Here is a 112,810-nt window from a genome sequence, read left to right on the forward strand (position 1 = left end):
ATTCTTTAACAGCCCCATCACCGCCTTGAGCGTATGACCGGAATCAGCCAAGTCGTCCACCAGCAGCACTTTGCCCGCGATTTCGCCTTTGGGCGTGGTGATGTAGCGCGCAATGTCCAAATCACCCTGCACCTTGCCCGCTTCGGCGCGGTAGGAGCTGGTGGACATGATGGCCAGTGGCTTGTCAAAAATCCGTGAAAGGATATCGCCAGGGCGCATGCCACCCCGCGCCAGACACAGAATGGTGTCAAATTCCCAACCCGACTGGTACACCTTGAGTGCGAGTTTCTCGATCAGGTTGTGGTATTCGTCGTAGGAAACGTAGAGGTGTTTTCCGTCTTCGGTCAGCATGCAAGCTCCGGGTGGGATGGTGGTTTTGGATTTTGCACGAAACGGCTGCCAGCAGCCATCAGGCGTGGTAAGGGTGGCGAATCAAAATCGTGTGATCGCGGTCAGGGCTGGTGGACACCACATGGATGGGAACACCCGTGGTTTCCTGAATCCGGTCCAGATAGCGCTGAGCGTTGACGGGCAGTTTTTCGTACTGTGTGACGCCCACCGAGGAGTCCGTCCAGCCTGGTAGCGTCTCGTAAATGGGGGTACACCGTGCAATTTCGTCAGCGCCCATGGGCAAAATGTCGATGGTCTCACCGTCCAGCTCGTATCCGGTACACAGCTTCAACTCGGTCAGGCCGTCCAACACATCCAGCTTGGTGATACACAAGCCCGTCAGCCCGTTGACTTGCGCAGAGCGTTTGAGCAATGCGGCGTCAAACCATCCACAGCGTCGCGCACGGCCAGTGGTGGTGCCCTTTTCAGCCCCCACAGTGGCCATGTGCCAGCCGGGCGTGCCTTCTTTGTCCCACTCCAGCTCGGTCGGGAACGGGCCGCCCCCCACACGGGTGCAGTAGGCTTTGGTGATACCCAGCACATAGTGCAGGAGACCCGGACCCACGCCGGCGCCGGCGGCGGCGTTGCCCGCCACACAGTTGCTGGACGTCACAAACGGGTAGGTGCCATGGTCGATGTCGAGCAAGGTGCCCTGGGCACCTTCAAACAGCAAGTTGACGCCAGCCTGGTGGGCTTCGTTCAGCTCGCGGGACACGTCCGCAATCATGGGCTTGAGCAGTTCGGCCTGGGCCATGGCTTCGGCATACACCGCATCGAACTGAATCTCGCCATCCTTCATATAGGCAGCAATTTTTTCGTCCCAATGCATGCCCGCAGAACCCAGGTAAGTGGTCAACAGATGGTTGTGCAAGTCGAGCAGTTCACTCAGCTTGGTGGCAAAACGCTCAGGGTATTTCAAGTCTTGCACGCGCAGCGCACGGCGGGCAATCTTGTCTTCGTAGGCCGGGCCAATGCCTCGGCCCGTGGTACCAATTTTGGCTGTTCCAGCCTTCTCCTTGGCGGCTTCGCGCGCAATGTCGATAGCGGCATGGAAAGGCAAGATCAACGGACATGCTTCGCTCACGCGCAAACGCGAACGCACTTCGACACCGGCTTTCTCAAGCCCGGCAATCTCCTCAAACAGCTTGCCCACCGACAACACCACACCGTTGCCGATATAGCACTTGACACCAGCGCGCATGATGCCGCTGGGAATCAGGTGCAAAGCGGTCTTTACACCATTGATCACCAGGGTGTGGCCTGCGTTGTGGCCGCCCTGAAAGCGAACCACACCTTGCGCGGTTTCGGTCAGCCAGTCCACCAGCTTGCCCTTGCCCTCGTCACCCCATTGGGTGCCAACCACGACCACGTTGCGCCCAGGTACGGCGGCGCTGTTGCTGCTTTTCATCATTTGCGGGTTTCCATTTGAATGTTCCGGACGGTCCATGCGTTAGCACGAGCAGGCTCTTTCACCAACTCGCGGTCGCAGTGAAATTCATCGACTTCTTGTTCGTGGCCAGGCAGGACGCACACCACGGTTTGACCCTGCGCGCGCAACGCAGCGACCGCCTCGCGCAAACCGGCATCCATACCCCAGGGTGCACGAATGGCCGCCACCAAGGCGCGCGGCGATACCGCCGACACCAATTCTTTCACGTCCAGACTGAAGCCCACAGCCGGGCGCTTGCGCCCAAAAACAGCGCCTACTTCGTCGTACCGACCACCCCGGGCGAGTTCGACCGATTGCCCGGCACGGCCCTGCTGACCCGCAGCAAACAAGGCAAAACGCATGCCGGTGTAATAGGCATAGCCACGCAAGTCGGCGAGGTCGATGGACACATTGAGCCCATGGGCATGCGAAGCGAGCCAGCGCAAATTGTCGAGCGCTGCATGCAGTTCGGCAGAGGGCTGGAGCACCTGCCGGGCCTCATCCAGCACGGCTACATCGCCAAACAGGCGCGGCAGCGCGCACAAGTCGCGGCGCACGGCGGGTGGCAGATCGCGGGACAGCGCATCCAGCTCCGCCACATCTTTGGCGGCCAGCGCAGCGTGGATTTGCAACACCTTGGCAGCACCCAACTGCACTGGAGACAACACGGCGTCAATCACCCGCACGTCCGCCATGTCCAGCTGCAATGGGCTGACGCCAGCAGCTTGAAGGCAGGACTGCGCCAACTCGATGACCTCCAGATCGGCCTCAAGCCCCGCATGTCCATAGATTTCTGCACCAAACTGCAAAGGTTCGCGGCTGGCAAGCGGGCGGTCGATGCGTGTGTGCACCACCGGTCCGCAATAGCTCAGACGCGCAACGCCTTGGCGGTTGAGCAGGTGTGCATCAATACGAGCCACTTGTGGTGTGCTGTCAGCGCGCAAACCCAGCGTGCGGCCCGACAACTGATCAACCAGTTTGAAGGTTTGTAAGTCGAGCGCTTCACCGGTGCCCGTGAGCAGCGATTCCAGGTGCTCAAGCAGCGGCGGCAGGACCAACTCGTAGCCATAGCCACGTGCTGTGTCCAATAAACCCCGGCGGAGTTCTTCGATGTGGCGGGCCTCGGAAGGCAAGACATCGGCAATGTGATCCGGGAGGACCCAGGCAGACATGGGCATTTTCAGGAACTGTTAAAACCGTGATTTTACCGGCCCCGCAAGGCCCTTCCCGGCGAGAGACGGCCGGACGATGGCAAATCACGAAACTGAGGCAGAAACGCCTCGATGTTTGAAGGGGTTGATTAGGCCAGCAACCAGCCCAGCAGCAGGCCACTACCGAGCGTCATCAGGCCGAAAAATCTGAGCTGCCCGTCTCGAAGCTTCAGCATTTCACCGAATGCGCGGCGCCATACGGATGGTGCGACCAGGGGCAGCAAGCCTTCAAAAATGAGCACCAGCGCCACCGCCAGCCAGAGCGCCTCCGACGGTGGCCAAGTCATCAGCGGGCCAGGTTACTGCCGCGCATACCCTTGAAGAATTCAGACGATGGATCGATAACCATCACGTCTGACTTGCCGGCAAAGCTCGATTTGTACGCGTCCAGGCTGCGGTAAAACTGGGCAAAAGCGGGGTCACGACCAAAGGCATCGGCGAAAGAAGCGGCCGCCTTGGCATCGCCCTCACCCTTGATGAGTTGGGCAGCACGGTAAGCCTCGGAAACGATGACTTCGCGCTGGCGATCGGCATCGGCGCGAATCTTTTCGCCCTCAGCAAAGCCCGTCGAACGCAGCTCATTGGCCACCCGTTTGCGCTCGGCTTCCATCCGCTGGTAGACCGATGCGGTGATGCTTTCAGCATAGTCCACACGCGTGATACGCACGTCAACAACGTCCATACCCCACGGCTTGTCAGCGCTCCTCACGGCGTTCAGCACCTCCCGCTTGACGTCGTCCATGAGTTGTTCACGGCGGGTCGAAAGCAATTCGTTCAGGGTTCGCTTATTGACCTCTTCCTGGAACGAGTTGCGCACCACCCGATTGAGCTGCAAAGCGCCGGCGCTCTCATTGATACCGACGTTGCGGATATAGGCCTGCGGGTCGCTGATGCGCCAGCGCACGTACCAATCAATCACCACGCGCTGCTTCTCAGCGGTCAGCGATGGCTCGGTGTCGGTGCTTTCCAGCGTCAACAAGCGCTTGTCGATGTACGACACATTTTGAAATGGGGGCGGCAGCTTGAAGTTGAGACCTGGCTCGGTCACGACCTGTTTGATTTGGCCGAGTTGAAAGACCACACCGAATTGACGTTGGTCCACAACGAACAGCATGGAACTGGCGATGGCTAAAGCCACCACCACAGAAGTAATGAAAAAACCAAGTTTGTTCATGGTGCTTGCTCTCTTGTCGCTTGGGTAAACGTCTTGACTTAGCGACTTTCACGCTCACGCGAGCGCGCAGCGTTGGTGCTTGGGATGGGTGCGGGGCTGTTGATCAGCGGAACCGATGAGGTCGGTGCGGCGCTACCCGATGGCGACGTCTGAGCGGTCATCTGCATGATCTTGTCCAGCGGCAAATACAGCAAGTTGGAGCCCGCCTTTGTATCCACCAACACCTTGGTAACGTTGGAATAAATTTCCTGCATGGTGTCCGTGTACATACGCTCACGGGTGACCTGAGGCGCCTTCTGGTACTCGGCGAGCACCGAACGGAAGCGTTGTGAATCACCTTCTGCCTGCGCCACGATACGTGCGCGGTAACCTTCGGCTTCTTCCGTCAAGCGCGATGCGGCACCCCGGGCACGTGGCACAACGTCATTGGCATAAGCCTCGGCTTCGTTCTTGGCCCGCTCGCGCTCTTGTCCCGCTTTCAGCACATCGTCAAAGGAAGCCTGCACCTGCTCTGGCGGGCGCACACCGCCTTGCTGCAGGTTGATACCCACCACTTCAATGCCGACCTTGTAACGGTCCAGAATGGTCTGCATCAGCACCCGAACACGGGGAGCAATTTGGTCACGCTCTTCGGCCAGAGCAGCATCCATCCGCATTTTGCCAATGACTTCGCGAACAGCCGTCTCGGCCGCTTTCACCACCGAGGCGTCAGGGTCTCGGCTTTCGAAAAGGAAGGCACGGGCATCGTTCAGGCGGTACTGCACCGCGAACTTGATCTCGACAATGTTTTGATCAATCGTCAGCATCGCCGAATCGCGCAGACCAGTTGCCGGCAACACGGTGTCACGACCCACGTCGACAGAGCGAATTTGTGTCACAAACACCGTCTCGTGGCGCTGTATCGGGTAGGGCAAGCGCCAGTTAAAACCTGCGCCCACCGAGCTGTGATACTTCCCAAACTGGGTGATGACGGCCTGCTGACCTTCTTGCACAATGAAGAAGCCGGTGCCCAGCCACACCAGCGCGGCAACACCCGCCACCAAGCCAACCCCGATGCCGGTGCTCTTGGGACTTGGGTTGAAACCCGGCACACCACCACCAGAGCCACTGCCACCGCCCTTGCCACCCAACAAACCACCAAGTTTGCGGTTGAAGTCGCGCCACAAGTCGTCAAGATCTGGTGGACCCTGGTTAGGTCCCTGACCTCGGTTAGGCCTCTGCTCACGCGGCGGCTGACGCCCATCATCTTCTCGGCCCGCTTCAGGGTCCTTTGGAGCGCCGCCATCGCCGTCACCACGGCCCCAACGCGGATCGTTCAAATTGAACATACCGAGCACCGCGCGCATGCTCTTGCGGCCAGAACCCATCAGGCCACCGCTGTTGCCCAAATCGCGAGAAGAGTTATTCAGGTTCACGTCCATGTGTTGCCAACTTTTATACGAAACAAAATCACCACATTGTGCCCAATCAGGGCAGCGAATTTTCGACTCCGTCAGACGACCCTTGCACCTCAGGGTGCATGTCGACGACCTGAGAAAGCACCCGCTCGGCCAGCATGCCACGCAATTCGGCAAGACCCTCTCCGCTGCGAGCACTCACATAGATACGAGGCACCGACTGCCCGTCCAGTTCCATCAAATCCACCAAAACAGAGGGAATCGTTGCAGCATCCATGGCGTCGAGCTTGTTGAACACCAAAACCTGCGGAATATGGTCCGCGCCGATGTCTTTCAGCACACCCATCACAGAGGCAATTTGTTCAGGATGCGCAGGGTTGGACGCATCCACCACATGCAGCAACAGATCGGCGTCCACAGCTTCTTGGAGTGTGGCGGCAAACGCGTCCACCAAACCGTGTGGCAAGTCGCGAATAAAACCCACGGTGTCAGACAACGAGACCGAACGACCGGCCTCACCCAGGTAAAGCTGGCGCGTCGTGGTGTCGAGCGTGGCAAACAACTGGTCTGCCGCGTAGGCTCGCGCCTTGACCAATCCATTGAACAACGACGACTTCCCTGCGTTGGTGTACCCCACCAGAGAAATATTGAACGCGTCGCGGCGTTCGCGTTGACGTCGCTGGGTAGCGCGCTGCTTCTTGACCTTGCCCAGACGCTCTTTGGTCCGCTTGATGGCTTCGCTGATCAATCGGCGGTCCAGCTCGATCTGCTTCTCACCTGGGCCGCCGCGCATACCAATACCGCCGCTTTGGCGCTCCAGATGCGACCAGCGGCGCACCAGCCGGGTGGAAAGGTACTGCAGGCGAGCGAGCTCGACCTGCAACTTACCTTCGTGGCTGCGAGCACGTTGAGCAAAGATTTCGAGAATGAGCAGCGTCCGGTCGTTGACCGGAATACCCAAATGACGCTCCAGGTTGCGCTGCTGTGCCGGGCTCAGAGCCTGATCAAACAACACTTCAGAAGCACCCGTGGACTGCGCCAGCAACTTGATTTCATCGGCCTTGCCTGAACCCACGAACAGCGCAGGGTCGGGCGCACGCCGTTTGCAGCTGACCCGTTCGGCTACGGTGTAGCCAGCCGTTTGGGCCAGCAAACCGAGCTCTTCCAGCCCGCCATCGAAATGGGGAAGACCAAAGTCGACACCCACCAGAATGACCGAGGGTGCAACAGTACCAGATAGGGAGGAATTCAAATCAGTCAGGCTGAGTGCAGCTGCAGCGTTTAACCGCAGCCATACGCAGCATGAGGTCCGACGGCATCAGGGACCGATTCAAGTGGATGCGGGCTCGTCCGGGCTGGCTGCAGAAAACTGCACAGGACGACCAGGAACGATGGTGGAAATGGCGTGCTTATAGACCATCTGGGTCACGGTGTTGCGCAGCAACACAACGTACTGGTCAAAAGATTCGATCTGACCCTGCAGTTTGATACCGTTGACCAGGTAGATCGAAACAGGAACGTGTTCCCGGCGAAGCTGGTTCAGGAAGGGATCTTGCAAGAGTTGGCCTTTGTTATTGCTCACGATATGCTCCGTGTTCAAATGAAGTTGATAGGACGTGCACCTTACCACACTGCAGGAAGGTGGATGGCTTGCACCCGTCCGCACCTCAGTCCTTAAAGGGATTGGTTGAAGTTTTGAATTCGATGCGCAGCGGCGTACCCACCAAGTCGAAAGCCTTGCGGAAGCGCCCTTCCAAGAACCGCTTGTAGGACTCTGGCACGTGTTCCAGTGAGTTACCGTGGATCACGATCACCGGCGGGTTCATGCCCCCTTGGTGCGCATAGCGCAGCTTGGGCCTGAACATGCCACCGCGCTGAGGTGCCTGAAAAGACACAGCCTCCAACAGCAGACGGGTCAGCACCGGCGTGGACATCTTGCGCATGGCCGAGGCATGAGCCAGACCGATCGACTTCCACACCGGGGCAAGGCCCTGCCGCTTCTGGGCCGAGATCAGGTGCAGCGAGGCAAACTTCAGGAAAGCCAGGCGGGTTTCGATTTGCCGCTCCACCTGTTCGCGCTGGTAGGCATCCACCGCATCCCATTTGTTGATGGCGATCACCACCGCGCGGCCACTTTCCAAAATGAAGCCTGCAATATGAGCGTCCTGGTCGGTGACGCCCTGGGTGGCATCCAGCAGGAGCAACACCACATGAGCGTTTTCGATCGCCTGCAGCGTTTTGACGACGGAGAACTTTTCGATCGCTTCAAACACACGACCCTTGCGGCGAATGCCAGCCGTGTCGATCAACTCAAACTTCTGGCCGTTGCGCTCAAACGGGACAGAAATGGCATCCCGGGTGGTGCCCGGCATGTCGAATGCCACCAGCCGCTCTTCACCGAGCCAGGCGTTGATCAGGGTAGACTTGCCCACATTGGGGCGCCCAGCGACCGCCAGACGGATCACCGTCGGGTCTCCCGGCTCATCCTCTTCATCTTCGGTGGAGAAACCCGGAATGCTTTCCAGTGCCTTTTCCAGCATGGACCGGATGCCCTGGCCGTGGGCGCCCGACACGGGCATGACTTCGCCCAGACCCAATTCAAAGAACTCAACCAGCTGCAAGCCCTGGGTCATGCCCTCCGCCTTGTTGGCCACTAACACCGTGGGCTTGCCCAGACGGCGCAGGTACTGCGCAATCTCGTGGTCCTGGGCGCTGATGCCAGCGCGTGCGTCCACCACAAAAATGACCACATCCGACTCGGCCACAGCCTGTCGGGTCTGCTTGGCCATTTCCCGATAAATGCCTTCACTCGCATCGGGCTCAAAGCCTCCGGTGTCGATGACGATGTATTCACTGGGACCCATGCGACCGTTGCCATAGTGGCGGTCACGGGTCAGGCCGGCAAAGTCGGCCACGATGGCGTCGCGTGAACTCGTCAGGCGGTTAAACAGGGTGGACTTGCCCACATTGGGGCGTCCCACCAGGGCGATGACGGGTTTCACGGAAAAAAGCTTTCGTTCAGGACACCGTGCGCAACATGCACACGGTCATCAAATCGTTATTGGGGACGCCAAGCGAAGACACCGCCATTGCGTGTCTGCACCACCAAGGCGTCACCCGCCAACACAGGCGCCGCCAAAATGGCGGAGCCATCGGCAGTCATGCGGGTCATTTCGGAGCCATCTTCTCGCGACAGCAAGTGCACGAGGCCCAAACTATCGCCCACCGCCACCACGCGGCCAACGGCCAAGGGCGCGGTCAGACCACGGTATTTCAAACGCTCAACTTCCCAGCCGCGTTCGCCGCTGGTGCGCTGCCAAGCCAACACTCGCCCGTCTGATTCGGTGCCGAAGACCAGGCGGTCATCGCCATGCAAACCAGTGGTTCCCTGCGCAGGCCGCGCCCAGGACACGGTGCCGCGGCCAGCATCGACACACGTCACCGCCGCCGAGTAGGCACGGGCACAAACACTGTTGCCGACCCGGCTGACCGGACCCACCACATCCACCAGACGTTCCACCTCGTTGGTACCACGCGATGTGGCCACAGGGATGTCCCACCGGATGGCGCCGTTGAGCGGATTCAAACCCGCCAGGCGACCCGCCAGACCCGCCACGAGAGAGTCGCCCACGGCAAGCAAAGCACCGGACTGGCTCAGCACCAACGGCTCAGCAGGACGCGACTGAACCCACAAGCGAGCGCCGGTCTGGCCATCAAAAGCGCGAACTGTGCGGTCGGCAGTCAACACAAACACGCGCTTGCCGGCCACCAGTGGCGCCGTGAACGAGCGCGCAGGCAAACGAACCCGCCAGATTTCCTTGCCATCGTGGATGGCCACCAGGTCGTTGCCCTGCGTAATTACAGCGGCCAGCTCGCCGTCGGAGCCAACGCCTGCGGCGATGGACTGCGCGAGATTCAGGCGCCAGATATCTTTGCCCGTCAAGGCGTCCAACGCCACCACCGTGCCTGCGCTGCCCGCTGCAAACACACGGCCAGCCACCGCAAGCGGCGCCAGCATGGCATGCGACGCGCCCACCTGTGAAGACCAAGCCACCGTGGTGCCCATGAGGCCCGCCACCGGCGCCAGTTGGGCGGGTTTGGGCTTCTCTGGGCCCGATGAACAGGCCGTGAGCGCCAACGCGATCACGCCACCCGAGACAACCCAGGCCAAACGGCTCAGCCACCCAAGCACCCCACGCAACGCGTTCACCGTGCCACCTCTGCCGTGTTGGCTAGGCTGGACACCGGTACGCCCAGCGAGGCCAGTTTGACCTCGACCAGTCGGCGGTATTCCACACGGTCGCTCAGGCCGCGCCAGGCAACTTGGTATTGCGCCTTGGCCTCTTCGGTTTTGCCCTGGGCCATGAACACGTCGCCCCGTCGGTCCGCCACCAAAGGCTCAAACGACTTCGGCACGGGCGCTTCCAGCGTCTTGAGGGCCTGATCAAAAGCCTGGGCCTCGATGTCCAACCCCACCAGGCGCAAACGGGCCACCGCTTGGTAGGCGTCGTCAGAGGCTTTCTCGGCCACCCAGGTCAGCGCGGCTCGAGCGCCATCGGCCTTGCCGGCTTCAAACAGCGTCTTGCCGGCCAACAGCCCACCCTGCGCAGCAAAGGTGGTGCCGCCGAACTTGTTTTTCATATCGGACAACGCGCGTTCCATGCGATCGGCATCGCTGGCCACGGCTGCGCGCTCAATTTCGTCGTACAACGCAGCCGCCTTGGTGGCCTGGCTGCGTTGCCAGTAATTCCAACCGTTCCAGGCAGCCATCGAGCCAAACACGGCGATCAACACCCAGGTAATGAGGTTGCCGTACTGTGCCCAGAAGTGTTTGATCTGGTCGAGTTGTTCCTGCTCTTCAAGGTCGAGGTGTTTGGCCATGGGTGCTTGTCTGTGAATAACGGGGGATTGTAGGCGGCTACCAGTAAGAGGTGAATTCGATCAATCGCTGCGCAGCCGCACGGCCCACTGCGCCACGTCGGCCAGCGGCTGCAGGGTCTGGGCGGGCAGATCGGTGCCGGCTTCACCGGGTCTTGTGCCGCGCAACGGTTTCACCGCCACCATGCCCTGCTGCAACTCGTCTGCACCGAAGATCAGCGCAAAACGGGCGCCACTGGCGTCGGCCTTTTTGAACTGCGACTTCATACTCCCCATGCCATCGGCACCACCGGCGTGCATCTGCACAGACACGCCGACCTGGCGCAGCGTTCGCAGCACCGGCATGACCAGCGGCACGCTGGCCGCATCGGGAACCACGGCGTAGACATCGGGTGTAGGCTGTTCTGGCAGAAGACCCTGCTCTTTCAGCAATTCCAGAATCCGCTCCATGCCCAGTGCCCAGCCAACTGCCGGCGCAGCCTTGCCACCAATTTGCTCAAACAGGCCGTCGTACCTGCCGCCCGCGCACACCGTGCCCTGCGAGCCGAGTTGTGTGGTCACAAACTCGAAAACCGACAGGTTGTAGTAGTCCATGCCTCGCACCAGGCGCGGGTTGATTCGGTACGTGATGCCGTGGGCATCCAGCAGGCTACGCAAGCGATTGAAGTGCTCCAGCGACTCGGCACCCAGGTGGTCCATGAGCCGTGGTGCAGCGTTGACCAGCGCCTGCATGGCCGGGTTCTTGGTGTCCAGAATGCGCAATGGATTGCTGTGCAGGCGCCGTTTGGCGTCTTCGTCCAGCTGTTCGGCATGGCCTTCCAGGTAAGCAATGAGGGCCTGGCGGTGAGCCAAACGCTCAGCCGGCTGGCCCAGGCTGTTGATTTCCAGCTCGATGCCCGTCAAGCCCAGTTCGGCCCACAGGTCGCAGGCCAGCACGATGAGCTCAGCGTCCACATCGGGCCCAGCAAAGCCAAGCGCTTCAGCGCCAAACTGGTGAAACTGGCGGTAGCGCCCACGCTGCGGACGTTCATGGCGAAACATGGGCCCCATGTAATACAGACGCTTGCCACCGTCGTACAACATAGACGCTTCCACCACCGCGCGCACCACGCCAGCCGTGTTTTCAGGCCGCAAGGTGAGCTGCTCGCCGTTGAGGCGGTCTTCAAAGGAATACATCTCCTTTTCCACGATGTCGGTCACCTCGCCCAGACCCCGAACGAACAAGGCCGTGGGCTCGACGATGGGCGTGCGCAGGTTGCGGTAGCCGTAGCGGCGCATCAGCGCACGCAGCGTGTCTTCCAGCCACTCCCAGTGCGCGGACGCAGGAGGAGCAATGTCGTTCATGCCTTTGACGGCGGTCAATTTTTCTGCCATGGATATTCTTGCGTTTGAAGCACGCTGCCCTGCTGGCGCGGGCCGCCGGACAGCATGCTGGGCCTTCAAGGCCCGTTCAGTCAGGCTGGGGTGCCGTACCGTTTTTCAATGTAGTTTTCAACAATTTGCTGAAATTCGTGCGCGATGCGGTCACCGCGCAGCGTCAGCGCCTTTTCGCCGTCAATGTAGACCGGCGCGGCAGGCGCCTCGCCGGTTCCGGGCAGGCTGATGCCGATGTCGGCGTGCTTGCTCTCCCCGGGACCGTTGACGATGCAGCCCATGACCGCGAGCTTGAGATTTTCAACGCCTGGGAAACGCGCCCGCCAGACCGGCATGGAACCCCGCAGGAAATCGTCGATTTGCTTCGCAAGCTCCTGAAAGGTGGTGCTGGTGGTGCGACCGCAACCCGGACAGGCCGTCACACTGGGCACAAAGGCACGCATGCCCAGTGCCTGCAAAATTTCCAGCGCAACCACCACCTCTTGGGTGCGCGACTCGCCCGGCTGCGGCGTGAGCGAGACGCGAATGGTATCGCCAATGCCTTGCTGCAGCAGCACCGACAACGCAGCTGTCGAAGCCACAGCCCCTTTGGTGCCCATTCCAGCTTCGGTCAGGCCGAGGTGCAGCGGGTAGTCGCAGCGCTGCGCCAGCTCTTGGTAGACAGCGATCAGGTCTTGCACGCTGCTGACCTTGCACGACAAGGTGATGTTGTTGCCGCTCAAGCCAATGGCCTCAGCCTTTTTCGCTGAATCAAGTGCCGAGGTGATCAGGGCCTCGTACATCACCTGGCGTGCGTCCCACGGCTGGCTGCGGCGGGCGTTTTCGTCCATCAGTCGGGCGAGCAGGTCCTGGTCCAGGCTGCCCCAGTTCACCCCAATGCGAATGGCCTTGTCGTATCGCGCCGCGATTTCCACCATCTGTCCAAACTGTCGATCGCCCTTGTCCCCGCGGCCCACATTGCCCGGGTTGATGCGGTACTTGGACAGCGCCTCGGCACAAGCTGGATGGTCGGTCAGCAACCGATGACCGTTGTAATGAAAGTCTCCGATGAGGGGCACATCCACGCCCATGCGGTCGAGCTGCTCACGGATGTAGGGAACGGCTTTGGCCGCTTCGTCGTTGTTGACCGTGATCCGCACCAGCTCAGAACCGGCCAGGGCCAGCTCTTTCACCTGGATGGCGGTGCCCACCGCATCAGCCGTGTCGGTGTTTGTCATGGACTGCACGCGCACTGGCGCACCACCGCCCACGGTCACGCGTCGGTCACCCCAGACCACCACGCCAGGACGGGTGTTGCGCTGCAGCACACGGCTCAGGGGTATCGGTCGAGCCCCGGCATGTTCAGTCGGGGTTGCCGTGGCGAAATCAACGCGTTTGCCGTGTTCCATGGTCACTTCACTTCAAAGCGGGCCACGCCGTTGCGTGCAAAAGACGTGGCATCAAAAGCTCGGCCCCGCACCAACACTTCAGCGTTGTCCACCCGGCCAACCACCACCGCGTAAGGCGGTGCCGCCGAAAAATCAACAACATCGCCCGACTTGAGCATGCGCTGGATCACGACGACCCCCGTGCCGTTGGTCACTTCCACCCAGGAATCCCCGGTGGCGCGAATCATCAGCAGTTTGCTGGCGTCTAGCGGTTCAGCAACGCCAGTGGCAGAAGCAGTCGTCTGTGCCGCAACCGATACCGTCGCTGCGACCAAACTCGGCGCGAGCGCAGGCGCCAGAACCACCCCGGTAGCGGCTGCATCAGCCGCTGGGGCAGGCTGCGCCAGTGAAGCCACAGCGAGGGTTGCGTTTTCGGCGGGCTCTGAAAAATTGGGCGCCACAGCGGAGGCCAGTGGCGCGTCGCCCAGCGGGGCGCTGGCTTCTGCCTCCGGAGACGTGGCCATGTTGGGCAAGAACACCAGCACGAGCGCACCCAGCATCAGGGCAATGGCGGCCAGCACCGCAGGACGAGAGAGCCAACCCGCCGGGTTGGACGGTGCACCACCTGAAGCGGCTTTGAAAGGCGTGTTGATCGCCATGCCAGAGTCGCCCAACTGAGGTGTGACCCCAGCGGGAATTTGCTCAAGAATGGGTGCGGGGTCCACTTTGAGCTGTCGGCAGGCACTGGAAGCCAGCGCGCGCGCAAACACCCTATCGGGCAGTTCTTCGTAGCGCCCGGCTTCCAGCGCTTCGAGCTTCTTCACCGGAACCTTCAAGGCTGCAGCCAGTGCCGCTATGTGAAGCCCTGCAGCCTCCCGAGCCTGACGCAACAGCAGCGGACGAACTCCCTCACTATCGGTGACCACGGCTGCAGCAGCCTCTTGTGCTGACCAATCACTCATCGAACGCCCCACGTTGGTAAAAAGTCCACTCCCGCGACTGCGGGTAGCGGCGGCTCAACTGCTGAGCCAACTGTTGCATGGCTTCGGCGTTGCCAAGTCGGCGCTCCACCTTGATACCCAGCCAGAGCGTTTCGGCATTGGCGAGATCGGAATTGTTCAAGCGCCGGATATAGAACTGGGCACGCGAATCGTCACCGCGGCGAAACAACAAGGAAGACAGGTTGTAGCCGGTGATCGGGTTGCCGGCATCCAGTTCGTAAGATCGCGCAAAACTGCCTTCGGCCTCGGGGTACTGCCCCATGCGCGTCTGGCAAATCCCTTTGGCCATGTAAGTTTTGGCTTGACCGGCGTACGCGGGGGTGGCCAGCGCACGCGTGAAAAGCTCGACCGCTTGCGCATGGCGACCCAACTGGCATGAAAACCAGCCGTAGTTGTGCAGCGCGTCTGGGTCGCGCGGGTTGATCTGCAAGGCACGCTGAAAGCTGTCCTGGGCCAGGCGGTTGTCGTTCAGGCGCATGTACACCAACCCACGCAACACAAAGGCCGGGCCATAGGTCGGGTCGGCAGCCAGCGACTGCTTGATTTCATCCAGGGCGACGGTGGTCTGACCCTGCTCGAAATAACCCGACGCCAGCTCTAGGCGCAGACGCGCCCGCTTGCGAGCATCGGGCTCGTCAAAATCGGTCACTGGCTCGGCGTTGGCAGGCGCGGCACCCACACCGCCTGCGCAACCGGTGAGCAACAGCTGGCCGCATGCCAGCGTTGCAAAGAGCAAGAGCCAGGCCAATGCGCGACGCACAGCGCCATCCCGACAGAAGCTTTTCGGCGTCCGTGACCCAAAGCGAAGCACTTGTGTCATGTCTGTCTTTCTCGTGCAGAGGGATGAAACCGAATGGGCTGCTCGACCACCGTGCGCCGCTGCGCCAGCCGCTGTGCCGCGTTGGTGCGATCGAGCACATCGCCAGCCAGCTGACCGCAAGCAGCATCGATGTCGTCACCGCGCGTCTTGCGCACGGTCGTCACCAGCCCGCCTTCGTTCAGGATTTGTCCAAACCGCAGCACCACAGCACGTGGCGAACACTTGAGGCCAGAATCCGGGAACGGGTTGAATGGAATGAGGTTGATCTTGCAGGGCACACCGCGTGCGCCGTGGCCTTTGACGAGCGCCAGCAGTTGCTGGGCATGCTCGGGCTGGTCGTTCACGCCATCGAGCATGCAATATTCAAAAGTGATGAAATCGCGCGGCGCTGCCGGCAGGTAGCGCAAGCAAGCATCCAGCAATTCGGCAATGGGGTATTTGCGGTTCAGCGGCACCAGAGAATCGCGCAGGGCGTCGTTGGGCGCGTGCAGCGACACGGCCAACGCCACCGGGCAATCTTTGGCGAGCCGGTCCATCATGGGCACAACGCCCGAGGTAGACACGGTGACACGTCGGCGCGAAAGGCCATAGCCGTGGTCGTCCAGCATCACACGCAGCGCCGGCACCAAGGCGTTGTAGTTTTGCAGGGGCTCACCCATGCCCATCATCACCACATTGGTGATCACGCGCTCTGTTTTGCCCAAGTGCTTGCGCAAAAAATGCTCGGCATGCCACAGCTGCGCCACAATTTCACCGGTGGTGAGGTTGCGCGAAAAACCTTGGTGGCCGGTGGAACAAAAACGGCATCCCACAGCGCAGCCGGCCTGGGATGAAATGCACAAGGTGCCTCTGTCGTCTTCGGGGATGAAGACGGTTTCAACAGCGTTGCCGCCGCCGACATCGAACAACCATTTGATGGTGCCGTCGGCGGAATCCTGCCGTGAAAGCACGGGCAGATCGGTGATATGACACACCGAGGGAAGCTTCTCACGCAGGCTGCGAGCGAGATCGGTCATCTCGTCGAAACGGGACGCCCCCTTTTGATGAATCCAGCGAAACAGCTGAACGGCGCGAAACCGCTTTTCGCCCAGCTGTTCGCAGTAGGCGGCCAAGCCTTCGAGATCGAAGTCCAGCAGATTGGCCGTCATGGGAGCAACGCGGCGCCAACACGCCCCCAGCTGGCCGACACCCGCCGGGCGGACAGCGACACAACGTGGAGCGCGCGGGCCATATTCAACGCGAGTAAACGTTCATGCCGGCAAAGAAGAACGCGATTTCAGCGGCGGCTGTCTCAGGCGCGTCGGAACCGTGCACCGCATTGGCATCGATGCTGTCAGCGAAGTCGGCGCGGATGGTGCCAGCGTCGGCTTTCTTGGGATCGGTAGCGCCCATCAGGTCGCGGTTTTTGGCAATTGCGCCTTCGCCTTCCAGCGCCTGGATCATCACCGGGCCGGAAATCATGAAGTCCACCAGGTCCTTGAAGAAAGGACGCTCTTTGTGCACGCCATAGAACGCTTCGGCTTCGCCGCGCGACAGGTGAGCCATGCGAGCAGCCACCACTTTCAGGCCAGCAGCTTCGAAACGGGCGTAGATCTGGCCAATGACGTTTTTAGCAACGGCGTCGGGCTTGATGATGGAGAGGGTGCGTTCGATGGCCATATTATTTCCTTGAATTGACAGATAAATGATTGCGTTTTGCGCTCAATCGCAAAGCCCATGATTCTACATTGCCCTCATGAAAAGCAAGGGGCACAGCCAGGGATTACCGACTGCATGAATCACCGCAGCCCAAGCCCGCAAACACCGGGTCAGCGGCTACCGGAGCGCCCACCCCCGGAACCACCGCCACCGCCACCCCTGCGGCGACCACCCGCAGGGCGGCTGGACTCTTCCTCGCGCCGGCGCTGCAGTGCGTCCTGACCAATGTAGCCAAAAGACGTTTTCATCGGATCGGGCTGTGACGAGCTGCCACCGGGCCCCTTACCCCCACGGCCCTTGGGTGCATTGGGGTTGCTGGCTGGGGGGCTAAACATGCTGCTGCGCCGCACGGCCGGCGCTTCACCGCGGCTGCCCGCCGGGTTTCCGTAATTGCGACCGCCGGTCTTGGGCGCTTGTTTGCCACGGGCGCCCGGATGGCGGCCAGCCGGAGGGCGCGCAGACCGTTCGGAACCGGGTGCGGACATGCCCGCAGCGGCCGTCAACCGATCGATGTCTTGCTGGTCCAGCTCCACCCACACCCCTCGCTTGAGGCCACGCGGCAGCATCATGGCGCCGTAGCGAATGCGGATCAAGCGGCTGACCGCGTGGCCGACCGCTTCAAACATACGCCGCACCTCGCGGTTGCGGCCTTCACCAATGGTGACGCGGTACCAACAGTTGGCACCTTCGCCGCCACCATCTTCAATGCTGGCGAACTGCGCCATGCCGTCGTCGAGCCGCACGCCGTCCAGCAAGCGCTGCTTTTCTTCGTTCGACAAAGCGCCGAGCACACGCACGGCGTATTCGCGCTGTAGGCCGAAACGTGGATGCATCAGGCGGTTGGCCAGTTCCCCGGAATCGGTCAGCAGCAGCAAGCCTTCGGTGTTCAGGTCCAGCCGCCCCACGGACTGCCATTTGCTCTGGTACAGGCGCGGCAGGCGGCGAAACACCGACGGGCGGTTTTGCGGGTCGTCATGCGACACCACCTCGCCCGCAGGCTTGTGGTAGGCCAGCACGCGCGGCGGGGGCGGCGTCATGCGCACCCGGACCTGTTTGCCGTTGACGCGGATCACATCACCCAGCTGGATGCGTTGACCCACGTGGGCGGGCTCACCGTTGACCGAAATGCGGCCTTCCAGAATGAGCTGCTCCATTTCGAGCCGCGACCCCATGCCAGCCTGCGCCAGTACCTTGTGCAGCTTGGGCGACTCGGCCTGCGGAGCGAGCACGCGCTTGGTGGGCACAGGCAGGTCCAGCTCTTGCTCGGCATCAAACGCACCGCTCACCACGTCGTCGAACTGCAAAGCCTCGGGCTCCGTTGAACGCTGGGCGGGTTTGGCGGCGGCAGGCGGCGGCGCGGCAGCGGAAGCGCCCACCACAGCCGAAGCCTCGGGCGCGTTATCTGGCGTGGCGTCAGGCGGATTGTTGGGGGTTTGTGCCGGGTTCATGGTGTTCTTGTGTGGAGGGTTCCAACAGCAGAGGGTCGGATACGGGGGCGGAGAAAAGAGTGTGAGGGGCTGCTGCTGCCCCTGGGTTGGGTGGTGTCGAGGCCTCGGCGGCCACCTCAACCAGGAGGTCGGCTGCGTCCGACTGAAGGCTGGAAGAAAGCGATTCGAAGTCCAGTCGGTCGAGCGCCGATTCCTGCACTTCGCTGCCGTCCAGGTGCGGCAATTGATCAAGCGACGCAAGGCCCAGGTCGTCTAGGAACTGGCGCGTGGTGGAAAACAAGGCGGGGCGGCCCACCGTTTCACGGTGGCCGATCACCTCGACCCATCCCCGGTCTTCAAGCTGCTTGAGAATCAGCGAGTTGATGGTCACGCCGCGAATGTCTTCCATGTCGCCACGCGTGACCGGCTGGCGGTAGGCGATGATGGCCAGCGTTTCCATGGTGGCACGGGTGTATTTGGGCGGCTTTTCAGGATGCAGCCTGTCGAGGTAGGAGCGCAGCTCGGGGCGGCTCTGAAAACGCCAGCCGCTGGCCACCTGCACCAGCTCGACCCCGCGCCCCGTCCATTCCAGCTGAAGGTCGGCCAACAGGGATTTGAGCGTGTCGGGGGACACTTCCATGTCAAACAGCACGCCCAGCTCCCGCACGGTCAGCGGTTGGGGCGCGCAGATCAATGCGGTCTCAAGGACGCGCTTGGCATCCGCGGTATTCATCGTGTGTGTCTGTCTAAAACCGGCTTGCGGCTCGGTCGGGGTCGATCACCATGCAAATACAACCCGCCGCGACGACCCGGCAAAGGGTGACAGTCAGGGCGGGCATCCGAATCATCGGACTTCAGCAAGGCTCTGGGGACTTCGTGGCCCAGAGCGCTGGAAAGCATCAGGAAGCTGGGGAAAAGGGGGTGCTGCAGTGTCATGCACCCCACCAGAGCCTGCAAACAGGTGTCTTTGGTATCAACCCAGCGATAGGAGATTGTACTGGAGGCCGCTTTGATCCAGTGCACCCATGAAATCGGCCGGCGGCGTGGACTGAAAATCGAGCGTCTGACCCCTGGTAGGGTGCTGCAGACGCAACCGGGTGGCGTGCAGCGCCTGACGGTCCATGCCCCACAAGGCACGCCCGCCGTACAGCGTGTCGCCCACCAGGGGGTGCCCAAGCCAAGCCATGTGCACGCGAATTTGGTGCGTGCGGCCGGTGTGAAGCTTGCAAGCCACCAGGCAGGCCTGGTCAGAGCCTTCCAGTAACGTGAAGGTGGTCTGGGCTGGCTTGCCTGAGGTGCCGTCCTGCAACACCACCGCCATGCGCAGGCGGTTGCGGATATCGCGTCCGATGGGTTGGTCCACGCCCTGCTCCAAAGCCCCGGTCCAACGCCCATGGGCCAGCGCCAGGTATTGCCGGTTCACCTCACGCGCGGCGATGGCCCTCACCAGCGCTTCAACCGCCTGGCGGCTCTTGCCCACCAGCATCAGGCCCGAGGTGTCTTTGTCCAGCCGGTGCACGATACCGGCGCGCGGCAAACTGGCTGCGCCGGCGTGGTGGGCAAGCAGACCGTTGAGCAGGGTGCCGCTCCAGTTGCCTGCGGCGGGGTGCACCACCAGTCCAGCGGGCTTGTTGATCACCAGCAAATCGGCGTCTTCATACACCACGTCGAGCGCCATGGCCTGCGGCACAAAGGCCATGGCCTGCTGGGTGGGACGCAACTCCACCTGCAACAGGTCGCCCGCTGCAATGCGGGCGGCCTGCTTGATCAACGCTGTGCCGCGCCGTTGCACCGCGCCGTCGGCCATGAGCTGCTGCAGGTAGGAGCGCGAAAATTCGGGGATCAGGCGGGCCAAAGCCCGGTCGATGCGCCAGCCATGCATGTCGGTGGGCACCTCGCACAGGCGAATTTCGATCTCTGCCAGTCCTTCGTCGGCCACATAGGCCCCATCCGGCGCATCATCGGGTGCAGACGCGAGCTGCACCCCCGTCGATATAATTTCAGTGGCCAAAACCTGGTTGTTCCGTTGTAAAGGTATGCGAGTGATGCTTCTGTCCAGATTATCTGCTGTGTCACTGCGCCTGATGGGCGCTGTCTTGGTCCTGTCTGGCTGCGCCGGCGGCAAGACGGTGGATCAAACCGCCGGCTGGAGCCCCAACAAACTCTACGCCGAAGCGCGCGACGAGCGGGATGCCGGCAATTTTGAAAAAGCCATCACGCTGTATGAAAAGCTGGAAGGCCGTGCGGCCGGCACACCCCTGGCCCAGCAAGCCCAACTGGACAAAGCCCACACGCATTACAAAGCGGGTGAGCCGGCCCAAGCCCTGGCGACCATTGACCGCTTCATGCGTCTGCACCCCTCCAGCCCGGCGCTTGACTACGCGTTGTACCTCAAGGGCTTGGCCAGCTTCAACGACAACCTGGGTCTGTTTGGATCGCTGTCTCGCCAGGACCTGTCTGAGAGGGACCAGAAAGCGGCCAAAGAATCGTTTGAAGCCTTCCGCGATCTGGTGACGCGCTTCCCCGACTCCCGCTACACCCCGGACGCGCGCTCGCGCATGACCTACATCGTCAACTCGCTGGCGCAGTATGAGGTGCACGTAGCCCGCTATTACCACAGCCGTGGCGCCTATCTGGCGGCCATTGGCCGCGCCCAGACCGCCCTGGTGGACTACACCGATGCGCCCGCGCTGGAAGAGGCTTTGTACATTTTGGTCCAGTCTTACGAGGCGCTGGGCTTGACGCAGTTGCGCGACGACGCCCGCCGGGTCATGCTGGCCAGCTACCCCAGCAGCGAATACCTGAGCAAGGGTTTCAAGGGTTCGAACGATCCTTGGTGGAAAGTCTGGTAAACCCATCCGGTTAGGCGCCTGCTCGGCAGAAGGCATTGGAGCGAAACGGGTAGGGAAAGAGCCCCATTTGGCCCTGCTTTTGAGGACTTTAGCTGTTGCCACAGTGGGAAAAACAGGGGCGAGGTGGGACTTTTCTCCGTCCGTTGCACCCGATGCGCTTCTGCCGCGCGGGCCCTTAGGCCGTCAGCCGGGCGCCAGCGCAACAGGCGTCTTTGAAGCCAGTGTATTTAAGGCCAACACCATGTCGGCCTCGTCCACGAGACGCGGCATGGGCGGCAAGGCCGCCAACAGCTGGTGGCCATAAGACCGCGTGACCAGGCGGCGGTCTGCAATTACCAAAACACCCCTGTCCGTCTCCGACCGAATCAAACGGCCGGCACCTTGCTTGAGCGCCATCGCCGCTTCAGGCAGGTAGCAGCCGGCGAACGCACCCTGCCCCGCCGCCTCCAGCTGGCGCGCCCTGGCTTCGATCAGCGGATCGTCGGGTGATGGAAAAGGCAACTTGTCGATCACCAGCAGCTGCAGCACGTCCCCCGCCAGATCCACGCCCTCCCAAAATGAGGCCGAGGCCACCAAAATAGCGCCCGCAAGGTCGGTCTTCGGGGCGCCGGCGGCGCGAAAGCGGGCCAGCAGCAACCTTTTGGACATATGGCCTTGGCCCAGTACCGACAGTGGCGCACAGCGCCCCTCGGCCACCAGCGTGTTGAGCTGTTCAGTCATGCGGCGTGCTGCGCGCAAGGTGGTGGTCAGCACCAGCGTGCGCCCACCCAACACCGAAGCCCAGCGCGCCACGGCCTCGGCCAGCACCGGCGTGTGGGCGGCATCGGCGGGCTCAGGCAGGTCATGGGGGATGTACAGGGCGGCCTGAGCGGTGCGGTCAAACGGGCTGGGTACTCGCAGGGTGCGCACGCGGGCCACGGCATCCAGGCCCAGGCGCTGGGTGAACCAGCTCAAGGCATCGTCATGTCCCAGCGTGGCCGAGGTAAACACCCAGCTGCGGCCGTCGACCGCCTCACCAAGCAGGTCGCGAAAAAGGGCGGCGCTGTCCAGCGGCGCCGCCACCAAGCGCCACGCCACAGCTTGGGCATGCCCGCCACCCCATTCCAACCAGCGAACCAGGCCACCCGGTGTGGCCGACGCACCGACTTGCGTGAACCGGCCCCACACAGCTTGCGTGCGCAACACCCGCTCGTGCAAATGGCCCAGCTCGGCTGCGGCGTCACAGGTGAGCGCCAGCGCGTTTTGAACGCCCGACAGGGCGCGTGCCACGCCAGCCACTGCCAAGCACCAGGCGCTGGCCTCCAGCCCTTCGGGCCCGAGTTGCGCCCATCGGCTGCGCTGCCCGGCACCCAGCGTGCCACGCAGCAACTGAGACACCAAACGGGCTGCGTGCTCAAGCTCCAGCGCCAGATGGCTCCAGGGCCGCATGCCGCGCGCCCATTGAGAGCCCAGGCTCGACACCTCGCAGGCCAGCTCGCGCAGCACGCTGGATCCTATCGATTGGCCCACAAACTGAATGCCTGCATCGTTCAGCTGGTGCGCCTCGTCAAAAACCACCACCTCGGCGCGGGGCAACAGGCTGCCCTTGCCAGCCTCGCGCACGTCCTGGTCAGCAAAAAAAAGGTGGTGGTTGATCACCACCCAGTCGGCCTGCTGCGCTTCGTGGCGCGCCTGGTTCACATGGCACAGCGCGAGCCGTGGGCAGGCGCCGCCCAAGCAATTGTCGCGGGTCGAACCAACCAGCCCGCGCAGAGGCGAGGCATCGTCCAGACCCGGTAGCTCGGCCAGATCACCGCTAACCGATGCCATGGCCCACCGCTGAATCTGCTCCAACCCTGCGGTCAGAGCCGGATCACGCAGCCCCACGCCCGCACCGCTTCTGGCTTGTTCCAGGCGCTGCACACACACATAGCTGGCACGCCCCTTGAGCAAAGCCGCCCGCACAGGCACGCCCAGCGCCCGACTCACAGCGGGGATGTCGCGCGAAAAAAGTTGGTCTTGCAGCGCTTGGGTCGCGGTGGACAGCAGCGCGCGCCGACCACTGAGCAACACCGGCACCAAATACGCGAAGGTTTTACCCACCCCCGTGCCTGCTTCGACCACCAGGCGCTCACCGGCTTGCACCGCGCGGGCCACGGCGCTTGCCATGTCCAACTGGGCCATACGCGGACGCAGACTCCCCGCGCTGCGCGCAAGCGGACCATCCACGGCAAAGGCCGCCGCCACATCCCGTTCCAATGCCGTCACACAACCTCCGCAGAGTGCACCGAACCGCGCTGCGCCCGACAAGCCGACCCGGCCAGCCGAGCGGGCCCATTGCAGCAGCGCGGTCGCCAAAATTTTGATCATAGCTGCCGGGAGTATGTAGGCTTAAGTGGTTACCATCAAATCCATTGTTGGCATGCTGCTCAAGTTGCTCGCAGGGACTCACCCAGAGCGATGGCACACCCTGGCACCGTCAGGGTAGGGGTGCTCACCTCACTACTGCAAAATCCTGTTATGTCAAAAGGCTACCGCATTCAGGCATCGACCGGCATCCACCGCGGCGATCGCGACTACCAGCAAGACCAGGTTTGCTTGCTTCACCACCCGCGCAACCCTGGCTGCTTGCTCGCGGTGGTGGCCGACGGCATGGGCGGACGCAGCGGTGGACGCAAAGCGTCTGACCAAGTGATGCTCACGGCTCGCCAGCTGTTTGAGCGTTACGACCCAGACACGGACGATGCCTCGGCGCTGTTGCGTCAAATCGTCGAAGAGTCGCACTTGGTGATCAAGCTCACAGCGGTATCCGCCGAACAAGAGCCGCACAGCACCATCGCGGCATTTCTCATCAATCCCGGCGGCGACAGCCACTGGGTGCACGCGGGCGACTCGCGCATCTACCACTTCCGAAACGGAAAAATGCTGTTTCGTACCATGGACCATTCCTATGTGCAAACCCTGGTCAACCAGGGCGAAATCAGCGAGGAAGAAGCCCTGGATCACCCCCATTCGAACATTCTCATGGGCTGTCTGGGCACCGACAACGACCCGCCGGTGGACATCCATGTGGTGCCCCAATTGATCCCGGGCGACGCGATCATGTCGTGCAGCGACGGAGTGTGGCATTACTTCACGCCCGAAGAACTGTCCAACACCGTGGCCATGCTGTCACCCCGCGAGGCCTGCGAATTCCTGATTCAAAAGGCACGCTCGCGCTCCAAGGGCATGGGCGACAACCTGTCGCTCACCATTGTCAAGGTCGAGCCCCTGACCTGACCTGACCTGACCGAGTCCGGGCGTGGGCACACCAGACAACGCGGTCGTTGCGTTGCGCCAATCAGGTCAGGCCGGTATCGACCGTGCGGTGTTCCAGGGCCAAAAATTCGGCCGACTGCATCTCACCCAAACGGGAGACTGTGCGGGGGAACTCGTGGGACATGGGACCCTCGACGTAGAGCAGGTCGGGCGCCACAGCGGCTGACATCACCAGCTTCACGCGGCGGTCGTACAACACGTCGATCAGCCAGGTGAACCGCCGGGCCTCAGAAGCTTGACGCACCTGCATTTGCGGCACATTCGACAACAGGACTGTGTGGAATTGGGACGCAATTTCGAGGTAGTCGTTTTGCGAACGCGGCCCGCCACACAAGGTGCGAAAGTCAAACCAGATCACGCCACCCGCGCGCCGCAAGGCACGGATCTGCCGCGATTCGATCTGCATCACGGGATCCTGGTCACCCATTTCCACGAGCTGTTCAAAGCTCTTTTCCATGGCGGCGTCTGCCTGGGCCCCCAGCGGGCAACGGTACAGATCAATCAGCGCCAGCGTGCGCTGGCGGTAGTCGGTACCGTTGTCCACGTTGATCACCTCCAACTTTTGCTTGAGGAGTTCAATCGCGGGCAAGATACGGTCTCGGTGTAGCCCATTGGGGTACAAGCCGTCGGGGTGGAAGTTGGACGTGGTGACGAAGCCCACACCTGCCTTGAACAGCGCGTCGAGCAAGCGGTGCAGGATCATGGCGTCGGTCACGTCCGCCACATGAAATTCATCAAAGCAGATCAGCTTGTAGCGCTTGGCCATGCGCAAACCCAACTCGTCCAGCGGGTTCACTGTGCCCTGCAACTCGCGCAGTTCGCGGTGCACCTCGCGCATGAATTCGTGAAAGTGCAGCCGGGTTTTGCGTTTGATGGGCACCGCATTGAAGAAGCAATCCATCAAAAAACTTTTGCCCCGCCCTACCCCACCAAACATGTAGACGCCACGCGGGATCTCGGGCTTGACGAACATCTTCTTCAGCGCGTTCGAGCGCTTTTGCTTGTAGTTCGTCCATTCGGTGGCACACCGTTCCAGCGCATCAATGGCGCGCTGCTGAGCCGGATCGGTGGCGTATCCGCGCTCCAGCAGCGCGGCCTCGTAAGTGGCCTTGACGGACATATCAACCTGTTCACATGGTATTTCGGGGAAGCATGCCACACAAGCAAAAACCCCGCGGTACCGGGTTCACCGGGCCGCAGGGTTTGCCGCCAACAGGGCGGTGGCCGCTGGCCGCGCCGCAGCGCGACACGGATCAGAAATTCAGCGTGCGCTTGTCTACTGCGAGTGCAGCTTCCTTGGTCGCTTCCGACAAAGAAGGGTGCGCGTGGCAGATACGGGCGATGTCTTCGGCCGAGGCCTTGAACTCCATCGCCACCACAGCTTCAGCAATCAGCTCTGAAGCCATGGGACCCACGATGTGCACGCCCAGGATCTCGTCGGTGGTTGCATCGGCCAGGAACTTGACCATGCCGGTCGTGTCGCCCAGCGCGCGCGCGCGGCCGTTCGCCAGGAACGGGAACGTGCCCGCCTTGTAGGCCACACCATCGGCCTTGAGCTGCTGTTCGGTGCGACCGACCCAAGCAATTTCGGGACTGGTGTAAATCACCCAGGGAATGGTGTTGAAGTTCACATGGCCGTGTTGGCCGGCGATCCGCTCGGCCACCGCTACGCCCTCTTCTTCCGCCTTGTGCGCCAGCATGGGGCCACGCACCACGTCACCCACCGCCCACACGCCCGGCAGGCTGGTCTTGCAATCGGCGTCGACCATGATGGCGCCGCGCTCGTCGAGCTGCAGACCCACACCTTCGGCGTTGAGGCCAATGGTGTTGGGCACCCGACCGATGGAGACGATCAGCTTGTCGGCATCGAGCTTGAGGGCTTCGCCCTTGGCGTTGGTGTAGGCCACACTCACACCCTTTTTGGTGGTCTTGATGTCGCCCACCTTCACGCCCAATTCGATCTTCAGGCCCTGCTTGTCAAAAGCCTTTTTGGCTTCCTTTGCGATCTGCTCGTCCACCGCGCCCAGGAACGTGGGCAAGCCTTCCAGAATGGTGACGTCGGAACCCAGACGGCGCCAAACCGACCCCATTTCCAAGCCGATCACGCCAGAGCCGATGAGCACCATCTTTTTAGGTACGGCACCGATACGCAGCGCGCCGTCGTTGGACAGCACGGTTTCTTCATCAAACGGCACACCAGCCAGCGCACGTGCGTTGGAACCGGTGGCCACAATGATCTGCTTACCGGTCAGCACCTCTTCTTTGGCACCCGTGACTTGAATCTCGTATCCACCGTCGACCGCCTTCACGAACGAGCCGCGACCGTGGAAGAAGGTCACCTTGTTCTTCTTCAAAAGGTACTGGATACCGTCGTTGTTCTGCTTCACCACCGCGTCTTTGCGGCCCACCATCTTGGCCACATCCATCTTCACCGTACCGGTGCTGATGCCGTGTTCGGCAAAGTGGTGGTTGGCGTGGTCAAAGTGTTCGCTGGACTGCAGCAGCGCCTTGGACGGAATGCAGCCGACGTTGGTACAGGTGCCACCCAATGCGGGGCCGCCAGCGGCATTTTTCCACTCGTCGATACAGGCCACCTTGAAGCCCAGCTGGGCTGCGCGGATGGCAGCGATGTAACCGCCAGGACCGCCACCGATGACGATCACATCAAAAGATTGAGACATGTTGAAACTCTCGTGTTGCTGCACGCCTCACTCGGCGGGCACAAAAATCCATAGCAGGACGTAGAGCACCAGGCCCATACCTCCCGCGAAAAACAGCACGGCCATCAGCAGGCGCCAGATCCAGGCGTCGACACCGGTGGCGGCGGCCACGCCACCGCACACACCGGCGATCCATTTGTCCGTGCTCGATCGGCGCAGGCTGTTGAGCGACTGCGCCAGCTTGGGTGGCACCATAGGCTCCACATTGGTCCCCAGCAGCCGGACCTTTGCCCGTTCGAACTCGTCCGCCGTCAGGCTGCCGCGCTCACGCAGCTGCTCCAGCTTCAACAGTTCGTCTGCCAGTGACATGGTGTAACCCCTCGTGGTTTCAGATGTCGAACAACAGGCGCGCAGGATCTTCCAGCGCCTCCTTCATCGCCACCAGACCCAGCACGGCTTCGCGGCCGTCGATGATACGGTGGTCGTAAGACATGGCGAAATAGTTCATGGGACGCACCACCACCTGACCGTTTTCCACCATGGCGCGGTCTTTCGTGGCGTGCACGCCCAGAATGGCCGACTGCGGCGGGTTGATGATGGGGGTGGACATCATGGAGCCGAACGTGCCGCCGTTGGAAATCGAGAACGTGCCGCCGGTCATGTCGTCCATGCTCAGCTTGCCTTCTTTGGCTTTTTGGCCAAATTCGGCAATTTTCTTCTCGATGTCGGCGAAGCTCATCTGGTCGGCGTTGCGCAAGATGGGCACCACCAAGCCGCGGGGTGAACCGACAGCAATACCAATGTCGAAATAGCCGTGATAGACGATGTCGTTGCCATCCACCGATGCGTTCAGCACCGGGAACTTCTTGAGCGCATGCACAGCCGCCTTCACAAAGAAGCTCATGAAACCCAGCTTCACGCCGTGTTCCTTCTCAAAACGCTCCTGCATGCGCTTGCGCATGTCCATGACTGGGGCCATGTTGATTTCGTTGAACGTGGTCAGGATGGCGTTGGTCGACTGCGACTGCAGCAGACGCTCGGCCACACGGGCACGCAGACGCGTCATAGGCACGCGCTCTTCGGGGCGGTCGCCCAGGTCAGGTGCCACGGTGGCCACCTGCGGCAGCACCCTGGTCGGTGCTCCAGTGGGAATGGCCACCGATGCAGCCACGGCAGCCTTGGGTGCGGCAGCAGCGGCCAGCACGTCACCTTTGGTCACGCGGCCGTCTTTGCCGGTGCCAGGCACCGAGCCAGGGGCCATGCCACCGTCGGCCATGAGCTTGGCAGCGGCGGGCATGGCCACGCCAGCTTTGGACTGCGATGCAGCCGCTGCGGCAGCGGTCGGGGCTGCCGCCACAGGGGCTGCAGCCACGGCAGCGGGTGCGGCCGCAGCTGGCGCAGCGGCGCCAGCCACTGCGGCGGTGTCAATACGGGCGATCAGCTGCTCGGCGGCCACGGTGGCACCATCGCCTTGCAAAATTTCAACCAGCACACCGCTGGACGGTGCGGGACATTCCAGCACAACCTTGTCGGTCTCGATTTCGATCAGTGTCTCATCGGCGGTGACCGCGTCACCGACCTTCTTTTTCCACTGCAGCAGGGTGGCTTCGGCCACGGACTCAGACAGCTGAGGGACTTTGACTTCTACGATTGCCATTTGTATTACCTGTTCTTTGCGTTGGGTGTTCGGCGTTGGTGGATGGGGCGCATGAACATGTGTGCTCAGCGCCCGGCCCGCAACGGCCACCGTCGGTTATTTGGTGAGGATGAAGCCCTTGAGCTTGGAGAAAGCAGCCTCGATCAGGGTCTTCTGCTGCTCCTGGTGCAGGTGCGCGTACCCCACCGCAGGCGACGCCGAAGCGGCGCGACCGGCGTAACCCAGCTTCTGACCGTCGAGCATGTTCTCGTGGATGTAGTGCTGCACAAAGAACCAGGCGCCCTGGTTTTGCGGCTCGTCCTGGCACCACACGATGTCGGTGGCGTTGGGGTACTTGCGCACCTCAGCGCCAAACACCTTGTGCGGGAACGGATACAGCTGTTCGACACGGATGATGGCCACGTCGTCAGCGCCCTTTTCTTCGCGCTTCTTCACCAGGTCGTAGTACACCTTGCCCGAGCAGCAGATGATGCGCTTGACCTTGTCGGCACCCTTCACCACGGCGGCATTGTTTTCCGGAATCACGGTCTGGAAGCTGCCCTTGGTGAACTCGGACAGCGGCGAGGTCGCGTCCTTGTTGCGCAACAGCGACTTGGGAGTGAAGATGATCAGCGGCTTGCGCAGGTTGCGCACCATCTGGCGGCGCAAGATGTGGAAGATCTGGCTGGCCGTGGTCGGCTGCACGATCTGCATGTTGGTGTCAGCCGCCAACTGCATAAAACGCTCCAGACGCGCCGAGCTGTGCTCTGGCCCCTGGCCTTCGTAGCCGTGCGGCAGCATCAGCGTGATGCCATTCACACGGCCCCACTTCACCTCGCCCGACGCAATGAACTGGTCGATCACTACCTGGGCGCCGTTGGCGAAATCGCCAAACTGGGCTTCCCAGATCACCAGGGTGCTGGGGTCGTTGGACGCATAGCCGTACTCAAAGCCCAGCACCGCCTCTTCCGAGAGGATGGAGTCGATGACGACAAACGGAGCCTGGTTGTCGGCCACATTTTCCAGCGGCGTGTAGGTGCCGGTGTCCCACTTCTCACGGTTCTGGTCGTGAATCACCGCATGGCGGTGCGTAAAGGTACCGCGGCCGCAGTCTTCACCCGACAAGCGCACCGGGAATCCACTGGCCACCAGCGAGGCAAACGCCATGTGCTCGCCCATGCCCCAGTCCACCGGAATGTCGCCACGGCCCATGGCCGCACGGTCGGCATACACCTTCTTCACCAACTGGTGCGGGGTCACGCTCTCGGGGATGGTGGTCAGGCGCTCGGCCAGTCGCTTCCACTCGGCCATCGGAATGGCGGTGTCGCCGGCATCGGTCCACTTCTTGCCCAGAAAGGGCGACCAGTCCACAGCGAATTTGCTCTTGAAGTTGGTCAGCACCGGGTCTACCGTGTGGCGCCCGGCATCCAGCGCGGCACGGTAGGACTTGGACATCTCTTCGCCCAGCGTCTCACCTAAACCTTGCGCGGCCAATTTGTCGGCATACAGCTTGCGGGTGCCCGGGTGGGCGCTGATCTTGCGGTACATCAGCGGCTGGGTCAGGCTGGGGGTGTCCTGCTCGTTGTGGCCGAGTTTGCGGAAGCAGATGATGTCGAGCACCACATCTTTGCGGAACGTCATGCGGTACTCCAGCGCCAGCTGGGTGGCCAGCACCACAGCTTCTGGGTCGTCACCGTTGACGTGCAGCACAGGCGACTCGACGCCCTTGACGATGTCGGTGCAATACAGCGTGGAACGCAAATCGCGCGGGTCGGAGGTCGTGAAACCGATCTGGTTGTTGATGATCAGGTGCACCGTGCCGCCGGTGGAGTAACCGCGCGTCTGAGCCAGCGCCAGCGTTTCCTGGTTCACGCCCTGGCCGGCAAAAGCCGCGTCACCGTGCACCAGCACGGGAAGCACTTGTTTGCCGTGCGGATCTTCGCGGCGGTCCATGCGAGCGCGCACCGAGCCTTCAACCACCGGGTTAACAATTTCCAGGTGGGAGGGGTTGAATGCCAGCGACAAGTGCACCGGGCCGCCAGTCGTGGACACATCAGAGCTGAAACCCTGGTGGTACTTGACGTCACCAGCAGGCAGATCTTCTGGAGCCGTGTGGTCGAACTCGGCGAACAAATCCTTGGGCATCTTGCCCAGGGTGTTCACCAGCACGTTCAGGCGGCCACGGTGTGCCATGCCGATCACGATCTCTTGGACGCCCTGACTGCCTGCGAGCTGAATCAGCTCATCCATAGCGGCAATGAAGCTCTCGCCGCCTTCCAGCGAGAAGCGCTTCTGGCCCACATATTTGGTGTGCAGAAAGCGCTCAAGTCCTTCGGCTGCGGTCAGGCGACCAAGAATATGCTTCTTCTTGTCGGCATTGAAGGCCGGCTTGCTGCGAATCGATTCCAGCTTTTCCTGCCACCAGCGCTTTTGCGCCTGGTCGCTGATGTACATGTACTCGGCGCCAATGCTGCTGCAATAAGTTTCGCGCAGCGCATTCAACAGGTCGCGCAAGGACATGACTTCCTTGCCGAAAAACGTGTTGCTGGTGTTGAACACGGTTTCGAAATCGGCGTCGGTAAAACCATAAAACGCCGGATCGAGTTCGGGGATATGGTCACGCTCGGTGCGCTTGAGCGGGTCCAAGTCGGCCCAGCGAGCGCCTACGTTGCGATAGGCCGCAATCAACTGCTGGACAGCGACGCGCTTGCGACCCAAGTCAGAGTCGGCGCCAGCCGCAATGACAACCTTGGTACCGCCTTGTTTGGCGCGCTCTGCAAATGCGTTGATAACAGGCTGGTGGGGCACATCGCGGGCATCGCTGCCGTCGACGGCTGGCACGTGCTGAAGGGCGTCGAAATAGGAACGCCAGGTTTCAGACACGCTACCCGGGTTTTCCAGGTAGTTTTCGTACATCTCTTCTACGTACGGCGCGTTGCCGCCGAAGAGGTACGAGTTGCCTTTGTAGGCAACGTAGACGTTGCCCCCGTTTGCTTGGGAATCGCTCATAAATCCGCTGACCTCCGTTTCCCTACAGGAAACATTAGCTGGTAAAAAAAACCTCCCGCGACACGGCTGAACCGATTGGCGGATGCGACAGTGGCTGTGGAAGGACCTAACTGCAAACCAAGATTGTGCCACCTTGGGCAAATTTCAGGTAAAAAACCATCCAGAGCTGCAAAGTGCGAGCCGAAATTGGAGACATGTGTTGCACCTTCGCCAAGCGACAGCTTGGCGTCAGCGAGATGCTGGCAAGGCCAGTTATGCGGGAGATGTGAGCCTTGCGAACAGGCGGTGAACACCGCACGTGCCCGGGTCGACCGAACGCGATGTCGACGCCACTGCGCCAGTGGGTCGACGGCTGGTCAGACGGTCAGGAGACGACGCGGGGAGACAAGCGCTCAGAGGCAGGGACGGCGCTGGGCTCGTCCATTTCTATCGCGATCTGGGTGCACACGGTACGGCACAGTGTCACGGCCTTTTCGCTCTGAACCCGGTAAATCACCTGGGTGCCATCTTTCCGTTTGGCCAGCACGCCCGCCCGGTACAACAGGTTCAGGTGCTGAGACAGGTTGGGCTGTGTGGTGTCGATTTCTTGCAGCAGCTGCGACACAGATTTCTCCTTGTCGCACAGCGCGCTCAAGATACGCAAGCGCATGGGTGTGGCCAGCACACCGAACAACTCGGCGGCCAACTCAAACACACGAACCTTTTCCACGTTTGCATCGGATTCGATCATCTGTTCCATGGCGTCCGTCACCTTTGTCTATATAAGCATGAATCATACTTACAAAACCTGACGATGCCCACGTGTTTTTGTCGGACTTTACGGCACAGCACAAACACAACGCCTTTGCCTCAACACAAAGTACAAAAGGCTCGGCAGGCTGCGCCCGGCAACCGGGCGATCAACCGCCGAACCTTCCGGGGCGCTCAGCCTTTCAGGCCAACAAATGCTTGATCTGCTGCAGCGCGGCCGGATCGTCCATGGTGGTCAGGTCGCCGGCATCGCGGCCTTCGCACACGGCCTGAATGGCCCGGCGCAGCAGTTTTCCGCTGCGGGTCTTGGGCAGCACGCTCACAAAGCGCACCCGGGCTGGGCGCGCCACGGCGCCCAGTTGCTCGTCCACCAATTTCATGACCTCGCCCTCCAGCTTCAGGCGGGAGGCGTCGTCGGTCAGCGAAGATGCATCTTTCACCACGGCAAAGGCCATGGCCACCTGGCCCTTGAGCTGGTCGGCCACGCCCACCACCGCCACCTCGGCAATGCGCGGGTGGCTGGAAATGCTCTCTTCAATCTCGCGGGTGCCCAAACGGTGGCCGGCCACGTTGATCACGTCATCGGTTCGGCCCAGAATAAAATAATAGCCGTCTTCATCGCGAATACCCCAGTCAAAGGTGCTGTACACCACCTTGCCAGGCACGCTGGACCAGTAGGTTTTGACAAACCGCGCGTCGTCACCCCAGATGGTCTGCATGCAACCGGGTGGCAGCGGTCCTTCAACAGCGACCACACCTTTCTGGTTGCCACCGTGAAGTTCTTCACCCGTCTGGTCGTCCAGCAACTTCACGTCGTAGCCGTACACCGCTTTGCCCGGCGAGCCGAACTTGCTGTCGGCTTTTTCAACACCGTTGCAGATGGCCAAAATAGGCCAACCGGTTTCGGTCTGCCAGTAGTTGTCGACAATGGGTTTGCCCAATTCGTCCGAAATCCACTTGGCGGTGGTTTCGTCCAGCGGCTCGCCGGCCAGGAACAGGGCTTTGAGGCTGGAGAGGTCGTATTTCTTGATGAACGAGGAGTCGTATTTTTTGAGCACACGCACGGCAGTGGGTGCGCTGAACATGACGGTGACCTTGTACTTTTCGACCAGTTGCCACCAGATGCCGGCATCGGGCCGGATCGGCAGACCCTCGTACATGATGGTGGCCATGCCACCGATCAGCGGGCCGTAAATGATGTAGCTGTGGCCGACCACCCAGCCAATGTCGCTGGTGGAGAAGTAGGTTTCGCCGGGCTCACCCATGTAAATGTGTTTCATGGACGCAGCCAGCGCCACGGTGTAGCCGCCGGTGTCGCGCTGCACGCCCTTGGGCTTGCCCGTGGTGCCGCTGGTGTAGAGCGTGTAGCTCGGGTGGGTTGCGTCCACCCACTCGCAGGGCACAACAGTGTCCATGTGCTGGGCGCGCGAGGCGCTGTAGTCCACATCCCGGCCTTCCACCACATTGAACGCAGCCAGCCCCCGGTTGACCATCACCACTTTGGCCGGCTTGTGTGCGGAGAGCTTGATCGCTTCGTCCAGCAGGGGCTTGTATTCCACCACCTTGCCGCCGCGCGAGCCAGCATCGGCGCTGACGATGGCGACGGGTGAAGCATCTTCGATGCGGCTGGCAAGCGAATGACTGGCAAAACCACCAAACACCACCGAGTGAATGGCCCCAATGCGCACGCAGGCCAGCATGGCAAAAGCAGCTTCGGGAATCATGGGCATGTAAATCAGGACGCGGTCGCCTTTCTTCACGCCTTGGTCCATGAGGATGGCTGCCATGCGCTGTACTTCGGCGTGCAGTTCGCGGAAGCTGTAGATCTTCTCCACGTCGGTTTCGGTGGACACGAAGATCAGCGCGTTCTGGTCGGCCCGGTCTTTCAGGTGGCGATCTACCGCGTTGTGGCACAGGTTGGTCAAGCCACCTTCAAACCAGCGCGCGAAGGGGGGATTGTCGTAATTGCAAACCCGGTCAAACGGCTTGTGCCAGTCCACCAGCTGGGCCTGCTCGCCCCAGAAAGCGTCGCGGTCCTCGATCGAACGGCGGTGAAATTCGGCATAGCCTTGGGGATTGCTCATGAGAGTCTCCTGCTTGGTGGTGTTTTACGACAGCTGACATCAGCCACCCGGACCATCCCCGGCGGCTCAAACTGAATTCATAATTATGGATGGCAGACTTGCGAGAGTCTGACATCCCACCTAAGCAGTCAACCCCAAACACCGAAGGCCGCGACATCCAAGACCTGCGGGAGGACACAAATCACCTTGTGCCGTCGGCGCCAAAAGCCAAGACGCCAGCAGCACCTTTAAAGCCGGCAACTGGCGCCCCTGTCGGTTTACTTGATCAACGCATGCACGTCCCGAAACACGGGGTTGTCGGCCGACCTCAGCCATTCAAAAGCCACCATTTCGGTGGTTACCAGCTCGGCGCCCGCTCCGGCCAGGCGGTCAAAAGCGGCATCGCGGTTGCGCTCGGTGCGCGAGCCGCAGGCGTCGGTGACGACCCACACGTCGAGTTCTTGCTCAATCAGTTCCAGCGCTGTCTGGAGCAAACACACATGGGCTTCGCAACCCGCCAATACGATGGTGGCCCGCTCGGGCGCAGATGCGACAGGCTTCTGCAGATGCTTGGGCAGACTGCGTGCGTTGCCACCGGCAGGGCGCGCAGGTGGACGAAGCCAGTCCACCAGACCGTCAGACACTGCGCTGAAATGCATTTTGGACAAGGTCTTCTGGCATAAACCACGCAGCTCAGGCGGGTTGGGACCCAGCTTTTCCGGGTTTTGCTCGGTACCCCAGACCGGCACCTCCAGCAACTGCGCCATGCGGGCAAGCCGCACCGCGTTGGCCAGCACCTGGGGACCTTCAAAAATCGCGGGCATCAAGCGGGACTGGTAATCAACCAGCAACAGCTGAGAATCTGTGGCGTTTAGCAGCATGGCAATCTTTCTTCAAATCAAACGAAACAGCGCTAATTTTCGCAGTTCGGCGCACCTGCGGCCCAAGAGCGGCCAACGTCCGGGCTGTTCGCTGCGGGTGACGGCCCTGCAGGCATGCCACGGAGCGTGTAAACCACGTTCGTTTGCAAGCCACGCGACGCAAGACCACCCGAAGGTACGCCAGCAGACAAGGACCAAGTCACGGCCCGCACCCACCAGGCCCAACAGCTCCAACCCGGGTTGCGCTACCCCGTTGGTCCGCCAGAAGATCGGAAGACTTGCGGTAAATGTCATGCAAATCAACATGTTGCGAACTTTCTCTCGCTTGACTTGTGTGAAAAACACCGATAACCTGAAAGTATGAAAAGTTGGATTTTTATACTTTTGTTGAGTTGCGCTGCGGTGTCGCATGCCGCGCCCGCCGACGCAACTTTTGACGACATGGATACGCTGCTCGCTGAAAAAGGCTTGATGAGCCGTTTGGGCGGTCACATCCAGCAGGCACGGGAATCGGTTGGCGAGCGTGCCTCCAGCCTGGTGGTCAACGCGATGGGATTCCTGGGCGTTCCTTACAAATATGGCGGCAACAGCGCAGAAACAGGTTTTGACTGCAGTGGTTTTGTGCGGGCTGTATTTGAGCAGTCGGTGGGCAAAGTGCTGCCCCGCAGAGCCCACGAGCAAGCTGCGAGCACAGAGGAGATTGACCGCAGCGAATTGAAGCCAGGCGACTTGGTGTTTTTCAACACCATGAAACGGGCGTTCAGCCACGTGGGCATTTATGTAGGGGATGGCAAATTCATTCATTCCCCACGCTCGGGCGCTCATGTCCGGGTCGAGGACATGCGCATTGCCTACTGGCAAACCCGGTTCAACGGCGCTCGGCGGGTGGCATTGCCCGCGAATGCAGAAAGCACGCAAGCCACGAGGCGCTGAGGCGACCGAGCTTGAAGTTGAGGCAACAAAAAAGCCGGGCACGCCCGGTTTTTTGTTGCCTGTCCGGAGCGCGGCGCTTGCTACAGAAAAACAGGGCAAATTCGAACGCCACATGGGGCAGCTGAATAGGGAGCTGGCATTCGGACAGCATCGCCGGGCTGCATGGAGAGTGCACCGGCCTGGTGGCTCCGCTCAAGTGCAAGTGCAAGTGCGTGCAGCCGATGGCGTCGCAACGGGCGCCAACAGGCACACGCGCTGAACTCCAATCGCTGCACACACGCGGTGACCAATTCGGTCTGGTCTGACGAGCAGATGCTGCTCAGCGCAACGCAGTGGGTCGTGCCAGCGATGGACTTCAGCGGTGGCGGCTGGTGGATCAGGACCGACACCGGCTTTCCCATGCGAGGGGTGCACCCGGTGGACTTGGCGCTCGCGAACACGCCGGCGATCGCGCTGGCTCCCTGGCACTGCGTGTTGACCGATGCGGGCTTTGGGGTCACGGCGCTGCGCGAAGGAATCCGCGTGTTGGGCTTGAACGACGCGGGGGGCTTGAACGACGCGGGGGGCGTGTCAGGCCCGGTGGCGGTGTGGCCCCCGGGGCACGAGCCGCTGGCGAGCGGGCGTGGCGTGGTGCCCGCGCTGCCGCGGGAATGGCTTCTTATGAAGTGGCCAGAAGGCCACAAGGAGCCGATGAAGTCCTGGCGGCCCACGCTGCTGGGGCAGGACGCGGCGCTGACGCGCAGGGTGTTTGAAACCAAGATGCGCTGGCGTATCGAGCGCATCAAGTCTCGCGTCAGCCCAGCGCACGCCCAATCCCGCCGTTCATCACGAACTTGCGATTGCGCATCGCTGCCGCCTTGCTCAAGACGCTGCCCCGATGTCGGTGTGGCCTGCGCGCAAACGCCAAACTTCCTTTATGGCGCAACAAAACGAGCGGCATCACCACTCTTCAGCGCTGATGAGGCCCTCGCGGATCGCCAGGCGAACCAGCGCGGGCACGTCGGCCACATCGAGTTTCGTCATCAGCCGGCTGCGGTAGGAGTCGATCGTTTTGGGCGACAGGTGCAGCAGCTCGCCGATGGCCACGCTGGAGCGCCCCCGCACCACCAGCGCGATGATCTGTCGCTCGCGTGCCGAGAGCTGCGCCAAGCCCCCTGCGGCCTCTGCCTGCAAACGGCCCTGTGTGGCCAGCTCTTGCACCCCCGGGCCCAGGTGGCGCGCAGCGCGGCCCACGCCGGCCACCGCAGCCAGCACCTCCGCCGCCGGAGACCCCTTGAGCACATAGCCTACCGCCCCCAGGCGCAAGGCCTCGGCCACATGTAGCGGCTGGCTGGACATGGTGAGCACGATCGTGCGCACGGCGCTGTTGCGCTTGTCCAGTTGCTCTAGCAACTCCAGGCCCGAGCGCTCGCCCAGATGCAGGTCCAGCAGCAACACACTGGGCGCCAAGCGCTGTATGTCGGCCAGTGCGGTGGTGATGTCGGCCGACTCACCCACCACCCGGTGTCCACCGTGCTCCAGCACCGCGCGCAAGCCATCGCGCATGAGCGCATGGTCGTCCACGATGTAGATGTCGCTCATGGCGCCACCTCCAGCGTCAATGCCACCACCGTGCCGCCGTAAGCACCGCGCTCAATGGCCAGCCGTGCGCCCATGGCGGCTGCCCGCTCCCGCATGCCCAACATGCCCAGGTGCCCCGGGCGCCCTTGCAGGTCGGCAGGCTCCAGGCCCACACCGTCGTCTTCAATGCGCAAGCTCAGGTGGCCAGGTTCACCGTCCAGCGACACCCGGATGCAGCTGCCCTGGGCATGCCGAACTGCATTGCCAATGGCTTCGCGGGCGATCATGAAGCTGGCGTATTCCACCGCGTCGGGCCAGCGCAGGCCACGCACCGCCGCCCCGAGCTCCAGGGCCACGTGCAAACCCATATCTTGCGCGGGGGACAGGCGCAGTTCGTTGTCCAGCGCGGCGGCAAGGCCCTGGTCTTCCAGCAGCGGGGGCCGCATGTCACGCAACACGTGGCGCACCTCGGCAATGGCGCCGTCCAGCAAGGCAGACACCTGCGCCAAGGGATCGCGCGCCGGGGTTGCTGGGTCGGCCGCAGCGGCCTGGGCCATGGCCACGTCCAGGTACAACCGGGCGCTGCCCAGCTGCTGGCCTAGATGGTCGTGCAGCGCCTGGCCAATGCGCCGCGCGGTCAGGCGCTCCTGGGCCATCAGTTGCGTGGACAGTTTGGTCAGGTCATTTTGCGACTGCAGCAACGCCTGCTCAGAACGCTTGCGGTCCGAAATGTCGGTGATGTAGGCCGACACACCCTCACCGGAGGGAAACAAGCGCACTTCCAGCCACAAGCCCCAGGGCGGGTACCAGTCTTCGGCCACCGTGAGCTGCCCGGTGGCGCAGGCGCGCCAGTAAGCGGCCTCAAAAGGGGTGCCCACGGCCTCAGGAAACACGTCCCACACCACCTGCCCCAGCATCTCGTCGGGTGACGCCCGACCCGCCAGCAGCGCCACCTTGTCGTTCACATACACCAGGCGCTGGTCAATGTCGGTGGACATGAACGCGTCCGTGATGCGGCTGAGCACCGCCTGCAATTGCTGGTGCGCGGCATCGCGTTCGCGCGCCACCCGGTTGCGCTCCATCACATCCTGCGCCAGCACCAGGCGCGCCGGATGGCCTTCAAAGTCAATCTTGCTGGTCAGTATTTCCACTTCCAGAAAGCCACCGTCTTTGGCACGGAGCGTCCACACGCCCAGGTTGGCAATGTCACGCAGGTTGACCTGCTCGATGTCAGCCAACATCTGGCGCAAGACTGGCACGTTTTTCGGCTGCCGAATGTCCTCAATCGTCATGCCCAAAAACTCGGACCGCTCATAGCCGTAGCGCAACATCGCCGCCTCGTTGACAGCCAGGAAGCGCAGGGTAGCGCGATCAAACACCCACATGGGGTGCGGGTTGGCTTCAAAAAGCAGGCGGTAACCGCGTTCGCTGCTTTCAAGCTGGCGCTGCGCGACCACCATGGCGGTGATGTCACGGGTGATACCAAACATACCCCTGACGCCGTTTTCGTCGTGCAACGGCCCTTTGGTTGCCAGGCAAATGCGCTGGCCTTGCCGGGTGTCCAGCACCTCTTGAAAAGTTTGCGTGCTGTTCTGTGCCATCACCCGGCGGTCATTGGCCTGGATCACCTGCACCTGCTCTTCGGGAAACAACACACGGTCGTCGCGCCCCAGCACGTTCTCAGGGGCCTGGCCAGTCCAGTACGCGGCTTCGCGGTTGAACAACAGGTAGCGCCCCTCCAGGTCTTTGGCAAAAATCGCCTCGCCCGAGCCATCTGCCAATGCGTTGAGCAGCGCCGCGGTGTGGGCCTCACGCCGCAACGATGCGGTTTCCAGCGCAGCCGCGCGCTGTATCTGCCCGTGCAAGCGCCGAAGCAACACATACAAAAAAACCGTGGTCACGCCCACAAACAGCCAACCCTTCCAAGTCTGTGCCGACGGGTACAAGCCGTGGTCATGAAACAGCAAATCCACCGCACGGTCCGACAACCAGATCCAGAGAAATGCCACCACGCTATAGATCACGACCACTCGGCGAAAAGGGCTGAAGCTGGAGGTGCTCATGGACTTGAAAAGGGTTTGTGCGCTCGGGTGCTGGTCGATGGTGCCGGCAAGGCGGGCCATTGTCGATTCAATTCGACCACCGGGCGTTCCCGCGATAGGTCCAAATGCACGGTCAAAAGGGGCCATTTCCATGCTTTGAAATGGGTCAGCAACCCCAAAATTCAATGGTGTGCATCCGCGCGCCGAGCCACCGCTAACCCAGGAGATGTGCCATGAAAGGCGTCGTGTTCACCGAGTTTTTGGAAATGGTCGAAGACCGCTTCTCGGCCGAGATGGTGGACGACATCATTGAAGACTCGGAATTGCCATCGGGAGGCGCCTACACGGCCGTTGGCACCTACCCACACAGCGAAATGGTGTCCATGGTGGTGGCCTTGTCGCAGCGCTCCGGCATGGCCGTGCGCGACCTGCTGCTCGCATTTGGCCAGCACCTGTTCGGCCGGTTTGCACATGGCTACCCGGCATTCTTCAAAGGCCAGACCCATGCTTTCGACTTTCTCGCAGGCATTGAGCTTGTGATCCATGCTGAAGTGCTCAAGCTCTATCCCGACGCACAACTGCCCCGCTTCACGGTGGAAGAACACACCCAGCAACGGCTGATCCTGGTGTACAACTCGCCGCGCCATTTTGAAGACTTGGCCGAGGGGCTCATGCGGGGCTGCATGGCCCATTTTGGCGAACACGCCGAAATATCTCGCAGCGTTTTGTATGAAAACGGTGTCCAGCGCGAGCGTTTCGTGCTCACGCGCACCACCTGAACACACCCATGACCGACGACAGCGAACGGCTCACCCGCGCCCTGGCACGCGAACGCACCGCCCGCAAAGAGGCCGAGCGCCTGCTAGAAGAAAAAAGCCTGGCGCTTTACCACACCAACCAGTCGCTCCAGCAACTGGCCGCAGGCCTGGAACAGCAGGTGGTCGAACGCACCGCCGAACTACAAGGGGCGTTGTCACGTGCCGAGGCTTCGGCGCGCTCCAAAACCGACTTTCTGGCAATGATGAGCCACGAAATTCGCACGCCCATGAACGGCATTCTGGGCATGTCTCAGCTGCTGGAAATGACCTCGCTCGACGCCGAGCAGCGGGCCTACCTGAGCACCGTGCGCAGCAGCGGCGACGCCCTGCTGGCCCTCATCAACGACATTCTGGATTTCTCCAAGATTGATGCGGGCAAGCTGGAACTGGAGTGCAAGGGCTTTGATCTGCAACGTGCGCTGGACAACAGCCTGGCCCCGTTTCGTCCCCAGATCAGCGCCAAAGGTCTGACGCTGCACACCACGTTTGACCCCGCGCTGCCCGCCACGGTGGTGGGTGACCGCAACCGGCTGCGGCAAATCGTGTCCAACCTGCTGTCCAACGCCATCAAGTTCACGAGCCAGGGTGCGGTGCACGTGGCGGTGAAGCTGCTTGAAAACCATGCGGACGGTGTGCGCCTGGGTTTTTCGGTGCAAGACAGCGGCATCGGCATACCCGCCGACCGCATGGACCGCCTGTTCCAGGCGTTTTCGCAGGTCGACTCGTCCACCACCCGGCGCTTCGGCGGCACCGGCCTGGGGCTGGTAATCTGCGCTCGCCTGTGCGAGGCCATGGGTGGCAGCATCGAGGTACACAGCCGCCCGGGTGAGGGCTCCACTTTTGTTTTTTCGGTGCGTCTGGGCCATGGTGCGCGGGCGCTGGACACCTCGCCCTCGCCCCTGCTGCCCATGGAAGCCAGCAGCGCCCATCACCGCGTGCTGGTGGTGGACGACGACTTCATCAACCGCACACTGGCCGTGGCCATGCTGAGCAAACTGGGCTTGGTGGCCGACGCCGCGAAGGACGGCCATGAGTCGGTGGCGATGGTGTCGGCCAACACCTACAGCATCGTGCTGATGGACATGCAGATGCCAGGCATGGACGGTGTGGAAGCCACGCAGGCCATCCGCCTTCTGGCCCTGCCCCGCCAGCCTTACATCATTGCGCTGACGGCCAACGCGTTTGAGAGCGACCGCGAGCGCTGCCTGCAAGCGGGCATGGACGACTTCTTGAGCAAACCCTTTCGGCTCAACGCGTTGCACGAAAAATTGGTGACGCTGCGGCTACCGGCCTGAAGCGACAGGGCAACCCGCCTGGTTTTTGAAAAGCCCTCAAAATAGCGTTATGAAATTTCTACACACCATGCTGCGCGTGGGCAACTTACAGCGCTCCATCGACTTCTACACCCAAGTGCTGGGCATGCAATTGCTGCGCACGTCTGAAAACCCGGAGTACAAATACTCGCTGGCGTTTCTGGGTTTTGACGGCGGCAACCCCGGCCAGGCTGAGATTGAGCTGACCTACAACTGGGGCACCGAGCAGTACGACATGGGCACGGCCTATGGCCATATTGCCCTGGGCGTGCCCGACGCGTACGCCGCCTGCGAAAAGATCAAGACGGCAGGCGGCAATGTGACGCGAGAAGCGGGGCCGGTGAAAGGTGGCAGCACCGTCATCGCGTTTGTGACCGACCCAGACGGATACAAGATCGAATTGATTCAGCGGGCCGACACCCAAACTGGCCAAGGCCTGCGCTGAGCACCGACCGGCCATCCATCCCGCGCCCATGAAAAAACCCGGCACTGCCGGGTTTTTTTATGCAGAAACGGTACCGGTTACTCGGCAATCATCACTTCCACGCGGCGCGCTTCGGCGTTGCTGCCCGTGCTGTCCAGCATTTGCTCTGGCTTCTTCAACTCCAGGCTGGTCTCGGCCACGCCAGCACCCACCAGCGCGTCACGCACCGAGAAAGCGCGCTGCTTGGCCAGCTCAGCGTTCATGGTCGGGTCACCCGTGGCGTCGTGAAAACCCGACAGCACCAGCCGCTTGCCGCCTTTGGCGGCGGCAATGGCCTCGCTCAGTGCGTCCAGGGCGCCCGAAGCCAGCTCGGCTTTGCCCGAAGCAAAATAGAACTTGACCACACCGTTGTCGACCACCACGCTGGCGTCACCTGCCGAGACTGCGGGGGCTGGCGCAGCGGCCTCCACCGCGGGTGCGCTCACCACAGCGGCGGGCGCAGCACCGCTGCGGGCTTTGTGAATGCCCATGCCGAGCGCCAGGCCAACCGCCAGCAAAATCGTGGCAATCAGCACCACCGCTACAACGCGAATATCCTGGTCGTTATCTTGGGAAGACATGGGCAAAACTCCGTGAAGAAGAATAAAAAATGGAAAACAGCGATAGGCTTGAAGCACGCCAGCCCTTTGAATCCGCATTAATCCAAACGACTGACAAGAACAGCCCTGCATTGTAAATGGCCCACCCTGACATCCGTCTTGCCCGCACCCGGCCCACCACGCGCACACCAGCCACCTGGGACCCTGCCCTGCGCGACGGCGCCCAGATGATGGCCGACACGCTGGCGCAGTGGCGCGCCCAAGGCCCCAAACCCGATTTGTGGGTATTTGCCTACGCCTCCCTGGTGTGGCGGCCTGAGTTCGAAGCCGCAGAACAACGCCTGGCACGCGTGTACGGCCACCACCGCTGTCTGCACATGTGGAGCCGGATCAACCGCGGCACGCCCGAGCGGCCTGGCCTGGTTTTCGCGCTGGTGCCAGGCGGCAGCTGCACCGGCCTGGCGCTGCGCGTGCCCCACCATCATGTGGAAGACATGATGCCCAAGCTGTGGGCACGCGAGATGCCCAACCCGGTCTACGACCCGAAATGGCTGCCCTGCCAAACGGGGCAGGGCCCAGTGCAGGCCCTGGCGTTTACGCTATCGCGGCGCAGCCCCAGCTTCACCGGCCCACTGCAGGCCAGCCACTACAGCGATATTTTCAAACACGCCGTGGGCCGCTACGGAAGCACCCTTGACTACGCCCGTCAGACGCTAGAGGGCCTGCAGCGCCACGGCATTCGAGACCACGCGCTGGCGGCCTTGCTCAAAGCACACCACGCCGCCGCCGATGCCGATTGACCCAGCACAAAGCGGTCGGACAGGACCGCTTTTATACTCAATTCATGAATATCGCAGACCTTCGAAAAAGCTACGAAAAAGCCGAACTCAGCGAGTCGGCTTCGCACGCCGACCCACTTCAACAATTTTCGAAATGGCTGCAAGAAGCCATCAGCAGCGAAGTCCCCGAGCCCAATGCCATGACCGTGGCCACCGTGGGCTCCGGCCTGCGCCCGAGTACCCGCGTGGTGCTGATCAAGGGGTTTGATGACCGTGGCATCGTCTGGTACACCAACTACGGCAGCCGCAAAGGCCAAGAACTGGCTGGCAACCCTTATGCAGCGCTGCAGTTCCATTGGGTTGAGCTGGAGCGGGTGGTGCGCATTGAGGGCATCGTTGAAAAGGTCAGCGACGCCGAAAGCGATGACTACTTTCACAGCCGCCCAATCGACAGCCGCATTGGCGCCTGGGCCAGCCCACAAAGCGACGTGATTTCAAGTCGAACGGTGCTGGTGGCCAACGCTGCTAGGTACGGCGCGCAGTTCATGCTGCAGCCACCACGCCCACCGCACTGGGGAGGCTACCGGCTCAAGCCCGAACAATGGGAATTTTGGCAAGGTCGAAAAAGCCGCCTGCACGACCGGCTGCGCTATACCGCCCAGACCGATGGCGGCTGGGTGCGCGAACGCCTCGCGCCCTGAACCTCCCATGGGGAAATGTCAGACCAGCACTTCGATAGCCTGATCGGAAACCGCTTGCAGCTGCACCGCGCTCACGCGCTGCGGCGCAATTTCAGCCAGCGGCACCAACACAAAAGCGCGCGACCCCATGCGGGGATGCGGCACGGTCAGCTCGGGTGAGTCAATGCGAGCACTGCCGTAGAGCAGCAAATCCAGGTCCAGCGTGCGCGGTGCGTTGCGGTAAGGGCGGTCGCGGCCAGCCCCGTCTTCAATTGCTTGCAGCGAGGCTAGCAAGTCCAGCGCGTTGAGCGTGGTCGCAACTTCGGCCACCGCGTTGATGTAATCCGGTCCGGTGGAACCGACCGGTGCGGTGCGGTACAGACTGGAGCTGCTCACCCGCTGAACACCGGGCACCTGGCCCAGCGCCACCAGCGCGGCGCGCACGGTGTGTGCGGCATCTCCCAGGTTGGCGCCCAAAGCGATAAAGGCCGTGACGGCGTCACGGCCTTTGGCCTGTGGGCTGGCTGCGCGGTGCACCGCCCGGGTCAATCGTTGGTGGGGCTTTCGCCGCCCTGCCCGCCTTCGCCGGTGGGCTTGCGGCGCCTGCGCCGGCGCTTCTTGGTCGGGGCTGTATCGCTCTCGGGCTCACTGTCTGACGAAAAAGCGCTGCCAAAACCCACCCTGGCAGGCCGCTCGCCGTCGTCCTGCTCGTCCACGCGGGACTCTGCGGGCAAGCGTGGCTCAGCGGCCACCGCGGAGCTCACCGTGCCCGTGCGCACCGTATCCACCGCCTGGGCGGGGTGATCGGCATCGGTGCGCTTCACACGGCGGGCTTTGCCTGGCCCCGGCTTGGCCAGGCTTTCACGGCGCTGGGCGTCCACCATGTCTTCACGCACTTCGTCGGAAGCGTGCTGGAAGGTTTCCCACCAATGGGCCAACTCTTCTTCCACCTCGCCCACCTGGGCGCGCAGGCGCAAGAAGTCAAAACCAGCACGAAAGCGGGCCTGGTCGACCAGGCTGAAAGGCGAGGTGCCCACGCGCTTGTCAAAACGCGGTTGCATCATCCAGATTTCGCGCATGTCGGCACCGAGCTTGCCGCGGCCCGACACATCGCCAATGCGGGCGTCAAACGCTTCGTCCACCGCTTCTTGCAGGGCGGCAAACGGCGGTGGTGGGCGCTGGCCTGGGCGGGCATTCAGGCGCTGGCTCCAGCCCTTGCGCACGTCGGCCCACAGCACGCAGGCCAGCAAAAAACTGGGCGCCACGGGCTTGCTTTCGCCTACGCGGCGGTCGGTGTCTTGCAGGGCCAGCTTCACAAACGGGTCTTCGGCGCGCTGCACCACCACGTCGAGCAGCGGGTAAATGCCGGTGTTGAGCCCCACTGCCTTCAACTGCTCCACGCTGGCCAGCGCGTGACCGGTTTGCAGCAGCTTGAGCATTTCGTCAAACAGACGGCTCTGCGGCACATCGGCCAGCAGGTTGCGCGACGAAGCCAGCGGCTCCAGTGTCTTGGCGTCAAACTTGAAGCCCAGACCGCTGAGCTTGGCGGCAAAGCGCACGGCGCGGATGATGCGCACGGGGTCTTCGCGGTAGCGCGTGGCGGCGTCGCCAATCATGCGCAGGGTGAGCTTCTTCGCATCGCGAATACCGTTGTGAAAATCGACCACAACCTGCGATTCCGGGTCGTAGTACATCGCGTTGATGGAGAAGTCGCGACGCGCCGCATCGTGTTCGATAGGACCCCACACGTTGTCACGCAGCACGCGGCCACTGGCGTCTACCGCATGCGTCATGCCGGCCAGTGCGCCCTTGGACGTGCGCTCGTTGCCGGCCACCTGCTCGGCGTCGGCGCTGTCGAGGTAAGCCCGAAAGGTCGAAACTTCGATCATCTCGTGTTCACGGCCGCGACCGTAGACCACGTGGACAATGCGAAAACGCCGGCCGATGATGAAGGCGCGGCGAAACAGGCCTTTCACCTGCTCGGGCGTGGCGCTGGTGGCCACGTCGAAGTCTTTGGGCCGCAGGCCCAGCAACAGGTCGCGCACCGCGCCACCCACGATATAGGCCTCAAAACCCGCTTGCTTGAGGGTGTGTACCACGTCGAGCGCGCGCTGGTCGACCAGGCTGCGGTCGATACCGTGTACCGACACCGGTACGTCTTCACGCTTGCCAAACGGGCTGGCCTTGCGGCTGGATGCGCTGGATTTGCCCAGCAGCTTGTCGATGAATTTTTTGATCATTCGAATAGATTCAATATGCGCCAGCCCCGCTCGGTGGCAATGGCTTGGAGCCGGGCGTCCGGGTTGGTGGCCACGGGCTCGTGCACTTTTTCCAGCAGCGGCAGGTCGTTGATGGAGTCACTGTAGAAGGTGCTGTGCTCAACGCTGGACCAATTCAGGCCACGCGCGGACAGCCATTGTTCCACACGCGCGACCTTGCCCTCTCGAAACGACGGTGTGCCGCGAATGGCGCCGGTGGGATTGCCCTGGGGATCGTGCTCCAGATCAATCGCGATCAGCTCGTCCACACCGAAGGCTTTGGCAATGGGCCGGGTCACAAATTCGTTGGTGGCGGTGACGATGACGACTTCGTCGCCTGCGGCCTGGTGGGCCCTCACGAGGTCAAGTGCCGTCTCGCGCAGGGCGGGCAAGATCACCTCTTGCATGAAACGCTGGTGCGCTTCCTGGGCTTGCTGGCGCCCGTGCTCGCGCACCGCACCGGTGGCGAAGCGCACGTACTCTGCAATGTCGAGCGTGCCGGCCTTGTAGTGGGCGTAAAAAGTGTCGTTGGCGCGGGTGAAGCTGTCGGCATCGCGCCAGCCCAGCCCCACGGTGAACTGGCCCCAGGCGTAGTCCGAATCCAGCGGAATCAGCGTGTGGTCCAGGTCAAACAGGGCCAGTCGGACGCGCTGGGCGGCAAGGTGGGCGGCGGCCACGGTCTCAGTCGGTCGGTTCATTCGTTTTCGAGCATCGATTTGATCAGCGGAATGGTGATGGCCCGCTGGGTGCGCAAGGCGTAGGCGTCGAGCTGGTCCAGCAACAGCATGAGGCTGGAGAGGTCGCGGGAAAAACGGGTAAGCATGAAGTCCATTACCTCGTCGCCCAGAAACACGCCGCGCTCGTCTGCGGCACGGCGCAACACCGAGCGGCGCTCGGCTTCACCCAGGGCGTGCAGCTGGAACACATGGCCCCAGCCAAGGCGGGTGCGCAGGTCTTCGCGTAACTGCAGATCGGCGGGCGGGCGGTCGGCGGTGGCCAGCACCCAGCGGGCAGGGCCGTGGGCCGGGTTCTGGGCGTTGATGAACCAGTTGAACGCGGCGGCCTGTTGCTCGGCGGTGTAGAGGTGGCAGTCGTCCAGCAGCACCGCGTCCCAGTGGTCGTCGTATTCGCCAGGGTGCAAGCGGGTGGCGTCGATCCAGCCCACGCGGCTACCGTGCTCGCGCAGCGCCTCGCGCACCGCGCTAAGCAGGTGTGTCTTGCCGCTGCCGCCCTCACCCCACAGAAAAGTGGGCACGGGTGAGCGCAGGGGGTTGTCGGTCCACAGGCGCAGGTGCTCCAGCGCAGCTTCGTTGCCCGCCATGGCAAAGTTGGCCAGGGTGGGCACCGGCGCAAGACCGATGTCCAGCGCCATTTGTTTCATGGGAACGGGTGCGGTGCTCAAACGTCAACCTTCGAAGATGCGGTGGCTGGCGGCGACTGGTCCAAATACAGTTTGCTGCCCATGTAGCTGTGTTTGGCGCGCCGTATAGCCACCAGCAGCACAGCGCTGGCCGGCAAAGCAATGAGCACACCGATAAAGCCAAACAGGTGGCCAAAGGCGAGCAAGGCAAAAATGACGGCAATGGGGTGCAAGCCGATGCGCTCACCCAGCAGGCGCGGCGTAAGGTACATGCTTTCGATCACCTGCCCCACCAGATACACCCCGCCCACCAGCGCCACGCCCAGCAGGCTCTGAAACTGCAGCAAGGCCGCCAGCAGAGCCAGTACAAGCCCCAGGCCAAAGCCCAGGTAGGGCACAAACACCGCCAAGCCCGTGAACACGCCAATCGGCAACGCCAGCTTGAGCCCGACCAGGGCCAATCCCAACGTGTAGAGCACCGCCAGCACACCCATGACGAGCAACTGGCCCCGCAGGTACTGGCCCAGCACCTCGTCCGTTTCGTCAAGAAAGCTTTGCACGACAGCACGCCAGCGCGGTGGAATCAGCGACTTGGCGCGCTCCACCAGGTTGGCCCAGTCCAGCAGCAGGTAATAGGCCACGATGGGCATGAGCAGCAAATTGCCAAACACCGCAGCCAGCGCGCTGCCCCCAATGCGCAACGAAGACAGCAAACCCTCGATCAGTTCACTTTCGTGCCCGGTGATGAGCTTGCCCAGCCATTCGCGCACCAGGCTCACGTCAACCTGCAAGTCGATGCCAAAGCGAGCGGCCACCGGGAGCAGCGACGCGTTAAGCCGGTCCAGCAGGGCCGGCACCTGCTCTTTTAGCAGCGGCACTTGCTTCGTGATGACGGGCACGATGAGCAGCAGGACCGCAAGCAACACCAGCATGAGCGCCGCAATGGCCAACCCCGCACCCAGCCACCGCGGTACGCGCTTGGCGTGCAACCGCTCCACCAAGGGGTGCAGCGCATACGCCAGCACAGCCGCCAGCAAGAAGGGCATGAGCACCGGCGCCAGCAGCGACAGCAGCAGCCAACTCACGACGGCGATCGCGGCCCAGAGTGCGGCACGGATCTGGTTGGGGGTCAATGACATGGGTCGGTGCTTCGGGGTTGAACGGGTCGCGGGGGCAAACCCTTAAAATCTGGGGCAAATTCTATCGGGCCACATTCAGGGTACCCGAAAGTTTTCTCCAATCTGTCCCAACGACCCGCCCGGCTCGACCGCCGTGCTCTGCCCTTCATGACCCAAAGCACCACCCCTCTCTCGTACAAAGACGCCGGCGTTGATATTGTTGCTGGCGACGCGCTCGTCGAACGCATCAAGCCGCTGGCCAAAAAGACCATGCGCGAGGGCGTGCTGGCCGGCATCGGTGGTTTCGGAGCGCTGTTTGAAGTGCCTAAGCGCTACAAGGAACCGGTGCTGGTGAGCGGCACCGACGGCGTGGGCACCAAGCTCAAGCTGGCATTTGAATGGAACATGCACGACACCGTGGGCATCGACCTGGTGGGCATGAGCGTGAACGATGTGCTGGTGCAAGGCGCCGAACCGCTGTTCTTTCTGGATTACTTTGCCTGCGGCAAGCTTGACGTAGACACGGCGGCTGCAGTGGTGGGCGGCATTGCCCACGGCTGCGAGCTTTCCGGCTGTGCCCTGATCGGCGGCGAAACCGCCGAAATGCCCGGCATGTACCCAGCTGGTGAATATGACTTGGCCGGTTTTTGTGTCGGCGCAGTCGAAAAATCCAAGATCCTGACCGGCCAAAGCGTGAAGCCTGGCGACGTGGTGCTGGGCCTGGCCTCGCACGGCGTGCATTCCAATGGTTTTTCGCTGGTGCGCAAGTGCATCGAACGCGCCGGCAGCGACCTGCCCGCCACACTGGACGGCCAGCCGTTCAAGCAAGCCATCATGGCGCCCACCCGCCTGTACGTGAAAAACGTGCTGGCCACGCTGGCCAAGCACCCGGTGAAGGCCTTGGCACACATCACCGGCGGCGGCTTGTTGGAAAACATCCCGCGCGTGCTGCCCGAAGGCACCGCCGCCCACCTCACCAAGGGTAGCTGGCCGCAGACCGAGCTGTTCGCCTGGCTGCAGGCCACGGCCGGCATCGATGACATCGAGATGAACCGCACCTTCAACAACGGCATCGGCATGGTGGTGGTGATCGCTGCTGAAGAAGCTGCCGCCTGCGCCGCCACGCTGCGCGCACTGGGCGAGACGGTCTATGACATTGGCACCATCGGTGCACGCGGTGACGGCGCCGCAGTCACAGTGGACTGAAACGGCCCCGTTGCCCAGGGGCTACAACAGCTGCTCAGACATCAGCACCCGCACGCCTGGCGCCGCGGCCAGAGCCGCTTCCAGCAGGTGGTGTGCAATGCGATCGGCCGGCACCACCCGGTAGCGCCGCGGCAGCAACGGCTGCAGCCAGGTTGAAAGACGCACCGCCAGCTGCTCGGCGGGCCGCTGTTGCTGGCGCTCACCGCCGATCAAGCCGGGCCGCACACTGGTGAGCGAGCCGTAACCCAGGGCCTGCAAATCACGCTCCAGTTCGCCCTTGGTGCGCGAATAAAACACACGAGATGCCGGATCAGCCCCCAACGCCGAGTTGAGCGCATAGGCCTTGGCACCATGCTGCCGCGCCAGCCGCGCCACCTGCAATGGGTAGTCGTGGTCCACACGGTAAAACGCAGCCTGTGACCCCGCGACCTTGATGGTCGTGCCCAGGGTGCAGACCACCGCGTCCACAGCCCACCACTCGGCATCAACGGGCCATTGGTCAAAGTCGACCAGTGGGTTGAGCAGTTTGGGGTGTGGCGACAGAGCGCTGCGCGTGGGCGCCACCACCTGGTGTACCCGTGCATCTGCCAGCGCTTGCTGCAGCACGCAGTGCCCCACCAGACCCGTGGCACCGACCAGCATCAAACGTGACATAGCGTGCTTTCTTGAATGGAAAACCGATTGTGGCGCCGCCGCGAGAGCTGCCGCCAAAGAGCGCCGTTCACCGTCGCCGGGCGTCGATGTTGTCCAGCAACGCTCGGTAACCCGGCAAACGGCTGCCACCCAATGCAACCGCTTTCGAAGCGGCTTGGTGCGCAGCGTCCAGCTGGCCCAGCTCCAGCCGCACCTGGGCCAGGTTGTTCCAGGCATCGGCAAAGTCCGGGTGCGCCAAGGTGGTGGCTTCAAACGCGCGTGCGGCATCTTCCCGGCGCCCCAAGGCGTAAGCGGTGTTGCCCAGGCCCAGCAGGCTGATGCGGTGCCCAGGCCAGGCGGCCAGCGCGGTGGTGTAGGCTGTTTGGGCTGCTTGCGGGTCCACCCGCTCCAGCGGGGCCACGGCACGGGCCCAGTCGTCTGGCTGTGCGGTGGCAGGCAATTGGTTGGGTAGGCTGACCCGGAACGCCCAGTGGTCCGACCGCGCCCAGGTGTGCTCAAAGGTGGCCAAGGGCATGGTCATGCGGGCCGTGGTGCCCGAATGCAGCAAGATCTCTCGGCGCACGCGGTCAAAGCCGACCACCACCGCGTAATGCCACATGGGCGAGATGGGCAGCGACAGGTTTTGCAGCACCAGCACCGGGTGGCCACTGGCCACCTCGGTGAGCACGGCCTGCAAGCTGGGTAGCAGCGGATAGGCCACAAGGCCCTGGCGGCGCGCGGCCGCCAGCATTTCCAACTGCAAGGCGCCCTGGCGCCCGGGCAGATACACCTGCGGTGTGAGCTGCTCGGGCGTGACCGATTTGCCGGCCGCCTGCACCACCATGGCCAAGGTGGCCGGACCACACAGGTTGTCGTCTTGTGGGTGAAATGGCACCTGATCCAGCAACACGCGGTCGGGCAACTGCACCGGCCACTGCCGTTCCAGCTGCGCCAGTTGCGGGGTAGCGGCACAGCCACCCAAGAAGAGCACAGCACAAAGCAGAACCCCCGCCAAGGCGGGGGTGGCATGGCGAAGTCGCCAGACGCTCATCGAATGCTGCGGGTGAACGGGAACACTTTGGTCAGGCCCATGATGTCGGTTACCAACAGAATCAGAAACACGGTGAACAACACGCCCACCACGCCAGCACCGGCAGGCGCCTGGTCGACGCGGTCGGCCAGTTGGGCCACTTCGGCGTCAGACAAGGCCTGCACACGGGCAATGGCGTCGCTGGCGCTCACGCCCTGTGCTTGCAGCGAGCTTTGAACGTCCTCACGGGAGAAGAAGGCAGCAACGCGCTCGCGGTCGGCATCGCCAGCGGCGGTCACCATGGCTTGCTCGGTGGACACCATGGAGGCTTGAGCCGATAGGGGAACGCCTGCGAGCATGACGCAAGGAATCATGACGGCGGCGACAAGGCGGTAAAGTTTTTTCAGCATGGTGACGGTTCTCATTGGATTGGACTTTGCTGCGAAAAAATCACAGCGCCGATGGCATTGTTGAAGGGCTTGAGGTGGTGGGTCAACCCCGGTTACAACCCCACACATGAAGCGCCCAAAATGTAAAAAAGTCTGTTCGGTGACGCACAGACGGCACCAATATTCGCGCTCGGGTTGCGTGCGCACGAGCGTGCATCAGTTCAAGGCGCGGCGCAGTTCCTGAAGGCGTTCACCGATGGCATCCTGGTCCAGCGCGTCGTCTGTCTGCGCCATGTAAGTGTCGAGGTCGGCCACAGCCAGCCGGTTGTCGCCCATTTCTGCCCAGGCCAGGCCACGGTCGCGGTATTCGGTCCAGGCGTCGGGCAGCAAGATGAGCAAGCGGTCCAGCACCGCAATGAGGCGCAGCCAGTCCTCTTGTGTGCGGTGCACTTCTTTCAGATTGCGCAGCATGCGCGCCAAGATATCGCGTGGTGTTGCGGCCTGCAGGTAAAGCCCCACCGGCACGTCGAAATCGTCCACCAGGCCATTGCGGCGCTTGTAGGGTTCCAGCCGCTCAGACAAGTCTTCCCGGCTCAACGACTGCCCGGTGAACGGGTCGATCACGACCTGCCCGTTCGGCAAATTCACCTTGACCATGAAATGGCCGGGGAAATTGATACCCCTCGCCTTGAGCCCAAGACCTTGGGCCAATTCAAGCCACAAGACGGCCAGCGCAATGGGAATGCCGCGCCGCGTGCGCAGCACCACGTTGAGGTAGCTGTTGTCGGGGTCGTAATAATTGTTGACGTTGCCGCCAAATCCCATGTCCCGAAAGAAAAACTGGTTGAGCACGCGCAGCCGCTGCAGGGGGTCGGTCACATCGCCACAGCGCCGGCGCGCCCGGGCCAGCAGTTGGTCCACGTCGCCCAGCACCTGCTGCACATCCAGATCGGGGTACTCGTCTTGCGCAATGGCCGCAGCGGCTTCCAGCAGCGGAAAACTGTCGTCATCACAGACCAACGCAGCGAAATAACCCAACGGCGTGGGCACAGAAAAATCAAAGGCAGAGGACATGAGTTGCAACGCCAGTCAGCGCCATGAAGCGGCAATGGCCCCTATTTTCTGACGAACTGGCGCAGATTCAAACCCGCCAGCAGCAAGGCCAGGAAATAGACCAGCATGCCGCCGCCCACACACAACGCCAGCAAGCCCACACGCTGCAGGGCCTGGCCCTCGAAACCCAGCCATGCAAACCGCGCTGCCGCCCACATCAGAAACACCGCCAGCAGCGCACTGGCCGCCACCACCTGCAAGCCAAAACGCGCCCAGCCCGGCGTGGGCATGTAGGCACCGCGGCGCATCAGCCCAATCAACAGCCACAAGGCATTGACCATAGCCCCTAGTCCAATGGCCAGAGCCAAGCCAGCATGGGCAAAATGCGGCACCAGCAACAGGTTCAAACATTGCGTCAGCACCAGCACCACAATGGCGATCTTCACCGGCGTGCGGATATCTTGCCGAGCGTAAAAACCGGGTGCAAGCACCTTGATGGCGATCAGACCCAGCAAGCCAGCGCCGTAGCCCATCAGCGCCACCGACGTCTGCTGCACATCGGCTGCGGTGAATGCACCGTAGTGGTACAGCACCGCCACCAACGGCTTGGCAAAAGTGAGCAAGGCCACCGCGCACGGCACGGCCAGCAAAACCACCAACCGCAGCCCCCAGTCCAGCAGGCCACTGTAGCGCACCGCATCGTCAGCCGCCTTGGCCGCAGCCAGCTGCGGGAGCAACACCACACCCAATGCCACACCCAGCATGGCCGTCGGGAACTCCATCAAACGGTCGGCATAGGTCAGCCAGCTCACACTGCCCGTCACCAGATGGGACGCGATCTGGGTGTTGATCAGCAGCGAAATCTGGGCCACGCTCACGCCCAGCAAGGCCGGCAGCATCAAGGTGGTGACGCGCCGCGTGCCCGGGTGGTTCCAGGCCGCTTTGAGCGAAGACCAGCGCAACCGGACGTGCGGCAGCATGCCCAGGCGGTGCAGCGCGGGAATTTGAACAGCCAGTTGCAGCGAACCACCCAGCAGTACACCACCGGCCATGGCATAGATGGGCTCGATACCCAGGCTTTCAAACCAGGGTGCGCCCCAGTAAGCAGCAGCGATCATGGCCACATTGAGCAGCACCGGCGTGGCAGCCGGCACGGCAAAGCGCTTCCAGGTGTTCAGCACACCCGCTGAGAGGGCCACAAACGACATGAAGGCGATGTAAGGGAACATCCAGCGCGTCATAAAAACGGCCGCCTCAAAACCCTGCGGGCTTTGCTTCAGACCGCTGGCCATGGCCCACACCAGCACTGGAGCGCCGGCAACACCCAACACACAGGTGATGGTCAGGGCCCAGGCCAGCACCGTGGCAATCTGGTCCACCATCTGACGGGTCGCCTCGTCCCCCTCTTTTTCGCGCACACCCGCCAGCACGGGCACAAAAGCCTGGCTGAACGCCCCTTCTGCAAACAGACGGCGCAGCAAATTGGGAATGCGAAAAGCGACGTTGAACGCATCGGTCAGCGCACTGGCGCCAAACGTAGCGGCCATCAACAGCTCACGCACCAAGCCAGTGATGCGTGAAACCAGCGTGAGCAAAGAAACGAGGGAGGCGGATTTAAACAAGGTCACGCAGGAAGTGTACCCAGCGCCCAGCAAACCGTTTTCAGCCCGCCCCGGTCAAATGAAGCATCCTGCGCGGTGGCTGGGAGCAAGGCACTTCAAGCGCACAACCCGGATCATGCTAGAATTTTGGGCTTTGCTGGCATCATCTCCAAACACTTGAAGGAAAATCACCATGGCAACCAAGCCGAAGAAAAAAAACCCCCGTCTGGCATCTGGCCGTAAACGCGTTCGCCAAGACGTCAAGATCAACGCCGCAAACACCTCGCTGCGCTCGAAGTACCGCACCGCCGTGAAAAACGTCGAAAAGGCCGTTTTGGCCGGCGACAAGACCAAGGCAACCGAATTGTTTGCCAAGATGCAAAAAGTGGTGGACATCGTGGCCGACAAAGGCATCTTCCACAAGAACAAGGCCGCTCGCGACAAGAGCCGTCTGTCCAACAAGGTCAAAGCACTGGCTCTCGCCGCTGCCTGATCACACACCGGCCTGATCACTCAGGCCACAGCCCAGACCTACAAAGGTCTGCCGTTTGAAACCGGTGCGCTGCCAGCAAACAAAGCAAACAACCGCCTTCGGGCGGTTTTTTGTTGCCCGAATATTCCTGCCCCTAAAAAAACGGAAGGTAAGGCACAGGTCAACGGCTGACAACACGCCTATCAGCCCCCTGATCTGATGGTGCAGGCCGTACACAGGCAGTGATCAGTCAGTTTTTTGCTTGACCAAAGAAAAAGGCCGCTAGGAGCGCATTCCTAGCAGCCTTTGTCACAGGGTATGGTGGAGCTGGGGGGATTTGAACCCCCGTCCGCAAGCCTTCTTCGAGCAGTTCTACATGTGTAGCCATCTGGTTTGGGTCTCACATTTTGTATCGCACAGTGGCACGCTATACAAAACGCCAGCAACCTATTGTCTTGCCATGCGCTAAGTTACCCAACGCACGACCAGCCTATTAAATTATCTTTGCAGCCTGGACTCTCGCGGCTTGCGCCGTCTGAACCCTTGCCCAGCCCATAGGCCTGCTGTTGCAAAGCTCACCGGCAATTAAGCGGCGAGTGCGAAACGTTCGTCGTTTGCAGTTAGTTTTTTTTCTGCGGTTTAACGAGGTGACAGAACCTCGACATGCCCTGCTGCGCGTCCGAACCCACGTCGAAACCAGTGCAGCCCCTGAACCACCAAGTTTAAGGCAATTCCAGCAATTTCAAGACCCCCAGCGGATAAGTTACCTCGGCATCGGCACCCCAGCTCGAAACATCGGCATCCATACCCAAGTAACCATAACGCGCAGCCACGGTTGGCATGCCGGCGGCCCGGCCAGCCGCGATGTCTCGCTCGTCATCGCCCACATACAAACACACACTGGGCGACAGATTGAGGCGACGAGCGGCCTCCAGCAGAGGTGCGGGATGGGGTTTGGCGTGTGGCGTGGTGTCGCCACTGATGATCGTTCCAGCGGTGCCGAACAGCGGCATGGCTTGCGTTAGGGGCAAGGTGAAACGCTGCGCCTTGTTGGTGACAACACCCCAGAACAATCCGTGGCCCCGCAGCACGTCCAGCAGCTCGCCCACCCCCGCAAACGCTTGCGTACGCTGCATCAGGCAAGCTTCGTAGTGCACAAAAAACTCTTCTTTGTGCGCCTCGTAGTCTTTGTGCTCGGGTGCCATGTCAAACGCTACACGCAGCATGCCACATGCGCCAGCACCCGCCATTGGCCGGTACCGCTCCAACGGCAAGGACGGCAGCCCGCGGGCTGTGCGCATCAGGTCTGCCGCTGCGCCCAGATCGGGGGCACTGTCAATCAGCGTGCCATCCAAGTCAAACAACACGGCACGTATGCCAGTGAATACACGCCCGGTCACGGCTTTCGAGTCGCTAACATGTAGTTTACGCTGGTATCTGGGCTCAACCAGTACCGGCGCGTGAAGGGGTTGTATTCCATGCCACGGGTTTCGGCCAACTCCAGCCCACCCATCCGACAGAACCCCGCCAACTCACTGGGGCGAATCATCTTGGCGTATTCGTGGGTGCCTTTGGGTAGCAGCTGCAACACATATTCCGCACCGATGATGGCAAACAGAAACGACTTGGGGTTGCGGTTGATGGTGGAAAAGAATACCCAGCCACCGGGCTTCACCAAATCGGAACAGGCTTTGACCACCGACGCAGGATCGGGTACGTGCTCCAACATTTCCATGCAGGTCACGACGTCAAAACTGCCCGGCTGCTCAAGCGCAATGGCCTCGGCGCTGATCTCGCGGTAGGTCACGTTGCGGGTCTCGGCCTCGAGTGCATGCAGCTGGGCCACGCGCAGGGCTTTGACAGACAGATCAATGCCCGTAACCTGCTCACCCTTGCGGGCCATGGAGTCGGACAAGATACCGCCACCACACCCCACATCAAGCACATGCTTGCCGCTCAAGCTCACGAGTCCATCAATCCAGTTCAGCCGCAAGGGGTTGATCTGGTGCAAAGGGCGGAACTCACTCTCTGGGTCCCACCAGCGGTGAGCAAGGTCAGAAAATTTGGCCAGTTCGGCCGGATCGGCGTTGACGTGTGTATTCATGGTGTGATTATCAGGCGCCAAAAAAAAACCGCGCCGTAGCGCGGTATTTTTCGCCTGGGCGAAAAGTTGATCAGTTGGCTCGGGTGCCGACAACTTCAACTTCAACGCGGCGGTTCTTGGCACGGCCTTCGCGGGTGCTGTTGTCAGCCACAGGCTGGGTCAGACCCTTGCCTTCGGTGTAGATGCGGTTGCTTTCGATGCCCTTGCTCACCAAGTAGGCCTTGACGGCTTCGGCGCGGCGGTTCGACAGAGCCTGATTGTAGCCAGCAGCGCCGGTGGAGTCGGTGTGACCCACAGCAATGACGACTTCCAGGTTGATGCCACCCACTTTGCCAGCCAGATCGTCCAGCTTGGCTTTACCTTCGGGCTTCAACACAGCTTTGTCAAAGTCAAAGAAAGCGTCAGCGGCGTAGGTCACCTTGGCAGCAGCAGCTGGTGCAGGAGCCGGTGCTGGGGCAGGAGCCGGTGCAGGTGCTGGAGCAGCAGCTGGGGCCGGTGCTGGCGCAGGTGCTGGAGCGGGTGCAGCGGCCTTGGGCACGATGGCGCCGTCGCAGGTTGCGGCTGCCGTAGCAGGGGTCCAGCTGGCATCGCGCCAGCAAAGTTCGTTGGTGCCGTTTTTCCAAACGGTGCCGTCAGCAGCGCGCCAGTTGTCAATGGTCTGGGCGCCAGCGGCCGTTGCCATGGCGGCGGTTGCAATCAGCATTGCCACTTTGTTCAATTTTTTCATGGTATTCCTCTAGGTAAACCGCAGACAAACTGCGTAAATCAATGACGCTGAGAGTGACCACCACTCAAAACGTTGGATTTTATTGTGCCACAAGCCAGCGATAGGGAGTCGGATGGGGACAGCCCGGGCTGCAAGCACCTCCAACCAACGCCCCATATTTGTTGTTGATGCACCACAATCGATGAAATTCGAGGCCTTCTTTGGACGCCCTTAAAATGACGGGTTGCCTTTCGGCTCTTACATGGATATCTGCACCCGCTCATGACACAGTTTGCCAAAGAGACACTGCCCATCAGTCTTGAAGAAGAGATGCGCCGCAGCTACCTCGATTACGCCATGAGCGTGATCGTGGGCCGTGCCCTGCCTGATGCACGCGACGGCTTGAAACCCGTGCACCGGCGGGTGCTGTTTGCCATGCACGAGTTGAACAACGACTGGAACCGCCCTTACAAGAAGTCGGCTCGTATCGTGGGTGACGTGATTGGTAAATACCACCCCCACGGCGACAGCGCGGTGTACGACACCATCGTTCGCATGGCGCAAGATTTTTCACTGCGCCACATGCTGGTGGACGGCCAGGGCAACTTCGGCTCGGTGGACGGCGACAACGCTGCTGCCATGCGGTACACGGAAATTCGCCTGTCGAAGATCGCGCATGAAATGCTGGCCGACATTGACAAGGAAACGGTCAACTTCGGCCCCAACTACGATGGTTCCGAAAAAGAACCGCTGGTGTTGCCGTCGCGGCTACCCAATTTGCTAGTGAACGGATCGTCGGGTATTGCCGTGGGCATGGCGACCAACATTCCGCCGCACAACCTCAACGAGGTGGTGGACGCGTGCCTTCACATGCTCAAGAGCCCCGAGGCGACGATCGACGATCTGATGGAAATCATCCCGGCGCCCGACTTCCCCACGGCCGGCATCATTTACGGCATCAATGGGGTGAAGGACGGCTACCGCACCGGCCGCGGCCGCGTGGTGATGCGAGCCAAGTGCCACTTTGAAGACATTGACAAGGGCCAGCGCCAGTCGATCATCGTCGACGAGCTGCCCTACCAGGTCAACAAGAAGACGCTGCAGGAGCGCATTGCCGAGTTGGTGCACGAGAAGAAAATTGAGGGCATCAGCCACATTCAGGACGAGTCGGACAAATCGGGCATGCGCCTGGTGATCGAGCTCAAGCGCGGAGAAGTGCCTGAGGTGGTGCTGAACAACCTGTACAAACAGACGCAGTTGCAGGACACCTTTGGCATCAACATGGTGGCCCTGATCGATGGTCAGCCGCGCCTGTGCAACCTGCGTGAATTGATTCAGGTGTTTCTGGAGCACCGCCGCGAAGTGGTGACACGCCGAACGGTGTTCAACCTTCGCAAGGCCCGCGAACGGGGCCATGTGCTGGAAGGCCTGGCCGTGGCGCTGGCCAACATCGACGAATTCATCAAAATCATCCGCGAATCGCCCACCCCGCCCGTGGCCAAGGCCGAGCTGATGACCCGCAGTTGGGACAGCCAACTGGTGCGCGAGATGTTGACCCGTTCGCGCCAGGACGGTGGCGTGATCAACGCCGACGACTACCGCCCCGACGGTCTGGAAAAAGAACTCGGCATGGGTGGCGATGGCCTGTACCGGCTATCTGAAACGCAGGCGCAAGAGATCTTGCAAATGCGCCTGCAACGCCTGACCGGGCTTGAGCAAGACAAGATCGTGGCCGAGTACAAGGAAGTCATGGGCGTCATCGACGACCTGTTGGACATCCTGGCCAAGCCCGAGCGCGTGTCCACCATCATTGGTGAAGAGCTGACCGAAGTGAAGATGGAGTTTGGCCAGACCAAACTGGGCGCCCGACGCAGCGAGATCGAGCACAGCGCGCAAGACCTGAGCACCGAAGACCTGATCACGCCCACCGACATGGTGGTAACGCTGAGCCACAGTGGCTACATCAAGAGCCAGCCTTTGAGCGAATACCGCTCTCAAAAACGTGGCGGACGCGGCAAGCAGGCCACGGCCACCAAAGAAGACGACTGGATCGACCAGTTGTTTATTGCCAATACACACGACTACATCCTGTGTTTCTCCAACCGTGGCCGGCTGTACTGGCTGAAGGTGTGGGAAGTGCCTGCCGGCTCGCGCGGTTCGCGCGGTCGTCCCATTGTCAATATGTTCCCGCTGCAAGAGGGCGAAAAGATCAACGTGGTGCTGCCGCTGACCGGCGCAGCGCGCAGCTTCCCCGAAGACCGCTATGTGTTCATGGCAACGTCCATGGGCACGGTCAAGAAAACGGCGCTCAACGAATTCAGCAACCCGCGCAAGGCCGGCATCATTGCCGTGGACCTGGACGCAGGCGACTACCTGATCGGCGCCGCGTTGACCGATGGACAGCACGATGTGATGCTGTTCAGCGACGGCGGCAAAGCCGTCCGGTTTGATGAAAACGATGTGCGACCGATGGGCCGCAATGCGCGTGGCGTGCGCGGTATGTTGATCGAAGAAACACAGAATGTAATTGCCATGCTGGTGGCCGAGCGGGACGATACGCCTGTGGGCACATCGCCCGAAGCCACCCGACTGAGCGTGCTGACCGCCACCATCAACGGCTACGGCAAGCGCACTCCGATTGCGGAATACACCCGCCACGGCCGCGGCACCAAAGGCATGATCGCGATTCAGCAAAGCGAGCGCAACGGCAAGGTGGTGGCCGCCACACTGGTCCACACCGACGACGAGATCATGCTGATCACGGACAAGGGCGTGCTGGTGCGCACCCGGGTGAGCGAGATCCGCGAAATGGGTCGCGCCACACAGGGTGTGACCCTGATCGCGCTGGACGAAGGCGCCGAACTTTCGGGCCTGCAACGCATTGTGGAAAACGATGCGAACGCACCGACTGAAGGCATTGATCCAGTCGACGATGAGGGCATCGAGCCCGAGGGAACGCCTGCGCCTTGATGAACCCACCGTGTGCCGGCTTTACGTGGGCGGCACGCGGTGCTCTGAACATCCTTTTGGCCACTTGCCGCGTGGCCCAAGCACCTGATCTTTTGCCATGAACCGCCCATATAACTTTTCTGCCGGACCCGCCGCCATGCCCGCCGAGGTCCTGCAACAAGCGGCCGAGGAGATGCTGGACTGGCAGGGCAGCGGCATAGGCGTGATGGAAATGAGCCACCGCGGCAAAGAGTTCATGTCCATCATTGCCGCAGCAGAATCTGATTTGCGGGAACTGTTGGCGGTGCCCGCACATTTCCGCATCTTGTTCATGCAGGGCGGCGGTCTGGCTGAAAACGCCATCGTGCCGATGAACTTGTCACGCGGTGGTGTGATCGACTTTGTTGTTACCGGAGGCTGGAGCCAGAAGTCGTTCAAGGAAGCGTGCAAGTACGGGCAGCCCCACCTGGCAGCCAGCAACGAGGCCGATGGCCACACCAGCCTGCCCGCACCAAGCAGCTGGCAGCTCAGTGCCAACGCACAGTATGTGCACCTGTGCAGCAACGAAACGATTCACGGCGTGGAGGTGCACGCACTGCCTGACCTGAAGGCCCTGGGCAGTGACCTACCGTTGGTGATTGACTTTTCATCGCACGTGGCTTCCCGCAGCTTGGACTGGTCGCGCGTGGGCTTGGCCTTTGGTGGCGCCCAGAAAAACCTAGGGCCGGCCGGTCTCACCCTGGTGGTGGTGCGCGAAGACCTGCTGGGCCACGCGCTGTCCATCTGCCCGAGTGCGTTCGACTACAAGACCGTTGCCGACAACAGCTCGATGTACAACACGCCGCCCACCTATGCCATTTACATGGCCGGCCTCACCTTCCAGTGGCTCAAGCGCCAGCGCGAAGGAGGTCTGAGCGGCGTAGCGGCCATAGAGCACCGCAACATGGCCAAAGCCCGGCGTTTGTACGAGTTCATTGATGGATCACAGCTGTACTTGAACAAGGTGGCCAAAGAATGCCGCTCGCGCATGAACATCCCCTTCTTTCTTCGTGACGAAAGCCGCAACGAAGCTTTTCTGGCTGGCGCCAAGGCGCGTGGCTTGCTGCAACTCAAGGGCCACAAGTCCGTGGGTGGCATGCGAGCGAGTCTTTACAACGCCATGCCGCTTGCCGGTGTTGATGCGCTCGTTGCCTACATGGGCGAATTTGAACAAACACAGGCCTGAAGCAAGTCTCAGCCACACCCAGGACCATGAGTCAACAACCTATCCAGTCTGAAGCCCTCGCAGGTCTTCGCGTGCAGATCGATTCGATCGACAAACAACTGCTCAGCCTGCTCAACCAGCGCGCCCATGTGGCCGAACAGGTGGGCGAAATCAAAAGGGCCGAGGGCTCTCCATTTTTCCGACCAGACCGTGTGGCCCAGGTCATCGACAAGATCACCCAGGCCAACACGGGGCCGCTGAAGAACGAGCACGTGGCGTCGATCTGGCGCGAAATCATGTCGGCCTGCCTGGCCCTGGAAGCCCCTCAGCGCGTGGCGGTTTTGGGCCCGCAGGGCACCTTTTGCGAACAAGCCGCCATTGAATTTTTTGGCAGCGCCGCGAACCTGATTTACTGCGCCAACTTTGACGAAGTCTTTCACGCCACTGCAGCGGGCACCGCGCAATACGGTGTGGTGGGCATGGAAAACTCGACCGAAGGCGTGGTGGCGCGCTCGCTCGACCTGTTCTTGCGCTCGCCGGTGCACGTGGTGGGGGAAGTCAGCCTGTTGATTCGCCACAACCTGCTTCGCCAAACCAATTCAGACGCGGGCATTGAAGTGGTCATGGCGCACCCACAGGCTTTGGCACAGTGCCAAGGCTGGCTGAGCCAACACCTGCCGCTGGCCGAGCGCCGCGCGGTGTCCAGCAATGCAGAAGGGGCGCGCCTGGCTGCGACCAACCCGACCTGGGCGGCCTTGGCCAGTGAGCGAGCTGCCAGCCAATTTGGCCTGCACATCGTGCACCACGCTATCCAGGACGAGGCCTACAACCGCACACGTTTCGCTGTGATTTGTCTGCCGCACACCCTGGCCACGCCACCGGCTTCGGGCAAAGACTGCACCAGCCTGGTGGTGTCGGTGCCCAACCGGCCGGGTGCGGTGCACGACCTGCTGGTGCCACTGAAAAACAACGGTGTGTCCATGACGCGGTTCGAATCACGGCCGGCCAAGTCCGGGCAGTGGGAATACTATTTCTACATCGACCTGGCTGGCCACCCTTCGCAGCCACACGTGGCCGCGGCCCTGGAAGAACTCAAGGGGCTCTGCGCCTTTTACAAGGTGCTGGGCGCCTACCCGGTGAACGAATGAAGCCGGGTCCCCTCATCAACCCAACCGCACCGGGCTCATGGCCTGCCGATGCAGCTTGGAGCGCCACGACAGCGCTCTGGATGGAGTCTTATGTTTGAACAACTCGGCCTGATCGGCTGCGGCCTGATGGGCGGATCGTTCGCCATCGCGCTCAAACGCGCCGGCCTGGTGAAACGTGTGGTGGGTTACAGCAAATCGCCCTCCACCACCGAGCGAGCGCGCCAAATGGGTGTGATCGACGTGGAAGCGCCATCGGCGCTGCTGGCCGTGTCGGGTGCCGATCTGGTGCTACTGGCCGTACCGGTGTCCGCCACCGAAGCCACCTTCAAGGCCATTCGGCACCTCGTGCGCAGTGACACTCTGGTGATGGACGTGGGTTCGACCAAGCGGGATGTGATCGATGCCGCTCGCCGGGTTCTGCGCGACCAGGTGGGCGTGTTTGTGCCTGCGCATCCCATCACGGGCAAAGAGTTGTCGGGTGTGGAGCATGCCGACGCCGACCTGTACGCCGGTCGCCAGGTCATCCTGACACCCATTGAGCGCACGTTCACAGCGCAACTCAACAAAGCGCAGGCCGTGTGGACCGCCCTGGGGTGCCACGTCAAGCAGATGTCACCTGAGGCGCACGACGCCACTTATGCGGCGGTCAGCCACCTGCCACACATGATCGCGTTTGCGCTCATGAACGCCATCCAGGGCCAGGCTCAGGGTGACGAGTTCTTGTCACTCGCTGGCCCGGGCTTTCGCGACTTCACCCGCATCGCGGCCAGTGAGCCGAGCGTCTGGCGCGACATTTTGGTGTCCAACCGGGAGGAACTGCTAGCACAGTCCAAGCATTTTCAGCGCGCCCTGCACGCACTGGAGGTGGCGATCACCTCTGACGACCCAGACGCACTGGAAACGCTGATTGAACAAGCCAGCAGCACCCGCGCCCAATGGCGCATGACCGCCATCAAACCGCAAAGCTGAGCACGCCTGCGGCGCTGCCCACACCCATTTCCGCATGTTCTCCATCGATCACCTCGACATACCGCCGCTCGCCAGCGCGGGCGGTACGGTCCGGCTTCCGGGCTCCAAAAGCATCTCCAACCGCGTGCTGCTGCTCGCTGCGCTCAGCGTGGGCCACACCGACATTGTTGACCTGCTCGACTCCGACGACACGCAGGTGATGCTTTCGGCGCTGGCTCAACTGGGTTGCCGCATCGAACCCCAGCCCGACGGCGCGCTGCGCGTGCACGGCCTCGGTGGGCAGCTGGCCGTGCGCGATGCCCAACTGTTTCTGGGCAATGCCGGCACCGCCATGCGCCCACTCACCGCCGCACTCGCGCTGATGGCGTCGCTACACGGCGGCACCTTTGAACTCAGTGGTATCGCCCGCATGCACGAGCGCCCCATTGGCGACCTCGTGGACGCACTGCGCCAGCTGGGCTGCCCTGTGGATTGCCTGGGAACCGAAGGCTACCCGCCCCTCAAACTGGGCAACGGTGTGCCGCAAACGCTGTCACTTGGTGAGCCGATCCGGGTGCGCGGTGACGTGTCCAGCCAGTTTTTGACCGCCCTGCTGCTGGCGCTTCCGCTGGTTGCGCAAGGCCAACCCATCGTGATCGAGGTGGTGGGCGAGCTGATCTCACGTCCGTACATTGAAATCACCCTGAACCTGCTGGAAAAATTCGGGGTCCTCGTGCAGCGGGACGGTTGGCAGCGCTTCACCATTCCTGCAGGCAGCCGCTACGCCTCGCCCGGCCGCATCCCGGTGGAGGGCGACGCCTCGTCGGCCAGCTACTTCATTGCGCTGGGTGCCATAGCCCCCTCCTCACCCGGCACCGACGGCATCACCATCGAAGGCGTGGGCCTGGCATCCATCCAGGGCGACATCCGTTTTGTCGAAGCCGCCCGGCTCATGGGCGCCGACATCACCGGTGACGCCAACGCCCTGCGCGTGCGGCGCGGCGCCTGGCCACTCAAAGCCATCGACCTGGACTGCAACCACATACCCGACGCAGCCATGACCCTGGCCGTGATGGCGCTTTACGCCGACGGCACTACCACCCTGCGCAATATTGCCAGCTGGCGCGTCAAGGAAACCGACCGCATTGCAGCCATGGCCAACGAATGCCGCAAGCTCGGCGCCACGGTCGAAGAAGGTGCCGACTTCATCCGCATCACACCGCCCACGACCTGGACCACGGGCAGCATCCACACGTACGATGACCACCGGGTCGCTATGTGCTTCTCGCTGGCCGCCTTCAACCCGTCCGGCCTGCCGGTGCGCATAGAAGACCCGAAATGCGTGGGCAAAACCTTCCCAGACTATTTCGAAACCCTGTTTGGCGTGTGCCGGTCCGATGCGGCCCGCATCCCGGTGATATGTATCGACGGCCCCACCGCCTCGGGCAAAGGCACGCTGTCAGCCGAAGTGGCCGCGCAACTGGGCTACCACCTGCTGGACTCGGGCGCGCTGTACCGGCTGGTCGGACTGGCGGCCGAACGCGCAGGCCTCTCCACCACCGAAGCGTCCCTGCGTGAACCGGCCCAAGCGCAGCGGCTCGGCGCCCTGGCCGCGGGTTTGAACGTGCGGTTTACCGGCCAACACATGCTGCTCAATGGCGAGGACGTGACCGAAGCGGTGCGCACCGAAGCCGCTGGCATGGCGGCGTCGCGCGTGTCGGCCGTGCCCGAGGTTCGGGCTGCGCTGCTGGCCTTGCAACACGGCTTTTGCCAGTTGCCAGGCTTGGTGGCCGACGGGCGGGACATGGGCACCGTGATCTTTCCAGAGGCACCCTTGAAGGTGTACCTGACCGCCACCGCCACGCAGCGCGCCCAGCGGCGGCATAAGCAATTGATTTCAAAAGGAATTGCTGCTAATATCGCAGACCTTTTGGCAGACTTGGAAATGCGCGATTTGCGGGACTCCACCCGTTCACACGCACCGCTCAAGCCCGCCGCAGACGCCTTGTTACTGGACAACTCTGAACTCAACGTCGAGCAATCGGTGCAACAGGTTTTGAGCTGGTGGCAAGGCAAAACGGTGTTTTCAGGCCACTGAAAACACCACCTTGATGGCCCAGACGGCACAGCCGGGCGTTCCCAGCCCGCAGGCCTTATGGTTCTTTCACTTAACCCCGCGGTGCTGCGCACCGCAACGTCAACGCCGCCCATCCGTCGATCTCCATGCGTACCGCCGCAAGGCTGTGCTGCATCCCGACGCTGAGTGGTCTTAGGAAATTCAATGTCTGAATCTTTTGCCGCCCTGTTCGAAGAGTCCCTGAAACGCGCCGAAATGCGCTCGGGCGAAGTCATCACCGCTGAAGTTGTGCGCATTGAGCACAGCCACGTGGTGGTCAACGCTGGCCTCAAGTCCGAAGCCTACGTGCCGCTCGCCGAATTCAAGAACGATCTGGGCGAACTCGAAGTCCAGGTGGGCGACTTTGTGTCGGTCGCTATCGACTCCGTGGAAAACGGCTTCGGCGACACCCTGCTGTCGCGCGACAAGGCCAAGCGCCTGGCCTCGTGGATGTCTCTGGAAAAAGCACTCGAGTCGGGCGAATTCGTCACCGGCACGACCTCCAGCAAAGTCAAGGGCGGCCTCAAGGTCATGGTCAACGGCATCAGCGCGTTCCTGCCAGGCTCGCTGGTGGACAGCCGTCCAACCAAGGACCTGACCCCGTACGAAAACAAGACCCTGGAATTCAAGGTCATCAAGCTCGACCGCAAGCGCAACAACGTGGTGCTGAGCCGCCGCGCTGTGGTGGAAGCCTCCATGGGCGAAGAGCGCGCCAAGCTGATGGACACCTTGAAAGAAGGCGCCATCGTTCACGGCGTGGTCAAGAACATCACCGAATACGGTGCGTTCGTGGACCTGGGCGGTATCGACGGCCTGCTGCACATCACCGACATGGCATGGCGCCGCGTCCGTCACCCAAGCGAAGTGGTGACGGCTGGCCAGGAAATCACCGCCAAGATCCTGAAGTTCGACACCGAGAAGCACCGCGTTTCCCTGGGTCTGAAGCAGATGGGCGACGACCCATGGATGGGCGTTGCTCGCCGCTACCCACAAAGCACCCGCATGTTCGGCAAGATCACCAACATCGCCGACTACGGCGCATTTGTTGAGCTGGAGCCAGGCATCGAAGGTCTGGTCCACGTGTCCGAAATGGACTGGACCAACAAGAACGTGGCCCCATCCAAGCTGGTGTCGCTGGGCGACGAAGTCGAAGTCATGGTGCTCGACATCGACGAAGACAAGCGCCGCATCTCCCTGGGCATGAAGCAGTGCCGCGCCAACCCATGGCACGAGTTTGCCGAGCAGACCAAGCGCGGTGACCGCGTCAAGGGTCCGATCAAGTCGATCACCGACTTCGGCGTGTTCGTGGGTCTGGCTGCTGGTATCGACGGTCTGGTGCACCTGTCCGACCTGTCCTGGAACGAAACCGGCGAAGCTGCTGTGCGCAACTTCAAGAAGGGCCAGGAAGTGGAAGCCATCGTGCTGGCCATCGACGTGGAGCGCGAGCGCATTTCCCTCGGTATCAAGCAGCTCGACGGCGACCCGTTCACGACCTTCGTGTCGGTGAACGACAAGGGCTCCGTCGTGACCGGCAAGGTCAAGACCGTGGATGCCAAGGGTGCTGAGATTGACCTGGGTGAAGACGTGCTGGGCTACTTGCGCGCCTCCGAAATCAGCCGCGACCGCGTGGAAGACGCGCGCAACGTGCTGAAAGAAGGCGACGAAGTCACCACCGTGGTGATGAACATCGACCGCAAGACCCGCAACATCCAGCTGTCGATCAAGGCCAAAGACATGGCTGACCAGAACGAAGCCATGGCTTCGCTGAGCCAGCAGTCTTCCCGCGAAAACGCTGGCACCACCAGCCTGGGCGCCCTGCTGCGCGCCAAGCTCGACAACAACAACTGAGCCGACTGAACCTGGGTGGGTGCGCAAGCGCCCACCCGTTTCAGCCCAACAGCCTGATCGAGCTTTTTCCCAGACATGACCCGAAGCGACCTCGTTGAAGCCTTGGCCGGCCGTTTTGGCCAGCTCACCCACCGCGATGCGGAATTCGCCGTCAAGACGATTCTCGACGCGATGGGCGACGCCCTCGTCAAGGGCCACCGAATCGAAATTCGGGGTTTTGGCAGCTTTTCGGTCAACCGCCGCTCACCCCGCATCGGGCGCAATCCGCGCTCGGGCGAGAGCGTCATGATTCCGGAAAAGCGCGTGCCGCATTTCAAGCCGGGCAAAGCCCTGCGTGAACAGGTGGACGCCAAGACCGCAGAAATACTGGGACGCGAACCCCAAACACCCGCTTGAAGGCGACTGCCCCGCGCAGCGACCTGATCGCTACAATCGTTCCTCCACAAAGGGGATGATTTGAAATACCTGATGTGGCTGCTCAATGCAGCCATTTTTTTTGTCCTGTTCGCTTTCGCGCTGAACAACCAGGAACCCGTCACGCTGCGCCTGTTTTTCGGGGCCAGCTGGCAGGCGCCTCTGGTGCTCGTCTTGCTGATGGTGCTGGTGCTGGGCGTCTTTCTGGGTGTGGCCGTCATGCTGCCCCTGTGGCTGCGGGCCAAAAAAGCCCGGCGTCAACACGCAACGGCCAGCACTGCCTTTGACACCGATTCCACCCTGATGCCGAGCCAAAACGATCCGCGACATGGACTTTGACCTAACCTGGCTGCTGTGGGGCCTGCCCCTGGCGTTTGCCTTGGGCTGGGGCGCTTCGAGGCTGGACCTACGCCAGTGGCGCATGGAAAGCCGACAAGCGCCCAAGGCCTACTTTCGAGGCCTGAACTACCTGCTCAACGAGCAGCAAGACCAAGCCATCGACGCCTTCATTGAAGCCGTTCAAGGCGACCCCGACACCGCCGAACTGCACTTTGCCCTGGGCAACCTGTTCCGCCGCCGGGGCGACTACGACCGCGCCGTGCGGGTGCACGAGCATCTGCTGGCCCGCGCAGACCTCAGCCGCAAAGACCGCGACCGCGCCCAGCACGCCCTGGCGCTGGACTTTCTGAAAGCTGGGCTGCTGGACCGTGCAGAAACCGCTCTGCACAAGCTAGAAGGCTCGGCCTTTGAAGGCGAAGCACTGCTGGCCCTCTTGGCCATTTACGAGCGCTCACGCGATTGGCCCCAGGCCAAGCGCATTGCACAACGGCTCGAAACCGCCGAACAAGGCAGCTTCACCACACGGCTCGCGCACTACCTGTGCGAGGAAGCCGAACAAGCGCAGCGCAGCGGCAACACCACCTTGGCCGCACGGCTGTTGGCTGAAGCCGTTGAAAAAGCGCCGCAGCTGGCTCGGGGCTGGATGGCACTGTCCAGCCTCAAGATCCAGACTGGCGATCCCACAGGCGCGTTTGACGCACTGGTACAGCTGAGCCAGCAAGCACCGCAAGGCATGCCACTGGCCGCGCGCGCGCTGGCCGACCTCGGCGAGCAAACCGATCGGCAGGCACAAGCATTGGCGCTGCTGCAGGCCTGCCATGACCGGGCGCCGTCGCTGGACGTGACAGACGCCCTGGCCAGCCTGAGTGCGGACCCACTAACGGCCCGCTCACGCTACCTCAGCCATCTGGAACGCGAACCCTCGCTGGTCATCGCCACCCAATGGCTGGCAGGTGAACCGCTGTCGCAACCCGATGCAAAAACCCGGGTGCAAGCCGCACTGGAACAGGCCAGCGCTCCACTCAAGCGCTACCGCTGCGCCGCCTGTGGTTTCGAAGCCAGGCAGCACTTCTGGCAGTGCCCAGGCTGCCAGGCCTGGGACAGCTACCCGGCCCGTCGCGTCGAAGAGCTGTAGAAGCCGCTGCAGCCACCCATTTCTGTGGCCCATCTGCCTGCGCCTGCTCCTCGCTTGCTGCCACTGGGCGACAGCGCCTGGACCCTGGAGCTGGGCGCATCCATCTCGCCGGACCTCAACGCGCGCGTGAGGGCACTGGCTGACCGCCTAGAGCTGGCGCGCCACTCGGAACCGTGGCTGGCCGGCATCACCGATGTGGTGCCCACCTTCCGCTCACTCACCGTGCACTTCGACCCTTTGAGTGCGAACGCATTGGTCATTGGCAAACGCCTGCTGGCGTGGGCACACGAAAGTGCAAGCCAAGTGCAGCAAGGCCGTCTCTGGCAACTGCCGGTGTGTTTCGATGCCGACTTTTCGCCCGACCTCGCTCGCCTGGCCGAGGCCAAAGGGCTAAGTCCGGCTAGGGTGATTGAGCACCTGCTTAACGCCACCCTCCGCGTTTACATGCTGGGTTTCCAGCCGGGTTTTCCTTACATGGGTGGTGTGCCAACCGAGCTTCAAATGCCCCGCCTGCCCGCCCCACGGCAAAAGGTCCCCGCGCAATCCGTTGCTGTGGCGGGCGAGATGTGCTCTATCTACCCTTGGGAAAGTCCTGGCGGGTGGAATTTGCTGGGCCGCACACCGGTGGTGTTGTTCGACCTGCGCCACGCCGCCCAGCCAGCCATGCTCAGCGCTGGCGACGAAGTGCGGTGGTACGCCGTAGACCGCCAGACGCACGACACGCTCACCAAAGAGATTGCCCAGGGCCTGCCGCGTGAAACCTTTTTGAAGGCACCCAAGGCATGAGCAGCGTGATCGAGATCGTGCAACCCGGCATAGGTACCACGGTGCAGGACGGCGGCCGTGCTGGCCACCGGCACCAAGGCATGCCGCCATCCGGCTGGCTTGATGCGCCCTTGGCCCAAGCCGCCAACGCCCTGCTGGGCAACCACCCGAACGCCGCCGTGCTGGAGCTGCGCGGCATGGGTACGGTGCTGCGCGTCGCATCTGGCCCCGTGCGGGTGGCGTTGGTGGGCCGTACCAGCGCCATCTGCCTGCGCCGCGACGGCAGCCGCAGCGCCCTACCCGCCTGGCACAGCGCCACCTTGATGGAGGGCGACTTGCTGCAGCTGGGCGCTGCAGAGAGCGGCTGCGCCTATGTGGCCGTGGCCGGTGGCCTGCTGCTGCAGCCCCAGCTGGGCAGCCGTTCCAGCTACTGGCGCGCAGGGCTGGCGGGCGTGCTGGGCCGAGCCTTTCGCCCGGGCGACCTGTTGCCCTGCGGACACTGGAGCGTGAACGACCCCAGGGAGTGGCGCAGCCGCTCGCCTTGGACCCACCAGGAAGGCACGGTACGGGTGCTGCTCGGCCCGCAGCAAGACCATTTCACGTCGGATGCCATCGCACAGTTTCTGAGCCAAAACTGGGAAGCCACCGCCGCGCAAGACCGCATGGGCCTTCGGTTTGTGGGGCAGCCATTGGCGTACACCAGCGCTGCAGCCGCCGACATCGTGTCCGACGGCGTCGTGTCCGGTGCTATCCAAGTACCGGCCAACGGTCAGCCCATTGTGTTGCTGGCCGACGGCCAGACCGTGGGCGGGTACCCGAAAATAGCAACCGTGATCAGCGCCGACCTGCCCCGGCTGGCGCACCTGCGGCCTGGCACACGGGTGCGATTCGAGAGCGTCGACCTGGAAACAGCACACCGCGCGCTGCTGGCTGAGCGCGACCGCTGGCAACGCTGGCTCTCCAGCCGCGAGACCTACCTGCCGCCCGGCACTGTGGACGAAGCCGCCCTGTACGGCGCCAATCTGATCAGCGGCGTGTTGAACGCCACCCTCTGACAAGGAGCCCCATGACGCAACCCACCATCAACCTCAACGCCGACCTGGGCGAGAGCTTCGGAGCCTGGCGCATGGGTGACGACGCGGCGCTGCTGCAAGTGATTGGCAGCGCCAACATCGCCTGCGGGTTTCACGCCGGTGACCCGGTGGTCATGCGCGAGACGGTGCGCCTTGCGTTGGCCAACGGCGTGAGCCTGGGCGCACACCCGGCGTTCCCCGACCTGCAAGGCTTCGGGCGGCGTGCCATGCAGTTGTCGCCGAAAGAACTGGAAGCCGCCATCCTTTACCAGGTGGGTGCCCTGCAAGCCATGGCTGCGGCCGAAGGTGGACGGGTCACACACGTCAAGCCACACGGCGCGTTGAACAACATCGCCTGCGCCGATGCCACCGTGGCCGCCACCGTGGCGCGCGCTGTGTGGGCGCTGGACCGCGAACTCATGCTGCTCGCTCCCGCCCTTTCGGCGCTGGAAGCCGCAGGCATTGCCGCAGGCCTGCGCGTGGGACGCGAGGTGTTTGCCGACCGCACCTACCAGGCCGACGGCCAGCTCACGCCGCGCTCACAGCCCGGCTCCGTGCTGCACGACGCCGAGGCCTGCGTGCAACATGTGCTGCGCATGCTCGATGCCCAAGGCATCGTCACCACCGACGGCCAACACCTGCCCACCCGCATTGACAGCATCTGCGTGCACGGCGACGGGCCAGACGCAGTAGCCTCCGCTCAGCAGCTGCGGGTGGCGCTGGAAGCGGCGGGGTACCGGATGGCACCGCTGAACGCACGGGCCTGAAGACTGCCGGCAGCCAGTGCGCCGCGTTGGCGCCTCGGCGGGCTGGGTATCATCAGACCCAAGGCCGCGCAATGCCGCGTGGGCCACTGATGGAAAGAGTGCTGTGTTCAAGAATGTGACGATCTACCGCATCGCGCCCGGCTGGGACGTGACGCTGGAAGCGATGGAAGCCGCGCTGGACGCGGCGCGTTTTGTGCCTTGTGGGGCTTCGCAAGACAAGTCGGTGGGCTGGGTGGAACCCCGCGGCGAGCCGCATGGCCCACTGGTGGAGTCGGTGGCCGGGCAACGCATCTTGAAACTGATGATCGAGACCAAAAGCGTGCCTGGCTCGGTGGTGCGCGAAAAAGCGCAAGAAGAGGCCGACCACATTGAAGCCGCCACTGGCCGCAAACCCGGCAAAAAAGAAACCAAGGCGCTGCGGGAAGACGCGCTGCTGGCGCTGCTGCCCCAAGCTTTTCCGCGCCGGGGCGCCACCTGGGTGTGGATCGACCTGGCCAACGGCTGGCTGGTGACCGACGCCAGCAGCCAGGGCAAGCTTGACGAGCTGGTGACCGCCTTGGTGAACGCATTCAACGACCTGAGCGTCACGCTGCTGCAAACCCAGGTAACGCCGCAGACGGCCATGACACAGTGGCTGTCGGCCACCTCACCCGAGGAATGGCCCGGCGGGTTCAGCGTGGAACGCGAGTGCGAACTGAAGTCGGGCGATGAGGAAAAGAGCGTGGTGAAGTTCACACGCCACAACCTGGCCACCGACGAGGTGCGCCAGCACATCACCGAGGGCAAACTGCCCACGCGCTTGGCCATGAGTTGGGAAGGCCGCATAGGCTTTGTGCTCACCGAGTCGCTGCAGCTGAAAAAACTGGCGTTTCTGGAAGGCGTGTTTGACGACCGGGCCAGCGACGACGAAAGCGGGTTTGACACCGACGTGGCCCTGACCACCGGTGAACTCACCCAGCTGATCCCCGCGCTGATAGAAGCGCTGGGCGGTGAAATGGCCTTTGGCGCGGCACCCGTCGATGCGCCAGCAGCGACCACCAGCGGTCACGCGGCTGTGACGGCGGTGGGGGACGACGGCGACCCGCCGTTCTGACCTGACACCACCTGAGACCACACCCAAGCGATGCCTAGCGTCATTGCCATTTGCCTGGGCGCCTGCCTGGGTGCGCTCGCCCGCTGGCGGCTGAGCTTGTGGCTGAACCAGAGCGCGGCCCTGCTGCCCTGGGGCACGCTGGCGGCCAACTGGGTGGGTGCGTACCTGGTGGGTTTTGCGGTGGTGTTCTTTCAAAGTCAGGCCCAACTGGACCCGGCTTGGCGCCTCGCCATCGTCACGGGTCTGCTGGGCGCGCTCACCACGTTTTCCACTTTTTCGGTGGAGGTGGTCAGCATGCTGCAGCACGGCCGCTGGCTGCTCGCCGTAGGCACCACCAGCCTGCACCTGCTGGGCTCGCTGCTGCTCACCTGGGCCGGCATGCGCAGCGCCAGCCTGTGGTTCAACGTCGGCTGACGCGGCGGCTTTGAATCACTTCAGCACGGCGCCGGTGGCGTCGTGCACCTGCACGTGGATGGCAATGCCCTGGCGCACGCTCATGGAGACGGTACAAAACGCTTCAAACTGCGCCAGCACGCGCTCCAGATGCTCCAGCTCGGCTGCGGGCCGACCCAACTCCAGCTTGACGCTGATGCCCACGATGCGCAGGCGCTTGTCTGCATCGCGGCCCATTTCAGGCGTAGCCGTGGCCTTGAGCTCACCCGGGTCTTGCTTGAACTTTTGCAGCGCAAACACCAGGCTGGCACTCAGGCAATTGGCCACCGCAGCCAGTAGCATGTGGTTGGGCGCAGGCCCGCTGCCCTGTCCCAGCGGCTCGGGCTCGTCGACCAGCATCGTGGCGATGTTGGGGCCGAAATCCACCAAAAACTGGTAACCAGATTGCCGGGTGATCGTGACGATGGCGTTGTCGCTCATGGGAACTCCTGGGTGTGAAAAGGCAGGCCTATTGACTCGCATCAATAGGGCAGAAGACAGCGGGAACACCATGGCGCCTTGACAAATATCAAGGCTTCCCCACCGCATCTGAACCTATAGTAACAAACCCCTAGGGGTATAAGCCAACAACCAAACCACCGGGCAGCTGGCACACAGGTTCCACATCACAGGAGACAAACATGCCCCAAGAATCCCCCAAGGCAACGACACCGATGCTGCCAGAGCCGGCCCGGCGGCGCTTTCTCTCGGGGCTCGCTGCGTTGCCCCTGGCCGCTGCGGTGGCACAGACCAGCACGGCAGCTAGAGCCAACACGGTGAAAACCAGCGCCCGCATCGTGATTGCCGGTGGCGGCGCAGCGGGACTCACCGCGGCGTCGCGTCTGGCGGCTGCGCTACAAGGCGCCAGCATCACGGTGGTGGATTCGCGCAAGGAGCACTATTACCAGCCGGGTTTCACCCTGGTGGCCGCCGGCATCAAGACGCAAGACTACGTGACTTCGCCAACCAGCAGCTACATCCCCAAAGGCGTGGCATGGGTGAACGAGCGCGTGGCCGAGATCGACCCTGAGGGCAATAAAGTGGTCACAGAAAGCGGCAAGGCCGTACCCTACGACTTTCTGATCGTGGCCACCGGGCTGGAGTTGCACTATTCGGGCATTGAGGGCATGGACACGGCGCGCATTGGGCAAAACGGCCTGGGCAGCATTTACCACAGCCCGCAAGCCGCGTCAGCCACCTGGGGCGCACTGAGCCAGTTTGCCGACACCGGTGGCGTGGGCCTGTTTGGCCGACCGGCGGGTGAAATGAAGTGTGCGGGCGCACCACTGAAATACACCTTCATCTCTGACGACCACCTTCGCCGGCGTGGCAACCGAAGCAAGGCCGAGTTGATCTACATGGCACAGAGCAAGTCGCTGTTTGGCGTGCCCATCGTGGCTGAAAAGGTGCGCATGCTGTTCCAGGACCGGGGCGTCAAGGTCAATCACGAACACGTGCTCCAGTCCATCGATCTGGACAAGCGCCTGGCCACCTACAAAACCCCCACCGGTACGGCCGAGCAGGCTTACGACTTCATCAATGTGGTGCCGCCCATGCGGGCCCCCGAAGCGGTGCGCAACAGCCCGCTGCCCTGGACCGAAGGCCCGTTTGCCGCCGACGGCTGGATGGAAGTGGACCGCGACACCCTGCGGCACAAGCGCTACCCCAACGTGTTCGGCGTGGGCGACATTGCGGGCGTGCCCAAGGGCAAAACGGCTGCCAGCGTGAAATGGCAGGTGCCCGTGGCCATTGACCACCTGATTGGTGACATCACCGGCAAGGCATCCACCGAGGTCTACAACGGCTACACCTCGTGCCCCCTGATCACGCGCCTGGGCCAGGCCATGCTGATCGAGTTTGACTACAAGGACAACCTCATCATGTCGTTCCCCGGCGTCATTGCACCGCTGGAAGAGCTGTGGATCAGCTGGGTCATGAAGACCATGGCACTCAAACCCACTTACATCAGCATGCTGCGCGGCCGCGCCTGACCCCTAGGAGAACCCCATGAAAGAACTCGACCCGCTGGTTTTTCTGTCCGTTTTTCAAGAAATGCTCGGTTTCTGGCTGTGGATCATGCTGGCCGCTGCGCTGGTGGGCATGGTGGCGTTTGTCGCCTTGCTGGTGCGCGAGCGGGGCCTGGTGTCACGCCGCCTGGTGTTGTCCGAGGTGCTGGGCATCTTCGGTGGTGCCGTGGCGCTGGTGATCATGGCTCAGGTGTCGTCGTCGGGCTTCACCGACGCCGGTGGCCCGGCCGACTGGTTCCTGATTGCGCTGGTATACGGCGTGGGCCTGGTGGCCACGGTGGTACTGGCCTACACGGTGCTGGGCTGGATATCACCACGGCGCCTGGCCCGCTGAGCCTGAAACCCCCACAAAAAACCGCACGCGGCAGGGTGCCGCTTGCGGTTTTTTTGCGCCTTGGTGGTCAGCCGCCGCCGCGCTGCATGTACAAGTCAAACCGTTTCATGAACGCATAACGCTGCCCGCTGTCCAGCCCGCTGAAAACGAAGCTCACGCGCAGCACCGGCATGCGCATGAGCGCAATCACGCGAGGCGGCATGGGCTGCCAGCGCAGCTGCAGGGCGCCGGGCACAATGCTCACCCGGGCCGACTGCCCATCTTGCTGCCATGCGCAACTGCCAATGGCAGCGGGCAGCCAGCCCAGCCACTCGGCTTCGGTGCAACCCATGTCGCGCTCAAACGTTTCGGCGTAGCTCGATTGCATTTCAGGTTCTCAAACTCGAAAAAAATGATCCGTTCCGGCGTGAAGGGTCCCAGCCCAGAACGCAGCGGAACCGGCTTTGCCGGGCCGCCAGCGTTGCCCCCTGAAGGAGGTCTCGCACAGCGTGGCGGGGGTGTGTCATACACCTAGCCACCCGCAATGGGTGGCCAGATGGCCAGCACATCACCCTCCACCAGCGTGGCTGTCATGCGCTTTTCGGGCTCAATGTACTTGCCATTCACCAACACCAAATGCACCAGCTTGGGCGGCAAGCCAAAGGGCTCGATGATTTTGCTGATGGGCGATGCCGGGTCGATGTCGAGTGACACCTGGTTGCTGCGCCGGGCTTCGGCAGGCAAATAATCGGTGAGCGTGGCAAACAGTTTGAACGTGATTTTCATGGGGGCCATTTTCTTCGGTCAACACAACGCCAGGGCAACACCCTCCACAAGACCGCACACCCTGCGATGGCACGGCAGCGCGAGGAGAACTGTCACCGCCGGCGCTCGTCGGCAGCGCCGCTCCAATGGCCTTGCCCCTGCGCGCTGGCCAGGTAGGCGTCCATCAGCCGGGTTGGGTCGTGCATGAGCTTGTCTTTCCACTCGCCCAGGCGCACCTGCCCTTCCACCAGCCCGCGCATCACGCCCACGTGGTCGGTCCATCCCACCGAATTGCAGCCCACCATCACATCGTCTTTGAACTGCAGGCTCAGGTGGCGGCCCGACGCCGGATCGGTCAGCTCGGTGTGCTCACCACCGGGCACGCCTTCCCAGTTGCCGAAGCTGGTGGAGATCATGCCCAGCGTGTCCAGCACGTTGATTTGCGTGACGCCCTTGAGTTCGGCTTTTTGTCCCACCATGTTGAGCGCGGCCACGCGGGCCTGCTCGGCGGCGTTGGGCTGAATGGCGCTGACGATGGTTTTGCCACTCACCTTATCAAAGGCTTCGGCGCAGTCGCCGGCCGCATAAATGCCTGGCACATTGGTTTGTAGGGTTTCGTCGGTCAGCACCCCCACCAGGCAGCGCACACCGCTGTTTTCCAGGAAACCGATGTTGGGCTTGACACCGGTGGCGCTGATGACCAGATCGGCCTCCAGCTGCTCCCCGGTTGACAGTCGCACGCGCATCTTGCCGCTGGACTTTCCGGTCGAAGCCATGCCCACCACCTCGGCGATCTTGCCCAGCAAACCGGGCTCTGCACCGGTATCGCGCTCAATGGCTTCGACCCGCGCGCCGGTATACACCTTCACCCCTTTCGTTGCGCACCAGTCTTTGATCATGCCGCCCGCGGTGGGGCCCATCATGCGCGGCACCATGCGGTCACCCATCTCCACCACCGACAGGTCCACGCCGCGCTGCTGCAGCGCTTCCATGATGATGCATCCGATGAAGCCCGCGCCCATTTGCAACACTTTGGCGCCGGGCTGGGCCAGGTTGGCAATCGCGCGGGCATCGGCCAGCGTCCAGCATGGGTGAACGCCCGGGCCGTTGATACCCGGAATGGGCGGCGACGCAGGCGATGAACCGGTGGCAATCAGCAACTTGTCAAAGCCCAGGGTATTGCCGTTGCTCAGTTCCAGTGTGCGCTTGGCCGAGTCCAGCACCTTGGCGCGGACGCCGCGCAACACCTGGATGTTCAGCGCCTCAAAATGGCCTGCCGTGTGGCGCAGGTGGGTGCCGTCTTCGCCCACCTTGCCAATGAGCAAGTAGGGGATGGCCATGCGCGAGTACGGTGCTTCGTTCTCATCGCCGATCACGGTGATCTTGTCGTGGGGTGCGTGCTTGCGGATGGTCTCGGCTGCAATCACACCGGCCGGGCCGGCACCGAGGATGACGTGGTGGGTCATGAAACTCTCCAAAAAATAAAGCGGCCTCGGGGGCCGCTGCTGTACCGGTGTGAGCCCGGTGGGGCTTGCCCGGTCCGTCGGTGCGCGGCACCGGTGAACCAGGCAAGACCCCGGACGGGTCTTGCCCTGGCACGCGTCAGAGGCTCAGGCGCGCCTTGGTCTCGGCGGTCGGGCGGCCTTCCGTGTCCCAGCCGCGGGCGGCGTAGTACTTCGGCAGCATCTCGGGCAGCTTGCTGACCATGCCTTTGGAAGCCCCGGTCTTGGCGGCTTCGGTCAGCAGGCGCTTGGGCAGGCTGTCGTCTTTGGCAGTGAAGCCGGCGGCGTTGTTGAATTCGCGCTCCATGTTCCAGATGCGCTCACCGATCTTCTCCAGCTCTTCGGTGGTGAACTCTTCGTTGCACGCGGCCTGCAGCTGCGGTGCCAGATCGGCCACGCCCCAGGCGAAGGTGGTGAACACGCACAGGCCCGACGAGTCGAAGGCGGCGGTGGCGTCCTGGAAGGCCTTCACCAGTTCCGGCTTGCCCTCGGACTCGACCGGATCGGTCTTGACCGGGATGCCCAGCACTTCCGATGCGATGGTGTAGCCGCGCAGGTGGCAGGCGCCGCGGTTGGAGGTGGCGTAGGCCAGACCAATGCCCTGGATGGCGCGACCGTCGTAGGCCGGGAATTCCTGGCCCTTCACGCTCATCGACAGATCGGGGTGGCCATACTTCTCGGTCAGGCGCTTGGAACCCAAACCAATTTCCTTGCCGAAGCCTTCGCCACGGGCGGTGATTTCGGCGAAGTGAGCCAGCGCTTGCGCCGAACCAAACTTGGCGTCAATGCCCAGTTGCTCTGCGGTCAACACGCCCATCTCATACAACTCCATCACAGCGCCCACGGTGGCGCCGAAGCTGATCGGGTCAAAGCCTTCTTCGTTGCACAGCATGTTGGCGTATTGCAGCGCCTCCAGGTCGTTCACACCGTTGGCCGCGCCAAGCGCCCAGGCCGCTTCGTATTCCAGGCCGCCGTTGGCGCCCCAGTACTGCGGCTTGTTGGCCACGGTGAAGTGGCCTTCGTCCATCTTGCTGATGCGCCCGCAGGCGATGGTGCAGCCGAAGCAGGCCTGGTTGGTCACCAGGTGCTTCTTGCCGTCGCTCTCGCGCGGTGTGGCCATGGCTTCGGCCGAGATGTCTTTCGCGCCCTCGAACTGCACGTCGCGGTGGTTGCGGGTGGGCAGCGCACCCATCTCGTTGATCACATTCATCAGCACCTGGGTGCCGTAAGCCGGCAGGCCCTGGCCCGTGACCGCGTTCTCGGCCAGGATCTTCTTCTTTTCGAAGGTGGTCTTCATGAAGGCCTTGGGGTCGCGGATGTTGCCCACGCCCTTGGTGCCGCGCACGGCGATGGCCTTCAGGTTCTTGCTGCCCATCACGGCTCCCACGCCCGAGCGGCCAGCGGCACGGTGCAGGTCGTTCACCACGGCCGCGTAGAGCACGCCGTTTTCTCCGGCCTTGCCGATGCTGGAGACGCGCACCAGCGGGTCCTGCAGGCTGGACTTGAGAATTTCCTCGGTCTTCCAGACGCTCTGGCCCCAGAGGTGGCTGGCGTCACGCAGTTCGACATCGTCGTCGTTGATGTACAGGTACACCGGCTTTTCGGAACGGCCTTCGAAAATGACCATGTCCCAGCCGGCCATCTTGAACTCGGCACCCCAGTAGCCACCCGAGTTCGAGCAGGCAATGGCGCCGGTCAGCGGGCCCTTGGTGATGACGGTGTAACGGCCACCGGTGGAGGCCATGGTGCCGGTCAACGGGCCGGTGGCCCAGATGATCTTGTTGTCGGGCGACAGCGGATCCACTTTGGGATCGACTTCGTTGATCAAATATTTGCTACCCAGTCCGCGTGAACCGATGTAGGCACGCGCCCACTCCATGTTCAGCGGTTCGGATTTCACGGTGCCTGCGGTCAGGTTGACGCGGAGGATTTTTCCAGCCCATGACATATTGAGTCTCCTGTGAGTGTGGGGGTCGAGCCGCAGGCTCAGGCTGCGGAAGGCTGGTTGCCCAGCTTGTCGGCCCACTGTTTCATTTTGTCCATGCCGGTCCAGTTGGCATCGATGAAGGTAATGGCGCTGGTGGGGCAGGCTTCAACGCAAGCCGGGTCGCCACCGCACAAGTCGCACTTCTGCACCTTGCCGGTTTCCTGCACGTAATTGATGGTGCCGAACGGGCAGGCGATGGTGCACACCTTGCAACCCACGCAGGTGGTTTCGTTGACCACCTTGGCGCCTGTGACCTTGTCGACCGTGATGGCCTCGACCGGGCAGGCATGCAGACACCAGGCCTCGTCGCACTGGGTGCAGGTGTAGGGCACTTTCTTGCCGGTATGGTGAAAGTCAAACACCTTGATGCGCGATTTCGACGTGGCGTAGGTGCCATAGTTCTCGAAAGAACAGGCCATTTCGCACTGCAAGCATCCGGTGCATTTGTCCGGGTTGATGTGCAGGACTTTCTGCATGTGAGGTCTCCTGGTGGGTAGCGGCGCTGCTTGTGCAGTGCCATGCCTATGAAAGGAATTGCCTAGGCATTGTTGAAGGCTTAAGCCACTTTGAGTTCAGGGTTATCCCTAGTCAACTACCCCACGTCTCATGAAATTCTCAAAATGAAACACACACAGAGTTGGCATACTTGATGCTGCTTTGAACAGTGTCACAGACGCTCGAACAACAAACAGAGACACGGCATGAACACAAGCCCGATGCAGCCTGGCACAGCTCCCGCCACCGACCGCCTGGCGCTGATCGAAAGCGCGCGGCGTGCGGTTTTGAGCGAAGGCGGCTTGCACGCTGCGCCCTGGGTTGAACCCTGGATCGACCGCTCCTGGCGGCGCTGCCTGGCGCAAGGTTTTCGCCCGCAGCAGGCACTCGCATTTCAGGCGGTTTCAGCGCCGGCCACGCACCGCGCCATCGAGGCCAGCCGGCCGCTGCTGCATGCAGCGGCGCCCGTCATCCAGTCGCTCGCGCGGGCCATGGCAGACACCCGTTACTTTGCCATCTTGACGGACGCACAAGGCGTGGTCATTGACGTGAACGGCCCCGTGGACCGACACAACCCCCAGGCCAGCCTGATCGCCCGCGTGGGTGTGGATCTGTCTGAACAGGCGGTGGGGACCACCGCCATTGGCGCCACCCTGGCCGAACTGCACCCGGTGTGGCTGCACCGCGGCGAACACTTTTTTGACGACACAGGGGTTTACAGCTGCGCCGGTGCTCCGCTGTTTGGGCCCGATGGCCGGTGCGTGGGCATGCTCGATCTCACGGGCATCCACGTGACTGAGCGCCCAGCCCTGAAGCACCTGGTCGCGCAGTCGGCCCGAAGCATTGAAAACGCACTCACCCTGGCGCAACCCCATCAGCTGCTGCTGCGCCTCAACTGGCCCGGCAGCTCACCCGAAGAAGACAGCGCGGGCCTGGTCTGTGTGGACGCCGACGGATTTGTGACCGGTACCAACCGCGCCGCCGCCGACATGCTCACGCTGGCACCCGGCGCGCCCTGGCCGCATTGCAGCGACGTGTTTGCCGTGCCGTTTGAAACCCTTTTCGATGCCGCGCACGGTGAACATCCTTTCCAGGAACTGCCTTTGTGGTCGGGTCTGCGGCTGGCCGTTTCACCCCGCCTGAACACCGACCGAGGCAGAGCAACCACCGCGCGCGCCGCAGGGCGCCCCACGGTGCCGCTCAAAGACGTGGAAACCGCGTTGATCAGAAAAGCGGTGGATGACGCGCGCGGCAATGTGATGGAAGCCGCCCGCGTGCTGGGCATCAGCCGGGCCACGGTGTACCGCAAGCTGATGCGCAAGAAACCCACCCTCTGAAACCAGGGCACAGCGCTTGCAGCACGCCCGTTGGCGCCTGCGGCACACACCCACGCCAGCCACGCTGGGCTGGCTATCCCTTCAAGGCGCCGTGAGTGTCATGCCCTGCTGCTTGAAGATAGCCAGCAATTCGCCGCTGTTGCGCAGCGCCTGCAAAGCCATCTCTAGCGCCTGCCCCAGCTCTTTGTGCTCGGACTTGATGGCCATGCCGACCGGCCAGCCGTTGTCCGGCACGCCGCTGAGCACGAGCCTGGACAAGCCGTAATCGTCGCGCCTGGGCGCGTTGCGAAACAGCACCGACTCGGCCTGAGCGCGGGTGACGTAGGCTGCTACCGCCCTACCGTCCACCACCGCTTGAGCCGCCTCTACGCCGGTACTGAAAATACCCACCTGCGTGCGCAAAAGACCGCCGCCGTAACCCATTAGCGCACTGGCCGCACCTGCACCGCGCTCAGCAGCCAAGGCCATGCCCTTGAGGTCTTCGGGGGCCGAAACATCGGCCAGCTTGCGGGTGTCGTGCATCAGCACCAGCGACTGCCTCATGTAGGGTGCCAGCACCATGACCTGCCGGTTTTTCTGCATGAGGTATTTGTCCACCGGTACCTGCAGCATCACGTCGGCAGGGCCGTAGCCCAGGTAATGACCACGCCAGACCATGTTGCGCAGGTCGTCGTTCATGTTCTCGCCCGCGTCAAAAGGCAACAGGGACAGCGACAGATTCAGTTGGCGAGCCAGTGCCTGCGCGAGCGCAACGTCCAGCCCCTGCATGTCGTTGGCAGGGCCTCCGGACAGCGGCGCGTTGTCTTTGTAGACCGCCACCTTCAACACGCCGCTGGCACGGATGCGCGCCAGGTCGGACAGCTCGGTCTGAGCATGCGCGGGGGCATGGCCAGCCAGCAACGGCAGCACACAGGCCAATGCCTGGCGGCGGTCGATCCACCCGGCTTTGTGGGGCAGTTCCTTCACCGGGTTGGGTGGGGTCGTCATGCGTTGTATCTCCTGTGGGTTTTCTGGGTCGAGGCGTTCGCGCTCAAGGTTCGCGGCGGGTTTCCAGGTAGGTCTTGATCGACCAGATGGCCTCTTGGGACAAGGTGCCCTCAAACGGCGGCATGTAGACGCGACCGTCGCGCACCCGACCACGGCGCACGGTGGCCACGTAGTAGTCGTCCATTTCCTTGTAGCAGGCCGACTTTTTCACCGGATCGCCCAGACCGGAACAGTCTGCATCGAACTTGCGCAAGTCCGGAGAAATGCCGCCAGAAATGGCTTCCAGGCCGTGGCAGCGGGCGCAGTTCTGGTTGTAAGCCGAGGTACCGATACGCAGCGCTTCCTTGTGGGCAGCGCCTTCGCTGTAGGGGTTGGCGTCCAGCCATTTGGCGCCCAGTTGCGGCAGGGTGCTGGTGTCAACCGCCTGGGGTGTGACGTCTCCGTGTGCCATGACGGAGGCGGCCACGAGGCTGGCAGCGGCCAAGGCCAGCGCCCGCAGTGCGGCGCTGGGGTATCGGGTGAGGAAGGGACGGTTCATGGGGCTTGTCTCCTGGTTGCATTAAGGGGTCTTTGATCCTATGGGTAGCAATAAGCAGGCCACTCAATACCAAGCCCACGCGACAACTCGGCAGCCTGCGGACCACGACACGAGCCCGGCCAAACTGTTCCAAATTGAAGCAAACCCCTAGCCGAAACGCCACACACACGGACAAGCCAGGGCCCGGTTCTTTGGGCGCCAACCCAGGCCTGACTGGGTGGCGGGCTAATTGCTTGCTCGTAACCATGCACATTTGGAGCAACCTGTTGCACCCCGGGATTTCCCGGTGTTGATTGCTGGCACAGATATGAAGAAAATGACATGAGACAAAAGAATACTGACGCCGACGAAATATGCCCACACGGTGCCATCCGCCCTCCGTCATGGAGCATGGATTGCTGGGGAGGCATTTCACCGGCCCCAGGAGACAACATGAGTGCAGCCATCTACCCGCGCAGCGTGGAGCCTCGCGCTCACGTTGCGCCGCCTGACGCGCCCACGAGCCAGCAGGCCGACCTGATCTCGCAGTCGCACCAGCGCTCGCAGGCTTACGGCATCACGGCGCACAGCGAACCCGACTTTTCCAGCCCCTCGCGTGGCGACATGAACAGCGCTCTGGACGAGAACCGGTTTTTGTTTCAGCACGCTGCACCGGTGATGGAAACGCTCTACGACCAGATCGTGAACACGCACAGCATGGTGTTGCTGACGTCGGCCCGGGGCATGGTGCTGCACTCGCTGGGTGACACAGACTTTCTGGAAAAGGCCTCGCAAGTGGCACTGACGCCGGGCATGGATTGGTCGGAAAAAAACAAGGGCACGAACGCCATCGGCACGGCCCTGACCGAAGAAGAGGCGCTCACGGTACACGGCAGCCAGCATTATTTGAACGCCAACAAATTCCTCACCTGCTCGGCAGCACCCATCTTTGATCCGTACGGCCAGGTCATCGGCGCGCTTGATGTCACCGGCGACCACCGCAGCGTGCACCAGCACACGTTGGCGCTCGTGCGCATGTCGGCGCAGATGATCGAAAACCACATGTTTGCCGACATCTTTCCCAAAGCCATACGTGTCCACTTCCACACGCGCTCGGAGTTCCTGGGCACGCTGGTCGAAGGCATCGCGGTGTTTTCGCCCGAGGGTCGGTTTCTCTCGGCCAACCGCAGCGCGCAGTTTCAGATGGGACTGCCTTTCAGTGCTCTGAAGGCCCACACCTTTTCATCGCTTTTCGGGATGTCGGTGTCCGCGTTGTTTGAACGCTTCAGCAGCTCGCTGCCCAACCCCAAACAGCTGTGCCTGCACAACGGCGTCTCGGTGTGGTGCCGCGTCCGGGTCAAATCTGCCAGCCCCTGGGCGGCTTCTGCGCCCATGCCGTCGGGGCAACAGCCCCCCGCTCAAGCCGATGGCCGCCCCAGCGAAGCGCAGAACGCCCACCCCGTCGCGCCTGTGCCTTTGAAGCAAACCGGGAAAAAAATGCAGTTTTCTTCTCTGCACTACCTCGATACCGGCGACGCGCAAGTGTCGTCGGTGATCCACAAGTTGCGCATGGTGTCGGGGCGGGATATCCCTATCATGATCCTGGGCGAAACCGGCACCGGCAAGGACTTGCTGGCCCAGGCCATCCATGGCGATTCCACCCGTTCTGCGCAGCCATTTGTCTCGGTCAACTGCGCCTCCATTCCCGACACGCTGATCGAATCGGAACTGTTTGGCTACGAGGAAGGTGCGTTCACCGGTGCGCGCAAGAAGGGCTCCATCGGCAAGATCTTGCAGGCCCACGGCGGCACACTGTTTCTGGACGAGATTGGTGACATGCCCAAACACCTGCAAGCGCGGCTGTTGCGGGTGCTGCAGGAACGCAAGGTCAGCCCGCTGGGCGCAGGCAAAGAGGTGGACGTGGATGTGGCGGTGGTCAGCGCCACCCACAAAAACCTCAAAGACATGATTGCCCGCGGTGATTTCCGGGAAGACCTGTACTACCGCCTCAACGGACTGGTGGTGCGGCTGCCGGCGCTGCGCGAGCGCTCAGACTTCGACCTGGTGGTGCAAAAGATCCTGAAGTCGCTGTGCGAAAACGGTGAGCACGTGGGCATCTCGCCGGAGGTCATGGGGGTGTTCAAGCGCTACCACTGGCCCGGCAACTTCAGGCAATTGCACAATTTGTTGCGCACGGCCGTGGTCATGGTGGGCTGCCAGGGTGAAATCGCCTTCGAACACCTGCCCGACGACTTTCTGGAAGAACTGGAGCAAGGCCCCGCCGAAACCCGGCTGATGGCACCCATGCACATGTTTGCACCCGCCACACTCGAGGCCAGTCCCTCCGACGCCACGGCCATGCCTGAACCCGAGGGCCACCGGCTGCAAGACGTGGCGCTGGGCGCCATGGCGCAAATGCTGCGCTTGCACAAAGGCAATGTGTCGGCTGCAGCCAAGGCTCTGGGCGTGTCGCGCAACACCATTTACCGCAAGAAAGACCAACTACCGCCCGATGTAATGGCCTGACGCGCCCTGCACCGGGCGCGCTTCATCTTGAGCCGACCCGGCGCTGGGGACGCCCTGCTCCATCCAGACCGGCTCCAGCTCACGCCAGGCACGCTGCACATTGAAGCCGTGGCGCTCGGCGTAGCCGGCCCAGCCGCGGAAGGCGGGCAAATCGACGATGCCGGCCTCTTGCGGTTGGTACCCAGCGTCCATGGCCTGTAAAACACCGTAGCGCAAGGCCTGCAAATAGGCGCGCGTGGCACCCAGCGCCGCAGGCGGTTGCCCAGGCTGCGTTGTCACAGAAACCACCGCAGACACCACCTGCCGGGCACCCCGCGCTTGCAGGCGATCCAGCGCTGCCAGCCAGCCGTCCAGCCGGCCTTGGGCGAGCTCGGGAATGCGCCCGTCGTAGACCAGACCACCGGCCCACAACACACGGTGCTCCGCGTTCCAGAGCACCAGATCGCCCTCGGTGTGCCCTTGCTCCCAGGGCAACACCTCCAGCGCCAGCGCGCCAACGCCCAGGGTTTGGCCGGGGTACAGCGTATGGGTGGGCTCGACAATGTGGGTGCTCGCCATGGCTTCGGCCCCCGCCCGCACGGTGAGACCCGCCAGACACGCCGGGCAGCGCTGCTGCATGGCGCTGCGGGTGGGCTCGCTGGCGGCAACCGTCAACTGCCCGGCTGCGGCCAGGTCGGCAAACGCGGAATTGGCCAGCACGTTTTCGGCGTGTGCGTGGGTGTTGACGATCCAGCGCACCTGCGCTTTGAAACGGCATGCCAAGGAACGGCGTACCCGCTCACCGTGGCGCTGGCTGGGCCCGGGGTCGATCACCAGCGCATCGGCCCCAGCAATCAGCGCCGTGGTGGGCGCCACATGGCCACCGTTCAGGGGCGACACCTCGCCCGGTGCCTCGGGCTGCCACACCCACACACCGGGCGCCAGGGCTTGCCAGGGCACGGCCAGCGCGGCCTCACAGGCGCCGGCTGGCGGGCCGGTATGCGCCGTGGTCACCACCGCAGCCAGACACAAGGCCCACAGCCCGTGGGCCCGCCAACGCAGGGGGATGCCAGGCATCAGTGCGGACCCCGCACCGCGGTGCGCAGTGCGCTCTGCATGTCGGGTTCGTGCCCCAGGTGGCCGCTGCAGGGGCTCAGCAAGACGGCAGAACCCCCTGCCAGGCGTTGCCCCATGGTGGCCCAGCGGCGGCTGTTGGCAGGCGGGCAAATAGCGTCAAACCGGCCGTGCACCCAGTCCACCGGAATGCCTCGCGCAGCCAGTTGCATTACCGCCCGGTCCAGCTCCCCCGGCCGCACGAAACCCCGGTGCAACAGGTAATGCGCCTGGATGCGGAATTTGTTCAAGGCGCGGCGGTCGGACGGGCCCATGCCCGGCCGCTGTCTCTGCGCCTGGGCTTGGCGCTGCTGGCGCTGTAAAGCGGCCCAGCCACGCCGAATGGCGCTGGCCAGCGCCGGGCGCTCTGCCTGGATGGCGTGTCGCAGGCTGCGCCGTATGCCCCGGCCCGCCGCTTCGGTTTCCAGCATGTTCCAGCGCCGCAACACGCGCAACGATGCAACACCGGGTGTACCAGATTGAAGCAGTTGTCTCAGCCGCATCAACACCGGCGGCACAGCCCCCCCCTCCGAACCTGGCCAACAGGGCTCAGCGCCCAAGACTCGCGACACGCCAGGGCTGGGCAACAGCAGCCCCCCCACTTCGCGGCGGCGCAGCGCAAACGCGCCGCGCAGCACCAGGCGCTGCACACGCTGCGGGTGCGCCTGTGCATAAGCCAAAGCCACCACCGTGCCCCAAGAACCGGCCAGCACCGACCAGCGCTCCAGCCCCAAATGCTCCCGCAGCACTTCCAGGTCGGCCACCAGCGCTTGCGTGGTGTTGGCGGTGGTTTGGCCCCGTGGGCGGCTGGCGCCGCAGCCACGCTGATCGGGCGCAATGGCCCAGTGGCGGGTCAGGTCCAGCGGCACCAACATGCCTGGCTGGCAGCTGCTGCCAGGGCCACCGTGCAGCAGCAACCAGGGTGCACCGGCCGGGTTGCCCACCGTGCGCCAGGCCATGCGGTGCCCTCGACCCACCACCAAATGGCGCGGCAACGGCCAGGCGTTGCCCGGTTTGCTGGCCTGCGCCCGCTCAGGGTTGTCCCTAGGTGGGTGTTTTGTGGCATCGTTATTGCTGAACATGGGGGCGGCTTGATGAGCAGTGGTGCTGACAAGTTAGCAGACATCTTTCGTGCCAACCTTTTCTCAGGAGACAGACTATGCAGTGGACCACCCCCGCTTTCACCGATTTGCGTTTCGGTTTTGAAATCACAATGTACATCGCCAACCGCTGAAAAACGGCGGCCTTGACCCGCAAGCGCACGGCCAAACCTCCGTGCGCTTTTTTCTTCAACCTGCTCACCCCATCCAACAGGCTTGACCATGCGCATCCGGGTTCTCGGTTCTTCTGCCGGTGGAGGCTTCCCGCAGTGGAACTGCAACTGCCCCAACTGTGACGGGCTGCGCCGCGGCACCATCCAGGCGAGGGCGCGCACGCAATCCTCCATTGCCGTCAGTACCGACGGCACCGACTGGCTGCTTGTCAATGCCTCGCCAGACATCCTGACTCAGATTGCGCAAACGCCAGAGCTGCAACCCGCGCGCGCCATCCGCGACAGCGGCATTGCCGCCGTGCTGCTGATGGACGCGCAGATCGACCACGTCACCGGCCTGCTGATGCTGCGCGAGCGCAAAACGCCGCTGCCGCTGCTGGCCACACCCGAGGTGTTCTCGGACATTTCCAGCGGTTTCCCCATCACTGGCATCCTCTCGCATTACTGCGGGGTGGCCCGCCAGGAACTGCCCATCGACGGCAGCGCGGTGCACATCCCCGCCCTGCCTGGCCTGCAACTGCAAACGGTGTCGCTGGCGTCCAAGCCGCCACCGTACTCGCCGTTTCGCGGCAACCCGCGCCCGGGCGACAACATTGGCCTGCTGATGACCAATCCGGCCACTGGCGCAAAGGCTTTCTACGCGCCCGGCCTGGCCGAGGTCACACCCGAACTGATCACTCTCATGAGCAGCTGCGCCGTGGTGCTGGTGGACGGCACCTTCTGGACGCACGATGAAATGCAGCGCCTGGGCCTGTCGGCCAAGGCCGCGCTCGACATGGGACACCTGCCGCAAAGCGGGCCTGGCGGCATGATCGAACAACTCGACAAGCTTCCCACCGGCGTGCGCAAGGTGCTCATCCACATCAACAACACCAACCCCATGCTGGTCGAAGACTCCGATGAACGTGCCGAACTCACGGCACACGGCATCGAGGTCGCCCACGACGGCATGAGCATTGAGATATGACCCCCTGCGCCGCTTCGCGTCTTCCCCCTCCAGGGGGACCACACCAGTGGCCCGGCAAAGCCGGTTCCACGGTGTGTGCTGGGCAAGTCACTTCTGCTCAATGTATTGATTTGTAGGAACCTGATCTTGGAAATCGCCCAGTCCCTCCGCGCCGACGGCCACCTGCCCGCCTGGAACGTAACCGAATTCGAAGCCCAGCTGCGCGACAAGGGCCGCAGCTACCACATCCACCACCCGTTCAATGTGCGCATGAACTCGGGCGGCTGCACGCCCGACGAGATCCGCTGCTGGGTGGCCAACCGCTTTTATTACCAGATCTGCATCCCGCGCAAAGACGCCGCCATCCTGGCCAACATGCCCGACCGCGAACACCGCCGCCTGTGGATCGAGCGCATCCTCGACCACGACGGCCATGATGACCACCAGGGTTCCGCCGCGGGCGGTATCGAAGCCTGGACGCGCCTGGGCGAAGCGGTGGGCATGTCGCGCGAAGAGCTGTGGTCGCTGCAGCACGTGGCGCCAGCCGTGCGCTTCGCTTGCGACGCCTACGTGAACTTCGCGGCGAAGGCGCCGTGGCAGGAAGCCGTGTGTTCGTCGCTGACCGAGATGTTCGCACCTCAGATCCACAAGGACCGCCTGGCCACCTGGCCAACGCACTACCCCTGGATCGAGGCTGGCGGACTGGCCTATTTCCGCAGCCGCATCCCGCTGGCCAGTCGTGACGTGGAGCATGGCCTGCGCGTGACGCTGGCGCACTTTAAGTCCCGCGAGCAGCAGCACCACGCGCTGGACATCCTGCAATTCAAGCTGGACATCCTGTGGTCCATGCTTGATGCGATCGAGCGAGCCAGCCAATGAACACCCTGCCCGCCCAACCCAAACTCTCGCGCAAGTTCCGCCTGCAGTTCGAGCCGGCACAGGACCGCTGGGTGCTGCTCTACCCCGAAGGCATGGTGCAGCTCAACCCCAGCGCAGCCGAGATTCTCCAGCGCTGCGACGGCGAGCGCTCAGTCGATGCGATCGTCGCGGAGCTGGAAGCCGCGTTCAACGCGCAAGGCATCGCGCCCGAAGTCCGCAACCTGCTGGAAGAGGGCCAACGCCGTGGCTGGATCGACTGAGTTTTTGAGCGCCGCTCCCATCCCCGCCGGCCCGCCCCTGTGGCTGCTGGCCGAGCTCACCTACAAGTGCCCGCTGCACTGCGTGTTTTGCTACAACCCCACGCAGCACGCCCGGGTGCCAGACGAGCTGAGCACCGCGCAGTGGGTGGACGTGATGCAACAGGCGCGCAAGCTCGGTGCGGCGCAGCTCGGCTTCTCTGGTGGCGAGCCACTGTTGCGCGACGACCTGGAAGAACTGGTGCAGGAAGCCCACCGCCTGGGCTACTACACCAACCTCATCACCTCGGGCGTGGGCCTCACGCGCACCCGTGCGCAAAAGCTGAAAGACGCCGGGCTCGACCACGTGCAACTCTCGTTCCAGGACTCCACCAAAGAGCTGAACGACTTTTTGAGCCACACCAAAACCTTCGATCTCAAGCAGCGCGTGGCGCGGCTGATCAAGGAACACGACTGGCCCATGGTGCTGAACTGTGTGCTGCACCGGCACAACCTGCCGCATGTGGACAAGATCATCGAAATGGCGGTGGCGCTGGAAGCCGAGTACCTGGAGCTGGCCAACACGCAGTACTACGGCTGGGCCTGGGTCAACCAAGACCATTTGATGCCCACACGCGAAGAGCTGCAGGACGCCGAGGCCGTGGTGAACCGCTTTCGCGCCGAGCAGGAGGGCAAAAGCGGACCCAAGACCCGCGTGCTGTTCGTGGTACCCGATTATTTTGAAGAGCGGCCTAAGGCCTGCATGAACGGCTGGGGTTCGGTGTTCCTCTCCGTCGCACCCGACGGAATGGCCATGCCCTGCCACAACGCGCGCGACCTGCCCGGCCTGCAGTTGCCCAACGTGAAAGACACGCCCATCGCCGACATCTGGCAGCGCAGCAACGCCTTCAACGCTTTTCGCGGCGACAGCTGGATGAAAGCGCCCTGCCGCACCTGTGACGAGCGCCACAAAGATTTTGGCGGTTGCCGCTGCCAGGCGTTCATGATCACCGGGGACGCCACCGAGGCCGACCCGGTGTGCAGCAAATCGCCCCACCACGACAAGGTGGTGCAGCTGGTGAAGGGTGCGCCCGCGCGGCGCAACATCCCCATCGTGTTCCGCAGCGACGCCGAATCGCGTGCGCTGCACCCGGCCCGCTGACATGGTCACGCCCTGCGCCGCGTCTCCTGCTTCTCAGCGCCACCGCATGCTGGGGGCTTTGCTGGTGCGGCGCCTGCCAGGCAGTGCGCACCCCATGTTCAACATCGAGCGCGCCGACCAGGGCTTGTTCCTGCTGTGGCTGGCCTTCATGGGCTTGCTGGGGTTTGCCGCGCTGCTGCTGTGGCAAGCCGGTGCCTGGCACCGGCTGATCGAGGCAGACCCAACGCGGCTCACCGTGGTGATCGTGCTGCTGTTCGTGGGCTGCTCGGGCTGGGCCGGTCACCGCGCCTGGGTGCTGGGTCGCCAGCGCCTGGCGCTGGACAAAGCGCGGCGCAGCGCAGGCAGCTGGAGCAGCGAATTCCTGCAAGGCACCGCACAGCCGGGTGCCGACCGGGCTTCGTGGTTGCTGGTGTTGGGCGAACGCGCCCACGGCGCCCACGAAATGGCCTGGTGGCTCAACGGCATCCAACTCAAGCTGGGCCTGCTGGGCAAGGTGATCGGCTTCTCCATCCTGGCGCTGCAACTGGGGCAAATGGACAGTTTCGACCCGAGCCAGAGCGCGCAACTGCTCAAGAGCCTGACCGGCGGCCTGGGCATCGCGCTGCTCACCACCGTGACCGGGCTCACCGGCAACATCCTGCTGGGTCTGCAGCTGATGCGGCTGGACCGCTTTGCCGACGCGCTGGTGGCCGATACGCTGGCCTTGTCCTTGCAATCCGACGGAGCCCCCGATGGCGATCGGCCGACCGGTCCGTGACACCGAAACCGATCCGTTCTACGACATGTTGTTCAACATGTTGATCGCCTTCGTCTTCTGTTTCGTCATCGCCATCCTGGCCTTCAACCCGCAGGCGCGCAAAGCCGGCGACGTGCCGGCCAAGGCCGAGTTCATGGTCACCGTCTCGTGGCCTGACGGCAACCCCAACGACGTGGACGCCTGGGTCATGGAGCCGGGGGGCAAGACGCTGTGGTTCCGCCAGCGCGACGCCGGCCTGCTGCACCTGGACCGCGACGACCGCGGCGCCAAGAACAGCAGCGTGCTGGTCAACGGACGCGCGTTCAGCAGCCCGATCCGGCAGGAGATCGTGACCCTGCGCGGCATCGTTCCCGGCGAATACGTGGTCAACGCCCATTACTACGACAGCGGCGACCAGCAGCCCGTGGATGTGAGCGTCGCCGTGGTCAAGATCAACCCGCAGGCCGAGATCGTGTTCACCGGCACCCAGCAGATCCCGCGCAAAGGCGACGAGCGCACGTTGATCCGATTCACGCTGGACGAAGCCGGTAGCGTGACCGACCTCAACACCAACCCCAAGACCATCGTGCAGCGCACGGGTTTATGAACCACCCCTGGCGCCGCATCGGGTCTTCTCCTTCAGGGGTACCCCACCAGCAGTCGGGCAAATCCGGTTCTGCGGTGTGTGCTTGACCTAACCCATCGCTACGACCACATGATTCCTGCCGTCTCCTCACAGCTCCTGCTGCTGGTCATCGTCTACGCGCTGCTCGCTTTCTTGCTGCTGGTGCTGTGCCTGGGCACGCGCTGGCACTGGGGCCTCAAAGCCGGGCTGGTGCTGCTGGTCAGCGGCTTTTACGCGTTTGGTCACCAGACCTTCCAAGGCGTATCGGGCTGGCCAGCCGAAGACGAACTGCCACGCCAGTTCGTGCTGCTGGCGGCCGTGTTCGACGAACCCAGCCCCGGGCGCGGCCACCCCGGTGCGATCCACCTCTGGGTCAACCCCATGAAAGACAACGCACCGCTGGCGATGCCACGCGCCTTCAAACTGCCCTACGAAAAAGACCTGCACCGCATCCTGGGCGACGGCATCAAAAAGGCGCGCGACGGCAACACCCAGATGGGCGAGACCAAACCCCGCCGCGGCCCGGGTAGCCTGGCCTGGCTGCGGCCTGCAAGCAACGACCAGGTTGAAATCAAGTTGAGGGATCTCCCTCGCGCACAACTGCCCGAGAAATGAAGACACACCCTGCGTCGTTTAGCGTCGTCCACCTCTCTCGCTTTCGGCGGCAGGGGGACAGCACCTGTGGCCGGGCGAAGCCGGTTCTGGGGTGCGACTGGGTTTCGGACACGCGCTCGCGCAATGCCGCTTGGAAGACACCCGCCACCTGGCTGGCGGTGGCCTTGCTTTCTGGCTGCTCGGTTCGCGACATGGGCAACGAATGGTTCCCGCTGCGCGAAGGCGCTGAGCAGACCCTGGCCGTGGCCTACGCGATGGACGAACCCCGCGAGCCCGAGCATTGGACGATGCGCGTCCAGGCACACGCCACCTTCCAGAACCAGCCGGTGGCCGTGCGCCACCACTCGGCCGGCGTGAGCTACTACCTCCAGGTGGACGAGCAAGGCATCCGCCGCGTCGCCACCCGCACCGACATCGACAACGAACCCACCGCCGACGCCGAGCCTCTCTGGGTGCTGAAAGCGCCCTACCAAGTGGGCACCGAGTGGACCACGCCCACCGTGCCCTACCTGATCGAGCGCAGAAACGAATACCCGCGCGAGCTGAAATACACCCACAAGGCACAAATGACCTGGCGCATCGAAGCCGTGGACGACAGCGTGAAGCTGGCCGACGGGAGCACCCACAAACCCTGCCTGCGCGTGGTGGGCGAAGCCCGTCTGAACCTCTACACCGACCCGGTCAACGGCTTCACCGACGTGCCGCTCATCAGCCGCGAGTGGTATTGCCAGGGCAAGGGTTTGGTGAAACTGCAGCGGGAAGAAAAGGTGCCCAGCGGGTTCCTGAACGGGGGCGTGCTCACGGCCGAATGGGCGCGGTAGCTGTGGATACAGCACGCATCGCACCCGCGCGGCTGCGCCTGCAAGTTCGGCAACCACATAGAAAAGAGCCACCTGCCCGCGCATTGCGGTGCATCAGGCAACGGCTACAGGCCCCACCGTAAACTGGCAAAACACGGCGTCCACCCGGCGGCGCTGCCTTTGCTGAACCGCGCCTGCCCGTCACCGACCACCGCACGCCCCTGGATTCCGCCAGCCCGCCCGGGCTGAGCGCGTCCGAGGCCACACGGCGCCTGGCGGCCGAGGGGCCGAACCTGCTGCCGGGCAGTGTGCCCAAGTCGAACGCGGCGATCGTGCGCGAGGTGATCACCGAGCCAATGTTTTTGATGCTGCTGAGCGCCGGCGGCATCTACCTGGCGCTCGGCGACCGCGGCGAAGCGCTGTTTCTGCTGAGCTTTGTGGGGGTGGTGATCGGCATCACGCTGGCGCAAGAGCGCAAAACCCAGCGCGCGCTGGAGTCGCTGCGCGATCTGTCGGCACCCCGCGCGCTGGTGTGGCGCGACGGGCAGGCGCTGCGCATCGCCGGACGCGAGGTGGTGCGCGGGGACGTGCTGGTGCTGCACGAGGGGGACCGCATCGCCGCCGACGCGGTGCTGCTGAGCGGGGAACTGGAGGTGGACGAATCGCTGCTGACGGGCGAGGCGGTGCCGGTAGCCAAGCGGACCCTCGCGGACGCTGCGCCGGACGACAGCAAGGTGGCGCTGTTCGCCAGCACGGTGGTGACGCGCGGCGTGGCGCAGGCCGTGGTTTGCGCCACCGGCGTGCATACCGCGGTGGGGCGCATTGGCGCTGACCTGGCTACTACCACCGAGCCCCCGTCGGCGCTGCAAGTGGGCTCACGCCAACTGGTGCGCCGGCTTGGGCTGGCGGCACTGGTGCTCGCCATGGCGCAGGTGCTGCTGGGCTGGTGGTGGAACGACCGGCCACTGCTGGAGAGCCTGCTCGCGGGCATCGCGCTGGCCATGGCGATTCTGCCGGAAGAAATTCCGGTGATCCTCACGGTGTTTCTGGCGCTGGGTGCTTGGCGCCTGTCGCGCCATCAGGTGCTCACGCGGCGCGTGACCGCGGTGGAGGCCCTGGGCGGCATCACTGTGCTGGCGGTGGACAAGACCGGCACACTCACCGTGAACCGCATGGCCGTGGCCGGGCTTGCCACGCCGGACGCCGCCTTCAACCCCGAGGGCGCAGCGGCCCTGCCGGAGGCCTTTCACCGGCTTGTTGAATTTGCCATGCTGGCGACACCGGGCGATCCGTTTGACCCGATGGAAAAAGCGATCCAGACCTTTGGGGACCAGTGGCTGCAAGGCACGGAGCACGTACACGACGGGCGCGAGCCGGAATTCGAGTACCCGCTGTCCGGCGAGATCGTGGCCATGACGCGGGTGTTCACCAGCGCGAACCCGGCTCTGCATGTGCTGGCCACCAAGGGCGCCCCCGAAGCGGTGGTGGACCTGTGCCACCTGGCTCCTGGGCAACGCGAAGCGGTGCGGCACCAGGTGGAAGCGCTGGCCGAGCAGGGTTTTCGGGTGCTGGGGGTGGCTTGTGGGCATTGGAGCGGCACCACACCGGCGCCCGGGGCGGCCCCGCGCTGGCCCGCCAGCCAGCACGACTTCGATTTCGAGTTTCTCGGCCTGCTTGCGCTGGCCGACCCGCCGCGCTCCGAGGTACCCGCCGCCCTGGCCGAAGCACGGCGCGGGGGTGTTCGCGTGATCATGATGACGGGCGACCACCCGGCTACAGCCCGGGCGATTGCGCGCCAGGTGGGGCTGTCCGAACGGCCCGAACTGATGACAGGTGCCGACATGGACGCACTGGACGACCACGCCCTGACGCAGCGCCTGCGCCAGACTGACCTGTGTGCGCGGCTGAAGCCCCAGCACAAGCTGCGCTTGGTGAAGTTGCTGCGCGCCGACGGCGAGGTGGTGGCCATGACGGGCGACGGCGTGAATGACGCGCCCGCACTGAAAGCGGCGGATGTGGGCATTGCCATGGGTGAGCGCGGCACCGATGTGGCTCGCGAAGCCGCCGCGCTGGTGCTGCTGGACGACAGCTTTGCGCGCATCGTGGGCGCCATTCGGCAGGGTCGGCGCATCGACAGCAACATCCGCAAGGCCACGCGCTTTGTATTTGCGGTGCACGTGCCCATCATCTTGCTGGCGTTGGTTCCGCCGCTGCTGCATTGGCCAGTGCTGCTGATGCCGGTGCACATCGTGCTTCTGGAACTGTTGATCGACCCGGCCTGTTCCGTGGTGTTTGAGGCGGAGCCGGAAGACGGCGACATCATGGACCACCCACCGCGCCCGATAAGCGACTCACCCTTTGCCCTAGCACCGCTGCTGAACGCGGTGCTGCAGGGTGCCGGCATGGCCGCGGTGCTGCTGGCTGGGCATGCAGCGCTGATGACTCAGGGCTGGGTAGCGGGCGAGGCGCGAGCGGTGGTGTTCGGTGCCCTGGTGTTGGGTGTGATGCTGCTGATCGGAGCCAACCGCAACCCGAAGCGCCCCGTCTGGGTGGGCCTGAGCGGGGGCAACCCCTGGCTATGGCGCATGGCAGCCGGTGTGGGTGCGCTGCTGGTGGCGGTGCTGACGGTGCCCTGGCTGCGCGACCTGATGGGCTTGGTGTTACCCGCGCTACAGGGTTTGGGGGTGCTGGCGAGCCTGCTGGCACTCTGCCTGGGCTGGCTGGAACTGCTGCGCCACTTGCACCGATGAGGGGTGCATCACGCTGATCGACGAGGTGCACCACAGAGGCACCCAGCACGCACCACGCGCGAATGCGTTTCCCGCGCAGCGGCTCACTTGAGCGACAGGATCCAGTAGACCACCTGGCGAGTGTCGCTTTCGGTGATGGCGACGGCGTTGGGCGGCATGGCAATGCCAGCAGCCTTGTTTTTCCAGTGGCTGGAATAGGGGTTGGAACCCTCCAGCACCACACGCGTCAGGAAGTCGGCAGCGCCAGGTTTACCGCGGTACTGCGCCGCCACGTCTTGCCAGGCGGGTCCGATGGGCAGTTGTCCGCCCTTGAGGTCTTGGTGCGAAATGGTGTGACACGCGAAACAACCCGCACCGGCTGCGGTCTTCTTGGCCGACTCTTCAACAGAGGCAGACTGGGCATGTGCGGCAGATGCGGCCACTGCCAGCGCCAAAGCCGCCCAGCGAAGGAATGAAGTGTGGTGGGTCATGGTGAGAAGCACGGAAGGTGGATAAGAAAGAGGTCGAAACCGGCGGTAGCAGACCCAGTGCGCTTCAGGGCTTTTGGGTCATGACCCAGTGGGCCATGGTTTTCAAGTCTTCGGCAGAGAGGCTGGCGTGTGCAGGCATGGGAATGCGACCCCATTTGCCGCGTGAACCATTGCGCACGCTCTGCGCTAGGGTGTCGCCGGCATCGGATTGGCCCGCGTACTTGGCGGCAATCGACTGAAATGACGGTCCCACCACCTTTTCGTCTTTGGCGTGGCAGGTCATGCAGCCACTGGACTTGAGCAGGTCCAGCGTGTCTTTGTCGTTCTGCGCCCAGGCTGAAGACAGCCCCATGGTGAGCAGCAGGAGGGAAACGGCGTGGTGTTTCATGTCAGTAAATCTTCAGAACCCTTCACAGACGCCAAGGCAGACCGTGAAGGGTTCGGGGTTGCATCAACGGGGCTGGCGGGTCACTTCAAGAGCTTGAAGGTCCAGACCGAACCGCCCTGCTCCAGGAAGTTGACCTTTTTGGCCACTTCACCGCCCCACAGCGGCACAGCGCCACCCCAGCCAGAAACCACGCTGACGTACTGCTCGCCGCCTTCGGTCCAGGTGATGGGAGGGGCCACCACGCCAGAGCCGGTCTGGAACTGCCAGACCACCTTGCCGGTCTTGGCGTCGGCGGCTTTCAGGTAGCCCTCCGGCGTGCCCCAGAACACCAGGTCGCCCGCAGTCAGCACACCACCCCACAGCGGCGCCTCGTTCTTCACTTCCCACTCGACCTTGCCGGTCTTGGGGTTGATGGCGCGCAGCGAACCGATGTGGTCGTCAAACAGCGGCTTGATGGTGAAACCCGCACCCAGGAAGGCCGCGCCCTTCTTGTAGGTGATGGGCTCGTTCCAGATTTCCATGCCCCATTCGTTGGTGGGCACATAAAACAGGCCGGTCTTGGGGCTGTAGGCCATGGGCATCTGGTTTTTGCCCCCCAGGAAACCAGGCGCAGAAAACACCGCTTTGCCTTTGGCGCCGTCGCCGCCGGTAGCCGTCGGGTCACCAGGGCGGTTGGCTGGGTCGAAGTTCGGGCGACCGGTCTTTAGGTCGATGCCGGTGGCCCAGGTCACTTTCTTGACGAACGGGAACGCATTGATCAGCTTCCCGGTGGCGGCATCGTTCACATAGAAGAAGCCGTTGCGATCAGCCTTGGCGCCCACGCGCTTGCCGTCCATGTCGAAGGTGATGAATTCGTTCACACCGTCGTAGTCCCAGCCGTCGTTGGGCGTGTTCTGGTAGTGCCACACAATCTTGCCGGTCTTGGGGTCGATCGCCACCGTGGACGTGGAATACAGGTTGTCGCCCTTGCGCACATGGCTGTTCCAGGGGCCTGGGTTGCCAGTGCCGAAATACGCCAGCTGGGTCTTGGGGTCGTAGCTGCCACCCAGCCAAGGTGTGGCGCCGCCGGTCTTCCAGGTCTCGCCGGGCCAGCTGGCGTTGGTGGTGCCGGTGATGCCGTTTTCCTTGCCGTCCTTGTAGCCCATGTGGCCTTCAACCACCGGGCGAGACCAGACCATCTTGCCGGTCTTGGGGTCGCGGGCTTCCACGCGGCCCACCACACCGAACTCACCGCCGGACAAACCGGTCATGAGCAGGCCCTCGGCGATCAGCGGGGCAGCGGTGTAGCTGTAGCCGGCAGAGTAGTCGTCGATCTTCTCGCGCCAGACGACCTTGCCGGTGTTCTGGTCCAGGGCCACCAGCTGAGCGTCCAGCGTGCCGAAGATCACCAGGTTGTCGTACAGCGCTGCGCCGCGGTTGATCACGTCGCAGCAGGGCATGATGCCCTCGGGCAGGCGGTGCTCGTACTTCCAGAGTTTCTTGCCGGTCTTGGTGTCCACCGCGTAAATGCGCGAGTAGGAAGCGGTGACGAACATCTTGCCGTTGTGCACCAGCGGTTGGGACTGCTGGCCGCGCTGCTTTTCACCACCGAAAGACATGGACCACGCTGGCACCAGGCGGTTGATGTTGTTGGCCGTGATGCCCGTCAGCGACGAATGGCGTTGCCCCTGGGTGCCCAAGCCCCAGCTCAGGACGTTGTCGGGCGTGGCTGCGTCGTCGGCAATCATGGCGTCGGTCACCTGGGCTCCCACGTGGGCGGTGGCGGCCATGACCAAAAGGCTCAAAAGGGTGCGTTTCACAGTGTTGTCTCCTGCTCGTTTGTGGGGTGGATGGGCTGCTCGCCCGCTCGTTTGTGAACTCCCGACCCTCCGGTCCGTGGGTTCCACCTCTACAAGATGGCAACAACTGTGCCAAGCCGAAAACCCCTTTTTTGGCGGGGCTGCGTGCCCGAAACACACCACTTTTGCGCCGAACTGCGCCAGCCACTGTTCAACCCGTGGGGCTGTGCCGTGACACTGTTCAAAAATGGGTCAACTCCCACTGGCGCTGCAACACCACCCAGACGCAGGAAAGCCGCCGGGGGGTTGGTTTCAGCGCGGGCGCGGTGGAGCCGCCAGCACCTGGCTTTCGTAGCGGGGGTACCACTGCGTCAGGCTGCGGTGCAACTCGGCGGGCTGCGCAGCCCAGCGAGCAAACCGCTCGGGTACCGGCGCTTGCAGCACCTCACCCAGGTCCAGACCGCGTTCAGCACTGTCCTGCATGTGGCGGGTCATCCAGCGCAGCCAGTCGCGGGTTTGCTGCACACCGGCCGGGCCGCTGTGCACCGGTCCATGGCTGGGCACGATCTGTTTCACGGTGCCACTGGCGAGCCATTGGTCCAGCGTGTCCAGGCTGTTCAGCCACTGCGTGAAGTGGGCATGGGGGGTGGTGGGCACGCGCTCGGCAAACACCAGCCCGCCCGCAAACAGCACGCCTGTGGTGTGGTCAAACAACACCAGATCGTCGGCAGTGTGGCCTTGCAGGCGCCGCAGCTCCAGTGTGTGGCTGCCCAGGCGCAGCGTCTGCGGCAGGGTTTTGGCGTCGATGGCGTTGCGTGCCGGCGTGGACTCGGTGCCCTTCATCCAGTCGCCGCACAGGCGGTAGAGGTTGTCGGCATAGGCGGGGCCTTCGGCTTGCATACCCGTCACGCTGCCCGCCAGCGCCTCGGTGGGGCGATCGGCCCAGGCCTGGTTGCCAAAAAAATAGTCGGGGTGCAGGTTGAGGCTCAAGACACGCAACACCGGTTCGCGCGTGATGCGTTCAATGGCCTGGCGTTGCTGCTCACCATACAGCCGTGAAGGCCCGGTGTTCACCACCACCACGCCCGCACCGGTGGCAATGAAGGCGGTGTTGATGATGTTGCAGCCATTGGCGCGGCTGAAGTCGTCTACGGCGCCTTCGATGACCCAGGTGCGCGGCGCTATCTGGCGCGGCTGCAGGTCGTAGTTCAGCCGGGCCATGTCGGGCCGGGACGCCGCTGCGGGCACCACCACCTGGGCTTGTGCAGCGCATGCCAGCGCCACACCGGCCGCACACAGCAGGCGCTTCAGTGAGATGGCAGCGCGCTGCGAGCTGGCTTGGGGGCGGCCCGGCGCTGCGCTCATTGGGAGACCTTCGCTCTTCGAGCTGCGCTGCGAGCTGGCTTGGTGGCGGCCCGGCGCTGCGCTCATTGAGATACCTCCGCTCTTCGAGCTGCGGTGCGAGCTGGCTTGGGGGCGGCCCGGCGCTGCGCTCATACCCCCACCTCGGTGTTGATGCGGTTGCCGTTGTTGTCGCGTCCCACCAGGCGCAGGCCGCTCAGGGTTTGCGGGGGCAGCTCGAAGGTGATGAGCGGGTTTTCCGACACCGGTTCGTGCAGCGCCAGCTTGAACCACACCTGGCCTGCGCTGTCCTGCAACTGCAGGTCCTCCAGATAGAAAGCGGGTATGCCGGCCACCAGCCCCGTGTCCATCGGGTGCATGACGCGGACCCGCAAGCGCCGGCTGCCTTCCAGCACATTGTTGAAAAAGCGCGCCTGCACCTGGCCCAGCGTTTTGCTCCACGAACCATCGGCTCGGGTGACGCCCGGCACCGTACAGCCACCACCCGCCGCCTGCACCCAGATACCGCCCACATGCCACTGGCCGTCGCGCGTCTGCACAAACGCCCGCACGGGCGACGCCTGTTCCATGCGGATGCGAAACGCCAGCATGGGCAGCGCCAGCAGGGGTTCAAAGTCCAGCACCTGGCGCACCGGGTTGCGGTCCACCGCCACCTTGATGCGCGCCACGCCGCCCCCCACCGCCGAGAGACCGCGCGCATCCACCAGCAGCGGCACATTCATCGCGTCGTCCGCAAAGGCAGGGCCCTTCACGCTCACCTGCTCGTTGAAGCGGGCCGGTGCCTTGCCAATCGTCTGCTCGCGCAGGCCCGGGTACTGCATTGACCCCAGCGGATCGCCACCGGTCTGGTCGTCCTGGGCCAAGGTGGGGCTCAAGCCTGCTAGGCCAGCACCACACAGCAATACATCGCGTCGGTTCGGCAGAGGATGCATATTTCTCTCAAGTTAAAAAACAACCGGAGCGTGCCCCATCTCAAGCCAACAAGACCGCCGGAGCACGTGTCCTAACGCCAGGATGCCGCGGAACCGGCTTTGCCGGGCCGCAGGCATCGCCCCCTGGGGAGTGACGCCACAGGCGGCGCGAGGGGTCACCGTCTTGTCCAGCCGCGCTGCGGGTCGTAGCCCCACAGCGCGGCCACAAAAAACACCACGCTGCAACCCAGCACCACCGCCCAGGCCGTGGCCGTGAACTGCCCCACCAGTGCAAAGCGCATGGCCTCCACCGCGTGGGTAAAGGGGTTGAACTCGGCCAGCTTGAGCAGCCACCATGCGCCGGACTCTTCCAGCTTCCAGAGCGGGTACAGCGCCGGGCTGATGAAGAACATGGGGAAGATCACGAAGTTCATGGTGCCGGCGAAGTTTTCCAGCTGCTTCACATACACCGACAGCATGAGCCCCAGCGCCGCGAGCATGGTGGCCCCGCTGGCCATGGCCAGCAGCAGCCCCGGCAGGTGGGCCAGCGGCACCTCCACACCAAAGGCCCAGGCAATGGCCAAAAAAACCACCATCTGCAAGACAGAGAGGCAGGTGCCCGCCAGCAGCTTGAAAGCCAGCAACCAGCCGCGCGGCAACGGGGCGGTGAGCAGCAGGCGCATCACACCCATTTCACGGTCATACACCATGGAAAGCGAGCTCTGCATGCCATTGAACAAAGCCACCATGCCCAGCAAACCGGGCACCATGTAGGCCTTGTATTCCACATAGGTCTCGTAAGGCGGCACGATGGCCACGCCAAACACGTTGTTGAACCCGGCCGAAAACACGACAAACCACAACAAGGGCCGCACCAGCGCCGAACCCAGGCGCGTGGGCTGGCGCAGAAAGCGGTTGAGCTCCCGACCCACCACAGCGCGCAAGGCGCGCAGCAGGTGCATGGGCAGCGCAGGCGCCACCTGTCCGCTCAGAGCAGGGCTTTGCATGCGCTCTCCTGTTGGTCCATACCCAGCGTGTCAAGCACCGCTTTTGGATGCAACACGCCTTCCAGCGGCGCCGTACCGACCACGCCGTCCACATGGCTCAAAAACAGGGGCTGGCGCAACTGACCGTCCCACGCCCGAAACGACAGCCGAGGACCTTTGAACCCGTCAATGAAAACCGGACCACCGCGCAGCGCCTTGAGCTGCTGTGCCACCGTTGCCTTGGGCCCGGCCACCAGCACGGCAGCCACCGCCCGGCCAGCCGCCCAGGCGGCCCAGTCGTGGCCTTGCATGGGGCGCTTTGCCAGCTTGAAAAAGCGCCGGCTCAACTGCGGGCCGCCGTTGCGTTCCCACTGCGGGTGCCAGGCGGCGGCCACCAGACCGCTGGCGCCCACCACCGGGCGCGGCCATTGGGTGGCATAGGGCACGGTGCGGGCAAATTCACCTTCGCTGTCCATCACGGCGACCAGCTCGTGCTCGCGCTCGCCGGTGAGCAGGCGGGTGTTGCCCAGATCGCGCTCGCGCGGGTCGCCGGTGAGCTTGAAAGGCCTTTGCTGCGTGACCTTGATGCCGTAGCGCTTGGCCGACCGGTTGAACGCTTCCGCTTGCAAGTCATCGCCCGGCAGCGGCCCTTGCAGCACCAGCGCCTTGCGCCAATTGCGTGCAGCCAGGTACTGCGCCAGCGCGTCGCTGAACATGGCGCGGCTGGGGTAGGTGTGCAGCAGGTGGGCGGCGCACTGTTGCGCTCGCAAGCGGTCGTCGTCCAGGCCGGTGTTGAACACCACCGCCCCACCCAGGGCAGCGGGCGCGGCCTGCACCAGTTGCTGCAGCTCGGCCAGTTGCAGGTCGGCCACCACGTGCTGCACCTTCAAAGCCTTCAGTTCGGCCAGCGCCTTGGGCAGCGCTGCGGCGCTGGGCAACACCACGTCTTTCACCTCCAGTACCAGCCCGGCGGCATCCAGTTCAAAAGCCGAATCGTCGGCCGCCAGCCTCACGCCGTCGACCGCGCGGCCCGTGGGATGACCCGGGTAGGCGCGCTCCATGCGGCGGGCCAGGTGGCGCGAATCGCCGTCCAGCGAAACCACGGCGATGGTTACTTTGGTGGCAGCGGTGGCCGGCGGGGAAACGCAGCCCAAAACGCCCAGCAACGCCAAGCCGCAGGCGCGCCAGCGTGTCAAGCCCGGCAGGCCGATCACCGGCTCACCAACACGGTGTGCGGCACACGCCCGGCCGGCACCGTGCGGAGTGCTTTGGCGCTGGCGGCGTCAATCAGCGTCATGTCGTCCGACAGGCCGTTGGTCACATACAAGGTCTTGCCGTTCGGGTGCATGGTCAGGCCCCAGGCCCGCTTGCCTACCAGCACCAGGTTCTTGACGGCTTTGGTGGCCACGTCCACCTCGGCCACATGGTTGGCTTTACCCAGACCGACCCACATGCGCTGTCCGTCGGGGCTGAGCGTCATGCCCACCGGGGTGATGTCGGCCTCGCGCATACCCTTCACGGTGAATTTGATCTTCTGCTTTTCGGTGTGGGTCTTGGTGTCGACCACGCTCACCGTGGCGTCAAGTTCATTGGTCACCCACAGTTCAGCGCCGTCGGGTGAGAGTACGAAACGGCGCGGGCGCTTGCCTACCTGGATGTTCTTGGTGACCTTTTTCGTGCCCAGATCGATCACATGGACCACATTGGCCACCTCGGAGGTGACGTAGGCGGTCTTGCCATTCGGCGTCACCAGCACGCCCTCGGGCTCGCCACCGGTCTTCACCTCAAACAGCGGCTTTTTGCTGGCCAGGTCGTAGGCGGCCATCAGGTTTTCGTCCTCGATGGACACATAGGCGGTTTTCCCATCGGGGCTGAGGTCAAACATCTCGGGGCTGTCACCCAATGGCAGGGCGCCTGTCATCTTGGCGGTGGCCAAGTCGATCAAGCCCATTTCATTGCTGTCGCCGCAGATCACAAGAATCTGCTTGCCGTCCGCGCTGAACGACATGTCGCGCGGGCGTTTGCACACGTCAATGGCACCGGTGCGCTCACCCTGGGTGTCGAACACGTAAAGCTTGTTGTCTTTTTCGCTGGACACATAGACATTGCCGGCACCCTGAGCATGGGCAGCCAACGCCAAGGCGGCCCCCACGGCAGTGAACAAGACGGTACGAAGGGCATACGGCACAGGGGCGCGACGGGTCATTGGTGGTCTCCTTGTGTTGATCGATGAACGTATGCTCGTTCAGCGGCGCTGACATTCAATGCGTCCTGAGCTTTTGCAAAAACGGTGCCAGCCAGCCGGGAACAAAACTTGCCTGAAATTCAGGCGTTTCCAGGGCATTCCCCGGCGCCAGAGACACCACGACTGCCCCATGACACACATACCGTCCCATTCAGCGTTCAAAAATGACACAGGGGAAACCCTTGGCCTGCTCCAACCAGGCAAGGCTTGTGACACGCGACGCGGCTTTTTGGGCCTGGGCGCGGCGCTGGCACTGGCCACCGCCCTGCCCCGCGCCAGGGCACAAGCTGGCAGCGCCGCCCACACCTGGCCGACCCGGCCGATTCAACTGATCGTGCCCTGGCCGGCCGGCGGCGCCACCGACTTGACCCTGCGTATCCTGTGTGAGGAGGCACAACCCCTGCTGGGCCAGCCCATCGTGGTGATCAACCGACCCGGCGCAGCGGGAACCCTGGTTGCGCAGCTGCTCAAGATGGCGCCCCCCGACGGCCACACCATTGGCCAGGTACCCATCACCGTTTACCGCCATGCGCTGATGAACCATGTGCCTTGGAACCCCCTGACCGACCTCAGCCCCATCGTGCAGGTGTCGGGCGTCACCTTTGGCGTGCTGGTGCCCGAGAGCAGCCCCTGGAAAAGCCTGAACGAACTGGTGGCATGGGCGCAGAAGCACCCGGGCGAACTGATTCTGGGTTCAACCGGCATCGGCACCACCGCCCACCTGGCCATGGAGGAAATTTTGCTGCAGCACAAGGTGCGCTATGTGCATGTGCCCTACAAAGGCACCGCCGACCAGATGCTGGCGGTGGCCGCTGGGCAGCTCATGGCGGGGGTGAATTCCACCGGCTTTGCGCCCTGGGTGGAACGCGGCCAGATTCGCCTGCTGGCGACTTTCGGCGCCCGGCGTAGCCCACGCTGGCCCGCTGTGCCCACCTTTCGTGAGCTGGGCTACGAACACGCGGTTTACACATCGCCCTGGGGGCTGGCCGCACCCCACGGTACGCCCGAGGCCGTGGTGCAACTGCTGCATGACGCGTTTCGCCAGGCCATGTTCAGCGACCGGCACCAGCAGGCGCTGGCACGCTACGATCAGCAGCTGGACTACTTGAACACGGCCGACTACCGACAGGCCGTTCAGGACACGGTCGAGCGCGAACGGCGCCTGCTCAAACGCATGAACCTGCTGGTCCAGCCGATCAGCTGACGGCTGCGCTCACCGACCCCACAAGCTTGAAACCCATGACGGAACACCTTCTGCTGAGTGCCCAGGGCCTGCACAAAGCCTACACCGGCAAGCCCGCACTCAAAGGCGTCAGCGTGGCACTGCACCCGGGCGAGATGCTGGCCTTGCTGGGCCCTAACGGCGCGGGCAAGTCCACCCTGCTGCAACTGCTGACTGGACTTTTCAGCCCCGATCAGGGCATCATCACCGTGATGGGGCACGACATGCACCGCCAGCCCAGCCGTGCGCTGGCTTCACTCGGTGTGGTGTTTCAGCAAAGCGCACTCGACATGGACCTGAGCGTCATGGCAAACCTGCTGTTTCATACCGACCTGCACGGCATACCCCGAGCCACCGCACGCCAGCGCATCGCCGACGGGCTGGGCGCGATGGGACTGGGAGAGCAAGTGAGTGCCGTGGTGCGAAGCCTCTCGGGCGGCACGCGGCGCAAGGTGGAGCTGGTGCGCGCCTTGCTACACCAGCCGCAGGTGCTGCTGATGGACGAGGCCACCGTGGGCCTGGACCCCGCGTCGCGCCAGCACTTGCTGGACACCGTGCGCGACCTGTGCCGCACGCGTGGCATGGCGGTGCTGTGGGCCACCCACCTCATTGAAGAAGCCAAAGTGGCCGATCGCCTGATGCTGCTGCACCAGGGCACGGTGCGGTTTGACGGCAGCATCGGCGCTTTCATGCTGGCTGCGCAGGGAGAAGACTTCCAGGCCGAAGTGCTGCGGCAGCTGGAAAAACCCACGCTTTGATCCGGCTCAGAGGCTGGCCTTTGCGGCGGCTTCCTCGGCATCCAGCTCGGCCATCTCGGCCTCGCTGAACACGCGCGAGCGCGTGTGAAACGCCTTGCCCTCTGGCCCTTCGAGCGAGAAGGTACCGCCGTGGCCTTCGATCACATCGATGATGAGCTGCGTGTGGCGCCAATAGGCGTATTGCGTCTTGCTCATGTAGAACTCGCAGCCACCGATGACGCCCAGCAACACATCGCCCTGGCCCATGGTGATTTCGCCCAGCAGGTAGCAGTTGGCCGCGCTGTTGTCGCAGCAGCCCCCGCTCTGGTGGAACATCAGGCTGGGGCCGTGTTTGGTTTTGAGGAACTCGATCAGCTCCAGCGCGGCCGGTGTGGCGAGGACTTTTTCAACCATGTCTGTCTCCTTGCTCAAATGGCAAACGCCGGAACGGCGAAAACCGTTTCGGCGCGAAGTGTCTGAACCCAGAACGCGGCGGAACTGGCTTTGCCAGGCCGCACCGCGTTGCCCCCTGGAGGGGGCTGAGGACCGCGGCTCCAAGCCTGCCTGCGCAGGCTTGGACGGGACGAAGAGTCATCGACTCTGACGATGACGCGGCCTGCAAGGCACGCGCCGCAGGCGCGGCGCGGGGGTGGGTCACAGGCCTCAGAAGAAACCCAGCTTGTTTTCCGAGTACGAAACCAGCAGGTTCTTGGTCTGCTGGTAATGGCCGAGCATGGCCTTGTGGTTTTCGCGGCCCAGGCCCGACTCTTTGTAACCACCGAACGCGGCGTGTGCCGGGTAAGCGTGGTAGCAGTTGGTCCACACGCGACCCGCCTTGATGGCGCGGCCCATGCGGTAAGCCACGTTGCCGTTGCGGCTCCACACGCCAGCGCCCAGGCCGTACAGCGTGTCGTTGGCCATTTCCAGCGCCTCGGCTTCGTCCTTGAAGGTGGTCACGGCCAGCACCGGGCCAAAGATCTCCTCCTGAAAAATGCGCATCTTGTTGTGGCCTTTGAACAGCGTGGGCTGCACGTAATAACCACCGTCCAGATCGCCACCCACCTTGGCCTGCTCGCCACCAATCAGCACCTCGGCGCCCTCGGCCTTGCCCAGCTCCAGGTAGCTCAGGATCTTGGTGAGCTGCTCTTTGGAAGCCTGCGCGCCCATCATGGTGTCGGTATCCAGCGGGCTGCCCATCTTGATGGCGGCCACACGCTTCAGCACGCGCTCCATGAACTTGTCGTAAATGCTTTCCTGGATCAAAGCACGGCTCGGGCAGGTGCAGACCTCACCCTGGTTGAACGCGAACAGCACCAGGCCTTCAATGGCTTTGTCGAGGAAGGCATCGTCTTTGTCCATGATGTCGGCAAAGAAGATGTTGGGCGACTTGCCACCCAGCTCCAGTGTGGCCGGAATCAGGTTGTTGGCGGCCGCCTGCGCGATCACGCGGCCTGTGGTGGTGGAACCGGTGAACGCGATTTTGGCGATGCGTTTGCTGGTCGCCAGCGGCATGCCGGCTTCGCGGCCATAACCGTTGACGATGTTCAGCACGCCCGGGGGCAACAGGTCGGCAATCAGCTCGATCAGGATCAACAGGCTGATAGGGGTGGACTCGGCGGGCTTCAACACGATGCAGTTGCCAGCAGCCAGGGCCGGCGGAATCTTCCAGGCGGCCATCAAAATCGGGAAGTTCCAGGGAATGATCTGGCCGACGACACCAAGGGGTTCCTTGAAGTGGTAGGCCACGGTGTTGCCGTCGATTTCACTCATGGAGCCTTCTTCGGCGCGCAGGCAGCCAGCGAAGTAGCGGAAGTGGTCCACGGCGAGCGGGATGTCGGCGTTCAGGGTTTCGCGGATCGGCTTGCCGTTGTCCACGGTTTCGGCGTAGGCCAGCAGTTCGAGGTTGGCTTCGAGGCGGTCGGCGATCTTCAGCAAGATATTGGAACGCGTGGTCGCGTCGGTCTTGCCCCAGGCATCGGCCGCAGCGTGCGCAGCGTCCAGTGCCAGCTCGATGTCTTCTGAGGTGGAGCGGGCGGCTTGCGTGTAGACCTTGCCGTTTACGGGCGAGATCACGTCAAAGTACTGACCCTTGACCGGCGCGACCCACTGGCCGCCGATGAAGTTGTTGTATTGGGCTTTGTAGGCAATCTTGGCGCCGGGGGTACCGGGTGCTGCGTAGAGCATGTCTGTCTTCCTCTGGAAATGGGTGTGAAACGAGATAAAGCCTGGATGGCCCCAACACACCCACAAGTTCCATGCCACGCCAGAAACACCGTCATTGCTGGATTTTTTGCTCTTTATTTTGATAAATTTGGGGGCAATGTGTCACTCCGTACGACACCTGTGCCAGACGCTGTTCAAGTCTGGTACGGAAGTCGACTGCATAGGTTCATGACGTGCCGATCGGCCCACATCAGCCTGCCACCGCAACCACCAAGGCTGCAGCAGGTACGCGCACTGCCGCGACATCACCGGGGTCACGTGCCCGCCGCGCGATGTCAGCCCGGGCGCTGTGAAGCCGGAGCAAACCGGTGTGCTAAACCGCCTAAGCGTCGCAACGGTTGTTGTCCTGGACGACGGACCGGTGCAGATGCTGGTGCCACACGTTGACACGGTTGGGCAAAGCGACCGTTACAGCTGCTGCGACCCTTGGTGCGCAGACCCAGGGTGCGGGGTTGGGTGCGCTCAGTCGCCCACCACCCGCACTTCGATGCGCTCCAGCCAGCGCACGTGGCGGGGACCAGATCGGGTGTCTTGCAGGGAGCGCAGCGCGGGCAAGCCGTCGGCGGCGATGAGGTCGCGCCCATCCTGCGAGCGCACCAGGATCACACCGTCCCCCAGCGCGCTGTTGTACAGCTCGCCCCACGAGAAGCTGACGCGGTAACCGTCTCGTGCGGTGAGCAGCAAGACAGCCCGGCGCAACGCCTGGCGGTTGGGCGAAAGACCGGCACGGTCGATCAAGTCGCGCAATGGAAAACCCTGGTAATGCACGGCGAGCTTGACCGTGCGGCCGTCTTGCTGCACCTCACGCGATTCGGCGTAATCGCGCCAGGGCAGCGCCTCCAGCTGCACGCGGGTAAGCACCAGCGGTGTCTGCACCGCCCCGCCCACACGCAGCAGGTGCTCGGTAACGTCTGGCGCCGGCGCCTGGGCCATCGGTGCGCTGGCCCAAAATGCCAGAGCCAGCGAAGTGCCGATGCCAAAGTTCCGTCGGTGCATCAAGGCACCCTCAAGGCGCACCGAAGCCATGGCGCGCCAGGATGGCCTGAGCGGGCGGCGCCAGCAGCGCCTTGGCAAACGCTGCAGCCGGCGCTGGCGCACCCTGGCGCACTGTCAGGCCGTAGGCAGCGCCCACCTGCAGTGCGGGCGGTACCGGCACCACTTGCAACGCGCTCACCTGCTGGCGTGCGGCCACGGCGTTGGTACAGTAAGTAAGAAACACGTCGGCTTGGCCTTGTTCCATCACCCAGGCGTACAGGTTGCGGCCCGCAGGCGCAGCGGGAGAAGCCGGCCCGCCGGTGAGCTGCAAGGCCTTGGTGGTGAGCTGGTTCCGGCTCCCTGCAACCACGGCCTCGGCCTTCTGAAACAGCGCCAGCGCGTAGTCGCCCGACGGGTCGGCTTTGGGGGTGGACATACCCAGCTTCACTTCGGGCCGAAGCAAAGTCTGCAGCAATTTGGCGGTGTTGACCGCCAACGCGGGTTGCACCAGCGCGCACAGGCTGTTGCGCACAAACACCGTCTGCGGCGCCCAGCCACCACCATCGCCCAGGCGCTGGGGATGCTGGGTGTCGGCCGACGCAAACACCTGGGCACCCTCGCCTTTCTCAATGCGCTCGCGCAGCAAGCCAGAAGGACCGAAGGTCAACACCAGCCGCTGCCCGGTGCGGGCCTCGTGATCGCGCGCAACCTCGGTGAGCGCGTCGCGCAGGCTGCCTGCGGCGTAGAGGACCACCGGGACCTCTTGCGCCACGGGTTCGGGATTTGATGAAGTCATCGAACAACCCGCCAGCGCCAGGGACAGACTGGCCCCCAACATCACGGACCTCATTTGGCTGGTCAGTAGACGTTGCCCTTTCAAGGGGTTGATGCAGCTGCGGCGCGGCGCTGGGGTGAACATCATTTTGCAGCGTTCGGGAAGAACAGCTGTTCGCCGCCGATCTTGTAGCCGGCAATCACGGCTTGGCCAGCGGGGCCAGTCACCCAGTCCACAAACTTCTGGCCATCGGCGGTTTTCACATTGGGGTGCTTGGCCGCACTCACCAGCATCACGCCGTACTGGTTGAACAGGCGCTTGTCACCCTCTACCAGCACGGTCAGGTCGGCGCGGTTCTTGAAGTTGAGCCAAGTGCCCCGGTCGGCCAGCACATATGCGCCGCTGCTGGAGCCAATGTTAAGCGCCGGGCCCATGCCGCAACCGCACTCCTTGTAACCGGCGCCCTTGTTCGCATCGGTTTCGGTCATCTTCCAGAAGCGCAGTTCGGCCGCGTGCGTGCCGCTTTTGTCGCCACGCGAGATGAA

General features: G+C 63.0%; 108 protein-coding genes and 1 other RNA gene (2 of these 109 only partly in view). 40 read left to right on the top strand and 69 right to left on the bottom strand.

The annotated features are described in order from the left end of the window. The 20 genes from ACTG4K_RS06865 to ACTG4K_RS06960 all read right to left on the bottom strand — a co-directional run. Positions 1-351, bottom strand: the 5' portion of a protein-coding gene (locus ACTG4K_RS06865) for a phosphoribosyltransferase (protein WP_439113440.1). It extends 174 nt beyond the left edge of the window; only the first 351 of its 525 coding nucleotides appear in the window; the start codon lies at positions 349-351; its stop codon lies beyond the left edge, outside the window. Between the two features lie 58 nt (positions 352-409). Next, positions 410-1,798 (bottom strand): adenylosuccinate synthase, encoded by a 1,389-nt coding sequence (locus ACTG4K_RS06870; protein WP_439113589.1) that lies wholly within the window; start codon positions 1,796-1,798, stop codon positions 410-412. Then, positions 1,798-2,991, bottom strand: coding sequence for an ATP phosphoribosyltransferase regulatory subunit (locus ACTG4K_RS06875; protein WP_439113441.1), 1,194 nt, complete (start codon positions 2,989-2,991; stop codon positions 1,798-1,800). Before ACTG4K_RS06875 ends, ACTG4K_RS06870 begins: the two co-directional genes overlap by 1 nt. A gap of 128 nt (positions 2,992-3,119) precedes the next feature. Then, on the bottom strand, positions 3,120-3,317 hold the full coding sequence (locus ACTG4K_RS06880) for a DUF2065 domain-containing protein (RefSeq protein ID WP_439113442.1): 198 nt from the start codon (positions 3,315-3,317) through the stop codon (positions 3,120-3,122). After that, the gene (gene hflC / locus ACTG4K_RS06885; RefSeq protein WP_439113443.1) at positions 3,317-4,204 is read right to left on the bottom strand and encodes a protease modulator HflC; all 888 of its coding nucleotides are present in this window, start codon (positions 4,202-4,204) and stop codon (positions 3,317-3,319) included. The genes ACTG4K_RS06880 and hflC overlap by 1 nt, the downstream gene beginning before the upstream one ends. A 38-nt stretch (positions 4,205-4,242) precedes the next feature. Beyond that, positions 4,243-5,571 (bottom strand): FtsH protease activity modulator HflK, encoded by a 1,329-nt coding sequence (gene hflK, locus ACTG4K_RS06890; RefSeq protein WP_439113590.1) that lies wholly within the window; start codon positions 5,569-5,571, stop codon positions 4,243-4,245. A gap of 100 nt (positions 5,572-5,671) precedes the next feature. Then, positions 5,672-6,862 (bottom strand): GTPase HflX, encoded by a 1,191-nt coding sequence (gene hflX / locus ACTG4K_RS06895; RefSeq protein WP_439113591.1) that lies wholly within the window; start codon positions 6,860-6,862, stop codon positions 5,672-5,674. A 69-nt stretch (positions 6,863-6,931) separates the two neighbouring features. Then, positions 6,932-7,201, bottom strand: a complete 270-nt coding sequence (hfq, locus tag ACTG4K_RS06900) for an RNA chaperone Hfq (RefSeq protein WP_439113444.1) — start codon at positions 7,199-7,201, stop codon at positions 6,932-6,934. A 67-nt stretch (positions 7,202-7,268) separates the two neighbouring features. After that, complete coding sequence (der, locus tag ACTG4K_RS06905; RefSeq protein ID WP_439113445.1) at positions 7,269-8,603, bottom strand: ribosome biogenesis GTPase Der; 1,335 nt, start codon at positions 8,601-8,603, stop codon at positions 7,269-7,271. 56 nt (positions 8,604-8,659) lie between these two features. Next, positions 8,660-9,802: an outer membrane protein assembly factor BamB gene (gene bamB / locus ACTG4K_RS06910; protein ID WP_439113592.1), complete on the bottom strand. Its 1,143-nt coding sequence runs from the start codon at positions 9,800-9,802 to the stop codon at positions 8,660-8,662. 5 nt (positions 9,803-9,807) lie between these two features. After that, positions 9,808-10,482 carry a YfgM family protein gene (locus tag ACTG4K_RS06915; RefSeq protein WP_439113446.1) on the bottom strand — a complete coding sequence of 225 codons (675 nt, stop codon included), beginning with the start codon at positions 10,480-10,482 and terminating at the stop codon, positions 9,808-9,810. A gap of 60 nt (positions 10,483-10,542) precedes the next feature. Further along, on the bottom strand, positions 10,543-11,853 hold the full coding sequence (gene hisS / locus ACTG4K_RS06920; RefSeq protein ID WP_439113447.1) for a histidine--tRNA ligase: 1,311 nt from the start codon (positions 11,851-11,853) through the stop codon (positions 10,543-10,545). Positions 11,854-11,933: 80 nt separating this feature from the next. Further along, complete coding sequence (gene ispG, locus ACTG4K_RS06925) at positions 11,934-13,241, bottom strand: flavodoxin-dependent (E)-4-hydroxy-3-methylbut-2-enyl-diphosphate synthase (RefSeq protein ID WP_439113448.1); 1,308 nt, start codon at positions 13,239-13,241, stop codon at positions 11,934-11,936. Positions 13,242-13,243: 2 nt separating this feature from the next. Next, complete coding sequence (locus ACTG4K_RS06930) at positions 13,244-14,182, bottom strand: helix-turn-helix domain-containing protein (protein ID WP_439113449.1); 939 nt, start codon at positions 14,180-14,182, stop codon at positions 13,244-13,246. After that, complete coding sequence (pilW, locus tag ACTG4K_RS06935; RefSeq protein WP_439113450.1) at positions 14,175-14,981, bottom strand: type IV pilus biogenesis/stability protein PilW; 807 nt, start codon at positions 14,979-14,981, stop codon at positions 14,175-14,177. Before pilW ends, ACTG4K_RS06930 begins: the two co-directional genes overlap by 8 nt. A 56-nt stretch (positions 14,982-15,037) precedes the next feature. Then, entirely contained in the window at positions 15,038-16,189 is a 1,152-nt protein-coding gene (gene rlmN, locus ACTG4K_RS06940; RefSeq protein ID WP_439113451.1) for a 23S rRNA (adenine(2503)-C(2))-methyltransferase RlmN, read from the bottom strand. 85 nt (positions 16,190-16,274) lie between these two features. After that, a complete protein-coding gene (ndk, locus tag ACTG4K_RS06945) occupies positions 16,275-16,700 on the bottom strand; it encodes a nucleoside-diphosphate kinase (RefSeq protein WP_439113452.1) in 426 nt (141 codons plus the stop codon). 149 nt (positions 16,701-16,849) lie between these two features. Continuing rightward, positions 16,850-18,187: a pseudouridine synthase gene (locus ACTG4K_RS06950; protein WP_439113453.1), complete on the bottom strand. Its 1,338-nt coding sequence runs from the start codon at positions 18,185-18,187 to the stop codon at positions 16,850-16,852. Continuing rightward, a complete protein-coding gene (scpB, locus tag ACTG4K_RS06955; RefSeq protein WP_439113454.1) occupies positions 18,153-18,899 on the bottom strand; it encodes an SMC-Scp complex subunit ScpB in 747 nt (248 codons plus the stop codon). Before scpB ends, ACTG4K_RS06950 begins: the two co-directional genes overlap by 35 nt. A 240-nt stretch (positions 18,900-19,139) precedes the next feature. Next, entirely contained in the window at positions 19,140-20,177 is a 1,038-nt protein-coding gene (locus ACTG4K_RS06960; RefSeq protein ID WP_439113455.1) for an RluA family pseudouridine synthase, read from the bottom strand. 34 nt (positions 20,178-20,211) lie between these two features. Between ACTG4K_RS06960 and ACTG4K_RS06965 the strand changes: the two genes are divergently transcribed. Then, positions 20,212-21,018 carry an outer membrane protein assembly factor BamD gene (locus ACTG4K_RS06965; protein WP_439113456.1) on the top strand — a complete coding sequence of 269 codons (807 nt, stop codon included), beginning with the start codon at positions 20,212-20,214 and terminating at the stop codon, positions 21,016-21,018. Between the two features lie 183 nt (positions 21,019-21,201). Here ACTG4K_RS06965 and ACTG4K_RS06970 read toward each other — a convergent pair whose 3' ends face one another. Beyond that, positions 21,202-23,367 (bottom strand): ATP-dependent DNA helicase, encoded by a 2,166-nt coding sequence (locus tag ACTG4K_RS06970; protein WP_439113457.1) that lies wholly within the window; start codon positions 23,365-23,367, stop codon positions 21,202-21,204. Between the two features lie 150 nt (positions 23,368-23,517). On the opposite strand from ACTG4K_RS06970, the gene ACTG4K_RS06975 reads away from it, so the two are divergent. Further along, entirely contained in the window at positions 23,518-24,276 is a 759-nt protein-coding gene (locus tag ACTG4K_RS06975; protein WP_439113458.1) for a PP2C family protein-serine/threonine phosphatase, read from the top strand. 61 nt (positions 24,277-24,337) lie between these two features. Here ACTG4K_RS06975 and zapE read toward each other — a convergent pair whose 3' ends face one another. The 8 genes from zapE to ACTG4K_RS07015 all read right to left on the bottom strand — a co-directional run bounded on the left by zapE (position 24,338) and on the right by ACTG4K_RS07015 (position 35,314). Beyond that, complete coding sequence (gene zapE, locus ACTG4K_RS06980) at positions 24,338-25,435, bottom strand: cell division protein ZapE (RefSeq protein WP_439113459.1); 1,098 nt, start codon at positions 25,433-25,435, stop codon at positions 24,338-24,340. 133 nt (positions 25,436-25,568) lie between these two features. Then, the gene (gene lpdA, locus ACTG4K_RS06985; RefSeq protein ID WP_439113460.1) at positions 25,569-26,996 is read right to left on the bottom strand and encodes a dihydrolipoyl dehydrogenase; all 1,428 of its coding nucleotides are present in this window, start codon (positions 26,994-26,996) and stop codon (positions 25,569-25,571) included. A gap of 27 nt (positions 26,997-27,023) precedes the next feature. Beyond that, a complete protein-coding gene (locus ACTG4K_RS06990; protein WP_439113461.1) occupies positions 27,024-27,344 on the bottom strand; it encodes a PspC domain-containing protein in 321 nt (106 codons plus the stop codon). A gap of 19 nt (positions 27,345-27,363) precedes the next feature. Continuing rightward, positions 27,364-28,632 (bottom strand): 2-oxoglutarate dehydrogenase complex dihydrolipoyllysine-residue succinyltransferase, encoded by a 1,269-nt coding sequence (gene odhB / locus ACTG4K_RS06995; protein ID WP_439113462.1) that lies wholly within the window; start codon positions 28,630-28,632, stop codon positions 27,364-27,366. Positions 28,633-28,728: 96 nt separating this feature from the next. Beyond that, entirely contained in the window at positions 28,729-31,620 is a 2,892-nt protein-coding gene (locus ACTG4K_RS07000) for a 2-oxoglutarate dehydrogenase E1 component (RefSeq protein WP_439113463.1), read from the bottom strand. Between the two features lie 364 nt (positions 31,621-31,984). Further along, the gene (locus ACTG4K_RS07005; protein WP_439113464.1) at positions 31,985-32,359 is read right to left on the bottom strand and encodes an ArsR/SmtB family transcription factor; all 375 of its coding nucleotides are present in this window, start codon (positions 32,357-32,359) and stop codon (positions 31,985-31,987) included. 193 nt (positions 32,360-32,552) lie between these two features. Continuing rightward, positions 32,553-34,454 carry a propionate--CoA ligase gene (locus ACTG4K_RS07010; RefSeq protein WP_439113465.1) on the bottom strand — a complete coding sequence of 634 codons (1,902 nt, stop codon included), beginning with the start codon at positions 34,452-34,454 and terminating at the stop codon, positions 32,553-32,555. Between the two features lie 257 nt (positions 34,455-34,711). Next, entirely contained in the window at positions 34,712-35,314 is a 603-nt protein-coding gene (locus ACTG4K_RS07015; RefSeq protein WP_439113466.1) for an isochorismatase family protein, read from the bottom strand. Positions 35,315-35,674: 360 nt separating this feature from the next. Between ACTG4K_RS07015 and ACTG4K_RS07020 the strand changes: the two genes are divergently transcribed. Beyond that, positions 35,675-36,247 (top strand): C40 family peptidase, encoded by a 573-nt coding sequence (locus ACTG4K_RS07020; protein ID WP_439113467.1) that lies wholly within the window; start codon positions 35,675-35,677, stop codon positions 36,245-36,247. Positions 36,248-37,186: 939 nt separating this feature from the next. Here ACTG4K_RS07020 and ACTG4K_RS07025 read toward each other — a convergent pair. After that, positions 37,187-37,828 (bottom strand): response regulator transcription factor, encoded by a 642-nt coding sequence (locus ACTG4K_RS07025; protein WP_439113468.1) that lies wholly within the window; start codon positions 37,826-37,828, stop codon positions 37,187-37,189. Then, entirely contained in the window at positions 37,825-39,930 is a 2,106-nt protein-coding gene (locus ACTG4K_RS07030) for a PAS domain S-box protein (protein ID WP_439113469.1), read from the bottom strand. Before ACTG4K_RS07030 ends, ACTG4K_RS07025 begins: the two co-directional genes overlap by 4 nt. Positions 39,931-40,082: 152 nt before the next feature. Between ACTG4K_RS07030 and ACTG4K_RS07035 the strand changes: the two genes are divergently transcribed. The 3 genes from ACTG4K_RS07035 to gloA are packed head-to-tail and all read left to right on the top strand — an operon-like array spanning position 40,083 to position 42,425. Beyond that, the gene (locus ACTG4K_RS07035; protein WP_439113470.1) at positions 40,083-40,628 is read left to right on the top strand and encodes a heme NO-binding domain-containing protein; all 546 of its coding nucleotides are present in this window, start codon (positions 40,083-40,085) and stop codon (positions 40,626-40,628) included. Between the two features lie 8 nt (positions 40,629-40,636). Continuing rightward, a complete protein-coding gene (locus ACTG4K_RS07040) occupies positions 40,637-41,962 on the top strand; it encodes an ATP-binding protein (protein ID WP_439113471.1) in 1,326 nt (441 codons plus the stop codon). 49 nt (positions 41,963-42,011) lie between these two features. Continuing rightward, complete coding sequence (gene gloA, locus ACTG4K_RS07045) at positions 42,012-42,425, top strand: lactoylglutathione lyase (RefSeq protein WP_439113472.1); 414 nt, start codon at positions 42,012-42,014, stop codon at positions 42,423-42,425. 77 nt (positions 42,426-42,502) lie between these two features. Here gloA and ACTG4K_RS07050 read toward each other — a convergent pair whose 3' ends face one another. Further along, on the bottom strand, positions 42,503-43,024 hold the full coding sequence (locus tag ACTG4K_RS07050) for an OmpA family protein (protein ID WP_439113473.1): 522 nt from the start codon (positions 43,022-43,024) through the stop codon (positions 42,503-42,505). A 116-nt stretch (positions 43,025-43,140) separates the two neighbouring features. Between ACTG4K_RS07050 and ACTG4K_RS07055 the strand changes: the two genes are divergently transcribed. Together ACTG4K_RS07055 and pdxH are read left to right on the top strand one after the other, a co-directional pair. Further along, a complete protein-coding gene (locus ACTG4K_RS07055) occupies positions 43,141-43,803 on the top strand; it encodes a gamma-glutamylcyclotransferase (RefSeq protein WP_439113474.1) in 663 nt (220 codons plus the stop codon). A 44-nt stretch (positions 43,804-43,847) separates the two neighbouring features. Further along, on the top strand, positions 43,848-44,483 hold the full coding sequence (pdxH, locus tag ACTG4K_RS07060; protein ID WP_439113475.1) for a pyridoxamine 5'-phosphate oxidase: 636 nt from the start codon (positions 43,848-43,850) through the stop codon (positions 44,481-44,483). 18 nt (positions 44,484-44,501) lie between these two features. Here pdxH and folK read toward each other — a convergent pair whose 3' ends face one another. Genes folK through ACTG4K_RS07085 form a run of 5 tightly spaced genes read right to left on the bottom strand, consistent with a single transcriptional unit; the run spans position 44,502 to position 49,219 of the window. Next, entirely contained in the window at positions 44,502-45,011 is a 510-nt protein-coding gene (folK, locus tag ACTG4K_RS07065) for a 2-amino-4-hydroxy-6-hydroxymethyldihydropteridine diphosphokinase (protein WP_439113476.1), read from the bottom strand. Further along, the gene (gene pcnB, locus ACTG4K_RS07070) at positions 45,008-46,702 is read right to left on the bottom strand and encodes a polynucleotide adenylyltransferase PcnB (protein ID WP_439113477.1); all 1,695 of its coding nucleotides are present in this window, start codon (positions 46,700-46,702) and stop codon (positions 45,008-45,010) included. The genes folK and pcnB overlap by 4 nt, the downstream gene beginning before the upstream one ends. After that, complete coding sequence (locus ACTG4K_RS07075) at positions 46,699-47,418, bottom strand: HAD family hydrolase (RefSeq protein WP_439113478.1); 720 nt, start codon at positions 47,416-47,418, stop codon at positions 46,699-46,701. The genes pcnB and ACTG4K_RS07075 overlap by 4 nt, the downstream gene beginning before the upstream one ends. Next, positions 47,415-48,101, bottom strand: coding sequence for a DnaA regulatory inactivator Hda (hda, locus tag ACTG4K_RS07080; RefSeq protein WP_439113593.1), 687 nt, complete (start codon positions 48,099-48,101; stop codon positions 47,415-47,417). Before hda ends, ACTG4K_RS07075 begins: the two co-directional genes overlap by 4 nt. 17 nt (positions 48,102-48,118) lie before the next feature. Continuing rightward, positions 48,119-49,219 carry an AI-2E family transporter gene (locus ACTG4K_RS07085; RefSeq protein WP_439113479.1) on the bottom strand — a complete coding sequence of 367 codons (1,101 nt, stop codon included), beginning with the start codon at positions 49,217-49,219 and terminating at the stop codon, positions 48,119-48,121. A 147-nt stretch (positions 49,220-49,366) separates the two neighbouring features. Between ACTG4K_RS07085 and purM the strand changes: the two genes are divergently transcribed. Continuing rightward, the gene (gene purM / locus ACTG4K_RS07090) at positions 49,367-50,404 is read left to right on the top strand and encodes a phosphoribosylformylglycinamidine cyclo-ligase (protein WP_439113480.1); all 1,038 of its coding nucleotides are present in this window, start codon (positions 49,367-49,369) and stop codon (positions 50,402-50,404) included. Positions 50,405-50,425: 21 nt separating this feature from the next. Here purM and ACTG4K_RS07095 read toward each other — a convergent pair whose 3' ends face one another. The 5 genes from ACTG4K_RS07095 to murJ form a co-directional block, all read right to left on the bottom strand. Continuing rightward, positions 50,426-51,058: an NAD-dependent dehydratase gene (locus ACTG4K_RS07095; RefSeq protein WP_439113481.1), complete on the bottom strand. Its 633-nt coding sequence runs from the start codon at positions 51,056-51,058 to the stop codon at positions 50,426-50,428. A 67-nt stretch (positions 51,059-51,125) separates the two neighbouring features. Continuing rightward, on the bottom strand, positions 51,126-52,028 hold the full coding sequence (locus ACTG4K_RS07100) for a PA2778 family cysteine peptidase (protein WP_439113482.1): 903 nt from the start codon (positions 52,026-52,028) through the stop codon (positions 51,126-51,128). A 56-nt stretch (positions 52,029-52,084) separates the two neighbouring features. Next, a complete protein-coding gene (locus tag ACTG4K_RS07105) occupies positions 52,085-52,477 on the bottom strand; it encodes a PA2779 family protein (protein ID WP_439113483.1) in 393 nt (130 codons plus the stop codon). Positions 52,478-52,672: 195 nt separating this feature from the next. Then, complete coding sequence (locus ACTG4K_RS07110) at positions 52,673-53,530, bottom strand: SirB1 family protein (RefSeq protein WP_439113484.1); 858 nt, start codon at positions 53,528-53,530, stop codon at positions 52,673-52,675. A gap of 41 nt (positions 53,531-53,571) precedes the next feature. Beyond that, complete coding sequence (gene murJ / locus ACTG4K_RS07115) at positions 53,572-55,137, bottom strand: murein biosynthesis integral membrane protein MurJ (RefSeq protein WP_439113485.1); 1,566 nt, start codon at positions 55,135-55,137, stop codon at positions 53,572-53,574. Positions 55,138-55,303: 166 nt separating this feature from the next. Here murJ and rpsT point away from each other — a divergent pair, with 166 nt between their 5' ends. Next, complete coding sequence (rpsT, locus tag ACTG4K_RS07120; RefSeq protein WP_439113486.1) at positions 55,304-55,603, top strand: 30S ribosomal protein S20; 300 nt, start codon at positions 55,304-55,306, stop codon at positions 55,601-55,603. Between the two features lie 298 nt (positions 55,604-55,901). Here rpsT and ssrA read toward each other — a convergent pair. The 4 genes from ssrA to ompA form a co-directional block, all read right to left on the bottom strand. Continuing rightward, positions 55,902-56,291: a transfer-messenger RNA gene (ssrA, locus tag ACTG4K_RS07125) on the bottom strand. Positions 56,292-56,304: 13 nt separating this feature from the next. Continuing rightward, the gene (locus ACTG4K_RS07130) at positions 56,305-56,949 is read right to left on the bottom strand and encodes an HAD-IA family hydrolase (RefSeq protein ID WP_439113487.1); all 645 of its coding nucleotides are present in this window, start codon (positions 56,947-56,949) and stop codon (positions 56,305-56,307) included. 29 nt (positions 56,950-56,978) lie between these two features. Next, positions 56,979-57,686, bottom strand: coding sequence for a bifunctional 2-polyprenyl-6-hydroxyphenol methylase/3-demethylubiquinol 3-O-methyltransferase UbiG (gene ubiG, locus ACTG4K_RS07135; RefSeq protein WP_439113488.1), 708 nt, complete (start codon positions 57,684-57,686; stop codon positions 56,979-56,981). A 70-nt stretch (positions 57,687-57,756) separates the two neighbouring features. Next, positions 57,757-58,413, bottom strand: a complete 657-nt coding sequence (gene ompA / locus ACTG4K_RS07140) for an outer membrane protein OmpA (RefSeq protein ID WP_439113489.1) — start codon at positions 58,411-58,413, stop codon at positions 57,757-57,759. 261 nt (positions 58,414-58,674) lie between these two features. Here ompA and gyrA point away from each other — a divergent pair, with 261 nt between their 5' ends. From gyrA to crcB, 14 genes are all read left to right on the top strand, one after another. Further along, positions 58,675-61,362 carry a DNA gyrase subunit A gene (gyrA, locus tag ACTG4K_RS07145; RefSeq protein WP_439113490.1) on the top strand — a complete coding sequence of 896 codons (2,688 nt, stop codon included), beginning with the start codon at positions 58,675-58,677 and terminating at the stop codon, positions 61,360-61,362. Positions 61,363-61,459: 97 nt separating this feature from the next. Then, positions 61,460-62,566, top strand: coding sequence for a 3-phosphoserine/phosphohydroxythreonine transaminase (gene serC / locus ACTG4K_RS07150; protein ID WP_439113491.1), 1,107 nt, complete (start codon positions 61,460-61,462; stop codon positions 62,564-62,566). 26 nt (positions 62,567-62,592) lie between these two features. After that, positions 62,593-63,693, top strand: a complete 1,101-nt coding sequence (gene pheA, locus ACTG4K_RS07155; protein WP_439113492.1) for a prephenate dehydratase — start codon at positions 62,593-62,595, stop codon at positions 63,691-63,693. Between the two features lie 90 nt (positions 63,694-63,783). After that, entirely contained in the window at positions 63,784-64,662 is an 879-nt protein-coding gene (locus ACTG4K_RS07160) for a prephenate dehydrogenase (RefSeq protein ID WP_439113493.1), read from the top strand. Positions 64,663-64,696: 34 nt separating this feature from the next. Further along, entirely contained in the window at positions 64,697-66,739 is a 2,043-nt protein-coding gene (locus tag ACTG4K_RS07165) for a bifunctional 3-phosphoshikimate 1-carboxyvinyltransferase/cytidylate kinase (RefSeq protein ID WP_439113494.1), read from the top strand. A 183-nt stretch (positions 66,740-66,922) separates the two neighbouring features. Further along, complete coding sequence (gene rpsA / locus ACTG4K_RS07170) at positions 66,923-68,605, top strand: 30S ribosomal protein S1 (RefSeq protein WP_439113495.1); 1,683 nt, start codon at positions 66,923-66,925, stop codon at positions 68,603-68,605. Positions 68,606-68,680: 75 nt separating this feature from the next. Further along, positions 68,681-69,001, top strand: a complete 321-nt coding sequence (locus ACTG4K_RS07175) for an integration host factor subunit beta (RefSeq protein ID WP_439113496.1) — start codon at positions 68,681-68,683, stop codon at positions 68,999-69,001. Positions 69,002-69,061: 60 nt separating this feature from the next. After that, positions 69,062-69,358, top strand: coding sequence for a lipopolysaccharide assembly protein LapA domain-containing protein (locus ACTG4K_RS07180; RefSeq protein WP_439113497.1), 297 nt, complete (start codon positions 69,062-69,064; stop codon positions 69,356-69,358). Further along, the gene (lapB, locus tag ACTG4K_RS07185) at positions 69,348-70,493 is read left to right on the top strand and encodes a lipopolysaccharide assembly protein LapB (protein ID WP_439113498.1); all 1,146 of its coding nucleotides are present in this window, start codon (positions 69,348-69,350) and stop codon (positions 70,491-70,493) included. The genes ACTG4K_RS07180 and lapB overlap by 11 nt, the downstream gene beginning before the upstream one ends. Positions 70,494-70,547: 54 nt before the next feature. Next, the gene (gene pxpB, locus ACTG4K_RS07190; RefSeq protein WP_439113499.1) at positions 70,548-71,279 is read left to right on the top strand and encodes a 5-oxoprolinase subunit PxpB; all 732 of its coding nucleotides are present in this window, start codon (positions 70,548-70,550) and stop codon (positions 71,277-71,279) included. Further along, positions 71,276-72,313 carry a biotin-dependent carboxyltransferase family protein gene (locus tag ACTG4K_RS07195; RefSeq protein ID WP_439113500.1) on the top strand — a complete coding sequence of 346 codons (1,038 nt, stop codon included), beginning with the start codon at positions 71,276-71,278 and terminating at the stop codon, positions 72,311-72,313. Before pxpB ends, ACTG4K_RS07195 begins: the two co-directional genes overlap by 4 nt. 11 nt (positions 72,314-72,324) lie before the next feature. After that, positions 72,325-73,098, top strand: a complete 774-nt coding sequence (locus ACTG4K_RS07200; protein WP_439113501.1) for a LamB/YcsF family protein — start codon at positions 72,325-72,327, stop codon at positions 73,096-73,098. 103 nt (positions 73,099-73,201) lie between these two features. Further along, positions 73,202-74,191 (top strand): recombination-associated protein RdgC, encoded by a 990-nt coding sequence (locus ACTG4K_RS07205; protein ID WP_439113502.1) that lies wholly within the window; start codon positions 73,202-73,204, stop codon positions 74,189-74,191. A 30-nt stretch (positions 74,192-74,221) separates the two neighbouring features. Continuing rightward, the gene (crcB, locus tag ACTG4K_RS07210) at positions 74,222-74,605 is read left to right on the top strand and encodes a fluoride efflux transporter CrcB (protein WP_439113503.1); all 384 of its coding nucleotides are present in this window, start codon (positions 74,222-74,224) and stop codon (positions 74,603-74,605) included. A gap of 15 nt (positions 74,606-74,620) precedes the next feature. Here the strand turns inward: crcB and ACTG4K_RS07215 are convergent, their stop codons facing one another. Further along, complete coding sequence (locus ACTG4K_RS07215) at positions 74,621-75,064, bottom strand: OsmC family protein (protein ID WP_439113504.1); 444 nt, start codon at positions 75,062-75,064, stop codon at positions 74,621-74,623. Positions 75,065-75,264: 200 nt separating this feature from the next. Here ACTG4K_RS07215 and ACTG4K_RS07220 point away from each other — a divergent pair, with 200 nt between their 5' ends. Further along, positions 75,265-76,614: an NAD(P)/FAD-dependent oxidoreductase gene (locus ACTG4K_RS07220; protein WP_439113505.1), complete on the top strand. Its 1,350-nt coding sequence runs from the start codon at positions 75,265-75,267 to the stop codon at positions 76,612-76,614. Positions 76,615-76,630: 16 nt separating this feature from the next. Continuing rightward, positions 76,631-76,984: a DUF5368 domain-containing protein gene (locus ACTG4K_RS07225; RefSeq protein ID WP_439113506.1), complete on the top strand. Its 354-nt coding sequence runs from the start codon at positions 76,631-76,633 to the stop codon at positions 76,982-76,984. Positions 76,985-77,051: 67 nt separating this feature from the next. Here ACTG4K_RS07225 and ACTG4K_RS07230 read toward each other — a convergent pair whose 3' ends face one another. From ACTG4K_RS07230 to ACTG4K_RS07250, 5 genes are all read right to left on the bottom strand, one after another. After that, a complete protein-coding gene (locus tag ACTG4K_RS07230) occupies positions 77,052-77,351 on the bottom strand; it encodes a hypothetical protein (RefSeq protein ID WP_439113507.1) in 300 nt (99 codons plus the stop codon). Between the two features lie 143 nt (positions 77,352-77,494). Beyond that, a complete protein-coding gene (locus ACTG4K_RS07235) occupies positions 77,495-77,749 on the bottom strand; it encodes a MoaD/ThiS family protein (protein WP_439113508.1) in 255 nt (84 codons plus the stop codon). A gap of 92 nt (positions 77,750-77,841) precedes the next feature. Further along, positions 77,842-79,194 (bottom strand): NAD(P)/FAD-dependent oxidoreductase, encoded by a 1,353-nt coding sequence (locus ACTG4K_RS07240; RefSeq protein ID WP_439113509.1) that lies wholly within the window; start codon positions 79,192-79,194, stop codon positions 77,842-77,844. A 136-nt stretch (positions 79,195-79,330) separates the two neighbouring features. After that, positions 79,331-81,178, bottom strand: coding sequence for an aldehyde ferredoxin oxidoreductase family protein (locus tag ACTG4K_RS07245; protein ID WP_439113510.1), 1,848 nt, complete (start codon positions 81,176-81,178; stop codon positions 79,331-79,333). 38 nt (positions 81,179-81,216) lie between these two features. Continuing rightward, complete coding sequence (locus ACTG4K_RS07250) at positions 81,217-81,693, bottom strand: 4Fe-4S dicluster domain-containing protein (protein WP_439113511.1); 477 nt, start codon at positions 81,691-81,693, stop codon at positions 81,217-81,219. Positions 81,694-81,918: 225 nt separating this feature from the next. Here ACTG4K_RS07250 and ACTG4K_RS07255 point away from each other — a divergent pair, with 225 nt between their 5' ends. Beyond that, positions 81,919-83,049, top strand: a complete 1,131-nt coding sequence (locus ACTG4K_RS07255; protein ID WP_439113512.1) for a helix-turn-helix domain-containing protein — start codon at positions 81,919-81,921, stop codon at positions 83,047-83,049. 81 nt (positions 83,050-83,130) lie between these two features. On the opposite strand, the gene ACTG4K_RS07260 is transcribed toward ACTG4K_RS07255, so the two are convergent. Beyond that, positions 83,131-84,036 (bottom strand): substrate-binding periplasmic protein, encoded by a 906-nt coding sequence (locus ACTG4K_RS07260; RefSeq protein WP_439113513.1) that lies wholly within the window; start codon positions 84,034-84,036, stop codon positions 83,131-83,133. A gap of 43 nt (positions 84,037-84,079) precedes the next feature. Next, positions 84,080-84,574, bottom strand: a complete 495-nt coding sequence (gene pedF / locus ACTG4K_RS07265) for a cytochrome c-550 PedF (protein WP_439113514.1) — start codon at positions 84,572-84,574, stop codon at positions 84,080-84,082. 432 nt (positions 84,575-85,006) lie between these two features. On the opposite strand from pedF, the gene ACTG4K_RS07270 reads away from it, so the two are divergent. Beyond that, on the top strand, positions 85,007-87,079 hold the full coding sequence (locus ACTG4K_RS07270) for a sigma-54-dependent Fis family transcriptional regulator (protein WP_439113515.1): 2,073 nt from the start codon (positions 85,007-85,009) through the stop codon (positions 87,077-87,079). Here ACTG4K_RS07270 and ACTG4K_RS07275 read toward each other — a convergent pair. Both ACTG4K_RS07275 and ACTG4K_RS07280 read right to left on the bottom strand, forming a co-directional pair. Further along, positions 87,056-88,135, bottom strand: coding sequence for an MBL fold metallo-hydrolase (locus tag ACTG4K_RS07275; RefSeq protein ID WP_439113516.1), 1,080 nt, complete (start codon positions 88,133-88,135; stop codon positions 87,056-87,058). The two genes, ACTG4K_RS07270 and ACTG4K_RS07275, sit on opposite strands and share 24 nt — an antisense overlap. Continuing rightward, complete coding sequence (locus ACTG4K_RS07280; RefSeq protein ID WP_439113517.1) at positions 88,135-89,253, bottom strand: alpha/beta fold hydrolase; 1,119 nt, start codon at positions 89,251-89,253, stop codon at positions 88,135-88,137. Before ACTG4K_RS07280 ends, ACTG4K_RS07275 begins: the two co-directional genes overlap by 1 nt. A gap of 77 nt (positions 89,254-89,330) precedes the next feature. Between ACTG4K_RS07280 and pqqA the strand changes: the two genes are divergently transcribed. The 10 genes from pqqA (at position 89,331) to ACTG4K_RS07330 (ending at position 98,193) form a co-directional block, all read left to right on the top strand. After that, entirely contained in the window at positions 89,331-89,405 is a 75-nt protein-coding gene (pqqA, locus tag ACTG4K_RS07285) for a pyrroloquinoline quinone precursor peptide PqqA (protein WP_068167214.1), read from the top strand. Between the two features lie 88 nt (positions 89,406-89,493). Continuing rightward, entirely contained in the window at positions 89,494-90,411 is a 918-nt protein-coding gene (gene pqqB / locus ACTG4K_RS07290) for a pyrroloquinoline quinone biosynthesis protein PqqB (RefSeq protein WP_439113518.1), read from the top strand. A gap of 126 nt (positions 90,412-90,537) precedes the next feature. After that, positions 90,538-91,269, top strand: coding sequence for a pyrroloquinoline-quinone synthase PqqC (gene pqqC, locus ACTG4K_RS07295; RefSeq protein WP_439113519.1), 732 nt, complete (start codon positions 90,538-90,540; stop codon positions 91,267-91,269). Further along, positions 91,266-91,529: a pyrroloquinoline quinone biosynthesis peptide chaperone PqqD gene (gene pqqD, locus ACTG4K_RS07300; RefSeq protein ID WP_439113520.1), complete on the top strand. Its 264-nt coding sequence runs from the start codon at positions 91,266-91,268 to the stop codon at positions 91,527-91,529. Before pqqC ends, pqqD begins: the two co-directional genes overlap by 4 nt. Positions 91,530-91,533: 4 nt before the next feature. Next, complete coding sequence (gene pqqE / locus ACTG4K_RS07305) at positions 91,534-92,667, top strand: pyrroloquinoline quinone biosynthesis protein PqqE (protein WP_439113521.1); 1,134 nt, start codon at positions 91,534-91,536, stop codon at positions 92,665-92,667. 1 nt (position 92,668) lies between these two features. Then, on the top strand, positions 92,669-93,424 hold the full coding sequence (locus ACTG4K_RS07310; protein WP_439113522.1) for a hypothetical protein: 756 nt from the start codon (positions 92,669-92,671) through the stop codon (positions 93,422-93,424). Next, positions 93,399-94,010: a hypothetical protein gene (locus ACTG4K_RS07315; RefSeq protein ID WP_439113523.1), complete on the top strand. Its 612-nt coding sequence runs from the start codon at positions 93,399-93,401 to the stop codon at positions 94,008-94,010. The genes ACTG4K_RS07310 and ACTG4K_RS07315 overlap by 26 nt, the downstream gene beginning before the upstream one ends. Before the next feature lie 108 nt (positions 94,011-94,118). Then, complete coding sequence (locus tag ACTG4K_RS07320) at positions 94,119-94,643, top strand: hypothetical protein (protein ID WP_439113524.1); 525 nt, start codon at positions 94,119-94,121, stop codon at positions 94,641-94,643. 191 nt (positions 94,644-94,834) lie between these two features. Further along, the gene (locus ACTG4K_RS07325) at positions 94,835-95,464 is read left to right on the top strand and encodes a hypothetical protein (protein ID WP_439113525.1); all 630 of its coding nucleotides are present in this window, start codon (positions 94,835-94,837) and stop codon (positions 95,462-95,464) included. A gap of 200 nt (positions 95,465-95,664) precedes the next feature. Beyond that, positions 95,665-98,193 (top strand): cation-translocating P-type ATPase, encoded by a 2,529-nt coding sequence (locus ACTG4K_RS07330; RefSeq protein WP_439113594.1) that lies wholly within the window; start codon positions 95,665-95,667, stop codon positions 98,191-98,193. An 83-nt stretch (positions 98,194-98,276) separates the two neighbouring features. Here the strand turns inward: ACTG4K_RS07330 and ACTG4K_RS07335 are convergent, their stop codons facing one another. The 8 genes from ACTG4K_RS07335 to ACTG4K_RS07370 all read right to left on the bottom strand — a co-directional run bounded on the left by ACTG4K_RS07335 (position 98,277) and on the right by ACTG4K_RS07370 (position 106,294). Then, positions 98,277-98,663, bottom strand: a complete 387-nt coding sequence (locus ACTG4K_RS07335; RefSeq protein WP_439113526.1) for a c-type cytochrome — start codon at positions 98,661-98,663, stop codon at positions 98,277-98,279. 64 nt (positions 98,664-98,727) lie between these two features. Next, a complete protein-coding gene (locus ACTG4K_RS07340; RefSeq protein ID WP_439113527.1) occupies positions 98,728-99,051 on the bottom strand; it encodes a c-type cytochrome in 324 nt (107 codons plus the stop codon). Between the two features lie 80 nt (positions 99,052-99,131). Beyond that, positions 99,132-100,820 (bottom strand): PQQ-dependent methanol/ethanol family dehydrogenase, encoded by a 1,689-nt coding sequence (locus tag ACTG4K_RS07345; protein WP_439113595.1) that lies wholly within the window; start codon positions 100,818-100,820, stop codon positions 99,132-99,134. A 321-nt stretch (positions 100,821-101,141) separates the two neighbouring features. Then, positions 101,142-102,260, bottom strand: a complete 1,119-nt coding sequence (locus ACTG4K_RS07350; protein WP_439113528.1) for a quinoprotein relay system zinc metallohydrolase 1 — start codon at positions 102,258-102,260, stop codon at positions 101,142-101,144. Between the two features lie 62 nt (positions 102,261-102,322). Next, positions 102,323-103,123, bottom strand: coding sequence for a quinoprotein dehydrogenase-associated SoxYZ-like carrier (locus ACTG4K_RS07355; RefSeq protein ID WP_439113529.1), 801 nt, complete (start codon positions 103,121-103,123; stop codon positions 102,323-102,325). A gap of 155 nt (positions 103,124-103,278) precedes the next feature. Next, a complete protein-coding gene (locus tag ACTG4K_RS07360; RefSeq protein ID WP_439113530.1) occupies positions 103,279-104,109 on the bottom strand; it encodes an ABC transporter permease in 831 nt (276 codons plus the stop codon). Next, positions 104,091-105,284 carry a branched-chain amino acid ABC transporter substrate-binding protein gene (locus ACTG4K_RS07365; protein ID WP_439113531.1) on the bottom strand — a complete coding sequence of 398 codons (1,194 nt, stop codon included), beginning with the start codon at positions 105,282-105,284 and terminating at the stop codon, positions 104,091-104,093. Before ACTG4K_RS07365 ends, ACTG4K_RS07360 begins: the two co-directional genes overlap by 19 nt. A gap of 14 nt (positions 105,285-105,298) precedes the next feature. Beyond that, positions 105,299-106,294 (bottom strand): PQQ-dependent catabolism-associated beta-propeller protein, encoded by a 996-nt coding sequence (locus ACTG4K_RS07370; protein WP_439113532.1) that lies wholly within the window; start codon positions 106,292-106,294, stop codon positions 105,299-105,301. Positions 106,295-106,463: 169 nt separating this feature from the next. Here ACTG4K_RS07370 and ACTG4K_RS07375 point away from each other — a divergent pair, with 169 nt between their 5' ends. Both ACTG4K_RS07375 and ACTG4K_RS07380 read left to right on the top strand, forming a co-directional pair. Beyond that, positions 106,464-107,537: a tripartite tricarboxylate transporter substrate binding protein gene (locus ACTG4K_RS07375; protein WP_439113533.1), complete on the top strand. Its 1,074-nt coding sequence runs from the start codon at positions 106,464-106,466 to the stop codon at positions 107,535-107,537. 35 nt (positions 107,538-107,572) lie between these two features. Further along, on the top strand, positions 107,573-108,313 hold the full coding sequence (locus ACTG4K_RS07380; protein WP_439113534.1) for an ATP-binding cassette domain-containing protein: 741 nt from the start codon (positions 107,573-107,575) through the stop codon (positions 108,311-108,313). A 6-nt stretch (positions 108,314-108,319) separates the two neighbouring features. Here ACTG4K_RS07380 and ACTG4K_RS07385 read toward each other — a convergent pair whose 3' ends face one another. The 5 genes from ACTG4K_RS07385 to ACTG4K_RS07405 form a co-directional block, all read right to left on the bottom strand. Then, positions 108,320-108,706 (bottom strand): DUF779 domain-containing protein, encoded by a 387-nt coding sequence (locus tag ACTG4K_RS07385; protein ID WP_439113535.1) that lies wholly within the window; start codon positions 108,704-108,706, stop codon positions 108,320-108,322. 249 nt (positions 108,707-108,955) lie between these two features. Continuing rightward, a complete protein-coding gene (gene exaC / locus ACTG4K_RS07390; RefSeq protein ID WP_439113536.1) occupies positions 108,956-110,476 on the bottom strand; it encodes an acetaldehyde dehydrogenase ExaC in 1,521 nt (506 codons plus the stop codon). A gap of 501 nt (positions 110,477-110,977) precedes the next feature. Then, positions 110,978-111,511, bottom strand: a complete 534-nt coding sequence (locus ACTG4K_RS07395) for a molybdopterin-dependent oxidoreductase (protein WP_439113537.1) — start codon at positions 111,509-111,511, stop codon at positions 110,978-110,980. 10 nt (positions 111,512-111,521) lie between these two features. Continuing rightward, positions 111,522-112,328: a molybdate ABC transporter substrate-binding protein gene (locus ACTG4K_RS07400; protein WP_439113538.1), complete on the bottom strand. Its 807-nt coding sequence runs from the start codon at positions 112,326-112,328 to the stop codon at positions 111,522-111,524. 80 nt (positions 112,329-112,408) lie between these two features. Continuing rightward, positions 112,409-112,810, bottom strand: the 3' portion of a protein-coding gene (locus ACTG4K_RS07405) for a substrate-binding domain-containing protein (protein WP_439113596.1). The gene runs 399 nt beyond the window's last position; 402 of the gene's 801 nt are visible here — the last part of the coding sequence; its start codon lies beyond the right edge, outside the window — the gene reads right to left on this strand; it ends in the stop codon at positions 112,409-112,411.

This window comes from Hydrogenophaga sp., assembly GCF_965657535.1.
Classification (GTDB): domain Bacteria; phylum Pseudomonadota; class Gammaproteobacteria; order Burkholderiales; family Burkholderiaceae_C; genus Hydrogenophaga.

Coding starts and splice junctions, on each gene's coding strand:
- ACTG4K_RS07220 (WP_439113505.1), top strand. CDS start 75,265: ATGCCCCAAGAATCCCCCAAGGCAACGACACCGATGCTGCCAGAGCCG.
- ACTG4K_RS07360 (WP_439113530.1), bottom strand. CDS start 104,109: ATGCAAAGCCCTGCTCTGAGCGGACAGGTGGCGCCTGCGCTGCCCATG.
- ACTG4K_RS07040 (WP_439113471.1), top strand. CDS start 40,637: ATGACCGACGACAGCGAACGGCTCACCCGCGCCCTGGCACGCGAACGC.
- lapB (WP_439113498.1), top strand. CDS start 69,348: ATGGACTTTGACCTAACCTGGCTGCTGTGGGGCCTGCCCCTGGCGTTT.
- ACTG4K_RS07035 (WP_439113470.1), top strand. CDS start 40,083: ATGAAAGGCGTCGTGTTCACCGAGTTTTTGGAAATGGTCGAAGACCGC.
- ACTG4K_RS07095 (WP_439113481.1), bottom strand. CDS start 51,058: ATGTCACGTTTGATGCTGGTCGGTGCCACGGGTCTGGTGGGGCACTGC.
- ACTG4K_RS06970 (WP_439113457.1), bottom strand. CDS start 23,367: ATGATCAAAATTTTGGCGACCGCGCTGCTGCAATGGGCCCGCTCGGCT.
- ACTG4K_RS07240 (WP_439113509.1), bottom strand. CDS start 79,194: ATGACCCACCACGTCATCCTCGGTGCCGGCCCGGCCGGTGTGATTGCA.
- ACTG4K_RS07030 (WP_439113469.1), bottom strand. CDS start 39,930: ATGGCCCGCCTTGCCGGCACCATCGACCAGCACCCGAGCGCACAAACC.
- ACTG4K_RS07260 (WP_439113513.1), bottom strand. CDS start 84,036: ATGACGACCCCACCCAACCCGGTGAAGGAACTGCCCCACAAAGCCGGG.
- gyrA (WP_439113490.1), top strand. CDS start 58,675: ATGACACAGTTTGCCAAAGAGACACTGCCCATCAGTCTTGAAGAAGAG.
- ndk (WP_439113452.1), bottom strand. CDS start 16,700: ATGGCCATCGAACGCACCCTCTCCATCATCAAGCCCGACGCCGTTGCT.
- ACTG4K_RS06880 (WP_439113442.1), bottom strand. CDS start 3,317: ATGACTTGGCCACCGTCGGAGGCGCTCTGGCTGGCGGTGGCGCTGGTG.
- ACTG4K_RS07230 (WP_439113507.1), bottom strand. CDS start 77,351: ATGCAATCGAGCTACGCCGAAACGTTTGAGCGCGACATGGGTTGCACC.
- exaC (WP_439113536.1), bottom strand. CDS start 110,476: ATGCTCTACGCAGCACCCGGTACCCCCGGCGCCAAGATTGCCTACAAA.
- ACTG4K_RS07255 (WP_439113512.1), top strand. CDS start 81,919: ATGAACACAAGCCCGATGCAGCCTGGCACAGCTCCCGCCACCGACCGC.
- pcnB (WP_439113477.1), bottom strand. CDS start 46,702: ATGATCAAAAAATTCATCGACAAGCTGCTGGGCAAATCCAGCGCATCC.
- ACTG4K_RS07380 (WP_439113534.1), top strand. CDS start 107,573: ATGACGGAACACCTTCTGCTGAGTGCCCAGGGCCTGCACAAAGCCTAC.
- ACTG4K_RS07105 (WP_439113483.1), bottom strand. CDS start 52,477: ATGCTGAAAAAACTTTACCGCCTTGTCGCCGCCGTCATGATTCCTTGC.
- ACTG4K_RS07340 (WP_439113527.1), bottom strand. CDS start 99,051: ATGAAACACCACGCCGTTTCCCTCCTGCTGCTCACCATGGGGCTGTCT.
- ACTG4K_RS07335 (WP_439113526.1), bottom strand. CDS start 98,663: ATGACCCACCACACTTCATTCCTTCGCTGGGCGGCTTTGGCGCTGGCA.
- ACTG4K_RS07350 (WP_439113528.1), bottom strand. CDS start 102,260: ATGAGCGCAGCGCCGGGCCGCCACCAAGCCAGCTCGCAGCGCAGCTCG.
- ACTG4K_RS07055 (WP_439113474.1), top strand. CDS start 43,141: ATGGCCCACCCTGACATCCGTCTTGCCCGCACCCGGCCCACCACGCGC.
- ACTG4K_RS07250 (WP_439113511.1), bottom strand. CDS start 81,693: ATGCAGAAAGTCCTGCACATCAACCCGGACAAATGCACCGGATGCTTG.
- ACTG4K_RS07215 (WP_439113504.1), bottom strand. CDS start 75,064: ATGAGCGACAACGCCATCGTCACGATCACCCGGCAATCTGGTTACCAG.
- ACTG4K_RS07020 (WP_439113467.1), top strand. CDS start 35,675: ATGAAAAGTTGGATTTTTATACTTTTGTTGAGTTGCGCTGCGGTGTCG.
- pqqB (WP_439113518.1), top strand. CDS start 89,494: ATGCGCATCCGGGTTCTCGGTTCTTCTGCCGGTGGAGGCTTCCCGCAG.
- ACTG4K_RS07175 (WP_439113496.1), top strand. CDS start 68,681: ATGACCCGAAGCGACCTCGTTGAAGCCTTGGCCGGCCGTTTTGGCCAG.
- ACTG4K_RS07400 (WP_439113538.1), bottom strand. CDS start 112,328: ATGTTGGGGGCCAGTCTGTCCCTGGCGCTGGCGGGTTGTTCGATGACT.
- ACTG4K_RS07075 (WP_439113478.1), bottom strand. CDS start 47,418: ATGAACCGACCGACTGAGACCGTGGCCGCCGCCCACCTTGCCGCCCAG.
- pdxH (WP_439113475.1), top strand. CDS start 43,848: ATGAATATCGCAGACCTTCGAAAAAGCTACGAAAAAGCCGAACTCAGC.
- hisS (WP_439113447.1), bottom strand. CDS start 11,853: ATGGCAGAAAAATTGACCGCCGTCAAAGGCATGAACGACATTGCTCCT.
- crcB (WP_439113503.1), top strand. CDS start 74,222: ATGCCTAGCGTCATTGCCATTTGCCTGGGCGCCTGCCTGGGTGCGCTC.
- ACTG4K_RS06975 (WP_439113458.1), top strand. CDS start 23,518: ATGTCAAAAGGCTACCGCATTCAGGCATCGACCGGCATCCACCGCGGC.
- hflK (WP_439113590.1), bottom strand. CDS start 5,571: ATGGGTTCTGGCCGCAAGAGCATGCGCGCGGTGCTCGGTATGTTCAAT.
- ACTG4K_RS07050 (WP_439113473.1), bottom strand. CDS start 43,024: ATGTCTTCCCAAGATAACGACCAGGATATTCGCGTTGTAGCGGTGGTG.
- ACTG4K_RS07015 (WP_439113466.1), bottom strand. CDS start 35,314: ATGCTGCTAAACGCCACAGATTCTCAGCTGTTGCTGGTTGATTACCAG.
- ispG (WP_439113448.1), bottom strand. CDS start 13,241: ATGGAACACGGCAAACGCGTTGATTTCGCCACGGCAACCCCGACTGAA.
- ACTG4K_RS07160 (WP_439113493.1), top strand. CDS start 63,784: ATGTTTGAACAACTCGGCCTGATCGGCTGCGGCCTGATGGGCGGATCG.
- ACTG4K_RS07345 (WP_439113595.1), bottom strand. CDS start 100,820: ATGGCCGCCACCGCCCACGTGGGAGCCCAGGTGACCGACGCCATGATT.
- pqqD (WP_439113520.1), top strand. CDS start 91,266: ATGAACACCCTGCCCGCCCAACCCAAACTCTCGCGCAAGTTCCGCCTG.
- ACTG4K_RS07235 (WP_439113508.1), bottom strand. CDS start 77,749: ATGAAAATCACGTTCAAACTGTTTGCCACGCTCACCGATTATTTGCCT.
- ACTG4K_RS06930 (WP_439113449.1), bottom strand. CDS start 14,182: ATGAGTGATTGGTCAGCACAAGAGGCTGCTGCAGCCGTGGTCACCGAT.
- pedF (WP_439113514.1), bottom strand. CDS start 84,574: ATGAACCGTCCCTTCCTCACCCGATACCCCAGCGCCGCACTGCGGGCG.
- purM (WP_439113480.1), top strand. CDS start 49,367: ATGACCCAAAGCACCACCCCTCTCTCGTACAAAGACGCCGGCGTTGAT.
- odhB (WP_439113462.1), bottom strand. CDS start 28,632: ATGGCAATCGTAGAAGTCAAAGTCCCTCAGCTGTCTGAGTCCGTGGCC.
- ACTG4K_RS06950 (WP_439113453.1), bottom strand. CDS start 18,187: ATGAACCCGGCACAAACCCCCAACAATCCGCCTGACGCCACGCCAGAT.
- ACTG4K_RS07225 (WP_439113506.1), top strand. CDS start 76,631: ATGAAAGAACTCGACCCGCTGGTTTTTCTGTCCGTTTTTCAAGAAATG.
- rpsA (WP_439113495.1), top strand. CDS start 66,923: ATGTCTGAATCTTTTGCCGCCCTGTTCGAAGAGTCCCTGAAACGCGCC.
- lpdA (WP_439113460.1), bottom strand. CDS start 26,996: ATGTCTCAATCTTTTGATGTGATCGTCATCGGTGGCGGTCCTGGCGGT.
- ACTG4K_RS07275 (WP_439113516.1), bottom strand. CDS start 88,135: ATGCCTGGCATCCCCCTGCGTTGGCGGGCCCACGGGCTGTGGGCCTTG.
- ACTG4K_RS07200 (WP_439113501.1), top strand. CDS start 72,325: ATGACGCAACCCACCATCAACCTCAACGCCGACCTGGGCGAGAGCTTC.
- ACTG4K_RS07370 (WP_439113532.1), bottom strand. CDS start 106,294: ATGACCCGTCGCGCCCCTGTGCCGTATGCCCTTCGTACCGTCTTGTTC.
- ACTG4K_RS06875 (WP_439113441.1), bottom strand. CDS start 2,991: ATGTCTGCCTGGGTCCTCCCGGATCACATTGCCGATGTCTTGCCTTCC.
- ACTG4K_RS07280 (WP_439113517.1), bottom strand. CDS start 89,253: ATGTTCAGCAATAACGATGCCACAAAACACCCACCTAGGGACAACCCT.
- hflC (WP_439113443.1), bottom strand. CDS start 4,204: ATGAACAAACTTGGTTTTTTCATTACTTCTGTGGTGGTGGCTTTAGCC.
- ACTG4K_RS07085 (WP_439113479.1), bottom strand. CDS start 49,219: ATGTCATTGACCCCCAACCAGATCCGTGCCGCACTCTGGGCCGCGATC.
- ACTG4K_RS07000 (WP_439113463.1), bottom strand. CDS start 31,620: ATGAGCGATTCCCAAGCAAACGGGGGCAACGTCTACGTTGCCTACAAA.
- ACTG4K_RS07325 (WP_439113525.1), top strand. CDS start 94,835: ATGGGCAACGAATGGTTCCCGCTGCGCGAAGGCGCTGAGCAGACCCTG.
- rlmN (WP_439113451.1), bottom strand. CDS start 16,189: ATGACGGCCAATCTGCTGGACTTCGATCTCGAAGGCTTGGCCGCCTAC.
- ACTG4K_RS07310 (WP_439113522.1), top strand. CDS start 92,669: ATGGTCACGCCCTGCGCCGCGTCTCCTGCTTCTCAGCGCCACCGCATG.
- ACTG4K_RS07270 (WP_439113515.1), top strand. CDS start 85,007: ATGAGTGCAGCCATCTACCCGCGCAGCGTGGAGCCTCGCGCTCACGTT.
- ACTG4K_RS07375 (WP_439113533.1), top strand. CDS start 106,464: ATGACACACATACCGTCCCATTCAGCGTTCAAAAATGACACAGGGGAA.
- ACTG4K_RS06870 (WP_439113589.1), bottom strand. CDS start 1,798: ATGAAAAGCAGCAACAGCGCCGCCGTACCTGGGCGCAACGTGGTCGTG.
- ACTG4K_RS07010 (WP_439113465.1), bottom strand. CDS start 34,454: ATGAGCAATCCCCAAGGCTATGCCGAATTTCACCGCCGTTCGATCGAG.
- ACTG4K_RS07245 (WP_439113510.1), bottom strand. CDS start 81,178: ATGTCATGGGCTGGAAAAATCCTCCGCGTCAACCTGACCGCAGGCACC.
- pheA (WP_439113492.1), top strand. CDS start 62,593: ATGAGTCAACAACCTATCCAGTCTGAAGCCCTCGCAGGTCTTCGCGTG.
- ACTG4K_RS07355 (WP_439113529.1), bottom strand. CDS start 103,123: ATGCATCCTCTGCCGAACCGACGCGATGTATTGCTGTGTGGTGCTGGC.
- ACTG4K_RS07025 (WP_439113468.1), bottom strand. CDS start 37,828: ATGAGCGACATCTACATCGTGGACGACCATGCGCTCATGCGCGATGGC.
- ACTG4K_RS06990 (WP_439113461.1), bottom strand. CDS start 27,344: ATGTCACTGGCAGACGAACTGTTGAAGCTGGAGCAGCTGCGTGAGCGC.
- ACTG4K_RS06915 (WP_439113446.1), bottom strand. CDS start 10,482: ATGGCCAAACACCTCGACCTTGAAGAGCAGGAACAACTCGACCAGATC.
- ACTG4K_RS07385 (WP_439113535.1), bottom strand. CDS start 108,706: ATGGTTGAAAAAGTCCTCGCCACACCGGCCGCGCTGGAGCTGATCGAG.
- hda (WP_439113593.1), bottom strand. CDS start 48,101: ATGAAACAAATGGCGCTGGACATCGGTCTTGCGCCGGTGCCCACCCTG.
- ACTG4K_RS07005 (WP_439113464.1), bottom strand. CDS start 32,359: ATGGAACAGATGATCGAATCCGATGCAAACGTGGAAAAGGTTCGTGTG.
- ubiG (WP_439113488.1), bottom strand. CDS start 57,686: ATGAATACACACGTCAACGCCGATCCGGCCGAACTGGCCAAATTTTCT.
- gloA (WP_439113472.1), top strand. CDS start 42,012: ATGAAATTTCTACACACCATGCTGCGCGTGGGCAACTTACAGCGCTCC.
- scpB (WP_439113454.1), bottom strand. CDS start 18,899: ATGAATACCGCGGATGCCAAGCGCGTCCTTGAGACCGCATTGATCTGC.
- ACTG4K_RS07395 (WP_439113537.1), bottom strand. CDS start 111,511: ATGCACCGACGGAACTTTGGCATCGGCACTTCGCTGGCTCTGGCATTT.
- ACTG4K_RS07320 (WP_439113524.1), top strand. CDS start 94,119: ATGATTCCTGCCGTCTCCTCACAGCTCCTGCTGCTGGTCATCGTCTAC.
- serC (WP_439113491.1), top strand. CDS start 61,460: ATGAACCGCCCATATAACTTTTCTGCCGGACCCGCCGCCATGCCCGCC.
- ACTG4K_RS07195 (WP_439113500.1), top strand. CDS start 71,276: ATGAGCAGCGTGATCGAGATCGTGCAACCCGGCATAGGTACCACGGTG.
- rpsT (WP_439113486.1), top strand. CDS start 55,304: ATGGCAACCAAGCCGAAGAAAAAAAACCCCCGTCTGGCATCTGGCCGT.
- ACTG4K_RS07165 (WP_439113494.1), top strand. CDS start 64,697: ATGTTCTCCATCGATCACCTCGACATACCGCCGCTCGCCAGCGCGGGC.
- zapE (WP_439113459.1), bottom strand. CDS start 25,435: ATGTCCGTCAAGGCCACTTACGAGGCCGCGCTGCTGGAGCGCGGATAC.
- ACTG4K_RS07110 (WP_439113484.1), bottom strand. CDS start 53,530: ATGTCCTCTGCCTTTGATTTTTCTGTGCCCACGCCGTTGGGTTATTTC.
- ACTG4K_RS07315 (WP_439113523.1), top strand. CDS start 93,399: ATGGCGATCGGCCGACCGGTCCGTGACACCGAAACCGATCCGTTCTAC.
- ompA (WP_439113489.1), bottom strand. CDS start 58,413: ATGAAAAAATTGAACAAAGTGGCAATGCTGATTGCAACCGCCGCCATG.
- ACTG4K_RS06965 (WP_439113456.1), top strand. CDS start 20,212: ATGCTTCTGTCCAGATTATCTGCTGTGTCACTGCGCCTGATGGGCGCT.